The sequence below is a fragment of the Nitrobacter sp. CN101 genome, assembly GCF_055390255.1.
The window spans coordinates 2637663-2751024 of record NZ_AP038833.1; the positions used below are offsets into that span (position 1 = coordinate 2637663).

The 113362-nt window shown below is 58.8% G+C and carries 109 protein-coding genes, 2 tRNA genes and 2 pseudogenes (1 of these 113 running past the window's edge); 59 read left to right on the forward strand and 54 right to left on the reverse strand.

Annotated features, from left to right (window positions below):
• Nucleotides 1–69: 69 nt before the first annotated feature.
• The 4 genes from ACZ5IL_RS13345 to ACZ5IL_RS13360 form a co-directional block, all read right to left on the reverse strand.
• The gene (locus ACZ5IL_RS13345; protein WP_464592111.1) at nucleotides 70–1134 is read right to left on the reverse strand and encodes an O-antigen ligase family protein; all 1065 of its coding nucleotides are present in this window, start codon (nucleotides 1132–1134) and stop codon (nucleotides 70–72) included.
• 33 nt (nucleotides 1135–1167) lie between these two features.
• Complete coding sequence (locus ACZ5IL_RS13350) at nucleotides 1168–2700, reverse strand: undecaprenyl-phosphate glucose phosphotransferase (RefSeq protein WP_464592113.1); 1533 nt, start codon at nucleotides 2698–2700, stop codon at nucleotides 1168–1170.
• A 107-nt stretch (nucleotides 2701–2807) separates the two neighbouring features.
• Nucleotides 2808–3941, reverse strand: a complete 1134-nt coding sequence (locus ACZ5IL_RS13355) for a glycosyltransferase (protein ID WP_464592115.1) — start codon at nucleotides 3939–3941, stop codon at nucleotides 2808–2810.
• Between the two features lie 3 nt (nucleotides 3942–3944).
• On the reverse strand, nucleotides 3945–4562 hold the full coding sequence (locus ACZ5IL_RS13360) for a polysaccharide biosynthesis/export family protein (RefSeq protein WP_464592117.1): 618 nt from the start codon (nucleotides 4560–4562) through the stop codon (nucleotides 3945–3947).
• Nucleotides 4563–4809: 247 nt separating this feature from the next.
• Here ACZ5IL_RS13360 and ACZ5IL_RS13365 point away from each other — a divergent pair, with 247 nt between their 5' ends.
• Nucleotides 4810–6975: a GumC family protein gene (locus ACZ5IL_RS13365; RefSeq protein WP_464592118.1), complete on the forward strand. Its 2166-nt coding sequence runs from the start codon at nucleotides 4810–4812 to the stop codon at nucleotides 6973–6975.
• 22 nt (nucleotides 6976–6997) lie between these two features.
• Here ACZ5IL_RS13365 and ACZ5IL_RS13370 read toward each other — a convergent pair whose 3' ends face one another.
• Together ACZ5IL_RS13370 and ACZ5IL_RS13375 are read right to left on the reverse strand one after the other, a co-directional pair.
• Nucleotides 6998–8191 (reverse strand): GNAT family N-acetyltransferase, encoded by a 1194-nt coding sequence (locus ACZ5IL_RS13370; protein WP_464592120.1) that lies wholly within the window; start codon nucleotides 8189–8191, stop codon nucleotides 6998–7000.
• 194 nt (nucleotides 8192–8385) lie between these two features.
• A complete protein-coding gene (locus tag ACZ5IL_RS13375; protein WP_079446371.1) occupies nucleotides 8386–8592 on the reverse strand; it encodes a DUF2842 domain-containing protein in 207 nt (68 codons plus the stop codon).
• Between the two features lie 96 nt (nucleotides 8593–8688).
• Between ACZ5IL_RS13375 and ACZ5IL_RS13380 the strand changes: the two genes are divergently transcribed.
• Both ACZ5IL_RS13380 and ACZ5IL_RS13385 read left to right on the forward strand, forming a co-directional pair.
• Nucleotides 8689–9771 (forward strand): COX15/CtaA family protein, encoded by a 1083-nt coding sequence (locus ACZ5IL_RS13380; protein WP_464592123.1) that lies wholly within the window; start codon nucleotides 8689–8691, stop codon nucleotides 9769–9771.
• A 296-nt stretch (nucleotides 9772–10067) separates the two neighbouring features.
• Nucleotides 10068–11315, forward strand: a complete 1248-nt coding sequence (locus ACZ5IL_RS13385) for an MFS transporter (RefSeq protein WP_464592125.1) — start codon at nucleotides 10068–10070, stop codon at nucleotides 11313–11315.
• Between the two features lie 77 nt (nucleotides 11316–11392).
• Here ACZ5IL_RS13385 and ACZ5IL_RS13390 read toward each other — a convergent pair whose 3' ends face one another.
• Entirely contained in the window at nucleotides 11393–12670 is a 1278-nt protein-coding gene (locus ACZ5IL_RS13390) for an O-acetylhomoserine aminocarboxypropyltransferase (RefSeq protein WP_464592127.1), read from the reverse strand.
• Nucleotides 12671–13172: 502 nt separating this feature from the next.
• Between ACZ5IL_RS13390 and rplM the strand changes: the two genes are divergently transcribed.
• The 4 genes from rplM (at nucleotide 13173) to tsaA (ending at nucleotide 15885) form a co-directional block, all read left to right on the forward strand.
• Entirely contained in the window at nucleotides 13173–13637 is a 465-nt protein-coding gene (gene rplM, locus ACZ5IL_RS13395; protein ID WP_079446375.1) for a 50S ribosomal protein L13, read from the forward strand.
• A gap of 2 nt (nucleotides 13638–13639) precedes the next feature.
• Nucleotides 13640–14116 carry a 30S ribosomal protein S9 gene (gene rpsI / locus ACZ5IL_RS13400; protein ID WP_079446376.1) on the forward strand — a complete coding sequence of 159 codons (477 nt, stop codon included), beginning with the start codon at nucleotides 13640–13642 and terminating at the stop codon, nucleotides 14114–14116.
• A 178-nt stretch (nucleotides 14117–14294) separates the two neighbouring features.
• Entirely contained in the window at nucleotides 14295–15263 is a 969-nt protein-coding gene (locus tag ACZ5IL_RS13405) for a lytic transglycosylase domain-containing protein (RefSeq protein ID WP_464592130.1), read from the forward strand.
• Nucleotides 15264–15393: 130 nt separating this feature from the next.
• Nucleotides 15394–15885: a tRNA (N6-threonylcarbamoyladenosine(37)-N6)-methyltransferase TrmO gene (tsaA, locus tag ACZ5IL_RS13410; protein ID WP_464592132.1), complete on the forward strand. Its 492-nt coding sequence runs from the start codon at nucleotides 15394–15396 to the stop codon at nucleotides 15883–15885.
• Between the two features lie 68 nt (nucleotides 15886–15953).
• Here tsaA and ACZ5IL_RS13415 read toward each other — a convergent pair whose 3' ends face one another.
• From ACZ5IL_RS13415 to ACZ5IL_RS13425, 3 genes are all read right to left on the reverse strand, one after another.
• Complete coding sequence (locus ACZ5IL_RS13415) at nucleotides 15954–17198, reverse strand: GNAT family N-acetyltransferase (RefSeq protein WP_464592134.1); 1245 nt, start codon at nucleotides 17196–17198, stop codon at nucleotides 15954–15956.
• Between the two features lie 156 nt (nucleotides 17199–17354).
• Complete coding sequence (locus ACZ5IL_RS13420) at nucleotides 17355–18107, reverse strand: glycerophosphodiester phosphodiesterase family protein (RefSeq protein ID WP_464592136.1); 753 nt, start codon at nucleotides 18105–18107, stop codon at nucleotides 17355–17357.
• A gap of 5 nt (nucleotides 18108–18112) precedes the next feature.
• A complete protein-coding gene (locus tag ACZ5IL_RS13425; RefSeq protein WP_464592138.1) occupies nucleotides 18113–18580 on the reverse strand; it encodes a RidA family protein in 468 nt (155 codons plus the stop codon).
• 229 nt (nucleotides 18581–18809) lie between these two features.
• Here ACZ5IL_RS13425 and ACZ5IL_RS13430 point away from each other — a divergent pair, with 229 nt between their 5' ends.
• Entirely contained in the window at nucleotides 18810–19697 is an 888-nt protein-coding gene (locus tag ACZ5IL_RS13430; RefSeq protein WP_464592140.1) for a cell envelope integrity EipB family protein, read from the forward strand.
• 88 nt (nucleotides 19698–19785) lie between these two features.
• Here the strand turns inward: ACZ5IL_RS13430 and ACZ5IL_RS13435 are convergent, their stop codons facing one another.
• Nucleotides 19786–21078, reverse strand: coding sequence for a DNA polymerase IV (locus ACZ5IL_RS13435; protein WP_464592142.1), 1293 nt, complete (start codon nucleotides 21076–21078; stop codon nucleotides 19786–19788).
• Nucleotides 21075–21377 carry a DUF3572 domain-containing protein gene (locus tag ACZ5IL_RS13440; RefSeq protein ID WP_464592143.1) on the reverse strand — a complete coding sequence of 101 codons (303 nt, stop codon included), beginning with the start codon at nucleotides 21375–21377 and terminating at the stop codon, nucleotides 21075–21077. Before ACZ5IL_RS13440 ends, ACZ5IL_RS13435 begins: the two co-directional genes overlap by 4 nt.
• A gap of 228 nt (nucleotides 21378–21605) precedes the next feature.
• On the opposite strand from ACZ5IL_RS13440, the gene ACZ5IL_RS13445 reads away from it, so the two are divergent.
• Both ACZ5IL_RS13445 and ACZ5IL_RS13450 read left to right on the forward strand, forming a co-directional pair.
• The gene (locus ACZ5IL_RS13445; protein WP_011314701.1) at nucleotides 21606–21971 is read left to right on the forward strand and encodes a response regulator; all 366 of its coding nucleotides are present in this window, start codon (nucleotides 21606–21608) and stop codon (nucleotides 21969–21971) included.
• 10 nt (nucleotides 21972–21981) lie between these two features.
• Entirely contained in the window at nucleotides 21982–23355 is a 1374-nt protein-coding gene (locus ACZ5IL_RS13450) for a PleD family two-component system response regulator (RefSeq protein ID WP_464592146.1), read from the forward strand.
• Nucleotides 23356–23635: 280 nt separating this feature from the next.
• Here the strand turns inward: ACZ5IL_RS13450 and rpmG are convergent, their stop codons facing one another.
• Complete coding sequence (gene rpmG, locus ACZ5IL_RS13455) at nucleotides 23636–23803, reverse strand: 50S ribosomal protein L33 (protein WP_007603295.1); 168 nt, start codon at nucleotides 23801–23803, stop codon at nucleotides 23636–23638.
• A gap of 525 nt (nucleotides 23804–24328) precedes the next feature.
• Between rpmG and ACZ5IL_RS13460 the strand changes: the two genes are divergently transcribed.
• The 4 genes from ACZ5IL_RS13460 (at nucleotide 24329) to ACZ5IL_RS13475 (ending at nucleotide 31008) form a co-directional block, all read left to right on the forward strand.
• Nucleotides 24329–25729 (forward strand): TolC family outer membrane protein, encoded by a 1401-nt coding sequence (locus ACZ5IL_RS13460; RefSeq protein ID WP_464596905.1) that lies wholly within the window; start codon nucleotides 24329–24331, stop codon nucleotides 25727–25729.
• Between the two features lie 287 nt (nucleotides 25730–26016).
• A complete protein-coding gene (locus ACZ5IL_RS13465; protein WP_464592153.1) occupies nucleotides 26017–26673 on the forward strand; it encodes a PopZ family protein in 657 nt (218 codons plus the stop codon).
• Nucleotides 26674–26986: 313 nt separating this feature from the next.
• Complete coding sequence (locus ACZ5IL_RS13470; RefSeq protein WP_464592155.1) at nucleotides 26987–29845, forward strand: valine--tRNA ligase; 2859 nt, start codon at nucleotides 26987–26989, stop codon at nucleotides 29843–29845.
• Nucleotides 29842–31008 carry an MFS transporter gene (locus tag ACZ5IL_RS13475; RefSeq protein ID WP_464592157.1) on the forward strand — a complete coding sequence of 389 codons (1167 nt, stop codon included), beginning with the start codon at nucleotides 29842–29844 and terminating at the stop codon, nucleotides 31006–31008. Before ACZ5IL_RS13470 ends, ACZ5IL_RS13475 begins: the two co-directional genes overlap by 4 nt.
• Here the strand turns inward: ACZ5IL_RS13475 and ACZ5IL_RS13480 are convergent.
• Nucleotides 30989–31612: a DNA-3-methyladenine glycosylase gene (locus ACZ5IL_RS13480; protein WP_464592159.1), complete on the reverse strand. Its 624-nt coding sequence runs from the start codon at nucleotides 31610–31612 to the stop codon at nucleotides 30989–30991. The two genes, ACZ5IL_RS13475 and ACZ5IL_RS13480, sit on opposite strands and share 20 nt — an antisense overlap.
• A gap of 125 nt (nucleotides 31613–31737) precedes the next feature.
• Between ACZ5IL_RS13480 and lipA the strand changes: the two genes are divergently transcribed.
• From lipA to ACZ5IL_RS13495, 3 genes are read left to right on the forward strand one after another with little or no spacing between them, the layout of a single operon-like run.
• Nucleotides 31738–32697 carry a lipoyl synthase gene (lipA, locus tag ACZ5IL_RS13485; protein WP_464592161.1) on the forward strand — a complete coding sequence of 320 codons (960 nt, stop codon included), beginning with the start codon at nucleotides 31738–31740 and terminating at the stop codon, nucleotides 32695–32697.
• A gap of 11 nt (nucleotides 32698–32708) precedes the next feature.
• Nucleotides 32709–33236: an AAA family ATPase gene (locus ACZ5IL_RS13490; protein ID WP_464592163.1), complete on the forward strand. Its 528-nt coding sequence runs from the start codon at nucleotides 32709–32711 to the stop codon at nucleotides 33234–33236.
• The gene (locus ACZ5IL_RS13495; protein ID WP_425909206.1) at nucleotides 33236–33703 is read left to right on the forward strand and encodes a type II toxin-antitoxin system RatA family toxin; all 468 of its coding nucleotides are present in this window, start codon (nucleotides 33236–33238) and stop codon (nucleotides 33701–33703) included. Before ACZ5IL_RS13490 ends, ACZ5IL_RS13495 begins: the two co-directional genes overlap by 1 nt.
• A 12-nt stretch (nucleotides 33704–33715) precedes the next feature.
• On the opposite strand, the gene ACZ5IL_RS13500 is transcribed toward ACZ5IL_RS13495, so the two are convergent.
• On the reverse strand, nucleotides 33716–34342 hold the full coding sequence (locus ACZ5IL_RS13500; RefSeq protein WP_464592166.1) for a CinA family protein: 627 nt from the start codon (nucleotides 34340–34342) through the stop codon (nucleotides 33716–33718).
• 1 nt (nucleotide 34343) lies between these two features.
• Nucleotides 34344–35540: a bifunctional 2-C-methyl-D-erythritol 4-phosphate cytidylyltransferase/2-C-methyl-D-erythritol 2,4-cyclodiphosphate synthase gene (locus ACZ5IL_RS13505; RefSeq protein WP_464592167.1), complete on the reverse strand. Its 1197-nt coding sequence runs from the start codon at nucleotides 35538–35540 to the stop codon at nucleotides 34344–34346.
• A 194-nt stretch (nucleotides 35541–35734) separates the two neighbouring features.
• On the opposite strand from ACZ5IL_RS13505, the gene dusB reads away from it, so the two are divergent.
• The 10 genes from dusB to ACZ5IL_RS13555 all read left to right on the forward strand — a co-directional run bounded on the left by dusB (nucleotide 35735) and on the right by ACZ5IL_RS13555 (nucleotide 48179).
• Nucleotides 35735–36784 carry a tRNA dihydrouridine synthase DusB gene (gene dusB, locus ACZ5IL_RS13510; protein WP_464592169.1) on the forward strand — a complete coding sequence of 350 codons (1050 nt, stop codon included), beginning with the start codon at nucleotides 35735–35737 and terminating at the stop codon, nucleotides 36782–36784.
• Nucleotides 36781–37956 (forward strand): two-component system sensor histidine kinase NtrB, encoded by a 1176-nt coding sequence (locus ACZ5IL_RS13515; protein WP_464592171.1) that lies wholly within the window; start codon nucleotides 36781–36783, stop codon nucleotides 37954–37956. The genes dusB and ACZ5IL_RS13515 overlap by 4 nt, the downstream gene beginning before the upstream one ends.
• 7 nt (nucleotides 37957–37963) lie before the next feature.
• Nucleotides 37964–39403 carry a nitrogen regulation protein NR(I) gene (gene ntrC, locus ACZ5IL_RS13520; protein WP_464592173.1) on the forward strand — a complete coding sequence of 480 codons (1440 nt, stop codon included), beginning with the start codon at nucleotides 37964–37966 and terminating at the stop codon, nucleotides 39401–39403.
• Between the two features lie 180 nt (nucleotides 39404–39583).
• Complete coding sequence (locus ACZ5IL_RS13525; RefSeq protein ID WP_464592175.1) at nucleotides 39584–41884, forward strand: sensor histidine kinase NtrY-like; 2301 nt, start codon at nucleotides 39584–39586, stop codon at nucleotides 41882–41884.
• Between the two features lie 17 nt (nucleotides 41885–41901).
• Nucleotides 41902–43272 carry a nitrogen assimilation response regulator NtrX gene (gene ntrX, locus ACZ5IL_RS13530; RefSeq protein ID WP_309773997.1) on the forward strand — a complete coding sequence of 457 codons (1371 nt, stop codon included), beginning with the start codon at nucleotides 41902–41904 and terminating at the stop codon, nucleotides 43270–43272.
• A gap of 22 nt (nucleotides 43273–43294) precedes the next feature.
• Entirely contained in the window at nucleotides 43295–44152 is an 858-nt protein-coding gene (locus ACZ5IL_RS13535) for a D-amino-acid transaminase (RefSeq protein WP_464592178.1), read from the forward strand.
• Between the two features lie 178 nt (nucleotides 44153–44330).
• Complete coding sequence (gene hfq / locus ACZ5IL_RS13540; RefSeq protein ID WP_425909222.1) at nucleotides 44331–44579, forward strand: RNA chaperone Hfq; 249 nt, start codon at nucleotides 44331–44333, stop codon at nucleotides 44577–44579.
• Between the two features lie 23 nt (nucleotides 44580–44602).
• Nucleotides 44603–45982 (forward strand): GTPase HflX, encoded by a 1380-nt coding sequence (gene hflX / locus ACZ5IL_RS13545; protein ID WP_464592180.1) that lies wholly within the window; start codon nucleotides 44603–44605, stop codon nucleotides 45980–45982.
• A gap of 217 nt (nucleotides 45983–46199) precedes the next feature.
• Nucleotides 46200–47636 (forward strand): NAD-dependent succinate-semialdehyde dehydrogenase, encoded by a 1437-nt coding sequence (locus ACZ5IL_RS13550; RefSeq protein WP_464592182.1) that lies wholly within the window; start codon nucleotides 46200–46202, stop codon nucleotides 47634–47636.
• Between the two features lie 156 nt (nucleotides 47637–47792).
• Nucleotides 47793–48179, forward strand: a complete 387-nt coding sequence (locus ACZ5IL_RS13555) for a hypothetical protein (RefSeq protein WP_464592184.1) — start codon at nucleotides 47793–47795, stop codon at nucleotides 48177–48179.
• Between the two features lie 3 nt (nucleotides 48180–48182).
• Here ACZ5IL_RS13555 and mazG read toward each other — a convergent pair whose 3' ends face one another.
• Complete coding sequence (gene mazG / locus ACZ5IL_RS13560) at nucleotides 48183–49010, reverse strand: nucleoside triphosphate pyrophosphohydrolase (protein ID WP_464592186.1); 828 nt, start codon at nucleotides 49008–49010, stop codon at nucleotides 48183–48185.
• 134 nt (nucleotides 49011–49144) lie between these two features.
• Here mazG and queC point away from each other — a divergent pair, with 134 nt between their 5' ends.
• Nucleotides 49145–49861 (forward strand): 7-cyano-7-deazaguanine synthase QueC, encoded by a 717-nt coding sequence (gene queC / locus ACZ5IL_RS13565; protein WP_464592188.1) that lies wholly within the window; start codon nucleotides 49145–49147, stop codon nucleotides 49859–49861.
• Nucleotides 49862–50010: 149 nt separating this feature from the next.
• Here queC and ACZ5IL_RS13570 read toward each other — a convergent pair whose 3' ends face one another.
• Complete coding sequence (locus ACZ5IL_RS13570; protein ID WP_425909230.1) at nucleotides 50011–50355, reverse strand: carboxymuconolactone decarboxylase family protein; 345 nt, start codon at nucleotides 50353–50355, stop codon at nucleotides 50011–50013.
• Nucleotides 50356–50630: 275 nt separating this feature from the next.
• Here ACZ5IL_RS13570 and ACZ5IL_RS13575 point away from each other — a divergent pair, with 275 nt between their 5' ends.
• Entirely contained in the window at nucleotides 50631–51284 is a 654-nt protein-coding gene (locus ACZ5IL_RS13575) for a TetR/AcrR family transcriptional regulator (RefSeq protein WP_464592191.1), read from the forward strand.
• Nucleotides 51285–52196: 912 nt separating this feature from the next.
• Here ACZ5IL_RS13575 and ACZ5IL_RS13580 read toward each other — a convergent pair.
• Nucleotides 52197–53000 (reverse strand): MBL fold metallo-hydrolase, encoded by an 804-nt coding sequence (locus ACZ5IL_RS13580; RefSeq protein WP_464592193.1) that lies wholly within the window; start codon nucleotides 52998–53000, stop codon nucleotides 52197–52199.
• Entirely contained in the window at nucleotides 52997–53788 is a 792-nt protein-coding gene (locus ACZ5IL_RS13585; RefSeq protein WP_464596906.1) for a TatD family hydrolase, read from the reverse strand. Before ACZ5IL_RS13585 ends, ACZ5IL_RS13580 begins: the two co-directional genes overlap by 4 nt.
• 717 nt (nucleotides 53789–54505) lie before the next feature.
• On the opposite strand from ACZ5IL_RS13585, the gene ACZ5IL_RS13590 reads away from it, so the two are divergent.
• Both ACZ5IL_RS13590 and ACZ5IL_RS13595 read left to right on the forward strand, forming a co-directional pair.
• Nucleotides 54506–54757, forward strand: coding sequence for a hypothetical protein (locus ACZ5IL_RS13590; protein ID WP_464592195.1), 252 nt, complete (start codon nucleotides 54506–54508; stop codon nucleotides 54755–54757).
• A 385-nt stretch (nucleotides 54758–55142) separates the two neighbouring features.
• Nucleotides 55143–55484, forward strand: a complete 342-nt coding sequence (locus ACZ5IL_RS13595) for a hypothetical protein (RefSeq protein ID WP_464592197.1) — start codon at nucleotides 55143–55145, stop codon at nucleotides 55482–55484.
• Here ACZ5IL_RS13595 and ACZ5IL_RS13600 read toward each other — a convergent pair.
• Both ACZ5IL_RS13600 and ACZ5IL_RS13605 read right to left on the reverse strand, forming a co-directional pair.
• Nucleotides 55469–55741 carry a hypothetical protein gene (locus tag ACZ5IL_RS13600; RefSeq protein ID WP_464592199.1) on the reverse strand — a complete coding sequence of 91 codons (273 nt, stop codon included), beginning with the start codon at nucleotides 55739–55741 and terminating at the stop codon, nucleotides 55469–55471. The two genes, ACZ5IL_RS13595 and ACZ5IL_RS13600, sit on opposite strands and share 16 nt — an antisense overlap.
• A 545-nt stretch (nucleotides 55742–56286) precedes the next feature.
• Nucleotides 56287–57877, reverse strand: a pseudogene (locus ACZ5IL_RS13605) (inorganic phosphate transporter).
• Between the two features lie 387 nt (nucleotides 57878–58264).
• Here ACZ5IL_RS13605 and ACZ5IL_RS13610 point away from each other — a divergent pair.
• Both ACZ5IL_RS13610 and ACZ5IL_RS13615 read left to right on the forward strand, forming a co-directional pair.
• Entirely contained in the window at nucleotides 58265–58534 is a 270-nt protein-coding gene (locus ACZ5IL_RS13610; protein ID WP_464592200.1) for a hypothetical protein, read from the forward strand.
• A gap of 277 nt (nucleotides 58535–58811) precedes the next feature.
• Nucleotides 58812–59060, forward strand: coding sequence for a hypothetical protein (locus ACZ5IL_RS13615; protein ID WP_425909246.1), 249 nt, complete (start codon nucleotides 58812–58814; stop codon nucleotides 59058–59060).
• Between the two features lie 178 nt (nucleotides 59061–59238).
• On the opposite strand, the gene ACZ5IL_RS13620 is transcribed toward ACZ5IL_RS13615, so the two are convergent.
• The 3 genes from ACZ5IL_RS13620 to metG form a co-directional block, all read right to left on the reverse strand.
• Nucleotides 59239–60606, reverse strand: a complete 1368-nt coding sequence (locus ACZ5IL_RS13620) for an OprO/OprP family phosphate-selective porin (RefSeq protein ID WP_464592202.1) — start codon at nucleotides 60604–60606, stop codon at nucleotides 59239–59241.
• Nucleotides 60607–60947: 341 nt separating this feature from the next.
• Nucleotides 60948–61094 (reverse strand): hypothetical protein, encoded by a 147-nt coding sequence (locus ACZ5IL_RS13625; protein WP_464592204.1) that lies wholly within the window; start codon nucleotides 61092–61094, stop codon nucleotides 60948–60950.
• Between the two features lie 149 nt (nucleotides 61095–61243).
• Nucleotides 61244–62866: a methionine--tRNA ligase gene (gene metG, locus ACZ5IL_RS13630; RefSeq protein WP_464592206.1), complete on the reverse strand. Its 1623-nt coding sequence runs from the start codon at nucleotides 62864–62866 to the stop codon at nucleotides 61244–61246.
• Between metG and ACZ5IL_RS13635 the strand changes: the two genes are divergently transcribed.
• Entirely contained in the window at nucleotides 62835–63236 is a 402-nt protein-coding gene (locus ACZ5IL_RS13635) for a hypothetical protein (RefSeq protein ID WP_464592208.1), read from the forward strand. The genes metG and ACZ5IL_RS13635 overlap by 32 nt on opposite strands.
• A 40-nt stretch (nucleotides 63237–63276) precedes the next feature.
• Here the strand turns inward: ACZ5IL_RS13635 and ACZ5IL_RS13640 are convergent, their stop codons facing one another.
• From ACZ5IL_RS13640 to ACZ5IL_RS13670, 7 genes are all read right to left on the reverse strand, one after another.
• A complete protein-coding gene (locus ACZ5IL_RS13640) occupies nucleotides 63277–64317 on the reverse strand; it encodes a DNA polymerase III subunit delta' (protein ID WP_464592210.1) in 1041 nt (346 codons plus the stop codon).
• Nucleotides 64314–64988, reverse strand: coding sequence for a dTMP kinase (gene tmk, locus ACZ5IL_RS13645; protein WP_464592212.1), 675 nt, complete (start codon nucleotides 64986–64988; stop codon nucleotides 64314–64316). The genes ACZ5IL_RS13640 and tmk overlap by 4 nt, the downstream gene beginning before the upstream one ends.
• The gene (locus tag ACZ5IL_RS13650; protein WP_464592214.1) at nucleotides 64988–66232 is read right to left on the reverse strand and encodes a D-alanyl-D-alanine carboxypeptidase family protein; all 1245 of its coding nucleotides are present in this window, start codon (nucleotides 66230–66232) and stop codon (nucleotides 64988–64990) included. Before ACZ5IL_RS13650 ends, tmk begins: the two co-directional genes overlap by 1 nt.
• A gap of 119 nt (nucleotides 66233–66351) precedes the next feature.
• Nucleotides 66352–67248, reverse strand: a complete 897-nt coding sequence (locus ACZ5IL_RS13655; protein WP_464596907.1) for a septal ring lytic transglycosylase RlpA family protein — start codon at nucleotides 67246–67248, stop codon at nucleotides 66352–66354.
• Nucleotides 67249–67423: 175 nt separating this feature from the next.
• A complete protein-coding gene (locus ACZ5IL_RS13660; protein WP_464592216.1) occupies nucleotides 67424–67696 on the reverse strand; it encodes a PilZ domain-containing protein in 273 nt (90 codons plus the stop codon).
• A gap of 352 nt (nucleotides 67697–68048) precedes the next feature.
• Nucleotides 68049–68381, reverse strand: a complete 333-nt coding sequence (locus ACZ5IL_RS13665; protein ID WP_464592218.1) for an antibiotic biosynthesis monooxygenase family protein — start codon at nucleotides 68379–68381, stop codon at nucleotides 68049–68051.
• Nucleotides 68382–68480: 99 nt separating this feature from the next.
• Nucleotides 68481–68684: a cold-shock protein gene (locus tag ACZ5IL_RS13670; RefSeq protein WP_079446424.1), complete on the reverse strand. Its 204-nt coding sequence runs from the start codon at nucleotides 68682–68684 to the stop codon at nucleotides 68481–68483.
• 354 nt (nucleotides 68685–69038) lie between these two features.
• Here ACZ5IL_RS13670 and ACZ5IL_RS13675 point away from each other — a divergent pair.
• From ACZ5IL_RS13675 to ACZ5IL_RS13690, 4 genes are all read left to right on the forward strand, one after another.
• Nucleotides 69039–69128 (forward strand) — tRNA-Ser (locus ACZ5IL_RS13675).
• A gap of 497 nt (nucleotides 69129–69625) precedes the next feature.
• A complete protein-coding gene (locus ACZ5IL_RS13680) occupies nucleotides 69626–69919 on the forward strand; it encodes a hypothetical protein (protein ID WP_464592221.1) in 294 nt (97 codons plus the stop codon).
• A 311-nt stretch (nucleotides 69920–70230) separates the two neighbouring features.
• Nucleotides 70231–70491 carry a hypothetical protein gene (locus tag ACZ5IL_RS13685; protein ID WP_464592223.1) on the forward strand — a complete coding sequence of 87 codons (261 nt, stop codon included), beginning with the start codon at nucleotides 70231–70233 and terminating at the stop codon, nucleotides 70489–70491.
• A 38-nt stretch (nucleotides 70492–70529) separates the two neighbouring features.
• On the forward strand, nucleotides 70530–71270 hold the full coding sequence (locus ACZ5IL_RS13690; protein ID WP_464592225.1) for a carbonic anhydrase family protein: 741 nt from the start codon (nucleotides 70530–70532) through the stop codon (nucleotides 71268–71270).
• 371 nt (nucleotides 71271–71641) lie between these two features.
• Here ACZ5IL_RS13690 and ACZ5IL_RS13695 read toward each other — a convergent pair whose 3' ends face one another.
• The gene (locus ACZ5IL_RS13695; protein ID WP_079446531.1) at nucleotides 71642–71908 is read right to left on the reverse strand and encodes a BolA/IbaG family iron-sulfur metabolism protein; all 267 of its coding nucleotides are present in this window, start codon (nucleotides 71906–71908) and stop codon (nucleotides 71642–71644) included.
• Nucleotides 71909–72395: 487 nt separating this feature from the next.
• Nucleotides 72396–72833: a hypothetical protein gene (locus ACZ5IL_RS13700; RefSeq protein WP_464592227.1), complete on the reverse strand. Its 438-nt coding sequence runs from the start codon at nucleotides 72831–72833 to the stop codon at nucleotides 72396–72398.
• 340 nt (nucleotides 72834–73173) lie between these two features.
• Here ACZ5IL_RS13700 and ACZ5IL_RS13705 point away from each other — a divergent pair, with 340 nt between their 5' ends.
• Together ACZ5IL_RS13705 and ACZ5IL_RS13710 are read left to right on the forward strand one after the other, a co-directional pair.
• Nucleotides 73174–73317: a hypothetical protein gene (locus ACZ5IL_RS13705; protein ID WP_464592229.1), complete on the forward strand. Its 144-nt coding sequence runs from the start codon at nucleotides 73174–73176 to the stop codon at nucleotides 73315–73317.
• 248 nt (nucleotides 73318–73565) lie between these two features.
• Complete coding sequence (locus ACZ5IL_RS13710) at nucleotides 73566–74018, forward strand: hypothetical protein (RefSeq protein ID WP_464592231.1); 453 nt, start codon at nucleotides 73566–73568, stop codon at nucleotides 74016–74018.
• Nucleotides 74019–74284: 266 nt separating this feature from the next.
• On the opposite strand, the gene ACZ5IL_RS13715 is transcribed toward ACZ5IL_RS13710, so the two are convergent.
• The gene (locus tag ACZ5IL_RS13715; protein ID WP_309774604.1) at nucleotides 74285–74695 is read right to left on the reverse strand and encodes a (R)-mandelonitrile lyase; all 411 of its coding nucleotides are present in this window, start codon (nucleotides 74693–74695) and stop codon (nucleotides 74285–74287) included.
• A gap of 190 nt (nucleotides 74696–74885) precedes the next feature.
• On the opposite strand from ACZ5IL_RS13715, the gene pxpB reads away from it, so the two are divergent.
• Genes pxpB through ACZ5IL_RS13730 form a run of 3 tightly spaced genes read left to right on the forward strand, consistent with a single transcriptional unit; the run spans nucleotide 74886 to nucleotide 77449 of the window.
• Nucleotides 74886–75617, forward strand: a complete 732-nt coding sequence (pxpB, locus tag ACZ5IL_RS13720) for a 5-oxoprolinase subunit PxpB (RefSeq protein ID WP_464592233.1) — start codon at nucleotides 74886–74888, stop codon at nucleotides 75615–75617.
• Nucleotides 75614–76651, forward strand: a complete 1038-nt coding sequence (locus tag ACZ5IL_RS13725) for a 5-oxoprolinase subunit C family protein (RefSeq protein WP_464592235.1) — start codon at nucleotides 75614–75616, stop codon at nucleotides 76649–76651. The genes pxpB and ACZ5IL_RS13725 overlap by 4 nt, the downstream gene beginning before the upstream one ends.
• Nucleotides 76652–76681: 30 nt before the next feature.
• Complete coding sequence (locus ACZ5IL_RS13730; protein ID WP_464592237.1) at nucleotides 76682–77449, forward strand: LamB/YcsF family protein; 768 nt, start codon at nucleotides 76682–76684, stop codon at nucleotides 77447–77449.
• 8 nt (nucleotides 77450–77457) lie between these two features.
• Here the strand turns inward: ACZ5IL_RS13730 and ACZ5IL_RS13735 are convergent, their stop codons facing one another.
• From ACZ5IL_RS13735 to pcsA, 4 genes are all read right to left on the reverse strand, one after another.
• Entirely contained in the window at nucleotides 77458–77613 is a 156-nt protein-coding gene (locus ACZ5IL_RS13735) for a hypothetical protein (protein ID WP_464592239.1), read from the reverse strand.
• 180 nt (nucleotides 77614–77793) lie between these two features.
• Nucleotides 77794–78768 (reverse strand): quinone oxidoreductase family protein, encoded by a 975-nt coding sequence (locus ACZ5IL_RS13740; RefSeq protein ID WP_464592241.1) that lies wholly within the window; start codon nucleotides 78766–78768, stop codon nucleotides 77794–77796.
• 79 nt (nucleotides 78769–78847) lie between these two features.
• Nucleotides 78848–79573: a TerC family protein gene (locus ACZ5IL_RS13745; RefSeq protein WP_464592243.1), complete on the reverse strand. Its 726-nt coding sequence runs from the start codon at nucleotides 79571–79573 to the stop codon at nucleotides 78848–78850.
• The gene (gene pcsA, locus ACZ5IL_RS13750) at nucleotides 79566–80303 is read right to left on the reverse strand and encodes a phosphatidylcholine synthase (RefSeq protein WP_464592245.1); all 738 of its coding nucleotides are present in this window, start codon (nucleotides 80301–80303) and stop codon (nucleotides 79566–79568) included. The genes ACZ5IL_RS13745 and pcsA overlap by 8 nt, the downstream gene beginning before the upstream one ends.
• A 150-nt stretch (nucleotides 80304–80453) precedes the next feature.
• Between pcsA and ACZ5IL_RS13755 the strand changes: the two genes are divergently transcribed.
• Both ACZ5IL_RS13755 and hspQ read left to right on the forward strand, forming a co-directional pair.
• Nucleotides 80454–81680, forward strand: coding sequence for a UbiH/UbiF family hydroxylase (locus ACZ5IL_RS13755; RefSeq protein ID WP_464592247.1), 1227 nt, complete (start codon nucleotides 80454–80456; stop codon nucleotides 81678–81680).
• Nucleotides 81681–81771: 91 nt separating this feature from the next.
• Nucleotides 81772–82104: a heat shock protein HspQ gene (hspQ, locus tag ACZ5IL_RS13760; protein WP_464592249.1), complete on the forward strand. Its 333-nt coding sequence runs from the start codon at nucleotides 81772–81774 to the stop codon at nucleotides 82102–82104.
• Nucleotides 82105–82175: 71 nt separating this feature from the next.
• Here the strand turns inward: hspQ and ACZ5IL_RS13765 are convergent, their stop codons facing one another.
• Nucleotides 82176–82967, reverse strand: a complete 792-nt coding sequence (locus ACZ5IL_RS13765) for an invasion associated locus B family protein (protein WP_464592251.1) — start codon at nucleotides 82965–82967, stop codon at nucleotides 82176–82178.
• A gap of 530 nt (nucleotides 82968–83497) precedes the next feature.
• Between ACZ5IL_RS13765 and ACZ5IL_RS13770 the strand changes: the two genes are divergently transcribed.
• From ACZ5IL_RS13770 to ACZ5IL_RS13780, 3 genes are all read left to right on the forward strand, one after another.
• Nucleotides 83498–85213, forward strand: a complete 1716-nt coding sequence (locus tag ACZ5IL_RS13770; RefSeq protein WP_464592253.1) for an extracellular solute-binding protein — start codon at nucleotides 83498–83500, stop codon at nucleotides 85211–85213.
• A 4-nt stretch (nucleotides 85214–85217) separates the two neighbouring features.
• A complete protein-coding gene (locus ACZ5IL_RS13775) occupies nucleotides 85218–86720 on the forward strand; it encodes an AMP-binding protein (protein WP_464592255.1) in 1503 nt (500 codons plus the stop codon).
• An 85-nt stretch (nucleotides 86721–86805) separates the two neighbouring features.
• On the forward strand, nucleotides 86806–88035 hold the full coding sequence (locus tag ACZ5IL_RS13780; RefSeq protein ID WP_464592257.1) for a GGDEF domain-containing protein: 1230 nt from the start codon (nucleotides 86806–86808) through the stop codon (nucleotides 88033–88035).
• 6 nt (nucleotides 88036–88041) lie between these two features.
• On the opposite strand, the gene mfd is transcribed toward ACZ5IL_RS13780, so the two are convergent.
• Complete coding sequence (gene mfd, locus ACZ5IL_RS13785) at nucleotides 88042–91566, reverse strand: transcription-repair coupling factor (RefSeq protein WP_464592259.1); 3525 nt, start codon at nucleotides 91564–91566, stop codon at nucleotides 88042–88044.
• A complete protein-coding gene (locus tag ACZ5IL_RS13790) occupies nucleotides 91563–91850 on the reverse strand; it encodes an FAD assembly factor SdhE (protein ID WP_079446548.1) in 288 nt (95 codons plus the stop codon). Before ACZ5IL_RS13790 ends, mfd begins: the two co-directional genes overlap by 4 nt.
• Before the next feature lie 158 nt (nucleotides 91851–92008).
• Here ACZ5IL_RS13790 and recG point away from each other — a divergent pair, with 158 nt between their 5' ends.
• Nucleotides 92009–94108: an ATP-dependent DNA helicase RecG gene (recG, locus tag ACZ5IL_RS13795; protein WP_464592261.1), complete on the forward strand. Its 2100-nt coding sequence runs from the start codon at nucleotides 92009–92011 to the stop codon at nucleotides 94106–94108.
• A gap of 96 nt (nucleotides 94109–94204) precedes the next feature.
• On the opposite strand, the gene ACZ5IL_RS13800 is transcribed toward recG, so the two are convergent.
• Nucleotides 94205–94978, reverse strand: coding sequence for a DUF502 domain-containing protein (locus ACZ5IL_RS13800; RefSeq protein ID WP_464592263.1), 774 nt, complete (start codon nucleotides 94976–94978; stop codon nucleotides 94205–94207).
• 104 nt (nucleotides 94979–95082) lie between these two features.
• The gene (glmS, locus tag ACZ5IL_RS13805) at nucleotides 95083–96909 is read right to left on the reverse strand and encodes a glutamine--fructose-6-phosphate transaminase (isomerizing) (RefSeq protein ID WP_464592264.1); all 1827 of its coding nucleotides are present in this window, start codon (nucleotides 96907–96909) and stop codon (nucleotides 95083–95085) included.
• A 425-nt stretch (nucleotides 96910–97334) separates the two neighbouring features.
• On the opposite strand from glmS, the gene ACZ5IL_RS13810 reads away from it, so the two are divergent.
• Nucleotides 97335–97520, forward strand: coding sequence for a hypothetical protein (locus ACZ5IL_RS13810; RefSeq protein WP_464592266.1), 186 nt, complete (start codon nucleotides 97335–97337; stop codon nucleotides 97518–97520).
• Between the two features lie 158 nt (nucleotides 97521–97678).
• Here the strand turns inward: ACZ5IL_RS13810 and ACZ5IL_RS13815 are convergent.
• A pseudogene (locus tag ACZ5IL_RS13815) lies at nucleotides 97679–98434 on the reverse strand (IS5 family transposase).
• 698 nt (nucleotides 98435–99132) lie between these two features.
• Between ACZ5IL_RS13815 and ACZ5IL_RS13820 the strand changes: the two are divergent.
• Nucleotides 99133–99339, forward strand: coding sequence for a hypothetical protein (locus ACZ5IL_RS13820; RefSeq protein ID WP_464592268.1), 207 nt, complete (start codon nucleotides 99133–99135; stop codon nucleotides 99337–99339).
• Nucleotides 99340–99396: 57 nt separating this feature from the next.
• On the opposite strand, the gene ACZ5IL_RS13825 is transcribed toward ACZ5IL_RS13820, so the two are convergent.
• Entirely contained in the window at nucleotides 99397–99585 is a 189-nt protein-coding gene (locus tag ACZ5IL_RS13825; RefSeq protein WP_464592270.1) for a hypothetical protein, read from the reverse strand.
• A gap of 175 nt (nucleotides 99586–99760) precedes the next feature.
• Nucleotides 99761–100261 carry a hypothetical protein gene (locus ACZ5IL_RS13830; RefSeq protein ID WP_464592272.1) on the reverse strand — a complete coding sequence of 167 codons (501 nt, stop codon included), beginning with the start codon at nucleotides 100259–100261 and terminating at the stop codon, nucleotides 99761–99763.
• Nucleotides 100262–100363: 102 nt separating this feature from the next.
• Between ACZ5IL_RS13830 and ACZ5IL_RS13835 the strand changes: the two genes are divergently transcribed.
• From ACZ5IL_RS13835 to ACZ5IL_RS13845, 3 genes are all read left to right on the forward strand, one after another.
• Nucleotides 100364–100549, forward strand: a complete 186-nt coding sequence (locus tag ACZ5IL_RS13835; RefSeq protein ID WP_464592274.1) for a hypothetical protein — start codon at nucleotides 100364–100366, stop codon at nucleotides 100547–100549.
• 25 nt (nucleotides 100550–100574) lie between these two features.
• A complete protein-coding gene (locus tag ACZ5IL_RS13840) occupies nucleotides 100575–101078 on the forward strand; it encodes a hypothetical protein (protein ID WP_464592276.1) in 504 nt (167 codons plus the stop codon).
• Between the two features lie 67 nt (nucleotides 101079–101145).
• A complete protein-coding gene (locus ACZ5IL_RS13845; RefSeq protein ID WP_464592278.1) occupies nucleotides 101146–101457 on the forward strand; it encodes a hypothetical protein in 312 nt (103 codons plus the stop codon).
• Nucleotides 101458–101825: 368 nt separating this feature from the next.
• On the opposite strand, the gene ACZ5IL_RS13850 is transcribed toward ACZ5IL_RS13845, so the two are convergent.
• Nucleotides 101826–102029 (reverse strand): cold-shock protein, encoded by a 204-nt coding sequence (locus ACZ5IL_RS13850; protein ID WP_464592280.1) that lies wholly within the window; start codon nucleotides 102027–102029, stop codon nucleotides 101826–101828.
• 203 nt (nucleotides 102030–102232) lie between these two features.
• On the opposite strand from ACZ5IL_RS13850, the gene ACZ5IL_RS13855 reads away from it, so the two are divergent.
• Nucleotides 102233–103132 (forward strand): hypothetical protein, encoded by a 900-nt coding sequence (locus tag ACZ5IL_RS13855; protein ID WP_464592282.1) that lies wholly within the window; start codon nucleotides 102233–102235, stop codon nucleotides 103130–103132.
• Between the two features lie 775 nt (nucleotides 103133–103907).
• On the opposite strand, the gene ACZ5IL_RS13860 is transcribed toward ACZ5IL_RS13855, so the two are convergent.
• Both ACZ5IL_RS13860 and ACZ5IL_RS13865 read right to left on the reverse strand, forming a co-directional pair.
• The gene (locus ACZ5IL_RS13860) at nucleotides 103908–104648 is read right to left on the reverse strand and encodes a hypothetical protein (RefSeq protein ID WP_464592284.1); all 741 of its coding nucleotides are present in this window, start codon (nucleotides 104646–104648) and stop codon (nucleotides 103908–103910) included.
• An 11-nt stretch (nucleotides 104649–104659) separates the two neighbouring features.
• On the reverse strand, nucleotides 104660–105670 hold the full coding sequence (locus ACZ5IL_RS13865) for a hypothetical protein (protein WP_464592286.1): 1011 nt from the start codon (nucleotides 105668–105670) through the stop codon (nucleotides 104660–104662).
• 271 nt (nucleotides 105671–105941) lie between these two features.
• Between ACZ5IL_RS13865 and ACZ5IL_RS13870 the strand changes: the two genes are divergently transcribed.
• Genes ACZ5IL_RS13870 through ACZ5IL_RS13885 form a run of 4 tightly spaced genes read left to right on the forward strand, consistent with a single transcriptional unit; the run spans nucleotide 105942 to nucleotide 107552 of the window.
• Complete coding sequence (locus ACZ5IL_RS13870; RefSeq protein WP_464592288.1) at nucleotides 105942–106430, forward strand: hypothetical protein; 489 nt, start codon at nucleotides 105942–105944, stop codon at nucleotides 106428–106430.
• Between the two features lie 25 nt (nucleotides 106431–106455).
• Complete coding sequence (locus ACZ5IL_RS13875; protein WP_464592290.1) at nucleotides 106456–106932, forward strand: tyrosine-type recombinase/integrase; 477 nt, start codon at nucleotides 106456–106458, stop codon at nucleotides 106930–106932.
• The gene (locus ACZ5IL_RS13880) at nucleotides 106844–107335 is read left to right on the forward strand and encodes a site-specific integrase (protein ID WP_464592292.1); all 492 of its coding nucleotides are present in this window, start codon (nucleotides 106844–106846) and stop codon (nucleotides 107333–107335) included. Before ACZ5IL_RS13875 ends, ACZ5IL_RS13880 begins: the two co-directional genes overlap by 89 nt.
• Nucleotides 107295–107552 carry a tyrosine-type recombinase/integrase gene (locus ACZ5IL_RS13885; RefSeq protein ID WP_464592293.1) on the forward strand — a complete coding sequence of 86 codons (258 nt, stop codon included), beginning with the start codon at nucleotides 107295–107297 and terminating at the stop codon, nucleotides 107550–107552. The genes ACZ5IL_RS13880 and ACZ5IL_RS13885 overlap by 41 nt, the downstream gene beginning before the upstream one ends.
• 76 nt (nucleotides 107553–107628) lie before the next feature.
• On the opposite strand, the gene ACZ5IL_RS13890 is transcribed toward ACZ5IL_RS13885, so the two are convergent.
• The 4 genes from ACZ5IL_RS13890 to ACZ5IL_RS13905 form a co-directional block, all read right to left on the reverse strand.
• A tRNA-Cys gene (locus ACZ5IL_RS13890) sits at nucleotides 107629–107702 on the reverse strand.
• Nucleotides 107703–107803: 101 nt separating this feature from the next.
• Entirely contained in the window at nucleotides 107804–108529 is a 726-nt protein-coding gene (locus ACZ5IL_RS13895; protein WP_464592295.1) for a tRNA-uridine aminocarboxypropyltransferase, read from the reverse strand.
• A gap of 48 nt (nucleotides 108530–108577) precedes the next feature.
• Entirely contained in the window at nucleotides 108578–111673 is a 3096-nt protein-coding gene (locus ACZ5IL_RS13900; protein ID WP_464592297.1) for an efflux RND transporter permease subunit, read from the reverse strand.
• Nucleotides 111673–113362, reverse strand: partial view of an efflux RND transporter permease subunit gene (locus ACZ5IL_RS13905; protein ID WP_464592299.1) — the 3' portion only. Its footprint extends 1433 nt past the window's final position; the window shows 1690 of its 3123 coding nt (coding positions 1434–3123); its start codon lies off the right edge, out of view; the stop codon is at nucleotides 111673–111675. The genes ACZ5IL_RS13900 and ACZ5IL_RS13905 overlap by 1 nt, the downstream gene beginning before the upstream one ends.

Genomic DNA, 113362 nt, shown 5'->3' on the forward strand with positions numbered 1-113362 from the left:
ACGGGAGCGGAGCGGCCGGCAAAGCCCGAACCCGTGTCGGAGATTTCCGATCGTACGGCTCCGGTGCGCTTATTGCAGCGCCTGTCGAAGGGAAGGCTGCCGGTCGTCGGCCATGTACTGGTGGGTTGCCGCGAACATGCCCCACATCATGCCGAGCATCAGCCAGAAATGGCGCCAGTGATCGGTGTCGATCACAAAGCTCTCGCCGACGGTTCCCAGAAATGCCGTGAAGACGGCAAGATAAGTGCGTTGCCAGGGAACCCGGACGAAAATGTATCGAAAGCCCAAGATGACGGTGATGAAGATCAACACCGGATAGCAAATTCCGGAGATCCACCCACCCGACATGAAAGCGTTCAGATACGAGTTGTGGGTGTCTTCCGGAAAGAACCGTGTGAACTGCAGCGGGCCGATTCCGAGCGGTAGGTCCAGCGCCATCTGGAAGCCGAGAATGTGCCGGCCGAAGCGGCCAAAACGACCCTCGTCGTAGCTCTGGTCGAAACTCGCACGTTCCTTGAACAGGCTTTCGACCGAATCGAGGGACAGCAGAATTGCCAGCAGCAGCGCAATCGCAGCGGCTGCGATCACCGCGGTCACAACCAGCCGCGACCGCTGTTTTCTTGACGGGCTGGTCAGGAACATCAGGACCAGCATCACAGCCGACGTGAGCACGAACTGGCCCCAGGCAGCGCGTGAAAAGGCCAACAGCAACGCAAGACTAATGATCCCGAGTGCAATCGCGCTGCGAGCAGCCTTTCCGAACCGATCCGAGACGACGCTTTGCAGCACGAACAATGCCGGCAAGATCAGGAACGCGGACAGCACGTTCGGATCCTTGAAGGTACCTCGCGCGCGACCATAAAGGGTCAGCACGTCATGTTCGCCCGGCACCAGATGAAAATAGCCCGCGACACCAGCTACCGACGCGACAATCGCGCCGACGATCAGGCCACGCCGCATCAGGTCAAGCCGCGCCTCGGTATCTTCCGAGAAAACCAGCGCGAAGAAGATGACCGTCACCGCCATCGCGCCGCCAGCTCCCACTGCCCACAACAGCGCGCGTTGGAGGGCGGCAACGCCCGGCGCTTGCGTTGATGACCGGAGCCAACTGTCAACTGCTGCAGGATACGCCATTACACTTTCGCAGACTCAACGCACCAGACCGGATCAATAAGCGTTTTCGGATTTCAACAGCGCCAGCGGCGTCTTGAACAGGATATAAAGATCGAGCAGAACCGACCAGTTCTCGATGTAGTAGAGGTCAAACTCGACACGCTTCTGGATTTTTTCCTCATTGTCGATCTCGCCGCGCCAGCCATTGATCTGCGCCCATCCCGTGATGCCCGGCTTCACGCGGTGACGCGCGAAATAGCCGTCAACGGCCTCATCGAACAGCCGCGTCTGCAATTTGCCCTGTACGGCATGGGGACGTGGTCCAACAAGGGAGAGGTTACCCTTGAAGACGACGTTGAAGAGTTGCGGCAATTCGTCCAGGCTTGTTTTGCGGATGAATCGCCCGACCCGGGTGACACGACTGTCGTTCTTGGTCACGACCTTTGTTGCCATGGGATCGGCCTGATCGTGAAACAACGAGCGGAATTTGAGGACTTCGATTCTTTCGTTGTTGAAGCCGAAGCGTTTCTGACGAAAGAGCACAGGGCCGGGACTATCCAGCTTGATCGCGAGTGCGACCAGCACCATCACCGGCGAGGTGAGTAGCAAAATGAAACCGCCGATGAGCCTATCGAACAGCCATTTCATCACCATATCCCAGTCGGTGATCGGGGCCTCGAAGACGTCAAGCATCGGAATCGCGCCGAGAAAGGAATAGGCGCGGGGGCGAAAGCGCAGTTGGTTTGTATGTGCTGATAATCTGATATCAACCGGGAGCACCCACAGCTTCTTCAACATCGCGAGGATCCGCGTTTCCGCCGAGATCGGGAGCGCGAACAGCACGAGATCAAGCCGGGTACGCCGCGCGAATTCAAGCACGTCGTCGACCTTGCCGAGCTTGGGACTACCGGCACAGGTGTCGAGCGCGCGCGAGTCGTTACGGTCATCGAACACGCCCAGAATCTCGATGTCGGAGTCTTCCTGCGCTCGCAATGCGTTGATCAGATTTTCTCCGTTTATGTCCGCGCCGATGATAACGGTGCGGCGTTCCAGTCGGCCGTCGCGTGCCCAGCGGCGGATCATGGTACGCAGCAGAAGCCGCCCGGCAATGAGTCCGGTCAGACCGACAAGGAAAAATGCGACCAGCCAGAGGCGCGAGACGGAGTTGCCGAGCTTGACGAAGAACGAGACGCAAATGAACAACAGGAAAACGAACGCCCAGGACGAACTCATCCGCGTCATCTGCCGCAACTGGCTACGAAAAATCTGGATGTCGTAGATGTCCGCAGCCTGGAAACACACGACCGCGGTGGCGGATATGGCGAGGATTGATGCGATGAAGCTCCAGCTAAAACCGTCGATGCGAGCTACGTATCCGAGGTAGAGCGCGATGCCGATCAGGCTCAGCAGCAAGAAGTCTGCGGCACGAACGATGCCGGTGATGATGACGGGCGAATAGGCCGGCCGTACCTTTTGATTGGTGACGGCAAGCGCCGCCGGTGACAGCCTTCGCCGCCGCTCCACAGGTATTCCAAAGCCGCTGCTCGCTGCTGAATCAATCCTCGAGCGAGCGTTGAAAAGATTCATGTCCTCAAGTCCACATCACGCCGTACACCAGCAAGCGTTTTCAGAGTGACTTAAGGACTAAATCGGGAAGATTTGGTTTCGCGCAACTCCCGGCATTTCAGAAATGGTTAACGTCTCGCAAACGTCTCACGGTAACCTGCCATAACGCCCTCGACCATCGCATTTTGTGAGAAATGCATGAGGATGCGCTCGCGTAACGATGTTGCGCGCGCGGCGGCGGCCGCAGGGTCATTCAATGCGGCCTCTATGGCATCCGCCAAGGCGGTGACGACGCTGGGGGGGAACAGTGCGTCGGTGTACGAGTCGAAAATTTCCGGGATGCCGCCGACGTTCGCCGCGATCATGGGAATACCCGCTGCCGCTGCTTCGATCACGACGTATGGCATGGAGTCGCCGCGCGACGGCACGATCAGCAATCGGCCTTTCGAGAATCCGTAGCGAGCCTTGACGTGTCCAATGAAGCGAACCGCCTCTCCAAGATTGAGGCGCTCGACCTGGGCTTTCAGCGCCCCTGTTTCCTCGCCGTCGCCTGCGAGCGTGAGCGTGAGGCGTCTACCGCTTTCCCGCAAATACGCCACCGCGTCGATCAGTAGGTCCGCACCCTTGATATGTCTGAACTCGCCGACATAGACAATATCGGTCGCATCGTCGGCTAGCATAACGGGTTCAAATTCGCCGGACGTTACGCCGTTGAAGACGCATTTCACCAGTCCGGCCGGGATGCCGACGATCCGCTGATAGGTATTCCGCGCGAATGCGCTCTCGAACAGAAACAGGTCGGTGCGGTTCATCAGCGCGCGTTCGAGGCGGCTGTAAAACATTCCCTTCATTGTCGTCGATGGGAAGTGCAGGGACCCGCCGTGCGGTGTGTAGACGCGGATTGTGTCTTTCGATGAGCCCTTAAGCCGAACGAAGGCGCCGGCCTTGGCGCCGTGTCCGTGGAGGACATTCGGCTTCAACTTCCGCACCAGCGTGGCGAACTGCATCCACGCAAACAGGTCGCTAGGATGGGGGTTCCGGCGGATCGGAATACGGTGGATACCGAGTTTCATTCGCGGGGCGATCTCTGCGAAAGCTGCAGCTGCGCGCTCGCCGCCGGTGAGGCTGTCGGCGACGATGCCGACGAGATGTCCGCGATCGGCCTGTCCGTTTGCGACATCGAGAATATGCCGAATGATCCCGCCCACCGGCGCGCGAACGGCATGAAGGATGCGGAGCGGTCGATCGGGTGGCTCCGTCATGCCTCAGAACCAGCGTTCGTCGACGAGGACGGTGTCGCCGGGGCTGAGCGGCGCGGCGGTGGGGACGATGATGCGGGCGGTTCCGCGGGCATCGGTGTGGGTGACGGTGACGAGATCGCGTTTGGCGCGGGGCGAGAAGCCGCCGGCGATGGCGACGGCGCTTTCGACCGTCATGTTGGGCACGAACGGATACTGGCCGGGAGCCGCCACCTCGCCGAGAATGAAGAACGGCCGGTAGGCCTCGACCTCGGCGGCGACGTAAGGCTGGCGGATGTAGCCGTTGCGCAGCCGTGCGGCGATGGCGGCGGACAGTTCAGCCGGCGTACGGCCGCGCGCGGTGACGGCGCCGATCAGCGGCATGGTGATGCTGCCGCCGGCACCGACCAGATAGGTGTTGGTGAGGCCCTCCTGGCCATAGACCACGATGCGCAGCCGGTCGCCGGCATCGAGCCGGTAGGCGGGATCGTGCACAACGGGCGGCGGCGCGGACGCGATCCGTCCTCCATAGGCCAGCGCATCGAGAGCGTTATGCGGACGGACCATCGCCGTCGGCTGCTGCATGCATCCCGACAACGCCAGCGCGGTTAGCAGGCACAGAGTGACGGCGCGCTCGTTTCGCATCGGGCATCCATGAAATATCCAAATCCACTAAAGGCTTTTGTGGTTAACAAACCGTAATCGAAGGCGTCAGGACGCACCCGGTGGAACCCGCTTGGCAGGCGGGGTTAACTCGGCAGAAACTATAATCGACTGTAATCGTCCCGTTCGGCTGAGTGGTCCTATTCAAGGCTCCAACATTTGCCTCCGGTTCAGTGGGCGAGTGTCAGATTCACCCGAAAGCGCTCTAAGCGTCCAGCGGGAGTAAGCAATGCGGTTTGCGTTCTGGCGTGCTGTCAAGAACACGATGTCGGATCTGGAGACTAAATCCGGGGCGATATCTTCGTCAGGTCCGGCGGCGTCCGAAACCGTGCCGAATCCGGAGTCCGGTGACCTCGATCTGCGCTCGATCTGGCGGGTGCTGCTGCGCAAAAAACGCTTGATCATCATCCCAACGCTTCTCGCCTTCGCGCTTTCGCTCCTCATCGTCAATCTGATCACACCCAGATACAAGTCCGAAGCCCGCATCCTGATCGATGGACGTGAGAACGTTTTTTTACGCCCGACCGGGGAGCGTAACGAAGAGCGCAACGCGCTCGATCCGGAAGCTGTCGCCAGCCAGGTGCAACTGGTGCTGTCACGCGATCTTGCCCGCGAGGTCATTAAAAAGAACAAGCTCGCGGAGAATCCGGAATTCGACCCGGTATTGCGCGGCGTGTCGCCGATCAAGTCGCTGCTTGCGCTGTTCGGAATCGGCCGCGACCCGCTTCGGATGACACCGGAAGAGCGCGTGCTGGAAGCCTACTACGATCGACTGACCGCCTACGCCGTCGATAAATCCCGCGTGATCGTCATTGAATTCCAATCGCATGATCCGGAGCTCGCAGCCCGCATCGCGAATTCCATCGCGGACGGATATCTCGTCTTGCAACTGAGCGCGCGTCAGGAGCAGGCGAAGGCTGCAGGTCAATGGTTGTCCGGCGAAATCGACAATTTGCGCAAGAAGGTCGCCGACGCCGAGTCGCGGGTGGAGGAGTTCCGGTCTAAATCCAGCCTTTTCATCGGCACCAACAACACCTCGCTGTCGAACCAGCAACTGGGTGAGATCAATACCCAACTGAACAACGCGCGTGCGCTGAAGTCCGACGCGGAATCGAAATCGCGACTGATCCGCGGGATGCTTCAGACCGGCAAATCGATCGAAGCCTCGGAAGTTCTCAATTCGGAACTGATCCGCCGCCTTTCGGAACAGCGCGTGACGCTGCGCGCGCAACTGGCAGAGCAGTCGTCGACCCTGCTCGACCGGCATCCGCGGATCAGGGAACTGAAGGCCCAGCTTGCGGATCTCGATCGTCAGTTGCGCGAGGAGGCGGACAAGATCTCGCGGTCGCTGGAAAACGACGCCCGCATTGCCAGCGGCCGGGTCGAGAGTCTCAGCGCTAGTCTCGATCAGTTGAAGAAGCTGGCGACGTCTTCCAACGGGGACGATGTAAAGCTGCGTGCTTTGGAGCGCGAAGCCAAGGCGCAGCGTGACCTGCTGGAATCGTATCTCGCAAAATACCGCGAAGCTACCACGCGAGAAAACATCGATGCGGCACCGTCCGATGGCCGCGTTATCTCGCGGGCCATCGTCTCAAACACGCCGGCTTACCCGAAGAAGCTGCCAATCGTCCTGATCGCCACGCTGGCGACCCTGATGCTGGCCGCCGGCACTATCGCGACTGGCGAGCTGCTGCGCATCACTTCGCCGCGGAATTTGGCAGCAGCTAACTCCGGCCTAGCGTTGCCTGCTGCGCCGGGGATACGCGAGTTCCGCGTTGATCCCGCGCCGGCAGCGGACCTGGCGGAGATCGATCATCTCGCGAATGACCTGCGAGCGGCAGGCGAAGCGGCGCACAGAATCACGGTTATGGGTACCGGCCAGAACGAGAGCATCATGCTCGCGGCGCTCGCGCTCGCGCGCCTGTTGACCAATAGTGCCAAGGTGGTCCTGGTCGACCTTTCTCCGTCATCGTCGGCGTTGACGGCGACTTCGGTCGATCCGGCGGCGCCTGGATTGGCTGACCTGATGCTGGGTGAGACGTCTTTCGGACAGGTGATCACCCGCGACCGGCTCTCGCCGCTCCATCTTGTCGGCGCGGGGCGTTCTGATGCCGATCGCTCGCTGCTGCAGTCGCCGCGCCTCGCAATTGCGCTCGATGCTCTATTGGGCGTCTACGATCACGTGCTGCTCGTCGTGGGCACTGCCACTGACCTCCCGGCGAAACTCCTGACGGAGCAGGCGCGCGCCATCGTCGTTCCCGACCCGTCGATGAACGCGGATGCGCGGATGCGGATGAGTAGCCAACTCAAGGCTATCGGTTTTGCGACAGTGACGATGCTTGATCCGGCATCACTACGCTCGGACACTCAACTCGGCCCTCGCGAGGCGGCTTGATCGGTCGCCGGCGCGGGGAGGGTCAGCGGTGCATTATCCCACGCAACATCTCGGCCGACCGCTTCAGCGCCGGCGTCTGCTTCACGAAGCGTTTGGCACGGGCCAGCGAAGACATGCCAATGGCAGCCATTCTGCCGCGTGTGGTGAGCGGCAGGTAGCTGTCGAAGATTGGCTCGTCGCTTTTGCAGAACAGGCGCTTGTAGTCGTCCGATCCGATTCCGAGGTCGAGCGAGGTGTAGCCGCGCCCAGCATAATGATCGATGATATCGCGCATCAGGATCAGGCCGGGACTGTAGCGGGCGCTTTCCGACATCGTGTAGGTGTTGAACATCATCGAGAAGCGGTGTCCGTCTGCGACGCCAGCGAAGATCGCGATCACCTCGGCATCGCATTCGAGGCCATGGACCTCGATGGCGCGCCCGCCATCCGTCAGCGGTGTCAGGCAAGCCGCACGCAGGAAGCTCTCGACGCCCGTCTCGGCGAACACGTTCGGAAGCTTCTGCGCGGCCATTCGCAGCGGCTTGATTGCGAAGAACGCATCACAGATCCGTTTAATCTCGGTGTCCGTCGACGCCATACAATAGCGATAGCCGGGCAGTGTTTCGAGCTTGCGTTCCTTGCCTTTGAGCCGGCGTCGAAATGAGTTGCTGATGCGTGCCGACGGCGGCGCTCCCGGCGTAAATGTTGTCAACGGACAGCCGTTGACAGAGGGCTGGCTCGGCAAGAGCGCCATTGGATTTTGCAGATCGCGCCAGTGCCGCGGCTGCCGCGTGAATGCCAGCACGTCGATTCTGATTGGAAGCTCGCCGATTCCTCGAACCAGCGCGTCGAGATCCGCACGCGTGGCGGAGGCCGCGAAATCCCGCTGCCAGAGCGCCATGTTGAAAGTCGTGTGCTTGCCGCCCATGAACCGTGCGACACGAACGCCACTTTCCGTGCCCAATACGAGCGGGAGCAGCAGGAGTGGTTGTCGCTGAGCGTCGAAGGCGACGATAATGCTGGGCAGAAGTTGCTCGTCGGTTCCGACGTGTTGCTGCCAGACAGACAGGAAGTCGAATCGCTGATAGGGCGTCGAAAACTGCGACACCTCGAGATTACGCCAGATCGGCTCGGCTTCGCGTAGATCCTGGAGGATTTCGAGATGCGCGATACGCCGTTCGCCTGATCGTGACTGTGACTTCGCGGTCGGACTTTCGATCAGAGCCGCCATGGTCATTGCCGAGCCTGTTATCAATTTTTTGTTAGCTTTTGGTCTGGGCGGACTTTCGCACAAGAGGTGTCAATAAAGAGTAATGACCATATGCGAGCGACGAGAAGGCGGTTCCCGAAGGCATTCGCGTCGAAGGCGACGGATCGAAGACCCGGACTGTGGGCTTGCGCTTGCCGCCGGGGAGGTGACCGTGAGACGCTTCACGCGTCGGGTTTCGCCATCCAACTCACGATAGGCATAGCCGGCAAGACCCAGCCGAGTCCGGCGACAACATAGAAGATCGCCTGGTAGAGACCGGATGCCGCGAGCCACGGCATTTGCGCAACCGCCATGCCCAGCAGCGACCAGACGACGACCAGCACGAGCAAAGCAATCGTGCCGAGGAATTTCCGGGTGCGTATCCGCATACCTTAAAGTGCAACTCGTGACCGGGACGAGGCTTGCGCCGGGGCTGCGGTGGACTATAAAGGGCACGAAAAATACCTTCAACTGTGGCTTTTTTGATGACCCGTCCGATCGCAAAAAAGGAATTCCATCTGCGCGCCGTGCGCGGGTGGCTTGTGTTCATTGCGCTGCTGATTGCCACGATGGTGTTGGTCGGAGGCGCGACGCGGCTGACCGAATCCGGTCTCTCGATCGTCGAATGGAAGCCCGTGACCGGCACGCTGCCTCCGCTCTCGCAGGAGGAATGGGCCCAGGCTTTCGAGGGCTACAAGCAGATACCGCAGTATAGCGAGATGAACGCGGGCATGACGCTCGATCAGTTCAAGACGATCTTCTGGTGGGAGTGGAGCCATCGTCTGCTAGGACGCTTTATAGGTATCGCGTTCCTGCTGCCGTTTCTCTGGTTCATGTGGCGCGGCGCGCTGCCGTCGGATCTGAAGCGGCGGCTCTGGATCATTTTCGGTCTCGGCGGACTTCAGGGCGCGGTTGGCTGGTGGATGGTTGCGTCCGGCCTCACTAAGCGCATCGAGGTTTCGCAGTATCGTCTCGCGACGCATCTGGTGCTGGCTCTGCTGATTTTCGCGGCCATCGTCTGGACCGTGCGGCGATTGTCGGATCGTCCATCGTTGCTGTCGCCGATGCGGTTGCGCGTGACCAGCGGCATACTGCTGGTGCTCGTTTTTGTGCAGCTTTATTTCGGGGCGCTGGTCGCCGGACTGCGCGCCGGCAAGGTCTTCAACACCTGGCCCGACATCGACGGATCGTTCATTCCGTCCTCCGCGCGGCTGTTTTTCGAACAACCGTGGTGGCGCAATCTGTTCGACAATACGCTCACGGTGCAGTTCGAGCATCGCATGATGGCCTATACGCTGTTTGCGATTGCTGTTTTTCATCTGATTGATGCGCTCGTGTCGCGGGCAAATTCCGCCGTCGTTCGCGGTGCGCTTTGGCTCGCCGCAGCAATGACGCTACAGGCGACGCTTGGTATCCTGACCCTCCTGCACGAGGTTCCGATCCCGCTCGCGCTGGTGCATCAGGGGGTTGCGATCCTCGTCCTCACGCTCGCGGTTGTTCAGGCGGAACGGTTGATGGCCGGAAACACGGCGCTGGAAGGGCAACGACTGCGCGTAGCGGCGGGATAAGATCGGTCCTGGTGGGCGTTCCGCGCGACCGGAGCTTTCTGTTTTTTTGTTTTGGGTCCGTGCGAGATCGCAAGCCGGCTGCTCGCGAGTTTGAACCGCATGACTCCGGGCCATGCTGAAGCGGCTACGATTGACTAAAATCGTCACCCTAACTTCAACCTGATACAAATCCGAATATCTGGCGCTATGCAGATTCGCGAATTTGCATCATGATGTCGGAGTCATAGTCAGCATCGATAACGCGGAAACCGCAAAATTCTCTCCCGGTCGTTGGCGGGTCTGAATTGGGGTCAATCATGGCGAGATCTGGCAATCTGTCGGTCCTGCTCATCAGCACCTGGGCCTTCACCGTCTGCTTCGCTGTCTGGATGATGTTCGGCGTGATCGGCATCCCGATCCGCGCGCAGCTTGGGCTTGGGTCGACCGAGTTCGGTCTCCTCACGGCGACACCCGTCCTCACCGGTGCGATATTTCGTTTGCCGTTGGGTATCTGGACCGACCGCTTCGGCGGACGGATCATCATGCTGCTGTTGCTGATTGCCTGCGCGATCCCGCTTTGGCTGTCCGCCTACGCGACCGCGCTTTGGCAGTTCTTGCTGCTCGGATTGGCGCTCGGTCTCGTCGGCGCTTCATTTTCGGTCGGCACACCTTACGTCGCGCGCTTCTTTCCCAAAGAGAGCCGCGGTTTCGCGATGGGCTTCTTCGGTGCAGGAACAATCGGAGCGGCGCTCAACATGTTCGTCGCCCCGTGGTTGATCGAGGCCTATGGGTGGCAGATGGTTCCCAAGGTCTATGCGGTCGCGCTGCTGGTCACGGCGCTTTTGTTCTGGGTGTTGTCCAAGCCTGATCCTGGCGTTGGCGGTCCAGTCGCATCAATGTGGCAGCAGTTGTCCGTGCTGCGCAATCCGCGGGTCTGGAAATACTGCCAGTACTACTCGATCGTATTCGGCGGCTTCACCGCGCTGTCGATCTGGATGCCGCAATATTTCAAGACGGAGTATGGCTTCACCATCGCGCAGGCTTCGCTTCTCGCCGCCTGCTTCTCGCTCCCCGGCGGCGCCTTCCGCGCCTTCGGCGGTTGGTTGTCGGACCGCTTCGGCGCTCATAATGTGACGTGGTGGGTGCTGTGGGTTGCCTGGATCTGCCTGTTCCTGCTGTCCTATCCCAAGACCGACCTGATCGTGCACACGATCCGCGATCCCCTGAGTTTCAGCATCGCTCTGCCGTCGTGGTTCTTCACGATGCTTCTCTTCACGCTCGGCATTGCCTTTGCCTGCGGCATGGCTTCGACGTTCAAATATATCGGTGACGACTTCCCTGACAGCATGGGCGCGGTGTCCGGCATTGTCGGCATGGCGGGCGGCCTCGGAGGTTTCCTGCTGCCGATCACGTTCGGTGCGATCCTGGACTGGCTCGGCATCAATTCGAGCTGCTTCATGCTGCTCTACGGCATTATCTGGGTGTCGCTGACCCTCAATTATCTGACCGAAGTCCGGCAGGCCCCGGTCATGGGAGAAAGGCCACGATCTCCGGCGACGGATTGATCTCAAAAAAACAGAGTTTGATGCGACGCAGTTGAATCGGAGCTCAGGTTGGGCAGCAGACGACCATATGCACTTCTTCACGCCATCGCCTGATCGAGATCGGCCATGAGGTCTTCTTTGTCCTCGATGCCGATTGACAGGCGAACGACATCGGGTCCGGCACCGGCTTTGGTCTTAGCCGCATCGTCGAGTTGGCTGTGCGTGGTCGATGACGGATGGATCACAAGCGATCGAGTATCGCCGATATTGGCAAGGTGTGAGAACAGCTTGAGTTTCGACACCAGATTGACGCCGGCGTCGTATCCGCCCTTCAGGCTGAACGTGAACACCGCGCCGGCTCCCTTGGGCGAATACTTGCGGGCAAGGCTGTTGTACTTGTCGCCGGGTAATCCAGCGTAGTTGACGGCCGCGACCGCAGGGTGGACGGCCAGCCATTCAGCGATCGCCTGCGTATTCTCGCAATGTTTCTGCATCCGTAACGGCAGTGTTTCGATACCCGTCAGGATCATGAATGCATTGAACGGCGACAGCGCCGAGCCGAGATCGCGCAGGCCAAGCGCACGGCAGGCAATCGCGAATGCGAAATTGCCGAACGTCTCCTGTATCCGGATTCCATGATACTCCGGGCGCGGTTCGCTCAGCATTGGAAATTTGTTGTCCTTCGACCAGTCGAACGTGCCCGCATCGACGATGATGCCGCCGAGCGAGTTGCCGTGGCCACCGAGAAATTTCGTGAGCGAGTGAAGCACGATATCGGCGCCGTGCTTGATCGGCTGAATGAGGTAAGGGCTCGCCATCGTATTGTCGACGATCAAGGGGACACCGGCCTTGCGTGCGACGGCGGCGATAGCTTCGATATCGGTGATTGAGCCCCGCGGATTGGCGATGGATTCGATGAAGATCGCCCGTGTTCGCGGCGTGACCGCTTGTTCAAAAGTCTCGACGTCGTCCGGATCGGCCCACGCCACGTTCCAGCCAAAGCTCTTGAATGCGTGCGTAAACTGATTGATCGTTCCGCCATAGAGCTTGCGCGCGGCGATGACCTCATCGCCGGGTTTCATGAGCTGCTGGAGCGTGATGACCTGCGCGGCGTGTCCCGAGGCTACCGCGAGCGCTGCAGTTCCGCCTTCGAGCGCGGCAACTCGCTCTTCCAGCACCGCGTTGGTCGGATTGCCGATGCGGGTATAGATGTTGCCGAATGCCTGCAATCCGAACAGCGAGGCCGCGTGCTCGGCATCGTTGAACACGAACGAGGTGGTCTGATAGATCGGCGTCGCGCGTGCGCCGGTGGTCGGATCAGGCTGGGCGCCGGCATGGACAGCAAGCGTTGCGAAGCCTGGAATGCGATCGGTCATCTCGTGTCCTGTGTGCTCGGTCGAATGTGACACGAATGATGCTGATGGGATCGCGGGTCGCCGTCAAGGCGCTGCCTCAAGCGCCGGCTTTTTCCGCGCGTCGCGACGGTGGCCGCGATGCTTTAAACCAAAATCACGCGCTCACGCCGCGCCGCTCGTTGTTGAAAGTCCCGCGGATGTGCTGTCTCGGAGGCATCGTGACTCATCTGATGGTCCAGAACAGATCATGAGGTTTTGCGTTAGCTCCAACTCGGCAAGCGACTAATGGTCGGGGAAGGGAACGCTGATCTGGCGCGTCGCCAGATCCAACCGCACATGCGACACCTACCTATTCTGTTCCGAACATTTATAGATTTCGCAGGTAATATAGAACCGTTTTCATAAGTATATGATTATTATATATAAATTACTTATGAGTGACGTTGACTAGAGATGGTCGCTTCTCTAGAACCCCGATGGTTCGGTGCGTGGGCGCCGAGGTTTCTTTTCACGGATCTCTCACATGAAAACGTTCTCGGCTAAGCCCGCCGAAGTGACGAAGAAGTGGGTGCTGATCGACGCCAGCGGACTGGTGGTCGGACGGCTTGCCACCCTCGTTGCGATGCGGCTGCGTGGTAAGCATCTGCCGATCTATACGCCGCATGTCGATTGCGGCGACAATGTCATCATCATCAATGCCGCCAAAGTGGTTCTCACCGGCCGCAAGCGTGACAACAAGGTCTATTACAATCACACCGGATATATTGGCGGCATCAAGCAGCGCACTGCGAAGTCAATCCTCGAGGGTCGCTTCCCGGAGCGCGTCATCGAGAAGGCCATTGAACGTATGATTCCGCGTGGGCCGCTGGGACGCGTGCAGCTTGGCAATCTCCGTGTCTACGCTGGCGCGGAGCACCCGCATGAGGCCCAGCAGCCGGAAGTCGTCGATATCGGCGCAATGAACCGCAAGAACAAGAGGGCCGCATAATTATGTCCGATACCATGCAGTCTCTCGATCAATTGTCGTCGCTGAAGTCGGCCGAGTCGGAAGCGCCGAAGCACACCAAGAAAGTCGATAAGTACGGCCGCGCTTACGCCACCGGCAAGCGCAAGGACGCGGTTGCGCGTGTGTGGATCAAGCCGGGCGCCGGAAAAATTCTCGTCAACGCCCGGGAGGTCGACATTTACTTCGCGCGTCCTGTGCTGCGAATGATGATTCAGCAGCCGCTTGTTGCCGCCGCGCGCGCCGGTCAATATGACGTGGTTTGCACCGTCGCCGGCGGCGGCTTGTCTGGTCAAGCGGGAGCTGTCCGTCACGGCTTGTCCAAGGCATTGACAAACTTCGAGCCCGAATTGCGTAGCGTACTCAAGAAGGGTGGCTTCCTGACCCGCGATTCCCGCGTGGTTGAGCGCAAGAAGTACGGCAAGGCGAAAGCCCGCCGTTCATTCCAGTTCTCGAAACGCTAAAGACGCTAGTTGGATCATTCATAGCATTCGCTGCTGCTTGGTGGCAGCGAATGCTGGTTCTCGGAATCCAACGCGATTACCCCTTCCGGGACCGGAGAGGGTATATCGGGCTCCTCAAGAAGCCTGTTATGCTTGCGGGATGAAGCTGGCTTCGTCGCCGTCTGGGAAGAGAACCGGCGTGGTTTCACGTCTGCCTGTTCTCGCGCGATGCGCATTCGCCATCACGCTGCTGGCGCCAAATCTTGCCCTAGCGCAGGTCGGCACGGAGACAGCGGCTGATCCCGGACCTGCCGTCAAGGTCGACAAGACAGATCAAGATAAGACCGATAAGGCAGATCAAGATACGCGCGAATCGATCTGTCTGATGGTCGAGTCGGCGGCGAAGGCCGAGAGCTTGCCGCTGGAATTCTTCGCGCGCGTGATCTGGCAAGAAAGCCGGTTTCAGCCCGACGCGGTGGGACCGTTGACGCGCAGCGGTCAGCACGCCCAGGGCATTGCGCAGTTTATGCCAGGGACGGCAAATGAGCGACGTCTGCTTGATCCGTTCGATCCGGTGCAGGCCCTGCCGAAATCAGCCGAATACCTGAACGAGTTGCGCGGACAGTTCGGCAATCTGGGATTGGCGGCCGCGGCCTATAATGCCGGACCGCGCCGGGTGCAGGACTGGCTTGACGGCAAGGGGGGCATGCCGGCGGAGACGCGCCACTACGTTGTCGCGATCACGGGATCGTCGGTTGAGGACTGGGCTGCCGCCGGCAAGAACGGCACGCTACCCGCGCAGCCATCGACGACGAGTTGCCGCGAGTTGATGGCGTTGTTGACGCGCGCGCCCAATCCTTTCGTTTCGGAGCTTGAACAGCATGTGAAGCTCGGGGCCGACAAGTTATGGGGCGTACAACTCGCAGCCGGGTTCAGCCGTGTCCGCGCCATGGCCATGTACGCACGAGCTATCCGGCGGCTTGGCGCCGTGATCGGCGACCGCGATCCGAGTCTTTTGGGTTCGATATGGCGCAGCCGCGGTACCCGGACATTCTATCAGGTGCGGATCGGGGCCGATACACGCCCGGAAGCCGATGGTCTATGCAAACAGATTCGGCGTGCTGGCGGCGCCTGCCTTGTGCTGCGAAACCCGCACGTGAAAGGTTAAACCCGGCATCCACGGCGGTGCGCGACGCCGTTCGGCACGCGCCCCCTGCGTCATCATGGCGAGATTGGTTATACTTGGCGGTGAATAACGGTCCGGATCGTGATATCAGGGATGCGAGGAGCTAACGGCGATGGTGCGAGAAAGCGAAGTCAGGGCAGGAGAGGTCGTCGTCGAGCTACCGCCGCCGACGGACGCCGGCCTGGTGTTCATTGGCCGTATTCGTACGCCGTGGACATCCCGTCTGAAGACCCCGCGTCAAGGGCGTGAAGACGGCCCGGTTTGCCGTCTCGAGATTTTCGATCCCTGGAAGCCTGCATTGCAGGGGCTCGATCGATACACGAGCATCGAAGTCATCTACTGGCTGCACCTTTCGCGTCGCGACATCGTGCTACAGACCCCAAAAAGCAGTGGCGCGACCCACGGTACGTTTTCGTTACGATCCCCGGTGCGCCCCAACCCGCTAGGAACGTCGCTGGTTAAACTGGTCGGCATTGAGGGATCGACCGTGCTGGTGCGCGGACTGGATTGTCTCGACGAAACGCCGCTGATCGACATCAAGCCGAACCGCTGCCAATTCACGCCGATTGCTCCGCCGCAGGATGGCGATTTCGAAACCGGCTAACGGTTCAGTTTTCCCGCACGCCGGGATCAGTAGCCAGTCATGACCTCCCGATGCCTGTGCTCAGGGTGTCATGAGACGCCATTGTCTCCGGTCTTGCGAAATGGGCCGGCCTCCGTAAGTTCGCTGGCCGCTGCGGCGACATACTGACGTTCGCGATTGAGGTAGTCACCCACCGCGCGGCGCAGCCCCGGATCGGCAATATGGTGCGCCGAGTAGGTGGTCTGCGGAAGATAACCGCGCGCGATCTTATGCTCGCCTTGGGCGCCTGCCTCTACGGTTTTCAAGCGACGATGGATGGCAAAATCGATTGCCTGATAATAACAGACCTCGAAATGCAGAAAAGGATGATGCTCGATAGCGCCCCAGTGTCGTCCAAACAGCGTGTCCGAACCGATGAAGTTGATGGCGCCTGCTATCCAGCGGCCGTTACGCCGGGCCATGATCAGAGCGATATCCCGGCCCATGCTTTCCCCGATCAGGGAGTAGAACGGCCGGGTCAAATAGGGCCGGCCCCATTTGCGCGATCCCGTTTCCATATAGAATTGAAAGAAAGCGTCCCAGATTTCCTCTGTGAGATCGCTGCCGGTGAGGACGTGGATGGTGATGCCGTTGGCCAGCGCATCGCGACGTTCACGGCGGATCGCCTTGCGGTGTCGCGAGTTGAGGCTGGCGAGGAAGTCCTCGAAACTGGAATAGCTGTTATTCTGCCAATGAAACTGCTGGTCGGTACGCTGGAGGAATCCGTTCTCTGCAAGGAACGTCCATTCTTCCTTGCGGGCAAAAGTGACGTGGACCGACGACGTGCGGGTCGCGTCACACAAGCCGACGAGGCCACCGGCCAACGCGGCGCAGACGGCCGCTTGGTCGTTGCCGGGGCAGATCAGAAGACGCGGACCGGTAGCCGGCGTAAACGGAACCGAAGCCAGAAGCTTGGGATAATAGCGTCCCCCGGCGCTTTCGTAGGCATTTGCCCAGCCGTGATCGAAGACATATTCACCCTGCGAGTGTGACTTCAGATAGCAGGGAACGAGACCTACGATTGCTCCATTTTGGCGCGCGATCAAATGGCGCGGCCCCCAACCGGTTCGGGAGCAAGCCGAGTTCGATTCTTCAAGAGCCAAGAAAAAGGCATGCGAAACGAATGGATTGTATGTTTCTTTTGAACTTGAAAATGAGTTTTGAGATGGCGTGGAGGTTGTGCTGTCGGACGCGTCGCTGGGAGCGACCGCCGGATTGGCGCAAGCATCCCAGTCGCTAGCCGGAATTTCGCTGACGGATCCAACGGCTGCGAGCGATATTTCGGATGATGACATCAAGGGGTTGAACTGGTCCTATAGCGTTTCCGAGCGAAGAAGCGGACGCCGGATTATCGTGAAAAAACACGTCAAATCAAACCTATGGAGACACCTTTGATTCCATCACGCGACATCAGGGTTGGGCGCGATGTGGACAAGGTCAAGGGTTGCCGATCATATGTTCGGGTGGAAACCCTCGAAGATCATCTGATCGGCGTGTCTTGCGGCACGAGTACGCTGTTCCGCGGTGCGCACCGTCCACGTCAGCAAGGGACATCTGAAAATGTTTCTTGCAATCCATGGTGCCAGAGCTGGAAGTTCGTTCACGTTGTAAGCTACAAAATGCGGTTGGGTGCGAAAGGCATGACGCAGATGGGTCATCGCGGCGCGCTGGAGCGAGGTAGTCTTCGGCCAGTCGGTCTTCGTGTAATGGCGTTCGGCGACGATACCGCGCGGGCGCGACGGCATCAATTCGCGCATCGCCATGACCTGATCCGGGTCGAAAGACATACCGGCTGCCGGCCCGTCATAGCCGGACAGCACCTCCGCCATGCGTCGCACCAGCCGCGTGCTGCTATCGAAATGACTTTTGACCTCGATCACCAGCGGCACATGGCCGCCGACCATCGCGCAGAGTTCCGCGAGCGACATCATTCTTTCTGACGTGTTCTTGAAAACGACCCGCTTGAGTTCGGCCACGGTCTGGGTTTGCAAGGCTCCAGATCCCTCGGTCAGGCGGCCAAGTTCATCGTCATGGTGGACCATGGCCTCGCCGTCGGCGGTAAGCTGGATGTCCACCTCGATGCTGAAGTTTCCGGCGATGGCCGCCCGGATCGCCTCAGGCATGTTCTCAACGATGCCGCGAGCGTGGTCATGCAGGCCACGGTGGGCGATCGGGCGTGCTGTCAGCCAGTCGGGTGCGGGCATCAGAGTCAGGCGACTTCGAACAGACCTTCGATTTCGACCGCCGCATCTGCGGGAAGGGAGGCGACGCCGACGGTGCTGCGTGAATGGCGGCCCTTGTCGCCAAACGCTGCAACCATCAGATCCGATGCGCCATTCAACACCTTGGGTCCATCGAGAAAATCGGGAGCGGAGTTGACGAAGCCGCCCAGTCTGACGACGCGGACAACCTTGTCGAGATCGCCGAGCGCGGCTTTGACCTGCGCCAGCAGATTGAGGGCGCAGCCGCGCGCAGCGGCGTTGCCCTCTTCGACGGTAACGGCTGCGCCCAGCTTGCCCTTCGCGATCAAGTTGCCGTCGGAATCGAGGCAGAGCTGTCCGGAAACGAACAGCAGGTTACCGGTACGGACAAAGCCGACGTAATTCGCCACGGGCGATGCTGGTTCATGCAGGGTGATGCCCTGCGCGGCCAACTTCTGCTCAATCACTCCTGCCATGTCAGACCCCCCGGTAATGGATGTTCCGCTCGAAATCCGTTGAGGAGCCTATCTCGCCTATCGTCGTACGACATGCAAGCCGATGCAGAGTTCGGGCAAGTATCCGGAATTTCCTGACGGGCGATCAAACTTTCGGGATAGGCCGTAAATCGCGTGTGCGGCCGTACCTCCCCAGTTGCAGCGCAATGGAGCGGTGACTATGGTCGGATTCGATCCATCGAGAGACGATATGCGCCATCATTTCCATCGCTCCGCCTTGTGGCTTTGGTCAGGGTTTCTGACGGCGACTGGAGCCGCTGCGTTCCTGCCGACATCTGGTGATACCGCGCACGCCGCTGCAGGAGTTCCGTTTCTATCCCACCAGGCTTTGTATAATTTGAGCCTGGCGAAGTCTCGTGGCAGCACGTCCCTGGACAGCGCCCGCGGACGAATCCTTTACAAGTTTTCCGGAAGCACTTGCGAGGGCTATACGTCTGATTTCAGGCAAGTTTCGGAAATGGACAACGGCGAAGGTAAAACCACGCTGAGCGATATGCAGTCCACGAGCTGGGAGGACGCGGAGGGAAGGACTTACCGTTTCAAGATCATGACCCGCATGAACGATGACGATCAGAGCGAGGTTGACGGAGTCGCTGAGCGCACCGGTGACAAGATTACCGTGAAACTGAAACGGCCGTCGACCAAAACGTTCACCGTCGACGGCAAGGCGGTGTTTCCGACCGAACAGATCCAGCGGATCATCGCGGCTGCAAAAGAAGGAAGGTCGGTGCTCGAGCTAACCGTGTATGACGGAGCCGACAACGGTGAGAAAGTCTACAACACTTTCTCGGTTATCGGAAAACCCATACGGGGGGAAGCGACGAGATCGTCGCCCGATCCATCGACCACCCATAGTCAGATGAAGACCCTGACGCGATGGCCCGTCACTGTCAGCTACTACGAACGCGACGCTGCACGTACCGGCGGTGAACAGATCCCGAATTACTCCATGTCTTTCGAGCTGTTCGAGGATGGCGTGTCGCGGGCGTTGGTGCTCGACTACAATGATTTCGTGATTTCCGGGACAATGGATAAATTCGACGTCAGCGATGTCAGGAGTGCCAGGCCCTGCAAGTGATGTCAGGCAAAAGATATTCACGGATGCTCCCGAACGATGGCTTCCGGGTATTTTGGGAATATGAGCCAGTCATTTTACTGACGTTGTCTTATTGCTGACGTGGTTTTTCGGGTCCTTCATAGGCTAGGCCGCGGATTACGGCCGCGCTCCCGAACTTCTTGCGAAGGTCATCCATTGCCCGCTCAGCATGAGCTGAGCGAAGATCCAGCATATCGGCCGCGTTAGCTTGCGATTCCGCCCGGAGCGCGCTGACGCCTATTCCCATCAGGCGGAAAGCTGTGCCATCGATTTCCTTCGTCAGCATTTCTCGGCACGTTGCGAAAATCTTTACCGCAAGCTGCGTCGAAACAGGGATTGATTGCGAACGGGTCCGTTGCCGGAAATCGGCGGTCTTGAGTTTCAGCGTGATGGTCGATCCCGCTAGCTCACTTGCCTTCAGTCGCGAGGAGACCTTCTCCGACAACCGCCAGAGGAATCGTTCGAGCGTGGCGAAATCGCGGATGTTGGACTCGAACGTTGTTTCGCTCGAGATGGTCTTGGCGCCGCGATCTGCGATCACCCGCCGGTCGTCGATGCCCCGTGCCAACCGCCACAATTGGCGGCCCTCGGCCGGAAACTGCTTCATCATTTCCATTTCGTTGGCACGCTGCAGATCGCCGATTGTCCGAAAGCCGCGTTCTAACAGACGCTCCTGGGTGGCCGGACCGACGCCGAACATGAAACTTACAGGTTTGTCCGCGAGCATAATGCACGCTTCGTCCTGATCGAGCGCCGCGAATCCGCGGGGCTTATCGAGGTCAGAGGCGATCTTCGCGAGGAACTTATTGCACGACAGTCCGACCGATACCGTGATGCCGAGTTCGCGCTCGACGTCAGTTGCAAATTTCGCCAGCACCTTGGCTGGAATCATGCCGTGAACACGCCGGGTGCCGCTCAGGTCGAGAAAGGCTTCGTCGATCGACAGCGGCTCTACCAGCGGCGTCAGCGCCTGCATGGTGGTACGCACCTCACGACCGACCCGCACATACTTCGCCATGTCGGGCGGAACCACGGTCGCAAAGGGGCAAAGCGCAAGGGCTTTGAACATCGGCATTGCAGAATGCACGCCATACGTCCGAGCAGTATAGCAGGCGGCCAGAACCACGCCGCGCCGACCACCGCCTACGATTACGGGTTTGTCTGCTAGGGCCGGGTTGTCCCGTTTTTCGACCGTTGCGTAGAACGCGTCGCAATCGATGTGGGCGAGGGCCAGTGCCGGTAGCGTCCGATGTCGCACCAGCCGGGGCGAGCCACACGCGCTGCAACGGGGCGCCGCAAAGCTGAGATCATCAAGACAATCGCGGCAAAAGCATAAAGGATCATCCGACGGACCTGCGGTCACGGGACGTCGCGTTTCTGAAAGGATTCGCTGAGCGCCAGCCGGGCGGCTGCGATAGTGGTGGGATGATGTCCGGAGAACTCTGAAAAGGCCTTCACGGTTGCGTCATCGCGCAGCATGAAATCGAGCACGCCGGTGAGGAAGTGCGGATCGGAGGCAGAGCTACGCAGAGTTTGAGGACCGATTCCGGTTTCGGCTAGAAACCGGCCTAAAATTTCGGCGTCGGCCGCGACAAACGAAAGGGCCTGAATTGCTACCAATTCAGCTGCTTCGCGCGGGTTTTGCACACGCTTTGTCGTCACGACCGTTTGCCTTTCCGTAACCTATCAATTCTACTTTGGAACCAGCATGACCGAGTCCCGAAACCTTCAAACAAGTGCTAATCCGCTCGCATAAAGATCGTCTTACGTCTTAACGGCTTAGAGCGAATTCTAGTGCAAATCTAACTCCAGTTAGCGGATAAGTATTGCTGTGCCGGCATGTTTTCGCTCACCAGCGTGGATGAGCACCGAGTTGACTGGAGGGCCAGGGTGGCCAAGACGGTCCTGATTGTGGAAGACAACGAGCTTAACATGAAGCTCTTTCGCGATCTGTTGGAGGCTCATGGTTACCACACGTCCGGGACCAGCAACGGTTTCGAGGCGCTCGATCTGGTTCGCAAACTTCGTCCAGATCTGGTCCTCATGGATATTCAGTTGCCGCAGGTGTCCGGTCTCGATGTCACGCGCTGGATCAAAGACGATCCCGAACTGCGCGCGATTCCCGTTGTTGCTGTGACAGCGTTTGCAATGAAGGGCGACGAGGAACGTATCCGCGAGGGCGGCTGCGAGGCTTACCTGTCGAAGCCGATTTCGGTTGGCAAGTTCATCGAGACCGTCCGCCGGTTCGTGGGTTGAGGAGATAAGAGTGTCTGCGCGTGTTCTGGTCGTCGATGATATCCCCGCCAACGTCCGGCTTCTTGAAGCACGATTGTCGGCGGAATATTTCGACGTCATAACCGCGTCTAATGGCGCGCAAGCACTGGAGACCTGCGCCCGTGCCGAGTGCGACATCATTCTCCTCGATGTGATGATGCCTGACATGGACGGTTTTGAGGTCTGCCGCCGGCTGAAGGCAAACCCCGCAACCCATTTTATTCCGGTGGTGATGGTGACGGCGTTGGACAGTCCGTCCGACCGCGTGCGCGGCCTCGAAGCCGGCGCCGATGACTTCCTGACAAAGCCGGTATCGGATGTGATTTTGACCGCAAGGGTCCGTTCGTTGACGCGCCTGAAGATGATGACCGACGAACTGCGCATGAGGGCCGTGACCTCGCTCGAAATCGGCGTGCAGGCGCCGGAGCGCGAGGCGGTTGGTGATAGCGGGAAGGGCGGGCGTATCCTGTTGGTCGACGACCGCCCCTCGTCGTACGAGCGGTTGGCATCGATGCTGAGCGCCGAACACACCGTTGATATCGAAACCGAACCCTCCGAGGCGCTGTTTCGTGCTGCCGAAAGCAATTACGATCTCCTTATCGTCTCGCTCGGGCTGGAAAATTTCGACGGTTTGCGGTTGTGCAGTCAAGCGCGCTCGCTGGAGCGGACGCGACACGTTCCGATTCTGGCTGTTGCTGATGCCGACGGCAACGGACGATTGCTGCGTGGTCTTGAGATTGGCATCAATGATTATTTGATGCGGCCGATCGACAAGAACGAGTTACTTGCCCGCGCGCGCACGCAAGTCCGCCGCCGCCGCTACACCGTTCACCTGCGTGACAGTATGCAGAGTTCGATCGAAATGGCTGTCACGGACGGACTGACCGGGCTGCACAACCGACGTTACATGGAAAGCCATCTGGCGACGCTGGCCGAGCAGGCCTCGCTGCGGGGCAAGTCATTAGCGCTCATGATGCTCGATATAGATTACTTCAAGTCGATCAATGATAGCTACGGTCATGATGCCGGTGACGATGTTCTGCGAGAGTTCGCGCTACGAATCCGCAAAACCATTCGAGGCATCGATCTCGCCTGTCGTTACGGCGGAGAGGAGTTCGTGGTCGTGATGCCGGAGGCCGATCTGCATGTCGCGAGCATGGTGGCCGAACGTCTGCGCCGCGCGATTGCTGGCGAACCGTTCTCCGTCCACAAGGGGACGAAGCGGATCAAGGTGACCATCTCGATCGGGCTATCAACCCTGGAGCGGAAGGGGGAACCTGTCTCTGACGTTCTCAAGCGCGCCGATGTCGCGCTTTACCGCGCCAAGCATGACGGCCGAAACCGCGTCGTGGCGGAGGCGGCGTAGTCATTACATCAATGCGATTTTTGATCCCGCGTGTGGTGCATCGTCGAATCAATGATCTGCAACCGTTTAAGTGCGTCTTGGCCGTCGGTCGTGCCAGCGAGACGGTGGCGAGACATGACGCACGTGCGTCCATTTTGCGTATGGGCGATGGCGTGGCACTCGGCTGAGCCCCGGTGGCCGCAACGCCAGCCGTGACGCCGAAGGCGGCATCAAGCCAACGCAAAACGGAGCCCGAAAGCTCCGCTCAATTCACCGCCGATGAAGCGATCTTACGTGATCGTCACTTGATCTTGGCTTCGCGGAATTCGACGTGTTTGCGCGCGACCGGATCGTATTTTTTCTTGACCAGCTTGTCGGTCATGGTGCGCGAATTCTTTTTAGCTACGTAATAGAAGCCTGTGTCAGCACTGGAAACCAGCTTGACCTTGATGGTGACCGCCTTGGCCATGTGCAAACCCTTGATGTCGGGAAACGGAAAAGCCGGCCCGCATCAGGCCAGCATTTGGCCGGCAAACTAGACTCGAAACATCGAAAGTCAAGGATTTCGAGGCTGGTGACGTAAAAATCAGTCCAGGACGGGCACATTCGCTCCCCGAGGGCAGGTGTTACGGTTTTCGAAGCCGTAGGCAAATGGTTGTCATAGTATTGTCCGCTTTTGTGTATTTTTTCGGATTCCGTGCATTTATTAGTTTTATGAAAAGGTGAGAGAACTCCTGAAATGCTTTGACTGCTGTTGGTTGGGCTCTCCAAGTATGATCGAAGCGTCAGGTGTGGCTCTAACGCCCCAGCCGCAGAACTTCCGCTGAGACTCCTCGCAGGGGGTTCCTTGGTACCCCGACGACGAATATGCTCGTGTAGGGAAATTTGTTGCGTCGGGACAAGTGATTCGAGGGATGATCCAGCGTAGGCGCTTCGCCTCGTTTACGTCTGGTGAAATAATGAAGAGAAGAATGGAATTCCGCGGATGGGTGGTATGAGACTGGTGGCCGGGGTCGCCGTGTTGACCCTTGCGACTGCGTGGCCGGGGGCGGCGACACGGGTTTTCGCCGACACTATGGAGTCTGCACTGGTGCGATCATACCAGAGCAATCCTCAACTCAACGCCCAGCGCGCCTCGGTCCGCGCTACAGATGAGAGCGTGCCCCAAGCCCTGTCGGGCTATCGGCCCAAAGTCGCCATAACCGCGAGCGGCGGCTATCAGTATACCGACATTACCTTTGGTCAGCGTCTGCCGGGTCAGGGAAATGTACTGGGGCGGATCAGCGGTAATCAAACTCCGGTGACTGTCGGTGCCACGGTTTCGCAGACGCTCTTTGACGGATTCCAAACCGCCAATAGGACTCGTGCGGCGGAAGGGCAGGTTTCGGCATCGCGCGAGGGATTAAGGGTTCTCGAGCAGACTGTACTGCTCGCGGCGGCAACGATCTATATGGACTATCTGCGGGATTCCGCCATTGTGGAAGTTCAGCGCAGCAATGTCCGCGTGCTTGAGGAGACGCTGAAGCAGACGCGTGATCGTTTCAATGTCGGCGAGGTGACCCGCACCGACGTGGCGCAATCGGAAGCGCAGCTCGCCGCCGGTCGCACCCAGCTTATGGCCGCTGAATCCAACCTCACGACCACGCGCGCGAATTATCGGCGCATCGTCGGTAACGAACCGGGGCAATTAGCACCGGGGTCGCCGGTCGATCGCTTCTTGCCGGCGACGCTCTCGGCTGCCGTTGATCTTGGTCTTATCCAAAATCCCAATGTGACCGCGGCGATGTATGGCATCGACGTCAGTCACTTGCAGGTCAAAGTTGCGGAGGGTGCGCTGTTCCCGAGCGTGAGCCTCCAGGCCAATGTGCAACAGGGCCAAAACCAGCAGCTAACGGTGCCGAAACAGCTTATAGCATCTGCGCTCGCGCAGGTAACGGTGCCGATCTATCAGGGTGGCGCTGAATATTCGCTGATCCGACAGTCCAAGGAAACGCTGGCACAACAGCGTCTCACCCTCGAGCTGGTCCGCACTCAGGCACGCGCCAGCGTAGTGCAGGCGTGGGGCCAGCTCGTCGCGACCAAATTACAGGTGCAGTCGGCGCAGGCGCAGGTTGAGGCCTCCGAGATCGCGGTCAACGGCATCCGCGAAGAGGCCAAGGCCGGGCAACGGACCACGTTCGACGTATTGGTCGCGCAACAGACGCTCGTCACCGCGCGCGTGGCGCTGGTAACCGCTCAACATGATCGCGTGGTCGCCTCTTATGCGGTTTTGAATGCCATTGGTCGGCTGTCGCCGCAGGTGCTTAAGCTAAACACCACGGCGTACGATCCGAGTGTCCACTACCATCAGGTTCGCGACAGTTGGGGTGGTATGCGTACGCCGGATGGGCAGTGATCACGCCGACGGCGGCCGCGTTCACAGTCCGTTGCTTGCAATCAGTTGTTGCCATGCCATACCTTGATGCAAGGGCATGAAGCGATTCGGGCGATAGTCGGCGTTTATCTATCGGTCTTGCCGCGGAAGTTCGCGCGGAGAATTGATATTGTCACCGGTTCACAACGCTTTCTCGGGGAACAAATCCGGTTGCGATCGAAATCGGCGGCCGCATCTGGAGCCGGAAAAATCCTTTCTCGCTTGAGGCCAACGCGCTGGCCAGGATCGTGACAGATGTGGAGTTGGACATGACGCAGCCTGCAAAGGTCCAAGAGCCCTCTATGGAGGAGATTCTGGCGTCGATCCGCCGCATTATAGCGGACGATGAGAAGCCCGCGGCGGCTGGAAAGACCGTCGTTGCTGACGCAGCTGTAGCAAAACCTGGATCTGTCAGCTCGGTCCCTAAGCCGGCACCTCCCGCAAACGCTGACGGCGCCAACAGCCAAGACGATATTGACGCGATGCTTGCGAACTTCGACGCCGCAACCGCCGAGGAGGAAGTCCGGCCCGCCCAGGCTGAGGAGGTGTTTGAACTGACGGATGAGATGGCCGTGCCGAATGCAACGCAAGCCGCTTTTCAGAAGATCGAGCCTCAGGACGATTTGGAATTCGCCGAAATTGCGCAGGTTCCGGCTATCCCGCCGGATCCCGCCACCGCGGCTCGACCGTCCAGTCTGAATGCCGCAGCAGCGGAAATTCTGTCGCATTCGACGGTTTCCGCCGTCGAAACGGCCTTCAGCTCGCTTGCCAGTACGGTGCTGACCAATAACGCCCGCACCCTAGAGGACCTCGTCAAGGAGATGCTGCGCCCGATGCTGAAGTCCTGGCTCGATGACAACCTGCCGGGGCTGGTGGAACGCATCGTCAAGGCTGAAATCGAGCGGGTCTCGCGCGGTCGTCCGTAATCCATTCCCGTAGCCGGGAAAGCCGCGGCCATTGGAGCCGGGAAAGTCCCGCTCTCCTGACGCCCTTGAGCTCACATCTGCGCTCCAGAGCATTTTCCGGCTAAGTGGAATCCGGTTAGTCGTAAGAAAATGCTCTCAATCAATAACTCGCGCGTATTCTGATCGCAAAACCGGTATCCACTTTTGCGGAATACGCGCTAAGGCCGGTTTATTCGGCGATCTTGTTGACTTGATGCGCCCTGAAAGGCTTTTAGCGGTCAGAGGATATATTCCGTGAATTGACCTGAAACGCCCCGACGGTGATTGCATTGCCATGATCGAAAAAACCTACCAGCCCTCCGATATTGAAAATCGAATGTCCCGCGTTTGGGAAGAGGCCGGTGCATTCAAGGCCGGCCAGCCTGAACGCCGCGAGGCTGAGCCGTTCACGATCGTCATTCCGCCGCCGAACGTCACCGGCTCGTTGCACATGGGGCACGCGCTGAACAACACCTTACAGGACGTGCTGTGTCGCTTCGAGCGGATGCGTGGCCGCGACGTTTTATGGCAGCCAGGCACCGATCACGCCGGCATCGCGACTCAGATGGTGGTGGAGCGGCAGTTGGCGGAACGGAAGGAGCCCGGCCGCCGCGACATGGGCCGCGCCAGGTTTCTCGAGCGGGTTTGGCAGTGGAAGGCCGAGAGCGGCGGCGTTATCGTCAACCAGTTGAAGCGGCTCGGTGCGTCCTGCGATTGGTCGCGTGAGCGTTTCACCATGGATGAAGGGCTGTCACGCGCGGTTGCCAAGGTTTTTGTCGAACTGCATCGCGCCGGCTTGATCTACAAGGACAAGCGGCTGGTTAATTGGGATCCGAAACTGCTCACCGCGATCTCCGATCTCGAGGTGAACCAGGTCGAGGTGAAGGGTAGCCTGTGGCATCTGCGCTACCCGGTCGAGGGTAAGAACTTCGATCCGAGTGATCCTTCAACCTATGTCGTCGTCGCCACCACACGGCCGGAGACGATGTTGGGCGATACTGCCGTCGCCGTGCATCCGGACAATGAGAAGCTCGAACACTTGATCGATTGCAACGTCGTGCTGCCTTTGGTCGGCAGGATCATTCCGGTCATCGGCGACGACTATGCCGATCCGGAGAAGGGTACCGGCGCAGTCAAAATTACTCCGGCCCACGATTTTAATGACTTCGAGGTCGGAAAGCGCCACCGCTTGCCGCAAATCAGTGTGCTCGATCGCGAAGGCCGGCTGACGCTATCCAACAACGAGGATTTTCTGCGCGGCCTTCCGGCTGGCGCGTTGATTCTGGCTGAAGAACTCGACGGCTTGGATCGCTTCGCCGCGCGCAAGGCGATCGTGGCGCGTCTCGAAGAGTTCGGTTTTCTCGACAAGATCGAGCCTCATGCGCACACGGTACCACACGGTGACCGCTCCGGCGTCGTCATCGAACCGTATCTGACTGACCAATGGTACGTTGACGCCAAGGAACTGGCGCGGCCAGCGATGGCCGCCGTTCGTTCGGGCGAAACAACATTCGTGCCGAAGAACTGGGAGAAGACCTACTTCGAGTGGATGGAGAACATCCAGCCCTGGTGTATTTCGAGGCAGCTCTGGTGGGGTCATCAGATTCCGGCCTGGTATGGTCCGGACGGCAAGGTGTTTGTCGCAGAGACGGAGGAAGAAGCGGTCGGCCATGCGCTCGGCTTTTACGTTGAGCAAGGTGTCATCACCGTCGAGCAAGGCGCTGAAATGGCGAGCGATCCGGCAAAGCGTGATGGCTTCATTACGCGAGACGAAGACGTGCTCGACACCTGGTTTTCTTCGGCATTGTGGCCGTTCTCGACGCTCGGCTGGCCCGATGAGACGCCGGAGTTGAAACGTTACTATCCGACCAGCGTGCTCGTCACCGGGTTCGATATCATCTTCTTCTGGATTGCCCGAATGATGATGATGGGCATCTATTTCATGAAGGAGGCCCCGTTTGCGACCGTTTACATCCACGCGCTCGTTCGCGACGAGAAGGGCGCCAAGATGTCGAAGTCGAAGGGCAACGTCATTGATCCTCTGCATCTGGTCGATAAATACGGCGCGGATGCGCTACGCTTCACGCTCGCCGCAATGGCGGTGCAGGGCCGCGATATCAAGTTGTCTCCGCAGAGGGTCGAAGGCTATCGCAATTTCGCGACCAAGCTTTGGAACGCGTGCCGCTTCGCGGAGATGAACGATTGTGTCGTTCCTGCGCAGTTCGATCCGGCCGCCGCGACTGAAACGCTCAATCGATGGATCGTTCATGAGACCGCGCGCGCGACGTGCGAGGTCACCGAGGCCATTGAATCCTCTCGTTTCAATGACGCCGCCGGTGCGATCTACCGCTTTGTCTGGAACGTCTACTGCGATTGGTATCTTGAACTCGCAAAGCCTGTCATTTTGGGCGAGGATGGCCTCGCCAAGTCTGAGACCCGCGCAATGGTCGCCTGGGCCCGCGATGAAATTCTGAAGCTCTTACATCCGTTCATGCCGTTCATCACAGAGGAGTTATGGGCGGTAACTTCGGCGCGGACGCAATTGCTGACCCTGACGGAGTGGCCAAACAAGGTAGATCTCACCCTCAAGCGGCGGACGCTGATCGCGGCCGCCGATCCCTTCGCTGGACCAGAGCCGGTGACCGATCTGTTGGAGCCCTATTTCCGCGACGATGCTGCCGAAGCCGAGATCGGTTGGGTGGTCGATCTCATCACTGCCATCCGCTCCGTTCGCGCGGAGATGAATATTCCACCTGCAACCCTGGCGCCGCTGGTGCTCGCAGGCGCATCCGCCGAGAGCAAGGCGCGGGCGCAGCGCTGGAGTGACGTTATCAAGCGGATGTCCCGGCTTGCGGACATCTCATTTGCAGATCAGGCACCGGCAGGCGCCGTGCAACTGCTGATCCGCGGCGAAGTTGCCGCGCTGCCGTTGAAAGGTATCGTCGACGTCGCTGCTCAGCGCGTGCGATTGGAGAAGGAAATCGCCAAGGCCGATGCCGACATCGTTCGCGTCGATCTTAAGCTTGCAGATCAGAATTTCGTTGCCAACGCGCCCGAAGAAATCGTCGAGGATGAAAAAGAAAAGCGGGAAGCCGCAGTCGCGCGCAAGGCGAAATTCCTCGAGGCGTCGGAGCGTTTGAAGGCCGCTGAGTGAGTGCTGCTCGGCCGTCATCACTGCGCCCTTTGAGTCTGCTATGGCTTGGGGGCGTAGGGTTGCGGCTCACGATCCTTGCCGTGCCGCCGGTACTGGCGCTTATCATTTCCGATCTTGCACTGTCAGGAACAGAGGTCGGGATTCTCAATGCCATTCCGGTGAGTTTGTTCGCGCTTGTCGCGGTACCCGGGTCGCTGCTGATCGCGCGCGTTGGCGCTGTCAGGGCGCTTGTGGTCGGCCTCCTGATTGCAGCGGTCGGATCGGCGCTACGCGGTTTTGCCGTCGGCGCAATGACTCTGTTCGCGGCGACAGCGCTGATGGCGGCGGGCGTCGCTGTGATGCAACCGGCGTTTCCGCCGCTGGTGCGGCAATGGGTTCCTCGCAGGATTGGTTTTGCCACCGCCGTCTACACCAATGGTTTGCTATGCGGCGAAATCTTTCCGGTCGTGCTCGCAGCCGTGGCCGTGCTCTTGCTGGGAGGTGGGTGGCGCGGGAGTCTCGAACTCTGGTCGATCGCGGCGGCAGTGATCGCACTGATCATCTTCGTTGCACGGCCGGACGGCGAACATACATCCGCTCAGCACAGCCGCTGGATGCCGGACTGGCGAGATCCGCTGCTTTGGAAAGTCGGCCTCGTCGCCAGCGCGAACAACCAGCTCTATTTCTGCACAAACGCGTTTCTGCCGGGCCTGCTGCTGCAAACCGGCCATACTGAGTTGATTGGGCCTGCGCTATCGGCGCTCAACCTCGGGCAGCTGCCGGGGTCGGCCCTCCTTATGCTGATGGCGAGTCGCCTGGAGCGGAAAAGATGGCCGCTCATTCTTTGCGGCGTGCTCGGCCTGCTTTCTGTCCTCGGCGTCGCGACGAGTACAAGTCTCTGGGTGATCGTTGGCTCGGCGGCGCTGGTGGGCTTCACGTGCGCCGTGGGCCTTACCCTTGTGCTGACGTTACCAGCTCTGCTGGTCGCTCCCGATGACGTGCCTCACAACTCGGCCGGAATGTTCACGATCGGTTACGGGATCGCTATGCTAGTCTCCATCGTCGGTGGGATGGTCTGGGATATCACCGGCAATGCCGCCTTTGCGTTCGTGCCGATCGGTCTTGCCATCGTACCGATGATCGTGCTGCCACTGGGAATCGATTTCAGAACCCAGCGTTCTTGAACGGCTTGCTAAGGAATTTCGAACCTTTCAATCCGTATCGCCATGGCAGGTCGGCGGCCTTGGTAATGCCGATGCGCACGCCGGCGACGACTTCAACCCCGGCCGTGCGCTGAAGGACTGCAATCGGCGGCGCATCGAGCGGCAGCGCGTTATGCGCAATCGATATTCCGAGCGCCTGGCATAATTTGCCTGGCCCCGAACATAACAGGCGCTCGTCATGCAGCCCGCGCCGGCGTCGCATCGCTGGAATGCCGTGAGTTGGCTGTAGTGCGCGGATCAGAACCGCGGCGGCAGAGCCATCCATTTCGCAGACGAAGTTCACGCACCAGTGGATGCCGTAAGAACGATAGACATAGGCGAATCCGGGCGGGCCGAACATCACCATGTTCCGCGGCGTCGGTCCTCGATGGGAATGCGCGGCTGGTTCGGTGTGATGATAAGCCTCCACCTCGACGATGATGCCGCCGATGCCTTCGACCAGCAGGGTCGCGCCGATCAGGTCGGGTGCCACGTCATGCACGCTGCGACTGAAAAACCCGCGTTTGATCGGCTTGCCGAGAGCAGGCGGCGTCAGACCGTCGGATGGGGAGGGATTTAGAGTCATTTTTCAAGGCAGGCGGTCGGTCGGGTCATAATGGATATGTTACATATCTGACTGATCTGGCGAAGCGGGTTGCAGCCCTGCGTCGCGCAGATTACGTAAAGTCTCCTGCACAACCGGATCATTCCATGGTCGTCATCCTCGATACGGTTTCCGCCGACCCCGTCCGGCCGCGGCATCCGGAAAAGATCAACCGGCCGGACGCGTTGTCGCCGCCGAAGCCGGACTGGATTCGTGTGCGCGCGCCGAACACGCGCGGCTATTCGGACACGCGCCGGATCGTCAAGGAGAACGGTCTCGTCACGGTGTGCGAAGAGGCTGGCTGCCCGAACATCGGCGAGTGCTGGGACAAGAAGCACGCCACCTTCATGATCATGGGCGACACCTGCACCCGCGCCTGCGCATTCTGCAACGTCAAGACGGGTATGCCGGTCGCGTTGCAGGCTTCGGAGCCCGAATATGTGGCCGAGGCGACGCGCAAACTGGGGCTGGCCCACGTTGTCGTCACATCCGTTGATCGCGACGATCTCGACGACGGCGGGGCAGGGCATTTTGCCGAGACAATTCACGCGATACGCGAGCGTTGCCCGACCACCACCGTCGAAATCCTGACGCCGGATTTCCTCCGCAAGAAGGGGGCGCTGGAAAGGGTCGTAGCGGCGAAGCCCGACGTCTTCAACCACAATCTCGAAACCGTGCCGTCGCGCTATCTCACCGTCCGGCCAGGTGCGCGCTATTTTCACTCGATCCGCCTGCTGCAGCGGGTGAAGGAGATCGATCCGGCGATATTCACCAAGTCAGGCATCATGGTTGGGCTTGGCGAGGAGCGTCATGAAGTCTTGCAGGTGATGGACGATCTGCGGTCGGCCGATGTCGACTTTCTCACCATCGGACAGTATCTGCAGCCGACCCGCAAGCATCACGCCGTGATACGCTATGTCACGCCGGAGGAGTTTTCGAATTATGAGACCGTCGCCTACACCAAGGGCTTTCTGATGGTATCGGCGAGCCCGCTGACTCGTTCGTCACATCATGCCGGTGAGGATTTTGCGAAGCTGCGGGCCGTGCGCGCCGCGCAGGCGCGCTAGTCCGTCTCGCCATGCAGCGTGTTCTGGTCGTGGGATCGCCGGGATCCGGCAAATCCATGTTCGCCAAAAAGCTCTCGTCGATCATGGACGTTCCCATGGTATCGCTCGACGCCCTGTTTTGGAGATCCGGCTGGACCCCATCCGAAGGTGCCGACTTCGACAGGCGCGTGACCGAAGCGACAAATGCCCCGCACTGGGTCATGGAGGGTAATTATCTCTCGCACGCGGGTATGTTGCGACGTGAACGTGCCGACACCGTGGTCTGGTTAGATCTGCCGCGGATGACCTGTATGATCGACGTCATGATCAGAACAGCGACTGGTCATGGACGGGTAAGGCCTGAGATGTCGCCGGGCTGTCCGGAAAGGTTCGATGCCGACTTTCTGCATTATGTCTGGACTTTCCGCCAAAAACAGCGTTCGCAGCTTGCGCGCTTCCTTGAGGGCTTGCGCTCCGATCAGATCCTAATGCGCTTCACGCGCCGATCTGAGGCAGACCGCTATCTGCACGATCTTTCCGCTTCAGAGAGCGTTCACTGATGCCGTTGTTTTCAAGCAAACGCCGCGTTCGTCACAGCGCGAACGAGATGTTCGATCTGGTGGCGGACGTCGAACGCTACCCGGAGTTTGTGCCGCTATGCCAGTCGCTGAAGGTGCGTCAGCGTACCACCGCGGCCGACGGTAAGGAGGTCGTGGTCGCCGATATGACCGTGTCGTTCAAACTGGTGCGCGAGACCTTTACGAGCAGGGTGACGCTGGATCGGCCGAACCTCAAAATTTTCGTCGAGTATCTGCGCGGACCGTTCAGCCACATGGAGAACCGCTGGACGTTTGAGCCGAAACCGGATCAAGGCTGCGATGTCGTGTTTTTCATCACGTATGAGTTCAAGAGCCGGATGCTGGCAATGCTGATGGGCGCGATGTTCGACACCGCGTTCCAACGCTTTGCAGCCGCATTCGAGAAACGCGCCGATGCTGTCTACGGTTCGCCGAAGGTGGTGAGTTGACGCGATACGGTCCTAGGTTTTCTTTGGAGAAGGTTTCACCGGTCCTGCGGTACGCCGCCGCTCGGAAATACGACGCGCCGGCGTACGCGCTGCTCGCGGTCGTGATCGGCTAACGCTTTCGCGGCGGGCTTTCGCAGGCGGCTTCGGGCCGCGCGCTAATTCCATCAGCATCCGCAGGGCTTCGACAACCGAACGTTGCCGTACTGAACTCCGACCGATGGCACCAAAGCGAAATTCGCGATGGATCAGGCGGCCGTCACGTGCTGCGGCCGCGAAATGAACAAGGCCCACGGGCTTGCCGGGTGTCGCGCCGCCGGGACCAGCGATCCCGGTGATGGCGACGGCCAGATCGGTGCCGGCTCGTTCCAGCGCGCCAACTGCCATTGCGGTCGCGGTTTCCTTGCTGACAGCGCCAAAACTGTCGAGCGTGATGGATTTAACGCCAAGCATCGCGCGCTTGGCGTCATTGGAATAGGTGACGAAACCGCGATCGATGACGTCCGAGGAGCCGGGAATCTCGGTCAGTGCCCCGGCGACCAGTCCGCCGGTGCAGGATTCGGCCGTTGCGATGGTAAGCTTGCGCATCCGGCAAAGGTCGAGCAGCGAACGCGACAGGGCGCGTGTATCGCTGCCGCTCATGTCAGGTGTCCCAGCCCTTGTCGTTCCACGGCAGGCGGACAGTGGCGCTGGCGGTAGCCGCGATTCCTTCCTCACGCCCGGTGAAGCCGAGCCGTTCGCTGGTCGTCGCCTTGACAGCGATACGCGAGATGGCGACCCCAGTGATGTCCGAGATACGAGCGCGCATCTGGTCGCGCAGAGGTCCGATCTTCGGCTGTTGGCATATCATGGTGACTTCGAGATTGGCGATGCGGCCGCCGCGCGCCGTAACTTTGTCGATAGCGTATTTCAGAAATTTATCGGAAGCCGCACCCTTCCACTGCGGATCGCTGGGAGGGAAATGCGAACCAATGTCGCCGTCCGCGAGCGCTCCGAGAATGGCATCGACAAGCGCGTGCAAACCGACGTCGCCATCGGAGTGCGCCAGGAAACCGCGATTGTGCGGAACCTTCAGACCGCACAGCATGAGGTGATCGCCGTCGCCGAAGGCGTGCACGTCATAGCCGGTGCCAGTCCTGATGTCGCCGAGCGATGCCGCGAGGCGCGCTTCCTCGCGCACGAAATCTTCGGGAGTTGTTAGTTTCATGTTTGCAGCATCGCCCTCAAATGTCGCAACCGTCAATCCTACCCACTCGGCGAGCGCGGCGTCGTCGGTAAAATCGTCGCGGCCGTCGCGCGCCGCACGGCGATGCGCATCGAGAATCATATCGAAATGGAACGCCTGCGGCGTCTGCGCGATCCGCAGCTTTGCACGGTCGGGGGTCGCGTTGACCGCGCCGGATGCATCAACCTGTTTGATGGTGTCGGTAACGGGAATAGCGGGCACCGCCGCGCCGGCTTTATCCGCGGCGTCGATTGCGCGCGTGATCAGTGCCGGTGTTACGAACGGGCGGGCGGCATCGTGGATCAGCACGATGTCCGGTGCGTCGTCTGCCAATGCCTCGAGGCCTGCGCGAACGGAGGCTTGGCGGGTGGCTCCGCCATTCGCCGGCTGGCGATAGCGGAATCCGGCGACGGCCTGATTGAACATGGAAAGGTCGTCGGGATTGAGCACCGGCTGAACTGCAAATACGTCGGGGTGCTGGCAGAACGCCTCCATCGCCCGCGAAATCACGGTTCGTCCGCCAATTGTCCGGTATTGTTTGGGGCCTCCAGCGCCAGCGCGCAGGCCCCGGCCAGCGGCAACGATGATGGCGGCAGTTCGTTTTGAGGTGAGCATTGGAATCGCTGTGAAGGAATCAGGTTGTTTGAGCAAGCCCTTACCATGAAGGTAGCAAAACTGCAGGTGGCGAATTAATCGTTGCAGCGCAGTTGCAAGATACCGGAAACTGGCTATTGTATAGGCATGTATCTATTTTGCCTAATAAATAAGCTGATTATCGGTCAGTAAGGCTGCGACGGAGTAGTTGCACCATGAGCACGAGCCCGACCGGTCCTGCTCCGTCACCAGGTCTTAAGCCGTTCGCGGTTGGAGGTATTTCCATCTGCAACCGCGTTCTTCTTGCGCCGATGTCGGGAATCACGGACCGGCCCTTCCGGTGCCTTGCTGAAGCGTTGGGGGCAGGGCTCGTTGTTTCCGAGATGACTGCCAGCGACGATCTCGTCCGGGGGCGGCCCATGTCCGTGCTCCGCTGTGAAGCCACCGGTCACGGACCGCACGTCGTTCAGCTTGCCGGCTGTGAGATAGGCTGGATGGCGAAAGGCGCCCGGATCGCCGAGGCGGCCGGCGCCGACATCATCGATATCAACATGGGTTGTCCCGCTCGCCACGTGACAGGCGGTCAGTCGGGTTCGGCGCTAATGCGCGATCTCGATCATGCCCTCGATCTGATCGAGGCGACGGTCGGCGCGGTGAAAGTGCCGGTCACACTCAAAATGCGCCTCGGATGGGACGATGGCTCGCTCAATGCGCCTTCGCTGGCGCAGCGCGCCGAATCCGCTGGCGTGCATATGATTACGGTTCACGGCCGTACGCGTTGCCAGTTCTACAAGGGTCACGCCGATTGGCAGGCCGTGCGAGCGGTGAAAGAAGCGGTCCGCATTCCCGTCGTCGTCAACGGCGACATCACGTCGTTCGACGCAGCCGTCGCGGCGTTGGAGGCGTCGGGGGCCGATGCTGTCATGGTGGGGCGCGGTGCGCAGGGCCGCCCCTGGATGCCTGGTCAGATTGGGCGGCAGCTCGAAACCGGTATCGAAGAACCGCATCCTCCGCTCGCGGATCAGTTGACGTATATCCGCACGCTCTATGACGACCTGCTCCTGCACTACGGCCTGCGCATAGGGCTTCGTCATGCGCGAAAGCATCTCGGCTGGGCACTCGATACGGCGGCAGCGCTTCGCGCTGTACCAACACCGATCTTGAAGACGTGGCGGGGGAAAATTCTGAAGGCGGATGATCCGGCCTGCGTACAGCGATCACTGGCGGATGCGTTCGAGGACTTCGCGTGGAGGGCTGCGGCATGAGTTCGATCGCACAGCGCCCGCGCGTCGCGCCCAGCGATAGCGAGGCTATTCTCAACGCACTGCCGAACCCCGTGCTGCTGGTCGCGCCTGACGGTCGGATCGTCGACGCCAACATCGCGGCAGAGTCCTTCTTCGAGATGTCGAAGCAGTTCCTACAACGCGAGCCGCTAAAGCAGCTTGTCCCCTTCGGCAGCCCGCTCCTGACCCTGATCGATCAGGTTCGCGAGAGCGGTGCGCCTGTAAACGAGTTCAAGGTCGATCTCGGCACGCCAAGGATCGGCCGGGATCGTCAGGTCGACCTGCATGTCGCGCCCCTGACGGAACGGCCCGCTCATGTGGTGGTGATGATCCAAAAGCGCACCATCGCTGACAAGATGGATCGGCAGCTGACCCATCGTAGCGCGGCGCGCTCGGTGATTGCGCTTGCGGCCATGCTCGCGCACGAGATCAAGAACCCGCTCTCCGGCATTCGCGGCGCGGCGCAGCTTCTCGAACAGGGGGCGACGCCGGACGACCGAATGCTGACCCGCCTGATCTGCGACGAGGCGGACCGCATTGTCACGTTGGTTGATCGCATGGAGGTATTCGGCGACGAGCGGCCGATGAGGTGGGGGCCAGTCAACATTCACGCTGTCCTCGATCATGTCAAACGGCTCGCGCAGTCGGGCTTCGCGCGAAAGGTGAGATTCACTGAGGATTACGATCCGTCGCTTCCGCCGGTCCTCGCCGACCGGGATCAGCTGGTTCAGATCTTTCTGAACCTTGTCAAAAATGCTGCGGAAGCCGTTTCTGATCTCGGAGAAGAGGGAGAAATCCAGTTCACGACCGCATTCCGCCCAGGCTTGCACCTTTCCCACCCGGGCAAGAAAGCGCGGGTTTCGCTGCCGCTGGAATTTTGCGTCAAGGACAACGGTCCCGGCGTAGCGGAGGACCTGCTTCCGAACCTGTTTGATCCATTCGTAACCACCAAGCAGACCGGGAGCGGGCTCGGCCTCGCGCTGGTCGCAAAGATCGTAGGGGACCACGGTGGCATCGTCGAGTGCGAGTCGCAGCCGCGCAAGACCACCTTCCGGATCCTGCTACCGATGTTCGATTCCAGTCCAGTAGACCAGCTTGGCAATGACGTTACCGCATCCGGAATGCCGTCATGCGCCGCACGCCATCCAGTATGAGGACAAAATGCCTCCAGCCAACATACTTATCGCCGATGACGATGGAGCCATCCGCACGGTGCTCAATCAGGCTTTGTCGCGTGCTGGATATGATGTGCGTCTGACGGGCAATGCCGCAACGCTGTGGCGATGGGTCAGCCAGGGCGAAGGAGATATCGTCATCACTGACGTGGTGATGCCGGACGAGAACGCTTTCGATCTGCTACCGCGCATCAAGAAAATCAGGCCGAACCTGCCGGTCATTGTGATGAGCGCGCAGAACACTTTCATGACGGCGGTCCGCGCGTCCGAGCGCGGTGCATATGAATATCTCCCCAAACCGTTCGATCTCAAGGAGCTCATCGCAATCGTGGGCCGCGCGCTCGCTGAGCCCAAGGAGCGTGCGGCCACCGGCAGCGACGAGAACGAATGCGATTCCCTTCCGTTGATCGGTCGATCCCCTGCCATGCAGGAAATCTACCGTGTGCTGGCGCGGCTGATGCAGACCGACCTGACCGTGATGATCTCCGGCGAGTCCGGCACCGGCAAGGAACTGGTCGCGCGCGCGCTTCACGACTACGGCAAGCGCCGCAACGGTCCCTTCGTAGCCGTGAATATGGCGGCAATTCCCCGCGACCTTATCGAGTCGGAATTGTTCGGCCACGAACGCGGCGCATTCACAGGTGCAAACGCTCGCGCGTCAGGCCGTTTCGAGCAGGCAGAAGGAGGGACCCTCTTCCTCGATGAAATCGGCGATATGCCGATGGAGGCGCAGACACGTCTGCTCCGCGTGCTTCAGCAGGGTGAATATTGCACCGTCGGGGGAAGGACCGCCATCAAGACGGATGTCCGCATCGTTGCGGCAACCAACAAGGATCTTCGTATCCTGATCCAGCAGGGGCTATTTCGCGAGGATCTTTTTTTCCGCCTTAACGTGGTACCGCTGCGCCTGCCGCCGCTCCGCGAACGCATCGAGGATCTGCCGGATCTTATCCGGCACTTCTTTGTCCTCGCTGAAAGGGATGGGCTGCCGCTCAAGAAGCTAGACACGCTTGCGCTCGAGCGCTTGAAGCGGCACCGCTGGCCCGGCAACGTCCGCGAGCTGGAAAACCTGGCGCGCAGGCTTGCGGCGCTTTACCCGCAAGATATCATCACCGGCCCGGTGATCGATTGCGAACTTGCATCACCTGCGGTGGCCTCCGGAATCGGCGGACATAGTATCAATGGTCTCAGTGGCGCCGTCGAAATGCACCTGTCGTCGCTTTTCGCCAGCTTCCCGAATGGGCTCCCACCGCCGGGCTTGTATCACCGCATTCTCAGGGAGATCGAGGTTCCGCTTCTCACCGCCGCGCTGACCGCTACCCATGGCAACCAGATCCGGGCAGCCGACCTTCTAGGTTTGAACCGCAACACGCTCCGCAAAAAAATTCGCGATCTGGACATCCAAGTCTATCGGTCCGCAGGGTAGAAGCGGGGGGCTATCCGGTCAGTTTTCCACTGCTCACGTTTGATTGACGATTCCAGTTGTTTTGCCGGTTCGCGCCCGATGTTTGCGCCGCGGAAATGTCCCAATTGTGCAACATTGTTGTACGATTGCATCAGTTCGCTGGTTGACCGACGCTAGCCCCAACACCCAACCTTTTTGCGGATGACCACAGCAGACACGCCGGTTCCATCACACGATCCGACACTCGCCGAGTCGCGCGGCTGGACCATGCGCCGGCTATTGGCGCCGGTCGCGATTGGCTTGGCGTTGCTGTCGGCCTTCCTGACATTTGTGGTTTTGGTCCGTCTCACGCCGATCGTGCCGACCAACCGGGTCGTCATCGCGTTTCTGTTGGTCGACGCCGGTATCATCCTCCTGCTCGTCGGTATTATCGCTCGCGAGGTCTGGCGTGTCGTGCAAGCACGCCGCCGGGGTCGCGCCGCCGCGAAGCTGCATATCCAGATCGTCAGTCTGTTCTCGGTAATCGCGGTGCTGCCGGCGGTCCTGGTCTCGGTCGTGGCCAACGTCACCATCGACCGCGGCCTCGACCGTCTGTTTTCAGGACCGGTCAAACAGGTCATTGAAAACTCGCGGATCGTTGCGCTCGCCTATGCGAACGCGCACGCCCAACTCATTGGGGGTGACATCCTCGGCATGGCCAACGACATTTCCAATGCACGGCCGCTGTACGACCAGGACCGCGTGACATTTCTGCGGCTCCTGACCTCGAGCGCCAATGCCCGCAACCTTCCGGGCGCGATGCTGATTGATAAAGAAGGCCACATGCTTGTATCGGCGCAAACCGGCATCAATGTACCCTATGACACACCGAAACCCAACATTCTCCAGAGTGTGAACGAAGAAAGTCCGGAGATCTCGTTCAATCGAGAGACAAACTCTGTCGCCGCCGTCATTCGCCTGCGCGCGTTCCAGGACACCTTTCTTTACGTCGCAAGACTGGTCGATCCCTACGTCCTCGCGCAACTGAAGCAGACCCAGGCGAGCGCGGACCGATACGCCACGATCGAGGCGCAGCGGCTCGGCATCCAGGTGGCCTTCGCGCTGATGTTCGCTGTCATTGCCCTGACCATTCTGATGGCGTCGGTATTGCTCGGCTTGAACTTCGCCGACCGGTTCGTCGCACCCGTCCGCCGGTTGATGAACGCCGCCAACGTCGTGTCCACCGGCGACTTGAACGTTCAGGTACCTGTCCTGAAATCCGAAGGAGATCTGGCGCAGCTCGGTGAAACCTTCAACAAAATGACGGCTGAGTTGCGAACCCAGCGCGACGAACTCGTTAGCGCGAGCGGCTTGATCGACAGCCGGCGGCGTTTCATCGAGGCGGTATTGTCGTCGGCCAGCGCCGGCATCATCGGCGTCGACGGCGCCAATACTATCCGCATCCTGAACCGTTCGGCTGAGAAGCTGATCGGCCATTCCGAATCGGAAACGCTGGGGCATCCGTTGTCCGAGGTGGTACCCGAACTGAGCGATCTCATGCAAACGGCGAGGGAAGGGACGCAGCGGCTGGTGCAGGGCCAGATTACCCTTAATCGGGACGGCAATGAGCGCAATGTTTCGGTACGCGTCAGTGCCGAGCAAACCAGTCAATCACGTGACAGTTACATCATTACTTTGGACGATATCACGGAGCTGGTGACCGCGCAGCGCACGTCTGCCTGGGGCGACGTGGCGCGACGAATCGCTCATGAAATCAAAAATCCATTGACGCCGATCCAACTGTCGGCCGAACGCATCCGCCGCAAATTCGGCAAGGCGATCACCCAAGACAAGCCGATCTTTGAGCAGTGCACCGATACGATCGTGCGTCAGGTCGAGGATATCAGGCGGATGGTTGATGAGTTTTCGCGTTTTGCGCGAATGCCGAAGCCTGTGATGGAAGGAGAGGATGTCGCCGATACAGTCCGCCAGACAGTTTTCCTGATGCGTGTCGGACATCCCGAGATCGATATAGAAGCCGACATCAGGAACGAACCGTTGCGCGCGCAGTTTGATCGGCGGCTGATCTCGCAGGCACTGACCAATATCATCAAGAACGCAGCCGAAGCTATCGAAGCCGTGCCGCCGGAGATACTCGGAAAAGGCCGGATCGATGTTATCGCCGCGCGGGAAGAAGCCGACATCGTCATTGATGTGATCGACAATGGTGTTGGCTTACCGAAAGTTGCGCGCGCGCGGCTGCTGGAGCCGTACGTAACGACCCGCGAGAAGGGCACCGGCCTTGGTCTCGCGATTGTGGGGCGCGTCTTGCAAGACCATGGCGGCAAGCTCGAACTCAACGACGCTTCTGCGATAAAGCCGGAGGCGCGGGGAGCCTGGATGCGGTTGCGGTTTGCCGTCGCAGGGCAGGCGAATGTTGGAACCATTAGCAAGGATGGAGCGACTAACGGCGATAACTTGACCGAAGAAAAAACAAAGACTGAGGTCGCTACCGGCGACTGACGAGGCGGATCCAATTCATGGCACACGACATTCTCATTGTTGACGACGAGGCGGACATTCGCGACCTCGTTGCGGGCATCCTGGAAGACGAAGGTTTCACAACCCGAACCGCGCGTAACAGCGATGAAGCGCTTGCGGAGGTTTCAAACCGCCGTCCGCACATGGTGTTTCTCGACATCTGGTTGCAAGGCAGTAAGCTTGACGGGCTGCAACTGCTCGAAATGATCAAGCAGGACAGTCCCGATATGCCGGTTGTTATGATCTCCGGTCATGGTAACATCGAAACGGCAGTTGCGGCCATCAAACGCGGTGCCTATGACTTCATTGAAAAGCCCTTCAAATCCGATCGACTGATTCTAGTGGCGACGCGTGCCCTCGAAACGTCACGTCTAAAGCGCGAGGTGCGTGAACTGAAGCAGCTTGCGCCGGCGGCAAGCTCGCTGGTCGGACGTTCGCCATGCGTGAATCAACTTCGGCAAACCATCGAGCGCGCGGCGAAAGCCAACAGCCGCATCATGATCGTCGGCCCGTCCGGATCCGGTAAGGAACTGGCAGCGCGAACGCTTCACAATCAGTCGAGCCGAGCTGAAGGACCGTTTGTCGTCATTAACGCTGCGGCGATTACACCGGAACGCATGGAGTCCGAACTGTTCGGCGTCGAGCAGATCGACGGCCAGCAGCCCCGCAAGGCCGGCGCGTTGGAAGAAGCGCATGGCGGAACGCTGTTCATCGACGAGATCGGCGATATGCCGCGCGAGACTCAGAACAAGATCATGCGGGTTCTGGTCGATCAGACATTTCAACGCTTTGGTGGCACGACCAAGATCAAGGTGGATGTGCGCATCATCTCGTCGACAGCGCGCAACCTGGAGGAGGAGATTGCCGCAGGCCGGTTCCGTGAAGACCTCTACCATCGGTTATCAGTGGTACCGATCCGCGTTCCGGCACTGTCCGAACGCCGCGAGGACATTCCCGAGCTGATTGAATTCTTCATGGATCATATCTCTGCCGCAAGCGGGCTACCGAAGCGAAAGATCGGCGACGACGCGATGGCCGTACTGCAATCTCATGTCTGGCCCGGCAATGTTCGGCAGCTCCGAAACAATGTCGAGCGCGTGATGATCCTGGCTGGCGGGGGTCCGGAGGTCATCATCACCGCGGATATGTTACCGCAGGATGTCGGCTCCATGGTTCCGGCAATGCCGTCAGGCGTCAATGGTGAGCACATCATGGGCTTGCCGCTGCGAGAGGCTCGCGAGGTTTTCGAGCGCGACTATCTGATCGCTCAGATCAGTCGTTTCTCCAATAATATTTCTCGGACCGCGGAGTTTGTCGGCATGGAGCGCTCGGCGTTGCATCGCAAACTCAAGGCGCTCGGCGTCAACTAGAACCCTGAAGCGAACTCGCCGCATGTCGCGAATTGCTTATGTCAACGGCCGATATCGCGATCTGCGCGATGCTTGCGTCAATGTCGAGGATCGCGGCTATCAGTTTGCCGACGGCGTTTATGAGGTCTGCGAAGTGCGGGGCGCGAGGCTGGTTGATTTTCCCCGGCACATGGCCCGCTTGCAGCGGTCGCTGCGCGAGTTGCAGATCGCCGAACCGATGCCGATCACGGCGCTCGCGATCATTATGCGAGAGGTGGTACGACGGAATCGCGTGACGTACGGGATAGTGTATCTGCAGGTGACTCGTGGCGTTGCTCGGCGTGATCATGCATTTCCGCCAAGCTCTGTGAAACCGAGCGTGGTCATCACAGCCCGTGCGCTCGATTACGAAAAAAAACAGCAAACCGCCGCTACCGGCATCAAGGTGATCACGCTGGCGGAAAATCGTTGGCCGCGGGTGGATATCAAGTCGGTGTCGCTGCTGCCTAATGTGCTGGCAAAGCAGGAGGCTCGCGAGAAGGGGGCCTATGAGGCGTGGTATGTCGACAGCGACGGATTCATTACCGAAGGTGCCTCGAGCAACGCCTGGATCGTGACGAAAGACGGCCGCGCTGTCACCCGGTCAGTGGACCGCGGCATTCTCGCAGGCATCACGCGGGCCGTGCTCGTGGAAGTCATGGGGGCTCTTCAGATCAGGCTGGAAGAACGCCCATTCACACCTGCGGAAGCGCGCGAAGCGGCGGAGGCTTTTGTAACTTCGGCTTCTCAGATCGTCATGCCCGTCGTCGCGATCGACGGTCAGGCGGTGGGAAATGGTCAGCCGGGTGGTATTACAAGGCAGCTTCGGGAAGAATTCCACCGCTTTTCAGCATTTTCCTGATGGTTTTTGTAAATCCGGGCGAACCTATGGCCCGAACTGGCTTGCGTAACATCATGCTCTGCCCTCTAATCCAGGTGCCGGATCCATGAGGAGGAACTCAGAGGGAGCCGGCGGCCATGGGACGCTCCGGGAGGGTTGTTCCGGCTCAAAAAACAAAGCTGAACTGCGGATAACAAAAATGGCGATAGAGCGCGCACAAAACCTACAGGACACTTTCCTCAACCACGTTCGCAAGACGAAAACGCCCCTGACGATCTTTCTGGTGAACGGAGTCAAACTACAGGGAATTGTTACTTGGTTCGATAATTTCTGTCTGCTCCTTAGACGCGATGGCCATTCGCAACTGGTCTATAAACACGCGATTTCGACCATCATGCCGGGTGCTCCGATCCAGTTGTTCGAGGGTGGCGAGGACGGTCCGCTTTGAGCATGCATTTGAAAGTTTCCTGATTGGAAACCAGACAATTAGAGGGGAGCATCGACCCATCGGGGTCGATGCAGAACAAGCCGACCGGACGAGCGATCGTCATCGGTCCCTATGTGCGGGCGCGGGGCGGCGATGCCGAGACACCGCGGACGGGACGCACCCTGCGCAATACCGACGCCCGGCTGGATGAAGCCGCCGGTCTCGCGAGGGCGATCGACCTCCATGTGGTTCAGGCGATAGTCGCTCCGGTCAGCCAGATCAGGCCTGCCACATATCTCGGCAAGGGCAAGGTCGAAGAGTTGAAAGGCTTGATCATCGCCGATGAAGCGAGTCTCGTGGTGATGGATTGTGCGTTGTCACCCATTCAACAGCGCAATCTGGAAAAAGCCTGGGGTACAAAGGTTTTAGACCGAACGGGCTTGATTCTTGAAATCTTTGGGCGCCGCGCCAAGACAAAAGAGGGGGCGCTTCAGGTTGAGCTCGCCCATCTCAACTATCAGCGTAGCCGTCTGGTGCGCTCCTGGACCCATCTTGAACGGCAGCGTGGTGGCTTCGGCTTCATGGGCGGGCCCGGCGAAACGCAGATCGAGGCCGACCGTCGCCTGATCGGCGATCGCATCACGCGACTGGAAAGCGAACTCAAAAAGGTACAGGCGACGCGACGGCTGCATCGCGCCGGGCGGCAACGCGTGCCATATCGTGTGGTCGCGCTCGTCGGGTATACAAATGCCGGCAAATCGACGCTGTTCAATCGATTGACGCGCGCCGATGTTCAGGCAGCGGACAAGCTGTTCGCGACGCTCGATCCCACGCTGCGCTCGCTTGTGTTACCTCACGGTGCAAAGGCAATGCTATCGGACACCGTTGGATTCATTTCCAATTTGCCAACTCAGCTCGTCGCTGCGTTTCGCGCGACGCTGGAGGAGGTGATAGAGGCCGACATTCTCCTTCATGTTCGTGACATTTCGCACGAGGATACCGGGGCGCAGCAACACGACGTCGAAACGGTGCTGCATCAACTTGGCATCGACCCCGGAGGAACGACGCGCGTTCTCGAAGTCTGGAACAAGATCGATCGCTTCGATGCGGATCAGCGCAAAGATCTGGAAAACATAGCTGCACGGCGCTCGACGGATGTGCCCCGTTTTCTCGTCTCTGCCGAAACTGGCGAGGGGGTCGAGCCGCTGCTCGCGGCGATCGAGGATCAACTCGCGGCAACCCGAACCACGCTGGACCTTTCGGTCGATGCCTCGAATGGCGCGGCGATCAGTTGGCTGCATCGAAACTCCGAAGTGCTCGCCAAGGAACTGCGCGACGGCCATTACGATATGACCGTCAGGGTCGACGAGACAAAACGAGACATACTCGTCAACCAATATGGCGCGGTACCACGCCCGCTTTAGAGCATGATCCCGAAAGTGGAAACCGGTTCTCGGACAAGATCATGCTCAGTTGAAGAGAATAAAGCAGAGTTTGGTTCAACGCAGTTGAATCGAGACTCTGTGCGCTGCGTCACCGGATTCCTTTTCGCAAAGAAGGGTCGCGCAGGACCGGTCTTGACCGGTAAAGCCGCGGTCCATTCCATGCCCACCAATTTCACGAAAGCCGCAGGAGATCTCCTTGAGCTATCAGAACACATCGCTGCTGATCGACGGGAGGTGGCGCCCCAGCGCCTCCGGCAAGACTATCGCCGTTTTCAACCCCGCTACCGAAGAGCAGATCGGAACGGTCGCTCATGCCGACCGTGCCGACCTCGACGAGGCGCTCGCCGCCGCCGACAAGGGATTTAAGCTCTGGCGAGCAGTCGCGCCTTTCGAGCGCGCCAAGATCATGCGTAAGGCGGCAGCCTTGATGCGGGAGCGGGTCGACAGCATCGCAACGCTGATGACCATGGAGCAGGGCAAGATTCTCGCTGAAGCCAAAGCCGAGACGCTGGTTGCGGCGGACGTCATTGAATGGTTTGCAGAAGAGTCTCGACGGACGTATGGCCGCGTGATTCCGGCGCGCGGGCCGGGTATCTATCAGATTGCGATCAAGGAGCCGGTTGGTCCGGTGGCGGCTTTCACGCCATGGAATTTTCCGATTTATCAAGTCTGCCGCAAGTTGTCGGCTGCGCTTTCCGCCGGCTGCTCGATTATCGTCAAGGCGCCCGAGGAAACGCCGGCGTCTCCCGCCGAACTGCTCCGCGCGTTCGTCGATGCGGGGGTACCCGATGGCGTGATCAATCTCGTATTCGGCGTGCCTGCCGAAATCTCCGAGTATCTGGTCCCGCATCCGATCATCAGGAAAATATCTTTCACAGGCTCGACGGCAGTAGGCAAGCAGCTCGCAGCGCTCGCCGGATTGCATATGAAGCGCGCGACCATGGAACTTGGCGGTCATGCGCCGGCCATCGTGTTCGACGACGCCGACATTACAAGCGCGGTCAAGATCATCTCGGGCGCCAAATTTCGCAACGCCGGCCAGGTCTGCACCGCGCCGACGCGCCTTCTGGTGCAGGACAAGGTCTATAAGGATTTTGTCGGCAGGTTCACGGAAGCCGCCAAGGCGATCAAGGTCGGCAACGGGCTTGACCCTGAATCACATATGGGATCGCTCGCCAATTCGCGCCGCGTTTCCGCGGTGGAAGGCCTTGTTCAAGATGCGGTCGGTAAGGGCGGCAAGCTTGCGGCAGGCGGTCATCGTGTCGGCAACAAGGGCTATTTTTTCGAACCGACTGTAATCACTGATGTGCCGAAGGACGCCCGCGCCATGAACGAGGAGCCGTTCGGTCCGCTGGCGCTGATTTCGTCGTTCTCGAGTTTCGACGAGGCCGCTGAGGAAGCGAACCGGCTGCCATATGGCCTCGCGTCCTATGCGTTCACCAGTTCGACCAGGACAGTAACCGCCATTGGCGCTGCAATTGAGAGCGGCATGGTCGGAATTAACAACGTCGCTCTGGCTCTGCCGGAAAATCCCTTCGGAGGCGTCAAGGATTCCGGCTACGGCTCGGAAGGTGGAACCGAGGCGATGGAGTCCTATCTTATCACCAAGTTCATTAGTCAGACCGGTGTGTAAGTTGCTCTTGCAATACGTCGTCGCAGCCAAGCGACATTTTCCGGCGCGACCTGCGTACAAGCGATCCCAATCGCCGAGTCGCAACACCCAACTTCGTCGCGGGAGCACGAAACGATATGATGACAATCAAGGCTGGCTCGATATAGGAACGACTAAATGGTATTCGTGAGGGAAGTTATTTCAGATCAAGATAAAGAGAAAATCGGTGCGATCAGTAGCCCGGCGGGAGGTCCTATTTACTTAACTTCTTGGCTCGCGGATCGAGAGCGTGACGCTTTTCTTGTTTGGGGGAGTCAAGATCGAGATCCCCCTCATCATTCATTCTTTGTTCTGCTGATCGGAAGTGTGCGATTTCGCATCGAAATGACAATTAAATATGAGCGTACAAATCTTGGCTACGATTATGAATATCTGTTGCATAAAATAGTCCATTTCGCTGATGGACTACAAGAGCCAAAAGACGCCTTTCCAATATTGAAGGAAGCTTTGAGGGCGCGATCTGCCGAAGTAGGACCGACGCACAGCATAAAGTTCGATTTTTGAGACCTAAACGCTGATCTTCTCCTTATTTTTCGCCTCGTTCCAAAGTGCGTCCATTTCCTTGAGCGTCGCGTCCTCAAGAGAACGATTTCTCGCAACGAGCGCTTGTTCGATGTAAGCGAACCTCCGCTCGAATTTCGCATTGGCTCCACGCAGCGCCATTTCAGGGTCGGCCTCGACATGGCGTGCGAGGTTGACCAGCGCGAACATGAGATCGCCGGTCTCAGACGCGATATCGGACTTGTCGCCATGATCCAACGCCGCTTCGATCTCGTCCGCTTCCTCGCGGATCTTGTCGAGCACGGCACGGGGATCGTTCCAGTCGAACCCAACGGTCGATGCCTTTTGCTGCAGGGCTATTGCGCGCGCCAACGCTGGCTGTCCGGCCTTGATGCCCGTGAGCAGGCTTGAGGCCGGCGCTTCCTTCATCGGCTTACGTGCAGCACGTTCGGCTTTTTCCTCCGCCTTGATGCGTTCCCAGGTTCCTTTCACGTCCGATGACGCAATGTATCCTGAGCCGTCGGGAAATACATGCGGGTGCCGTCGGATCATCTTGCGCGTAATCGCTTCGACCACATCCCCAAATGAAAAGGCATCCTGCTCTTCGGCCATGCGCGCGTGAAAGACAACTTGCAACAGCAGGTCGCCAAGCTCGTCGCAGAGATCAATCAGATCGTTGCGCACGATCGCGTCCGCCACCTCGTAGGATTCTTCGACCGTGTAGGGCGCAATGCTTGCAAACGTCTGCTCAAGATCCCACGGGCAGCCGGTGCCGGGCGTTCTCAATTGCTCCATGATTTCGATCAGGCGTGAAATATCGCGGGAAGGGGTCATCGGTTCACCGGTTCGAAGGACTTTCGCGTTCTCTATGCCGGAAGCCGCACCCTTAGCCCAGCAAAAAGCAGGCAGCCGGCCAAGCAATCCTCGCCGATTGGCGTGGGGTACCGAGGAATGCTATTGGCATCGCCATGATCGACGAACCAGACTCTCGAACCGCACTGGTTCTGTTTTCCGGTGGACAGGACTCCGCTACGTGCCTTGCCTGGGCGCTTCAACGTTTCGCGCGCGTCGAAACGCTGGGGTTCGACTACGGCCAGCGCCACGCCATCGAACTTGACTGTCGCGACAAGCTGCTCGTGGGGCTGAAATCGCTGCGTCCGGATTGGGCGGATAAACTCGGCGAGAGTCATACCCTTGCCATCCCGACGCTGGCGGAGATTTCCGACACGGCGTTGACCCGGAACGTCGCGATCGAAATGGGCGAGGGCGGATTGCCCAACACGTTCGTGCCGGGGCGTAATCTGGTGTTTCTGACCTTCGCCGCGGCACTGGCCTACAGGCGCGGCGTGACAGATATCGTCGGCGGCATGTGCGAGACCGATTATTCCGGCTATCCCGATTGTCGAGATGAAACCATCAGAGCTCTGCAGATCGCTCTCAATCTTGGAATGACCAGACAGTTCGAGCTGCATACGCCGCTGATGCGGCTCGATAAGGGCGCGACCTGGATGCTCGCGCATGAGCTAGGCGGTGCTGGATTGGTCGATCTCATTCGCGAACACTCGCATACCTGTTATCTTGGCGAGCGCGGCGCGCGGCACGAGTGGGGCTATGGCTGCGGCGATTGCCCAGCGTGCGGGTTACGCGCAAAAGGTTGGCGCGAATATGTGGCCCGCTCCGTTTAATTGCAGCCGCGGTGCCGAACTGAAACGGTTGGCATAAAAGCGGCGACCGACCTACCTGTCAAAACCAAACCGACTCGAAGTTGCTTTCGATCAGCTCCGAGCCGGAAGAGTTGCATTCGCGCACGGCGCGAGACCAATGAGAAAGCGACTTATCGCGCGCCTTCGACCGAATCCAATGCGTCGAGAACTCTCGCGGAAAAGACGACAGCGGCTCCGGTGTTCATTGCGACAGCAACACCGAGCGCCTCGGCGATCTCCTCGCGCGTTGCGCCTTCTTTTACCGCCTTCGCAGAGTGAACGGCGATGCATCCATCACAGCGCGTCGTTACGGCAACAGCGAGCGAAATGAGCTCGCGCGTTTTTTCACTAAGATGTCCGGTCTTGGTGCCCGCGCCACTGGCTAACCGATAGGCATCCACGGTGTCGGGCGAAAGCTTGCGCAGTTCACCAACACGCAACGGCAACTTGCTCCTGACACTAGCCCAATCAAGCATACACTATCTCCCGTCAGTTAAATGTTCGATGCCGCCTCCGAGGATAACGAACGACCCCATTACAGATGATCCGTTCTTACATGCTCCTCAGGCAATCGATGTTTTCGTTCGAAGCTAGACAGACAAGTCTGTCCAAGCTAACCAATCGTTGGCTACTGTCAACTCTGTTCTGCGATCAACCTCACAAAGTGTTGATCATTTCACGCAGAAAGAGAAGATTGTTGGTGTAGCAATGGCTAGCAATGTATGTGCCAGCGCTGATCGGGAGGTGATGGATGGTAACAAAAAGGCTGAGTACCAATAAGGCAGAACTCTCGCCTCGCGCAGTTCGCGGTAGATTGAATTTTGACAGGTCAAAGCGTCGAGCGCTTGGGGTGAGGGAGCGTGTTCTTACCACTGCTGACGATCTCTTCTTTAACGAAGGAATTCATGAAACGGGCATCAATAAATTGATTGATCAGGCAGGTGTCGCAAAAGCCTCATTCTATTCCGCCTTTGCAAGCAAAGACGATCTCGTAGAGGCCTGTCTTGAATCGCGTCACAAAGCCTCTCTCGTACGACTGCGGAAAATAGAAAACCAGACTACGTCGTTGGAAACAAAAATCGGCGACGTATTTGATTTGCTGTTGGAAGCTGCATCGAAATCGACCTTCCGAGGTTGTCTATTTGTCGTCGCCGCAATTGAGCAGCATGGTCGAAACTTGCCCGCGCCTCGCTGGGTTCGGATTCACAAAGTCGCCGTGCGCGATGCGTTCGTACGGATGCTTACCTCCGCGGGGATCAAACCAGCAAAGGAAATTGCTGAACAACTTTCCATCCTCTATGATGGCAGTTTGGTCACTGCGGCGTTCAGGCCTAAGTCGGGTGCGATTCAACGAGCGCGCTTGATGGCGATCTCGCTGATCCGTGACAGATCACGGACTCATTAAACTGCAACCCGATTGCGGATGTGATGCGAGTTTGAGTGGCGGCTGAACCATAGGGCCATGACCCGGTTCGGCATCGGCTTAAGTTGGCGCGAACCCGCGTGCCGCTGCACCGATACGGCATGGCGCGGTCCCACATCCGGATCGCACACACGGTCGCTTACCGCGAGCAGCCGCGCTTTTTTGGCCGCGAGAAATGCAACGGGGCCTTCCGGGCCGGCGGAACAGGTGGGCGTCTGCGTAAACGTGAGCCACGACGAATTTAGTCGAGGGAAAGAGGGTTAGACCCAATAACCAGATCAGCCCAAGCATCGGTGACAAATCAAACGCGGACGTGTGCCGCCCGTTGTATAATTCGCATAAGGTATATTATGGAATATTATTGGGCGATGTTGCACAGTAAGGAATCGCTGTCAGTTTTGGCCGTTTGGCTGATTTTGATTGCCGCTACCAAACCCGTGAAAGCCGCGTGAATGGCCGCCGTGACGGGAAAATCCGTGGCCACCGTGGGTGCCGCTCAAACCGTTCATCGCGGTCACCGTGACCCTTGCCTTTCTTGACGGGGATCAAGCTGTCCGCCGTGTTGGCCGATCGCTCGACACCGAGGCTCGCGTCAGCTGGGAATGCCGATACCTCCTTCGTTCCTTCGACAATCAAAAGCATGATGCAGGCGAGGAAAATTGACCTCATTTCCGGTCCTCCGGCGACGCGACTTCACTACAGCATTGAACTCCTTGTTTGCGCCCCTTGGCTGTCTCATCCGCTCTGGCCTTGCAAGCCTCCAAGAAGCGCTTGGACAGCTCAGGGTCGTCTTGCGGATCCGGCAGGCGGTGGCGAAACTGCGCATCGGCCGCATGGCCAGTAGAAACCTCAGCAGAATTGGTTTGGCGTCCCAGATCTCAGCCGATCGATCCATCAGGCCGGATCGATCGCTAGCTGCATCCCGTCGTAGGCCGGTGCGACATTTTCTGGAAGCTCGCGCCGCAGGGCCTCATAATCCAGATCAGAGTGCATGTTGGTGATCACGGCACGCCTGGGCTTGAAGCGGTCGATCCACGACAGCGCATCCGCGACGCTGAAATGACTGGGATGCTGCGCGTAGCGCAGGCCGTCGATAATCCACAGATTGAGGTTTTCCAGCGCCTGCCAACTTTCATGCGGAATATCGTGCACGTCGGGCGTATAGGCAGCGTTGCCGATCCGATAGCCCAAGGCCGGGATATTGCCATGCTGCACAAGAAAGGCCGATAGAGTGAGCGCGCCGCCCTTACCGTCAATCGTTTGGCTTTCGCCCGCCTCGATGGAATGGCTGTCCAGGATCGGCGGATAGCCGCTGCCCTCGGGCGATACGAAGCAGTATGAAAAACGCGACAGGATATCCTTGGACGTCGATTGATTAAGATAGACCGGAATCCGGCGGCGCTGATGCAGTACGACGGAGCGCAGGTCATCGATTCCGTGAGTCTGGTCGGCGTGTTCGTGCGTTAGGAACACCGCATCGATATGATCGACATTGGCATCGATCAATTGCTCGCGCAGGTCGGGCGAGGTGTCGATCAGGACGCGCGTTGTCCCCTGCTCCGATGCGCGCTCCATCATCAGCGAACAGCGGCGACGACGGTTCTTCGGATTGGTGGGATCGCAGGCACCCCAGCCCAATGCCGGACGCGGCACGCCAGCGGACGAGCCGCAGCCGAGAATGGTCAGCGTCAGCGTCATGCGGCTGCGTCCGGGTGTGGCACCTTGGAGAATAGCCGAAAAAAATTCTCGGTGGTTTGTTGCGAAATTTCGTCGAACGAAACGTCGCGCGCGTCTGCCAGCACTTTCGCAGTCTCCACGACATAAGAAGGTTCGTTGCGTTTGCCGCGAAACTTGCCAGGCGCAAGATACGGTGCATCGGTCTCGACGAGAATGCGCTCGTCCGGCAACTCCGCAGCGAGCGCTCGCAACGCATCAGATTTCTTGAAGGTCAAAATTCCAGTGAAGCCGATATACAATCCAAGCGCGACCGCCTTCATTGCGAGCTCGCGGCCACCGGTGTAACAATGCAGCACCGCTCGAAACGCACCCTTCGTCATTTCCTCCTCGAGGATGTGACCGCAATTTTCGTCCGCCTCCCGAGTGTGGATCACCAGGGGCAAACCGGTCTCGCGCGCGGCGGCGATGTGAGTGCGGAATCCCCGCGCCTGCGCCTCATGCGAGCCGTGCTCGTAGAAATAATCAAGTCCCGCCTCCCCCAGCGCGACGACCTTTGGATGTTGTGTTAGCGCGATGAGTTCGTCGATAGAAATGCCGTCCTCTTCGTCGGCATGATGCGGATGGGTGCCGACCGAGCAATAGACATTCGGAAACCGCTCCGCGATTGCGAGCAGCTTCGCTTGCTCCCTCACCCGCGTCGAAATCGTCACCATGCGGCGAACCCCCGCCGCTTCCGCGCGCGAAACAATTCCGTCGAGCTCATCGGCGAAATCGGGAAAATCCAGATGGCAGTGACTGTCGACAAGCATTTCAGGCAACCGGAGGATCCCTCGGGAGACGGCATGAGACAGTTGGGATTCTGGCCGAGCTACAAACGGGGCTACAACGCCAGTCAGCCAACAGGTGCCTTCAACAGGCCGCGAGGTCAAGGCTGCATCGTTTATTCCGCGGGAGAAAGGGATTTCTACTCCGCGGGTTGCAGGTTCGAATCCTGACGGGACGTTATTTCATTCTGTAATAGATTCAATTGTTTAACGAGGATTTCGAGTGTTGCTTGATTGTTGATCGCATGTTGCATTGTCCACGCCGGCATCCAAGAGCACGGGATCATAAGGGTGCTGACGCTCGGCCTCTCATAGAATTTCCAGCTCGCACGTTATCCCTGTCCGTCCCGCTTAGGGCGTGAATGATCGTAGTCACCTGTGCGGCGATCATTGCTAGGATCAAGCCGCGTTGATGTTGCCAAGAAGCTGGATGTTGCTGCAACCATTCGAAAATATGAGCCAGTGCCGGCCGTTTTTCTCTGAAGCGCAATTTCCACTGCGTCAGTTCGACGGCGACGGGCTTTGGAAGCGGCACCTTGCGGCGCGCTGCCGAACATGCACCTCACTAATTTTCAGATCGACGCCCAACACAGACCGGGTAGTTCGAAGGCGCGCAACGTTAAAGAAACAGGCCCGCACAAGGCCTGCTCGACCTTGTGCGGAGCTGGCTTGTGCCATGGGCTCCGACTGGGATCAGCGCTAGTGGCCATGAATCTTGTGCTGGTGATGGTGATGGTAATGGGTTTGCCACTGGTGGTGATGATGGTGATGGTTCTGCCAATGGCGGTTGTGATGGGGGTGACGGTGAGGTTGCCCATTGATGTGGTGCACGTTGGTTGTCAGCTTGCCGGCGTCGCTTTGTCCGATAGAAATTCCGGGGCTGAGCGAATTCGCCTGCGACTGCTGCGCGGGAGCCGCGGCAATCAGAAGCGCGCCGAGAGCGGCCAATCCTAGAATTTTCTTCAAAAACATATAGACCTCCGTGGGTGGGTAAGTAACACGACGTCAGTAAATCATTTCGTTGCCGCCGCGACGCGAGCGAGACGCGAGTGACAGGCTATGAGTCGGGAAGTGAACGCGACGTGAATATGTATCGCGTGTGCGGATGGCGTTACCAAAGGCGAGCTTGGTAACGGGCGACGTCGCGTGCGGCCCGTTTTTGCTGGAGAAGGAACAGCCCCTCCTCGATCAGCCGTTCGGCTTTGGACTTTGGTTCATACCTGGCCAAGAGGACTTGAGCCTACAGGGTGCCAAGGTTGGGCTTACGTTTCGATATCAATTCTGATGAAGGCGTCGGTGCTCTTATAGGCTGAGCCTCCAGAGCACCACGCTAATCGTATTGAAATTTCTGATCGCGCTCTACCTGATTGCAGCGCAAATGGCGAAAGGCTGGCGTGGTAAGTACGAGCTCGTTGCCCGAAGCAGAGCAATGGGCTCCTGCACTCGCATGATCGGCGCGATCATCGAAGCGACCGCGCGTGCTATGCTAGAGCACGTCCTGCGGTACGATGACGAAGGTCATGTTAATCTTCTGGTCGTGACGATCATCGAGTTGGCGGACAACAAAAATGCCCTTGTCGCGCCCGTGATCGAGGCCGTCCACTCGGTCATGACCCGGCGCCGTGAGTGGACAGAACAGAGGTCAGAATGGCTGGATGCCTTTGGTCATCTGCACCGCTGATGACTATTCTCGAAGTTAAGCGCGAGCTCGACCTTTTCCTCTACGATGGCGCAACCCTTATCGACTGCGAGTATGAAGATGTCTTTTAAGCCGGCGTCCCGCATTATCTCGTCGGCGGCGTTAAACGAGGACACCGCTTTCCATTCCAGATTTTCGCCAGGCGGCGGCAGGTTCTCGGGGTCAAACGCATATGCAGCGCGCTTCGACCTGTAGCCGCCAGTCACACTATGCTCAACGAACATTTGCAACCGGTTCATTTCATCATCCTAGATGCGTGAAGCCCCGCGGGAAATTAAGTACGGGCCGGCGTTTGGCGAGCGGGATAACGCCAAAGATTTGCCGCTAGTATAGGGACAGTTTACCTATGATTCATGACGGGCATACAAAGGGGTACCGTGAGGCAAACCGATGTCTTTTGCACCAAGTGCGGAGCCGCCTTCAGACGACTAGAGCTGGTATCGTTGCCCAATCAAGGCTGGGATTTCCGCTGCCCGATCTGTAGTGAGGTCTTAGAAACATTCGGTGATACCGCAGTTTTCGTTGCCTATCGCCTCACGGTCTCGCCCTCAAAAAGGCCCGGCGCTTCCGCAGCTCCTGACAGTGATCTACTGAGGATTCGTGACGGCTAGATTTCACGCAGCTCGTGAAGCATTGAGCTCGCGATGATCGAACGTCCCTAGGCGACTGTAGGTCCGCCGGAGACGACTCGGGCGTCGTCCCCGGTCGCCGGCGATAGATCGCAAAAATAAGCGCTCGGTAGGAATCTAGGCGTGATTTTGGAATCAGCGGCGAGAAGACCTTTTCAAAACACCTTCGAAAACATCCAGTAAAGAACGCCGGCAAGGATCATCGCAGAGGGCAGCGTTAGAACCCAGGCGATCGCGAGATTTCGAATGGTTGCCAACTGGAGTCCCGATCCGTTCGCGGCCATCGTTCCGGCGATACCGGACGAAAGGACATGCGTCGTCGAGACCGGCAGGCCGTACCCGTCCGCGGCAGCAATGGTTGCCGCAGCGGTTATCTCCGCAGCCGCGCCTTGGGCGTAAGTGAGATGGGTCTTTCCGATTTTCTCATCAACCGTGACCACGATTCGTTTCCACCCCACCATTGTGCCAAGGCCAAGCGCGATCGCCACCACGATCTTGACCCATGACGGGATGAACTTGGTGGCTCCGTCGAGCGAACCCTTGTAGGCGTGCAAGACCGCGACCTGTTCCCTAGTCAGATCTTTCTCCTTGTCCTTCAGCAGGAACCGTATCGCTTCGGACGTGAGGTACATGTCGTTGCGGGTGTTGCCGACCGTCTCGGCAGGCACCTTTGCCAGCGAATCGTAGCGGGCCACCTGATTTGCGATGTCGGTTACAAGCACTGCGAGCGACGGATAAGTGCTCTCGCTGATCTTGTGCTCCGCGACGTAGGCCGTGACAGCGGGCCGCGGGTTGCCGAGTACGTTGTAGCCGGTGGCCTTCTGCGCGATCACATCACTGGCGGCCGCCGAGTTGGTTTGGAATTGTGCCATCTGGCTCTGCGGCATGGATCGATTGAGAGCGTAGGCGGTCGGCACCGTGCCGATCAGGATCAGCATGATTAGGCCCATGCCTTTCTGACCGTCGTTGGAGCCATGGAAAAAGCTAACCAGCGTGCAGGTTAAGATCAGAATGCCGCGTATCCACACTGGCGGGGGTTGATCGCCTTTGGGTTCGGCATAGAGCGCTGCATTCTTGACAATGGTCCGTAGCACCAGCAGCAGGGCTGCTGCGAGGCAGAAACCGAACAGAGGCGACAGCAGGAGAGCGTACCCGATCTCGGTCGCTTTGCTCCAATCAACGCCCGAGGTGCTGGATCGCCCGTGCAGCAGTGCGTTGGAAATACCGACTCCGATGATTGAGCCGATCAGCGTATGTGAACTAGACGCCGGAAGTCCCAGCCACCAGGTTCCTAAATTCCAGAGAATCGCGGCGATCAAGAGGGCGAAGACCATCGCAAAGCCTGCGCTGCTGCCGACCTGAAGTATGAGTTCCACTGGAAGCAGGGAAACGATACCGAAAGCAACCGCGCCTGATGACAGCAGAACGCCAAGGAAATTGAAACAGCCGGACCACACCACAGCGATCTACGGTTGCGACGGCATTCGCTGTATCATGAAACCCGTTGACGAACTCAAAGCCGAGAGCGATTAGGAGAGCGATGAACAGCAAAATAAATGGAAGATACGCTGTCACCCGCGCGCCGGTCGCATCGACGTCCGCGTAGATGCTATAGGCTACAAATAGAAGAACTGCTGCAATCGTGCCCATAAATGCGACGATGGCGAGCGGATGAAAGCCGCGATCAAGATTAGGTCCGCGTCTTCTCGCAGGCTCGATTGAACCGGGCAAAGCCATATCAGCCATGACGCCATCCCCTTCGTATTCACTTTGGTGGCCAGTTATTTAACTGCGACGTGACGTGCGAATGACAGGAAGGACTTCGAATCAAAGGTGGCGATCCGATCGTCTACCAAGTTTAGAATCCGGTTGGTGCTCGGCCTTTGATGTGGCTCAATGGTCGAGCGCGCGATGATGATGTTACTCAGCCCCTCCCCAGCCCCGCATCGTGCTGAGAACACGGATGGCGTGAGCTTGAGATACTGCAAACGAGTTCGGAGAAGCCCGCCGCGCAGCAAGGAACAGTGATAGCGACTATCGTTCGCGTTGCGGCTGCTAGTAGCGGATGGCTTACTCGATTCGATGGAACGAGGGCTCGCCCTGAAGCTCGTGCTCAGTTCGGGCGGTACGAAAATGCTCCAGGTGGTCGCCTATGTCGGGAGTAAAGCGCTCATCGATAAGCTCTGCACATTTTCAAATATGAGCCTTAAGAAGGCGGAAATGGTCGCCCGCAGGTATTATGAGAACCCGGTGCGAGCCGAGGCCTCCAACGACCAGCTTCCGAAGATGATGAACTGGTATGCGGCCCAATGCGGCGACTGTCGAAGTCCTGTTGGTCCGAATATGCGACGCTCCGATCCCAAGCACGTCAGCGCGAGCGTACGAAAGCTTTTGGCGTCCTGATCGAATTTGCCGGCGGCCACCTTACGAGGGCGCGCCGACGAGTAACGCAAAACCTGCGGCCTCAGCGAAATCGAAATATCCGAACGGAAGCGGGCTCCCTCCCCGCATTCGCGAACGCCCTTGCGCCGCCCTATCCGAGACACTGCGTCGCAGGGCTTAAGTCTTGTTTTGGATTGACATATTTTTTGGGAACTCAATTATAAGTAAAGTACATTACAGAAATGTGACAGACTAAAAAATTATTCAGGTTCCCTCACTTGGTCTTGGAGGAATGGTAATGCGGTACGGATTGATTGCGGTTTGTGCGGCAACGATGCTGACTACTTCGGCGCTCGCCGCTCCGTGGAACGGCGTAAGAGACAGCGGTCCCGGAGGTTATGAATCGAGTATCTACCAAGCCTACGCCTATGCCGGCCGTGTGAACACGACCTACCGTCGCCGGGGATATGCACCGGCTTATGTCGGTCCGGGGTACCGCGTCGTCTTCCACGAACGCTGCACCTTCACTAACGATCCGAGCTGTTAGAGCTTCGCCCTCGGCTCGGAGCGCACATACTCCGAGCCGATTTTATGAATTTTAGTCCGCGGGGCAGCCTCAGCGCCTGCTCGGCGGCTTTCCTTTCCCGCTCCTTACGACCTGAAGGTGGCGATCTGCGAAGCGAAGCAGGAGCGCTGCCCTTTATGGGGTTTACCCTATAAGGGGCTCAAAATGCCCACTGGGTGCGCATTGCAAAGGCGTCCCACTTGGCGCCGAGATCCTGATTGGCAAGGTTGGTTTTCCCCATGTTGCCGTGGATCCAGTTGAACATCACGCGCATGTTGTCGTTGAGATACCAGTTGAGGCCGACGGTGACGTTTTCCTGCTTTCCGCCGAACACTGTTTTGTCGTTGAGATCCATGTAGCTGTACCGCGCAGCGATCTCCCAAGCGCCGATGCCGCCTGCCACATCCCAGAAGAAGGGATTGGTAGGGTGCACACCGCCGAACGCCGCGTCATGTTGGAGGTATTTGCGCTTTTCACCGGTGAGGATGTAGCCGGCCTGAACGTAACCTCCCGCGAAATGAAGGTCAGAGGCCCCCCCGAGGCGGGAGACGCTGTAGTCGAACCATTCGCCTTGGGCATGGAAAGGACCAATGGCACCGCCGACTTCGGCACTCAGCACTCGCACGTCATCGACATTGCCAATGTTATGGGTGTCGAGCACCCGGGTCGGATCGATGCGAAGTTCGATGCGCTCGCGCAAACGGAGATCATTGACGCCAGGGGCGCCGCCGGTGTCGGCGAGATAGAGCACCTCGCCGCCGAACAGGAAGGTCGCGACATCGGTGTTGATCGGCGTCAAAACCAGACGGCCAACCGCTGAATAGGGTACGCGCAGAGTGTGATCATAGGCGCGCTCAGGTCCCGTCAGGTAGCCGGCGACCCACCACCATTTGTCGTATTTGATGACTCCCACCGCGGCGCGTTGGCCACCGGCGCCGAGGTCGGCGGCCATCACTTGCGCAGAGGAGCGCTCCATGAATGTGATGTTGTTAGAACTGGTGGCCTGTTCGAGGCTCCACATCACTTTCATATAGCCGATGTCGATGCTCGTGTTTTTGAAGCCCTTGTATGACACAAAGGCGTTGTTGATCGTCCCCGTGCCGTCTTGAGAGCCGCCGAATTCGCCGATCAACGCATATACCCAGTCGCGTGCGAATACGCCGGTGATGCCGATTCGTGCGCGGCGTGCGTTGACGCCGTCCTGCAGGTTCTGCGGCACGGTTGCAGCCGTGTTCGGCCTATAGTCATAACCCCCGACATCGAAGTGCAGACGACCGGTGATGCCGACGCAGTTGTATCCATCGGCGGTGCAGAAACGGGGAGAGTTACCTTTCATCGACACCAGAACGTCCGGTGGTGCGAATGTCCCCTTTGTCGGCATATAACCGGCGCTGGCGTTCAGGAAGGTGTTGTGCTGAACGCTTTCGAGCTTCTTTTCCAGCACGCTAATTTGCCTTTGCAAATCTTCGACCTGTTCCGGAGTCACGGTCTGTGCGCTCGCTTGTGCAGTGCTGACTGTGCCGGCCAAGCCGATGGCTCCAAAAAGCAACTTCGTACCTACGGAAATGAATTTCCCGTGCTCTCGGCGCGCCGTCCCTTTCCGAGACATTGCGTTGGCCTTTGTTCTTGATTGACGAATTTTTCCCTTCTCGCCCCAGGTCAGCATCGGTCATTTCCCCTTTTTTAATCAACTGGGGCAGACCTCTAGAAGGGTTCCATTGCAAGTATGTGACAGACCGGTGCCACTCCGCCGCTGAAGTATCGGAGTGTTGCTGTCCCGCCATCAGCTTCCTAGGAGCTGGTTCGTGGCCCGAGCGGCAAAACATTTTTGCTTCGAGCTCGACTTACGACTCGTGCCGGTCGCGCGTTTCAAAGGGCCCGCGTCCAGCCGAACACCGCGAAGGCGTATATCGGCGCTAGCCGGTTGTTGATCTCTTCCACCAGTTTGACGATGTCGCGGCGCGTGATTTCCGAAATGACCTTGTCGCTCCACACGGGGATCAGCACGTTGCGCACCATCCGCTCCACCGAGCGGTGCTGCCGCTGGTTCGAGACCGTAACGCCGGCCGTAATTCTACGCGGCTACCCGCGTAACGAGGCACAATGGTGGTAACCGGAAGAAACAGTTACCACGCTGACTGTCGACCAGCATAAGCGTAAACCGTTCAGGCCGCGGACGGTTCGACATATCGCGGAAACACCGGCACCGGCGCAGGCAAAGTCGTGCCCGGTTTAATCCGGGTTTGACCACCAAGCATCGCGAAACTTCGCTCGCCTTGCGGGATACCTAATATATCGAGCAACTTTGCACAGGCGACAGGCATCGCGGGTTGCGCCAGAATCGCGATCTGGCGCACCACCTCGGCGGTGACATACAACACTGTCCTTTGCCGCGCCGGATCGGTTTTGGCTAAGACCCAGGGCGCCTCGCCCGCAAAATAGCGGTTGGCTTCGGCAACGACGGCCCAGATTGCATTAAGCGCCTGGTGAATCTGCTGCGTATTCATTGCCTCGCGCGTGATCGCGATCATGCCGTCCGCCTGTGCGAGGATCGCCTTATCGGCGTCGCTGAAACCTCCCGGCTCCGGCAGAACGCCGCCGTGCTGCTTGGCAATCATCGACAATGAGCGCTGCGCGAGGTTGCCGAAGTCGTTGGCGAGGTCGGCATTGATGCGCGCCACGATCGCCTCGTGATTATAGCTGCCGTCCTGCCCGAACGGCACCTCGCGCAGGAAGAAATAGCGCACCTGATCGACGCCGTATTCCGCGGCGAGGCTGAAGGGATCGACGACATTGCCGACCGACTTCGACATCTTCTCACCGCGGTTGAATAGGAAGCCATGGGCATAGACCCGCTTCTGCAAGGGAATGCCCGCAGACATCAGAAAAGCAGGCCAGTAGACCGCGTGAAAGCGGATGATGTCCTTGCCGATAATGTGCACGTCGGCCGGCCAATAGTGCCAGTTGCGGTCGTTCTCGTCTGGAAAACCGACGCCCGTGATGTAGTTGGTCAGCGCATCGACCCAGACGTACATGACATGCTCGGGATCGTCGGGCACCTTGATGCCCCAGTCGAAGTTGGTGCGCGAGATCGACAAATCCTTCAGGCCGCCTTTCACGAAGCTGACCACTTCGTTGCGGCGAGAATCCGGACCTATGAAGTCAGGCTGGCTTTCGTACAGCGCAAGCAGCCTGTCCTGATAGGCCGATAGCTTGAAGAAATAGCTTTTTTCCTCGACCCACTCGACCGGCGTGCCCTGCGGTCCGCGCCGCACATTGTCGTCGCCGACGAGCGTCTCGTCCTCTGCGTAATAGGCTTCGTCGCGTACCGAATACCAGCCGGCGTAGCTCGACAGGTAGATATCGCCATTCGCTGCCATGCGCCTCCAGATTTCCTGGACCGAGCCATGGTGCGCGGGTTCCGAAGTGCGAATGAACCGATCGAACGAAATGTTCAGCGTCTCATCCAATTTACGAAGCAGTTCGGCGTTTCGCGTGGCGAGTTCAAGGGCCGATATGTTTTCCCGCTGCGCGGTCTGCACCATTTTCTGGCCGTGCTCGTCGGTCCCGGTGAGGAAGAACACATCCTTGCCGTCCAACCTTTGGAAACGCGCGAGCGCATCGGTGGCAATGGCCTCGTATGCGTGGCCGATGTGCGGCGCACCGTTCGGATAAACGATCGCCGTGGTGATATAGAACGTATTGGTGTGCGATGACGCCGTGCTCGAGAGGATCGGTTTTGTCGTCGTACCAACCGTGCGCGGCGCTCGCGGCTTTGCTTTCTTCACGGGATTCTTTGCGACGGATCGTTTCGGCGCAGCCTTCTTCGACACTGATTTTTTCGCCGAAGCCTTTTTCGCCGCCACCTTTTTCGAGGGTTTTTTCGTCGGCTGCTTCTTTGCCGCTCGCTTTACCGTCTTCTTTGCCGTCTTGCCGGTCCCTTTTGGTAGACGCGCTTTTGTTGTCTTTTTGGCTTTCTTCGCACGAGCTTTTGTCGTCGTCTTTGCGTTCGTCTTCTTGCGTTTGGTGGTCTTCTTAACCGCCGTCCTGCTGCGCGTTTTGGCTGCCGGGCTGGCGGCGGGACGCGACTTGCGGTTTTTCACGCGAGGTTTCTTGGCCGTTTTCTTCTTAGCGGGAGCCACCACAAGTTCCTTATGAAGCAGGCTGGAGGTCGAGAACAATCATGGGCGGAATGTTTTTACCGCGTTGCTTCTGCGAGAAGCCCGAACACCGAAAAAACCAGGGGTTTTCGCTCGAGATTATAGGTCTCTGTCTCGCGCGCGGCGTTGTTGATCTTTTCCCATACCTCCGCGAGCCGTGCAAGATGAGGAAGATCGGCGTTCGCATCGCTGGTGCGGAGTCGCTCGCCGATCCAGCGGTCCACGCTGTCGACGAAGGCGCCAAGCGAGGCGCGCTCACTGCCGCTGATTGCGTCCCCCAACGCGTGAAGTTCGCCCGGGTCAATCTGCGGAAGGCTGTTCAACAACGCCGTCGTCCGCTGATGAAGCTTCAGCGCGCCCCCTCCGAGGAGCGCCAACGCCCGCGCGACGCTTCCTTCGGCCGCGTAGGCGACTTCCTGCAAGGACGTATCGTCGGGCGCGATCTGCGCTGCTTCAGCGGCCGCGCGGATCACATCGTTCGCTGCAAGCGGGCGTAGCATCATCTTGCGACAGCGCGATTGCATCGTCGCCAATACCCGCGCCGGGGCATGGCTTATCAAGAAAAACAGCGACTGGTGCGGCGGCTCCTCGAGGATCTTGAGCAGCGCATTGGCGGCATTGGGGTTGAGTTCGTCGACAGTATCGACGATGCACACCCTCCACCCGTTTCCAGTGGCGGTCGAGCCGAAGAAAGCGATCGTCTCCCGGGTCTGCTCGACGCTGATGACCGTGCGCATCACGCCCTTTTCGTTGGGCGTCCGCTCCAGCGTCAGTAGCCCGCCATGGGTATCGGCCGCGATGCGGCGTGCAATCGGATGCGTCAGGTCCAGTTTGAGCGTTTCGGCCGATTGCACCTGCGATGTGGCGGGATCGCCATGAGCAAGCACAAATCTGGCCATCCGGTAGGCGAGCGTCGCCTTGCCGATCCCCGGCGCGCCGCCGATAAGCCAGGCGTGCGGGATACGGCCCCCGCGATAGGCATCGAGCAACGTCCGCTCCGCCTCGCTGTGACCGAAAAGCACGGTCGTTTCGCGCGGATGCGGGACCGGCATTTCCGCGGTGGCTGAGCGCGCGATCATGCAGTGTCCGCCGTTAGCGCGCGGTCGCGCAGCGCCGCCCATATTCTCGCGGCCACCGTATTGACGTCGGCGTCGGCATCGATCACCATGCAACGTTGCGGGTCGCTCGCTGCGATCTCGCGATAGGCGTCACGGAGTTTCCGGTGAAAGGCAAGGTCCTCCGCCTCAAAGCGATCCGGCGCGCCGCTGCCACGGCGAGCGGCTGCGCGCTGCAAACCTACCTCAACGGGGACATCGAGGATCACCGTCAAGTCAGGCTTGAGATCGCCGATGGTTACCCGCTCCATCGCGTTCAGCACGCCGGGTAGCACGTTTCCCAACTGACCCTGATAGGCGCGGGTCGAATCGGCAAACCGATCGCAGAGCACCCATATGCCCTGCTCCAGCGCAGGCCTGATGACGGTGCGAACATGGTCATCGCGCGCCGCCGCAAACAGCAGGGTTTCAGCGTCAGCGCCGAGCAGTTTGCCCACGCCCGACAGGACGAGGTGTCGAATGATTTCGGCGCCCGGCGATCCTCCGGGCTCACGCGTGACGATAGCATGCAGCTTGGCCGCCTGAAGACGTTCGACGAGAATCTTGATCTGCGTGGATTTTCCGGACCCCTCGCCGCCTTCGAAGGTAATAAAACGTCCGCGCGGCGGGTCGGCTTTGGGCGTGGCGTCAGCCATTAGAGTTTCGCGGCGCCCGAGCGCACCATCCCAACGACAAGCTCGATCGCTCCATCCAACGCGCGACGCATGGTCGAGCCGACACCGACGGCTTTCGTGGCAAGAACCGGCATCTCGACCGCCACTTCCTTGCCTCGCCACACCTTGATGACCCCGATCGGTTGCTCCGGCGCAACCGGCGCACGGATCGGCCCGGTATAGACGATGCGCGCGAGCAGTTTGTCGTTGCCGTTCTTCTGAACCATAATCTGAACCGGGTTTGACGTGGCGACCTGAACGGAGCCGCTATCACCGCCAAATACCTTGGCGTAGCCGATCGGCTGGTCCGCAGCAAACAGGGTCCGGATTTCGAAATTTCGAAAACCCCATTCCAGCAGCTTCTTGGCGGCGGCCGCTCGGTCGTCGGCGCTTTCGAGGCCGTTCACGACAACGATCAGCCGGGTGCCGTTTTGAACCACTGAGCCGACCATGCCGTATCCACCCTCCTTGGTGTAGCCGGTCTTGAGCCCGTCGGCTCCGTCCATCGCAGTCAGAAGCGCGTTGCGGTTTGACTGACGAATCTTGTTCCAAGTGAATTCACGTTCGCCGAACAGCTTGTAAAAATCCGGGTAGGTCAAAATGATGTGGCGCGCGAGTGCCGCAAGCTCTCGAACGGTCATCTTGTTGTCAGGATGTGGAAGGCCGTTGGAATTAGCGAAGGTGGAGCGGGTCATGCCCAATTCCCGCGCTCGGGCTGTCATCTTTTCTGTGAAGGCGCTTTCGCTACCGGCGATACCCTCCGCAAGCGCCATGCAGGAATCATTGCCGCTCTGGATGATTGCCCCGTGCAGGAGATCGTCAACGGCGACGCGGCTGTTGATCGCGGCGAACATGGTCGATCCACCGGAAGGCGCCCCGCCCTTGCGCCAGGTGTTTTCGCTGATGACGTACTCGTCTGTGAGTTTGATCTCGCCTTTCGTGATGGCGTTGAACACGACTTCCACCGTCATCAGCTTCATCATGCTGGACGGTGCACGTAGTTCGTCTGCGTTCTTCTCGAAAAGAACGCTGCCGCTTTTTGCTTCGATCAAAATTGCGGTCGGGGCGCTGGTCTCGTAGGTTTCTTCCTTCTTCGCACCCTGGACGCTGTTGTTGGCAGCCAGAACGATTCCGTCGAGGCCGATCGTGAGGATGGCGGCGGCCACCAAACCGCGCCAGGCGAATCCCCCGCGTCGTCTGTCGGGCGTGGAAGAGCTGGTTGTCATGGTGCGATTCCGGGTAGATCCTTTTATCAGTTGGGGTGGTCGCAAACAACATGGCCGCGCCTATGGCACGGCCGGATAAGATCAAGCAGATTTCAAGCTTTCTCGTAGGTGAGCGACGCTTAATAGAGCCCTCGGCCCGAGAGTAGCTCGCTTGGTCCGCTCTGGTCTACCGGCGCATAAGCGGTGACGGGGCGGACATGGCCTGCAACGTTGCCCTCGCCATATGAGACCTCCCGCGGTCTTTCCATGGCCTGCCGACGCGCCGGGGTGCGGCCGGACGCAGACATCTCGGAATCTGCGTTGATCGATGCGACGTCCATCGCGGTATGGTCGGGCGTATGGGAGCGTTCGGACGGCGCGAGTTCGGGAACAAACGGCCGCGCCGAGGCGATCCTGACGGTGGACGGCGACGGCGCGGGCACACCCGTTCGCAGGGTCGCCATCAATTGCCGATCATCAGAACCTTCAAGCGGCGCGCGTCCGACGTATTCGACCCGCACCGACGCGACACCATTTTGCTTGAACTCCAGCAACTCGGCGGCCTTATTCGAGACATCGATCAGCCGGTTACCGTGATACGGCCCGCGATCGTTGACGCGGACCACCAAGGATTTGCTGTTGCCCAAGTTTGTTACCCGGACATAACACGGTAAGGGAAGGGTTGGATGCGCAGCAGACAGCGAGGCCATGTCAAAAACCTCGCCGTTGGCTGTCAGACGGCCATGGAAGTTATCGCCATACCAGGAAGCAAGCCCTTCGGCGCGATATCTGGTGTTTTCCTCGGGAACGTAAACGCGCCCGGCGACTGTATAGGGCTTGCCGACCCGGTAAGTGCCGCCGCCTTTTGGCACCGCCTCGCCAGAGGCGATCACCCGAGGGCTGCTCGAAACTCCATACTTAGGATCGATCCGGCTGAGGTTGTTTGATGAACCGCAATTGGCCAGCATCAGGCACGCGCCCGCGACGGCCACAGCGCATGCAGCATGCCCAATTCGATCTGAATTTGGTTTCCTCATCCGTCCCCAAGACCCGGTCCCCGGCAGACTGCCCCACTTCACCGCGCCGGTCAGCACGATACGGTCCATAACCATACCAAGCCGTGAACATATCGCAGAGCAAACAAGGCGGAAATGGGGTGAGCCCTTCAGAAGCGAAAACGGGTGGTCAATCAAGGTCGCGACTCGGAACGCCTTAGCCTGCCTCGGCAGTCGGCGGATCGAAAGCAATTCCGATCCGGTCCTGCTTGATCCAGATGACCCGGCAGAACCGAATCACCCGATCCTTTTCGGTCATCAGCTGGAAACGCGACGGGACAAGGGCCGGATTTGGGACCTCGATGGCGGCTCCTTGCGAAGATACGTTCAACAGCCGGCACCGCATGCTTAATCCGCTTGTAGAAATGTAAGCCGGCTCGTCTATTTCGACGCGCGGATGTTTGCGGCGGTCTTCTGTTGGTGCATTCATTGCCTGTACGTCCGCACGCGTGTCTGTTTTACAGCGTCATTATGATCGTCATCCGAAGGTGCGGGATGGCTCTATGCGGCCAGCTAATACACAAATCGCAAGAAATTCCGACATGTTCGGGCCGCACTCATCCCCGTGCAGGACGCGCCAGGTGCCCTCCTCGCGGAAACGGGTCGCGACACTCTATACTAGTTCAGCGGCGCCTTAGGGTGGTAAGGGAGGAATATGGGGGGCAGCTTAAAATCAAGATCAGCAATTTAATATATTTCGCAAAGCCTTCTATTAAGCAGCTGACCTTCTGCTGAAGGAAATGGCAGTGTCGATCGCGAATCGCTGAGTGACTTCCAATGGGTTACTCACCTTGAGTTGTAGAACCAGTCACGGTCTGGAGCGCTTCGAATCCCTCCAATTGAGGATGACCCAGATAGAGTGGCTTATTGCTGCCAGCGTTCGCATGAGCGGCTCGGAACGCCTCTGATTTGGTCCATGCATAGAAAGCGTCGCGGCTTTTCCAGATCGTGTGCGAGGCATAAAGCGTGTGATCCTCAGCTTCAGGTCCACGCAAAAGATGAAATTCAACGAAACCAGGCACACTCCCTAGATAGCTATCGCGCGACAGCCAGATTTGTTCAAAAGCCTTTTCATTTCCCTTGATGACCTGGAAGCGATTCATGGCAATGAACATCGGAAAGTCTCCTGGTAATTTGTACCCGGTCTCGGGAATGTGGAACGCGTTCCCTTCGACGAAAAATCACCCGCCGGTGAGCGCCGGCGGGCAACAAGATCAGCCTACCCGCAGGTTTTCTGCTGAGGTCTTTCCCCTGTTCGCTACTTCCTCGTAGCTCACCTTGGCGCCCTCGTTGAGTGAGCTAAGGCCCGCTTTCTCCACGGCTGAGATATGGACAAACACGTCCTTACCGCCACTGTCGGGCTGAATAAACCCGAAACCCTTTGTCGCATTGAACCACTTCACTGTACCTGTCGCCACAGCCGCAACTCCCTTTTTGAACGATCGAGCTATCATGAGCGCTCGCTTGGCTGGCCGCAAGGAAAACCGCCGGCTCACGCCGGCGAGTCTCTCTTTGCTTGGCGCCATCGAAGAGACCTGCAGTCTCTGTAAGAGGCAGATCCGAAGATCGCCAGCGAACGGCTTGGCCATAGCAAGGCGGGATCACGCTGGATTTTTATTCGCAGGTCCTGCCGAATATGCAGGCCGACGCCGTGGCGTAGGTTGACGATGCGTTACGTGCCGCCATAAACAAGCGCACCAGAGACGTTGAATAGCAAATGGCCTTTCTCGACAACCGGCCTCGCGACGATAGCTAAACAGTGTCAACCGTTTGGAAGGGTGGCCGAGTGGTTTAAGGCACCGGTCTTGAAAACCGGCGTGGGTGCAAGCCCACCGTGGGTTCGAATCCCACCCCTTCCGCCATATCATAAATAAAATCAATTAGTTATGTCGTATTTTCTTCTCATGACATAACAAGTGACTTGGACTGAGAAGAATACCGGCGACGCCGGCATATCCATCCAAGGGAAAACATTGGTCTGGTTGGTCAAACCCAATGAGCGTCTTGCCGGCTTAGGAATGAAACCAATTTCCTGGTCCCATGAAGTCTATCTGAAACGTTGAGCGGCTACGTCTCCCCAAAACGATAATGGGAAGCCGTCATGTTGGAAGCCGCAGTCGCCGCACTGCTTTTGGTCAGCGCCGTCGTATTCATTGCTCACGCATACGACGCGATGCGCACGCATTGATGCGCTGTTTGAGAGTGACGATCGATAACTCGCCGGTCGAGACCGGCGGGCTTTAGCGACTGAGCTCCTCCCCAGCGCACTTTATGATTTAAGTGAGGCCGGGTTGCTCATCCCGGGTTCACATTAAACCTTCTACTTTGTGTGAAGATCGGAATGCCACAGGAGGAGACCATGAAGCTTAAATTTGCAATTGTCGGATTGACGGCACTCTTCGGCCTTGCTGCGGCGGGAAGCGCATCTGCAATGCCGCTCGCTCCACTTTCGCCCGCTTCAAACGTAGAGAACGTTGCCGTGGTCTGCGGCCCCAACGGTTGTATCCGCACGGCGCCCGTCTACCGAGGATACGGCTACGGATATCGTGGCTATGGCTATGGTGGCTACGGTGTCCGCCGCTATGGTTACGTGCACAGAGGTTACGGATATCACCGGGGTTACGGATACCACCGGGGTTATCGCCGCTACTAGAAGATTTAGAGACAAGGGAAGCCCGCCGGGTTAGTCGGCGGGCTTTTTTTTGTTTTATGGATTCGGAAACCGGTGGATAGTCCTTTCGGTCTGGAGGTGGCGCTCCGTGACGCTGTTAAGATGACCATAAGCACCAATCGATGCAGACCGGGGCGGCCGGCTACAGGCAAGAATCCGGCGCGTGCATTTCGGCTATCAGACGAGTTCATTGAGAAGGTCGATGCTTGGGCGACCCATCAGAAAGATCTACCCGGCCGCTCCGAGACCGTCCGCCGCCTTGTAGAGATCGGGTTGAAGGCGAAGAACCCCAAATGAGACATCTGGTTTGGTTTATCGCCGGGGTGGTATTGCTGGTGCCCGCCGCCGCCATGCAAATCACCAATGAAGTGAGGTGGGACACCGCTGATTTTGTCATATTCGGTGGCATGCTGATCGCAGCGTGCCTCGCCTTCGAGGCGACGACGGCCCTGACAAACCGCGCTCGCTATCGCATCGCCGGCGGCCTCGCGATCGTAGCCACATTTTTTTTCATGTGGCTGGAGCTCGCCGTTGGTATCATGGGCCCCGGCTAGACGAATTGCGCAGGTTCGCGCTGAACCAGGAGATTTTGATGCACGAGACGTTAGGTCATTCCAAAGACTGTCATTGCTGGGGACGCCGCGGCTTCCTCAAATTTGCTGGCACGGCGGCAGCCCTCAGTGGTGGCATGCTCCTGACAAGAAATTCTTATGCCGCTGCCTTGACGCAGCAGCAGCGCGATAACTTTACGCCTCAACAAATCATTGAAGCGATGAAGGATGGAAATACTCGGTTTCGCAGCGGCGAAAGGAAGGATCGCAACTATCTGCGAGAGCAGGAATCTAGCGCGGAGGGACAATATCCAAAAGCAGCCCTACTCAGCTGTATCGACTCGCGCGCGCCAGCCGAGGTGATCATGGATCTCGGCATCGGCGATATCTTCAATGCTCGAGTGGCCGGCAACATAGAATCTGCCAACATCCTTGGAAGCCTGGAATTCGCTTGCAAAGTTGCTGGAGCTAAAGTCGTGCTTGTGATGGGCCATACATCCTGCGGTGCGATCAAAGGGGCGATCGACAACGTCGAATTAGGAAACCTGACTGGACTTCTCGCCAAGATCAAACCAGCCGTGCAGGCCACGTCTTACGCGGGTGAACGGTCCGCTAAAAATTACGATTTCGTGGACGCTGTCGCTCGGACGAATGTCGGCATGACCATCGCTAATATTCGGAAGCAAAGTCCCATCCTCGTCGGTCTTGAATCCAGCGGCGCCATTAAGATTGCGGGAGCAATGTACAATCTCAAAACGGGCGCGGTGGAATTTCTTCCATGATCTCCGGCTCAGAAAACTGGATCGGCTCGATAGGAGAATCACCGATCACAATTTCAAGGTTGCTGGAACATTTTAACCGGATGCTAACTGGCGCATGCCCCAGCTCCGGCGCTTTTTTTGCGGAACTCTGACCTCACTCCCCGCATTAGTTCTTCGGACGGATTAGCCATCCGTTCGCGCTTCTGCCCAGACCCGCCGGTGATCCCCCTCGCCGGCGGGTTTTGTGCACATTGATCCGCACTGAGTAGCCGCTTCATTGTGAACTCGATCTCACCGCCGGGCAGCGCGCGCGAAGTTTCACCGTGTCGCGAAGGCTCAGAATCTTCCGCACGACCACGACCGCGACGGCCGGATCGTGCTTGAAATCCGGCTCAAGACGCAGCTGGCGTTTGGGTTTTCAGACTGTCGACGGCGTGCACCGGCGGCATGTCACCCTGCATCAGGTGGGCGATTGCGCTGTATACCAACCGCTGGCTCTCGAGCTTACTCATGCCGGCGAACACGGGCGACGTCACTTCGATGCTGAAGTGTCCCCCGCCGCCGTTGACTGTGGCCCGTGAATTTTGAATCTGCTGCTCGATGGCCTCGCGCACCGCGTCGATGACGGAACCCTGAAAGTCGGTTGGGTGGGATGACATAGTGCTCCTTTTTAAATGGCAAATGTCGCGATCTGCGCCAACGAAACTCTGGAGCTCTCACGACGTATCTATCTCGCGGACGGATGTCCGTAGCCCCCGATAAATTGCCCGTCAACCGCGCTGCCTTCCCGGCGACTGTCCCGCTGGTCGCAGAATTCCTTCCCGTCAATGACAGGAGCTTGGTTCCTGCTCGCCGGGCTCTGTACCAATCTGGACGTTGGCGCAGCCACTGCCATCGAAAGTCGTTCCGCCGAACACCCGGAACAACTCACCGTCTTGCGCATTATCCGGCCCGGGCGGTCCCTTGGCCGGGTGCCGTCAATCATCACTCCGACTAGGACTAGCCCGCCTGCCCGGCGGGCTTTTCTTTCCCGATAAACAGGATGTCGTCATAAGTGATGATGACGTCTCCGTCGCGAGTTCGTTCTGAGAATTCAGGCTACTCAAATACAGGGCCGTCATTACTCAGCGCGGAACAACCCCGGCCTTAATTCTGGGTGCAGGTGCCCGACTGCCCGGTGCCCGGCTTGTAGGTGCCGCCATTGGCATTGCAGCCGGTTTTCAGCTTGGCGCAAAGGGCCTTATCTTTACAGAAAGCGTCCGATTGCGGACCGATGTCGGCGGCAAATCCCATCTGCTGGCCGGCCTGTGATGGTTTGGTGCAGACGCCTGACGAACCGTCCGGCTTGCTAGGCGAATATTTATAGCCGGCACCCTCGCAGGCCGCCTTGAGCCGGGCGCAACTGAAATTGCTGTTGGGCTTGTCTCCCTTGCTGTTGCAACTGCCGACAGCCTGTCCGGCTGAGGTCGGCGGCGGTTCGGAACGTATCGTCGCCCCTGGGTCTGGCTTGGTCATGGGCTGTGCCAGCGCGGTGGCCGAGGCGAAAATCAAGAGTGCTGCTGTAACGAGACTACGTCTGATCATCTTCGTTCCTCCGGGGCTACTTACGACAGATTGCCGGTCCTTGACCGACGTGAGACTTCTCATCTGACGGTGACAACGCTCCGGGGGTTCAAGGGCAGTGGTAACAAATCGTTTGCGGATAGCCCGTCACCTCGGGCGACGGTCGCAGCTGAGCTTTCGCGCAACAGCATTCGGGGCTACGTCGCCCGTCTCAAATTTATTTCTTGCTCCATCTCCCGGTGGGGACGATGCATTCCAATATTATCCCTCATCTCTCGCGATACGGAGTCGCGGAGGTGTTGGTCGCTTTCGCGACCGGCAAAAATCGTTTCGTTTCGCTATTTGGAGGCGCGTAAAACCCATGCCCGTGTTGATGTTTAGCGCGATCCTCGGCTGCGGCCTGCTCTTCTATGTCAGCTATCGCTACGTGCGATCTCATCCCCCCATGCGGGAAGAGCAAGAGGCACCTGAAGATGCACCTAAAGAGATCGCGAAAGGCGATTGAGCGACTGCGCCTGTCATTCTTTTCTGGCGCGTGAAGCTGATCGCGCTCGTCATGTTAAAGCGAGCGGTGTGAAACTTTCTTTTACATATTGATATATCAGGTTTTTTAATTCGTTTTGAGGGCGTTCTGAACAGACAAAAAACCGCCCATATGCCCCCATACTCAGACCTGTATGGGGAACGGATGCGTCGGTAACGCGCGGACTTGGGCCGCACCGCCGTCCCCACCTAAACATGGGGAACAGCCAGGTGAGTGAAAACGACCCGACCGAATACGCTCTCGCGGCGATTGCGGTTCACCTCAACAAACCGGAGACATCCAACGAAGCCGGCGCCGGCGGCGCACCTGAGGCTGAGACGGCAGAAGAGCCCGGCTTCGAACCGGAGGAGGACATACTAACGGCGGAGCCAGATGCGCTCGAGCTCTCTTCCAACCTCAATGAGGCTGACAGCTACACAAAGTACGGCCCTGGTCCCCTCGTCGCAGTTCGGTTCAAGTGGACGACACGCCGCGGCGACAAAGACCAATATTTCGTTGATGAAACGATCGGAGAAAGCTCCTACCCGCTTGTCAGCGGTCCGATGACACACGAAGCCGCAATCAAGTTCGTCGACGATCGTGAACGTGACGCCTGCCAGCGGTTTGAAACTCTGCGAAGTGAGATGGCTTGCGGAGAAACCGGTCAGCGCGCTAGCGAATAGTTGGCGGCCCGACTGAAGAACTGACCTCTCTGAGCCGAACGTCATGCGGCTCCGTCGAAAAGGCGAGCGGCTTCCACCTCGACGCATTGTGAGTGACTTGGACTACATTCCGGAGATCTTCGAACTCCCAAGGTCGCACATACAATTCCGACAGGCATCTTCCGCAGGGCACCCCTGAACCCCGCTGAACCAATAGATCAGAATTTTGATCGATCTTCTTGTTTTTAACTCTTAAGCCCTGCCGTATGGGCGGGGCTTTGATGTCGTCAGCTGCTGACCTTGCCGGCATATTCCTCGTCGGTGACATGCTCCATCCAGGTGACGGCACTTCCGTCAAGGGATTCGTGCACCGCGATATGAGTCATGGCGGCAGTCGGCCCGGCGCCGTGCCAGTGCTTTTCTCCCGGTGAGAACCATACCGTGTCGCCGGGGTGGATTTCGCGGATCGGCCCGCCCTCGGTCTGGACCAACCCAACGCCGGAAACCACGTACAGCGTTTGGCCGAGCGGATGAGTGTGCCATGCAGTGCGCGCGCCCGGCTCGAATGCGACGCTCGCGGCGAGGACACGCGAGGGCGCGTTCACGGTAGCGATGATCGGCTCAACTGAAACCGTGCCGGAGAAGTATTCCTTGGGTCCAGGTTTTGCCGGCCGCGACCCTGCTTGATGGATATCCATGTTGATCCTCCCTGGGTTGCCGCGCACGCTACAGCGCTCTGAGCGCTGTCGCGCCTCTTCGCCGATTACAGCATCCTGTGAGCTCGCCATCAATAATTCATTGAATTTGCATACACTATTCTTGAGATTTCACCCGGCATTCCTGAGCGTCCGCTCGGGCCAACCGCGCTGGCGAACTTATTGATCGGTCATGGACGCATCCTTGTCTCCGCCTCGCCTTCTGCCAAGCGGCGACGCCGCCATCACGGTGGAATTCGGCCGCAACATCGACGAGCAGACGAACCGTCGTGTGCTTGCACTCGATCGCGCGCTTTCAGACACGCCAATCGACGGCGTTACGGAAACGGTGCCAACTTATCGATCGCTGCTTGTTCACTACGACCCCGTTCGGATCGGTTTCGAAGAACTTGGGGAGCGCCTGTCGGCACTTGCGCGATTGCCAGTGCCTCCGACCACCCCGGCCCGGCGCTGGCGTATCCCCGTTGTCTATGGTGGCGAGAACGGCATCGATCTGGAAGATATCGCGAAGGCGTTGAATGTCACGCCTGAGGATATCGTGGCGCGTCATGTCGCCGGCGACTATCGTGTCGCCATGATCGGGTTTACGCCGGGCTGGTCCTATCTTAGTGGCCTCGACCGTTCGCTACAGATGCCACGGCTGCAGAACCCGCGCTTGCTGACGCCTTCGGGTGCAGTTTCGATTGGCGGTCTTCAGACGGGTATCCAGTGCCTCGCCGGACCCAGCGGCTGGCGCCTGTTGGGACGAACCGCTGCGCGTACCTATCAGCTCCATCGCAATCCTGTTTTCCTGCTCGAACCGGGAGACGCCATCACGTTTTATGCGGTCGACGGCAAGCAATTCGCGGAACAGAATCGCGCTGCCGAGCGCGGCGAGTTTGTCGCGCAGTTGGTGACTTCGTGAGCAAACTTGTTGTCACGGCGGCCGGGCCAGCGACCTCGGTTCAGGACGGCGGCCGCTATGGCGCGCAGCGCTATGGGTTGACGCCAAGCGGTGCAGCGGATCGCCTGGCACTGGCTGCTGGTAACTGTCTGGTCGGCAATCTACCCTTTGCCGCTGCGGTTGAAATCGGCCCGTTCAGCACAAGCTTCGTGGTCCGCGAAGGCAAGGTGCGCGTTGCGCTCACGGGCGCCGCGCGGGATGCTGAAGCTTCGGGACGACCGGTTTCGTTCAACGAATCCTGCACGCTTGGTGACGGCGACAGCCTGACACTCTCTGCTGCGCGCGGTGGTACCTTCAGCTATCTCGCGATCGAAGGCGGAGTGAAGGGTGAGCCGATGTTTGGCAGCCTCGCCGTTCATGCACGCGCTGGCCTTGGCAGTCCGTTTCCGCGGCCGTTCCAGGCCGGCGACGTGCTCGATGTGGATGCGGCAAAGGCTGGGGTCGAGCACGGGATCGAACTTCCTGCTCAAGCCGATGGCCCGATCCGCGTCGTAATGGGTCCGCAAGATGATGAGTTCGGTGATGCCATAGAACTGTTTGTTGGCAGCGAGTGGAAAATCTCGGCGACGAGCGATCGCATGGGTTATCGCCTCGAAGGTCCCATCATCAAGCATCTTTACGGCCATAACATCGTCTCCGATGGCACCGTGAATGGCAGCATTCAGGTTCCCGGCAACGGACAACCGATCGTCCTGATGCCGGATCGCGGCACCAGCGGCGGCTATCCGAAAATCGCAACCGTCATTACAGCGGACCTCGGTCGCTTCGCCCAAATTCCCATGGGCCGCAGCTTTCGATTCAAGGCGGTCACTATCGCCGAAGCACAGGCTGAAGCGCGCGCGATGGCGCGCCTATTGCGGGCATTGCCCGACTGTGTCTGTAAGGTGCGCAATACGGACATCAATGATGTGTTGCAAAATGCCAATATCGCCGGAACCGCGGTGAATGCATTCGACAGCGGGACGTGGCAGACTTGGCCGCCTTTGGAGCCATAAAGGGTTCTTACTCCTCGCATCGGACGGACCATGACGATCGACCTCAACTGCGATCTCGGCGAGAGCTTCGGTGTTTGGCCGATGGGCGACGATGCTGCAATGATCGAGCTTGCGACCTCTGTTAACATCGCCTGCGGCTTCCACGCCGGCGATGCGGACACCATGAAGAAGACTGTCGATCTCGCCAAAACACACGGCGTTAGCATCGGCGCACACCCTGGCTATCGCGATCTGCACGGCTTCGGGCGGCGGCCGATCGCCGGTCTTACGTCGAGGGAAATCGAAAATCTCGTCGCTTACCAGATCGGCGCTCTCCAGGCGATCGCCACTATGGCCGGGCATAGGGTCACGCATGTGAAGGTGCATGGCGCGCTGTCCAACGTGGCTTGCGAGGACGATACGACCGCGCGCGCGATCGCTTCCGCGATCAAGGCGGTCGACTCCGATCTCGTCTTCATGGTGCTTGCGAACTCGCGCCTCGTTACGGCCGGTGAGGCTGCCGGTCTGCCGATGGTGCATGAAGTGTTCGCCGACCGTGCCTACGAAGACGACGGATCGCTGGTGTCGCGGCGCAAGCCGGATGCGGTGCTGCACAACGCGGACGAGATCGCTCGCCGCGTTGTGAGAATGCTTCAATCCGGCGAGGTCATTTCAATCACCGGCAAGACGATCAAGATGCGCATGGACACCGTCTGCATTCATGGCGATACGCCGGGTGCGGTCAATATCGCGCGCGCATTGCGCAAGGCGCTCAAAGATAACGGCATCGCGGTCGCGCCGTTCAGGGCAATGAAATAATAGCTCCGTCAGAACGGATGGACAGCGAGCGAGCCGAATACCACCGCGGCGATCAGGGCGAGTGAGCCATAGAGTGCAAGTGTCTGGAGCCGTAACATCGTTCGCTCGGTTCGCTCATTCAGGCTACGGGCGCTAACGTTCAGGCGGTCGGATCGTTGTTGCATCTTCGGCCCTCCGGCTCAACACGGGCTAACAATGAACGACGGTTCCCATCAGAGGCAAGATCGTAGAGGAAAATAACGATACGATTCTTCAAAACGCGGCATATCCAGACAGAAATTCTCCCCTCCCCGTTGTACGAAAAATTCCATTCGCGGGTGGTCCGGATACTGCAACATGTGCTTTTACGGCTTGAGGATTATGGCTCCTGTCGTCCGGCGACTTTCCAGGTCCGTTTGAGCTTTCGCTGCGTCCTTCAGCGCGTAGGCATGATTGATCTGAAGGTGCAGCTTGCCATTGATGACGGCGGCGAACAGCGTATCGGCGCCTTCAAGAAGCTCACTGCGCGTCGCCACATAGTCGTTCAGCTTCGGACGTGTGGCAAACAGTGAACCATGATTGGAAAGTTCGGCCAATGCAAACGGTGGCACTCGACCTGAAGCGTTGCCGAAACTGACGAATAGTCCGCGCGGCCTTAAGCAGGATAGCGAGCCTGGAAACGTGGCCTTGCCGACGCCGTCGTAGACCACGTCGCACAATTCGTTGCGGCTGATCTGTTTGACGCGCGCGACAAAATCCTCCTCCTCGTAAAGGATGACGTGATCGCAGCCATTGGCCAGCGCGAGGTCCGCCTTGGCCTTCGACCCTACGGTGCCGATGACGTTCGCGCCAAGCGCCTTCGCCCACTGGCAGGCGAGAAGCCCGATGCCGCCCGCCGCGGCATGGATCAGCACACGATGACCGTGCTCGACCTTGAAGGTCTTGTGCAGGAGATACCAGACCGTCAGCCCCTTAAGCATCAGCACCGCGCCCTGCTCGTAGGTGATGTGGTCGGGCAGTTTAACCAGCTTGTCCGCCGGGATGTTGCGGTCGGTCGCATAACCGCCAAGATCAAAATAGTAAGCGACGCGGTCGCCGGGATGAAAATTGGTGACCCCCGGTCCAACGGAGACGACTTCGCCAGCGGCTTCATTGCCGACGATAAACGGCGTGACCGGCATCTTGTAGAGCCCGCTGCGATAGTACACGTCGATGAAATTCAGGCCGATCGCATGTTGTTTGATGCGAACCTCGCCTTGTTCCGGCGCGGGTAAGTCCACGGCCTCATAGACAAGCGCCTCGGGACCGCCGACCTGATGAACGCGTACCGCCCTGGTCATCGTCCCTCTCCCTGCCTTTTGCATCAAGAGCGAAAGACATTGGACTGATGTTGTCAACCAGCGAAACGCCTCCAGGAACTCAGCCGCCCGCCTTCTCGCGATTGCGCCTCGCGAGCACGTTGAACATTTCCACCGCCGCAGAGAAAGCCATCGCAAAGTAGATATAGGCGCGCGGGATGTGGAAATGGAATCCGTCGGCCACGAGCGCGACCCCGATCAGCACCAGAAACGCTAACGCCAACATCTTGGTTGTTGGGTGTTTGCTGACAAACCGGGAAACCGGCCCCGACGCTAGGTACATGACGAAACATGCGATGATGACGGCTGCGATCATGATCTCGAGATCTTTCGCCATGCCGATTGCGGTGATGATGGAGTCAAGAGAAAATACCAGATCGATGATGATAATTTGCGCGATGACCCAAAAAAATGCGCGTGGTTTCGGCGCTTCGCGCTCCTCGTGTTCTCGCGCTTCCACCTCTCCATGAATCTCGTGCGTGGCCTTGGCGATCAGGAACAAGCCGCCGCCGATCAGGATGATGTCGCGCCAGGAAAATGCGAAGTCTTGCACCGTTAGCACCGGCTCGGTCAGGCCGATCAGCCAGACCAGAACGGTCAGCAGAGCAATGCGGAAGATCACCGCCAGCGCCAGGCCGATTTGGCGCGCGCGCTTCGCTTGCTTTGGCGGAATCCGCGAAACGATCACTGACAGGAAAATGACATTGTCGATGCCCAACACGATCTCGAGCACAGTCAGCGTCAACAGTGCAGCCCATGCTTCAGGGCTGGTCAGCAGTTCAATCATCAATTTCTGGCCTCAGGAGACGGATCACGGCATCGCCACAGACGATGTAGAGCGCAATGGCGCAAAGCACGGCGGTGACCGGCATTGCCACATTGAAATCGTTGGCAATGGTCATCATCGCAAGCGCAGCCCATACAGCGATCAGCGACAGATTGAAACCGCGAAACCGCTTCACCCGTACCGGATGTAATACCTTGAAGGGAACGAAAGTCAGTACGATAAGCGCAGCGATGGCGAACGCCGATGCCGCCGGCGATGGACGCAGCAGGAACAGATAGAACGCCGCGGCATTCCAGAGCGCCGGAAAGCCGCGAAAGTGGTTGTCCTCTGTCTTCATCCGGCGATCGGAAAAATAGAGTGCGCTGCTGATCACAATGCCTACACCCAGCAACGGTGCGGCGAGCGGAAGCAGCAGGCCGCTCGCGGTAATGGCATAGGCCGGAACGAATACGTAAGTGAGGAAGTCGACAACCAGATCCAGGGTTTCTCCGGACCAGTTTGGCTGCGCTGCTTCGACATTCAGCCGCCGCGCCATCGGCCCGTCGAGGCCATCGATCAGGAGCGCGAGACCAAGCCAAGTAAACATGGCTGTCCAGTGCTCTCGTACCGCTTCCAGCATGGCGAGCAGCGCAATTCCGGCCCCACTAGCTGTGAAGACATGGACGAACAGCGCGGCAGCGCGCGACGTTCCGGGTCCGGGTGGCGGGTCCTGCCGGCTTGGTTGGCTCATTTGCACATCTTGCTATCAGGAATCGGACTGGTTTGTATAATGGTCGTTGCGGCGTTCCGCCGCGCGAGCGATCGGAAACGACTCCTGCCGGCTACGGCAATGCTCGTCTGCGGGCTTGAAAATGTCACTGCGAATGCCGATTGTTGATCCATGAATGAGAGTACGAAACCGGTTGCGATCTTTGATGTCGCGGTGGTGGGCGGGGGGCCTGCCGGATTGGCTGCCGCGATCGCCCTCTCCCGTGCCGGTGCACGGACGGCGCTGATCGCGCGGCGCGTTGGCTATGGCGATAATCGGACGACGGCCCTGCTCGGCGGTTCCGTCGATCTTTTGCGGCAGCTTGACATATGGCCCCGCTGCGAGGCCGATGCCGCCGCGCTCCGTGTCATGCGGCTCGTCGACGATACCCGCCGTCTTATCCGGGCTCCGGAGGTGCGTTTCTCCTCCGACGAGATCGGGCTCGATGCGTTCGGCTATAACATTGAAAACCGCACGCTGATGGCCGCCATGGAGGCGCGAGCCGTGGAAGCGGAAAACCTCACGCGGATCGACGGCGAGGCCGAGCACGTAACGCCGGACGATACTGTCGTCACCATCACAACCCGGCAGGGAGAGACGTTAACCGCTCGTCTGGCTATCGGCGCCGATGGGCGGCAGTCGCTCTGCCGCAAGGCTGCGGGCATCGGCGTCACACGTCGCGCGCTCGATCAGGCCGCATTGACGTTCAACGTTGCGCACAGCCGGCCGCACAAGAACATTTCCACCGAATTTCACACACCGCATGGCCCCTGCGTTTTCGTGCCGTTGCCCGGAGACCGCTCCAGCGTCGTTTGGGTCGCCTCTCCGAAGGAGGCGGCACGGCTCGCTGCGCTAACCGACGACGAGTTGGTCGAAGCCGCCGAACGGCAATCGCATTCGATCCTGGGACGGCTTCAGGTCGGCCAAGGGCGGAGTGTGTTTCCGCTAGGGATCGAGCAACCAGCGCGCTTTGCAAGCAACCGCATTGTACTGGTTGGCGAAGCCGCCCATGTACTACCGCCGATCGGCGCGCAGGGGCTGAACCTGGGCCTGCGTGATGCCGCCGATATCGCAGACGTTGTCCGCGACGCTCTCTCTTCCGGAAAGGATCCGGGCGCATCTCAGACTCTTGCGCGATTTGAAACGGCGCGGCGCAGCGACGTCCTAAGCCGGACGTTCGCGATCGACATGGCAAATCGGTCGCTGCTGAGCGATTTCTTGCCGATCCAGACTGCACGCGCGCTCGGGCTGCACTTGATCAGCAAGGTCGGTCCGCTCCGACGCCTTGCCATGCGCGAAGGTCTTTCGCCGTCGTGGCGGCAACGTCCATACAGAGAAACCGGATTTGGCTCAGCTTGAACGGCCGCCTCGGCCGTCCCAGTTAGCGGAACCCAATTCACTCAGTTTTTGCCTCTAGCTTAGGCCGCAATCCTGGTCTATTCGACCAAGGATGATGAAAGCGCTTATCGCCAAATTCCAGATCGGCCAAATCGTTCGCCATCGGATTTTTTCGTTTCGTGGCGTGATCTTCGATATCGATCCGGTCTTCAACAACACGGAAGAATGGTGGCTCTCGATCCCGGAGAATGTCCGGCCGCACAAGGACCAGCCGTTCTACCATCTGCTTGCCGAGAACGCAGATTCCGAATACGTGGCTTATGTGTCCGAGCAGAACCTTCTGCCAGACGATTCTGGCGAACCAATTCGACATTCGCAGGTCACAGAAATTTTCGTCAAGGACAAGTCCGGGGGCTATCGCCCTCGCAACCCGTCCCTGAACTGAGGGCGTAGTTACTCGTCAACAAAAAAAGCGCTCCGCGAGGAGCGCTTTTTCATTTGCGTGTTTGAAAAAATCTATTGCTTGGCGGTAGGTGCGCCGGCGCTCTGCTGAGTAGCTTCGAGCTTCGCGCGTGCCTCAGCGGCTCGCTTTTGCAGTTCTTCCTGGAGTTTCTTCTGGGTCTCCTCGAACACCTTGGGGTCGGTCGGCGGGCCGTCATAGGCCTTCGCGAATTCAGCGAGCGGCAGCGGCAGCGTCAGCGGAGCCCCGTTGGAATTGATCGCCTGCACAATCAGGTTCTGCCCCTTCTTCATGTGGCCGAGCATATCCGCTGTCAGTTCATAATCAGACATGCAGCCGTTGGTGAAGCAGATCACGTATGGGCTCTGCTGCGGCGGATTACTGTCGATAATGATCCGCGTTCCGTGGACGAGCTGCATCCCGAGCGGCAGCGTCACGCGAAGAATCTTCTTCGGCTCGCCTTCGGGCTCGATGATGACCGCTGCGATCACAGGTTGGCCGGATTCGATCCGTCCATCCTTGCCGGTGAAGCACACCTGCTTAGCCTTCTCGTCCTTACCCTTCAGGCAGAACTTGGTCCAGGGGGCATAGATCAGCTGCACCTGCTGGTCGGCTGGCGCTGCTTGAGTCGCTGGCGCGGCCTGAGCTGCTGGCGCTGCCTGAGCTGCTGGCGCTGCCTGAGTTGCTGGCGCTCCCTTTGCGGCCGCCGGTTTACCTTTGGAGGCGGCGGGCGCTTGCTGAGCGAAGGCGTCCGACACAAATGGAGCGGCTACGAGCGTCACCGCGGCGAACAAGGCAAAGGCCCGTCCGCGAGGCAAAGCGGATGCGGTCAAGAGACGAAAATTCATTGCGGAAAACCCTTTCCTGAACGCCAGCGGTCTCGATTCTATCATTCGCATTTCGTTTCAGCGAGCCTTACGAATGTTTAGAATCGAAGGACCGCTTGCAACCCAATTGCTGGCGGAGCTTCGAATTCGACATTCGCGTTCCCGACGCGGTCGGCTGACGAAAATGCCGAATTCACTCCACTAAGACCCGCCCCCGAAGGGCGGGTGTCGGTGCAGACCATTCGGCGGCTGTCTCTTAGTGAAATGAGGCGGTTACGTGACGGTTCGCACTATCATGGACAATTGCCAGCCTTCAATACTAGGGCGCATAAAAAGATCAATGGCAACATACGTTTTTTGACATCCCTTCAAACCGCGTCGCGGCGGTTGTGATAAAATTTTCTGTGCGTAAGTTCGAATCAAAACGGACCCGGTGTTTTCGATCGATACCGCGTTACCGCGGCCGGACAGGAGTGTGTCTGGCGCTCGCAGTCGGGCTGCTCGCTGCCGGATACCAAGGGGTTTCGGCGAATCCCGGCTACGCTATCGCAATGCATGGCAAACCGGTCTTGCCGCCTGATTTCAGCCAGATGCCCTATGCCAATCCGGACGCTCCCAAGGGTGGTCAGCTGGTTCAGAGTGTTCCCGGTAGCTTCGATAGCCTCAATCCCTTCATCGTCAAAGGCGTCGCGCTCCAGCAAATTCGAGGGTTCGTGGTCGAGAGCCTGATGGCCCGAGGCAACGACGAACCTTTCACGCTCTATGGCCTGCTGGCGGACAGGATTGAAACCGACGATGCCCGAACTTACGCCACCTTTCACCTCAACCCGCTGGCGCGTTTTTACGACAAACAACCCGTTCGTACCGAAGACGTGCTCTTTTCCTGGCAACTCCTCCGGGACAAGGGCCGCCCCAATCATCGTCAGTATTATTCGAAAGTTGCAACGGCAGAGGCGATCGATGAACGGACGGTGCGTTTCGATTTCGGTGGAACCGTGGATCGAGAACTGCCCCTGATCCTCGGCTTGATGCCTATTTTGCCGAAACATGCCATTGATGCCGCTACTTTCGAACAGACCTCGATGACACCCCCATTGGGGTCTGGGCCGTATCGCGTGACCTCAGTCAAGCCTGGAGCCAGTGTTACGCTGACGCGCAACCCGGACTACTGGGGGCGCGACCTGCCGGTCAATCGCGGCCTGTGGAATTTCGATGAGATCAGGTTCGATTTTTATCGAGAAGCCAATAGTCAGTTCGAGGCCTTCAAGCGCGGTCTGTATGATTTTCGTGTCGAGACTGAACCGCTGCGCTGGCACGAAGGGTACAATTTTCCGGCTGCGGGCAATGGCCAGCTCGTTCGCGAAGCCGTCAAGACCGGCCTGCCCGCGCCCTCGGAATATCTGGTGTTCAATACGCGACGGCCGATATTCTCCGATATTCGCGTCCGCGAGGCGCTGACGCTGCTATTCGATTTTGAGTGGATCAACCGAAACTATTTTTTCGGACTTTACAGTCGCGCTGGCGGCTTCTTTGTAGGATCGGAGCTATCCGCCTACGCGCGCGCTGCTGACGAAGGAGAGCGGTCGCTGCTGGAGCCGTTTCCGTCGGCCGTGCAGCCTGACATTCTCGACGGCAGCTACCGCCTTCCGATGACCGACGGTTCGGGCCGGGACCGCGAGGCCCTGCGGGCTGCCCTCGCCCTTCTGTCGCAAGCGGGTTATGAGTTTGACGGCACGGTTTTACGTCATCGCTCAACCAAAGTGCCCCTCGCCTTTGAAATCCTGGTGACCACCCGCGATCAGGAGCGAATCGCGCTGACTTACGCGCGTGATCTTAAGCGGGCCGGAATCGACGTGTCCGTGCGCTCAGTCGATGGCGTGCAGTTCGATCAGCGCCGGCTCGGGTTTGATTTTGACATGATCCAGAATCGCTGGGATCAATCGCTGTCGCCCGGCAACGAACAATCTTTCTACTGGGGCAGCGAAGCCGCCGACACTCCGGGCACCCGAAATTACATGGGCGTGAAGAACCCGGCGATCGATGCCATGATCGCAGCCATGCTCAAGGCCCGGCAGCGGGCCGACTTCGTAGATGCGGTTCGCGCGCTCGACCGGGTCCTTATGTCCGGATTTTATGCAATTCCGGTCTATAACGTTCGAGAACAATGGATCGCGCGCTGGAATCGGATAGAACGACCAGCAGCGACCGCGTTGACTGGATATCTCCCTGAAACATGGTGGCGAAGGCCGCCGAAGCCGGGCAAGTGACCTCGTGCTCCAGAACAATCCATCGCCCACGCTGGATGAACTATTCGACCGTATCCTTGCCAGGCAGCCGGATCAGCCGGCGCTGATTGATCCGCCCGACAAGTTGCGGGTTACGGGACAACCGCCGCGGCGTCTGACCTTTGCCCAGGCAGATCGGGCCGTATCAGCGTTGGCGGCCCACTTTATCGACGCCGGTTTGCCGGCCAATTCCGTCATAGCAGTACAATTGCCGAACACCATTGAATTGGTGCTGACAGTGCTTGCCGCCTATCGCGCCGGTCTGATCGTCGCGTTATTGCCCCAGCTTTGGCGGCAGGCTGAACTTACTGTTGCGATCAACCGAACGGGTGCGCGCGCGATCGTCGCCATGGGCAATATCGACGGTGTCGATCATGCCGATCTGGCGATGAATGCGGCTGCGGAGGTCTTCTCCGTCCGTCATGTCTGCGGATTCGGCAGCAATTTGCCGGAAGGAATGGTTCCGCTGGAAATTGCCGTCGATAGAAAAATCGACAACTCGCGGCTCGCGGTCCAGGATTCGCGCCGCGCCGCGCTGGTGACGTTCGAGGCCTCGGGCTCAGGCTTTCTCGCGGTGCCACGAACCCATGTAAACCTGATCGCCGCCGGGCTTGCCGTGTTTCTCGAGAGTGAATTGCCCCAGAGCGCAACAATTCTCTCGGCTCTCGCACCGTCGTCGTTTGCCGGACTGACTTCATCGTTCGTGATGTGGCTGCTCAGCGGCGGCACGCTGGCGCTGCATCATCCCTTCGACGAGGATGTTCTTGCGCAGCAGATCGAGACCGAACGTTGCGACACGCTGGTCGCGCCGGCTCCGCTGGCATTGCGGATGGCGGAAGCCGGCGTTCTGTCATCCATGCCGAGCCTGCGTCATATCGTGGGGCTTTGGCGAGTTCCGGAACAGGTGGCATCGAGCGCTCTCTGGCCCGACAACGGGTGTCAGATGACGGACGTCTACCTGTTCGGCGAGGTGGGTCTTTTCGCGGCTCGCCGGGCGGAGGATGGCTCCCCTGCCCCAATCATGCCCGGTCCTTACCGGGCGCCGCCTCAGGTTCCCATATCATCGACGGCCGGCGAAATCGTTTTGACTCCGAACGGAACGCTGGGGCTACGGGGACCGATGGTTCCGATCGCGGCTTACGCCCCGTCGGAACGGCCGTCCGATACCCTCGGCTCGCTGTCCCAACCGGACTTCGTGGATACAGGTTATGCCGCACGGATCGATCGCGCCACAGGCGCCATCGCCATCACGGCCCCGCCCGCTGGTGTCATGGCCGTAGGTGGCTACAGGTTTCTTGCACCTGATCTCCAGGAGTGGGCACGACGGCTCGGACCGAACGCCATGCTGACCGCGCTTCCCGACCGTCTGAGCGGCCATCGCCTCGCCGGGCGAGCCAGCGACAATACTCGCGCTCGCGAGGCGCTCACGGAACTGGGGTTGAACCCGTTGATGGTGGAAGCGTTTCGCGATCGTCGGGTGGCCGACTGATCGAATCCGGCACCATTCATTGACGCTGCATTAAGGGCAACAAACTAGGATCGTGAGCCTTGGTACGTATCCGGGTTCGTGAAAGATGTCCCAGCAAGGCCCGCTCATCGTTATCTCACACGGCGAGCGACGAGCGTCCCTAGTCATCCCATCATGCCAAAGCATCTTTCCCGTCATCGACATCGATTGGTCGGAAGCTTCCGAGGGCATCGAACTCCTTCAACCTGCAGCCGTCTTTGTCCCCACGACCGAAGGCGCGAACGGGGGATTGGATCGCCTTGCTGATCAGCTTGCTGCAATGCAGCCTTACGTTCCCCTGATCGTCGCCGATCCCGAAATGCCCTGTCCGGACAACGCGCTTCCGTTCTCGCTCCTGAACGGAGGGATCGATCGGTTTGACAGGCGTCTCAATGCGGCGCTACGCGTGCGAACGCTTCACAAGACCGTACTTCGGCGGCTTGCGAGTAATCCGGCGGTCCCGCGCCTGCCGGATTCGAACCCGATCGGGGATGCGACCGTTCTCCTGATTGGGCGCGGCGCCGCTTATCCCACGCTATCGGTTGCTTTTGGCGAACGGCTCGGCGTCGTCGGGGCGCTCAGCATCGAGGTAGCGGCGAAGCACCTCAACGCGCGCGATCTGGACGGAATCATTATCAGCGAAGGGTTCTCTCAGCGTGTGGTTGACGCGCTCTTGACTGTACTGGCTGAAGACTCGCGCTTTCGTAATTTGCCGATCGCGGTTACGTCCGGCGGCTCGTTGGCGAACTATGATCTTCCAAATCTCGAAGTGATGTCAGGCGAGCCCTATCACGTCGTAAGCACATTTCTGCCGCTGGTTCGACAGCAAGCTTTCGAAGCCCGTCTCCGTCGTACGCTAAGGTCCATGGATGCGGGTGGTCTCCTGGACCCACGAACCGGCCTTCTGACCCTGGATGCTTTCCACCGTGAACTAAACTCGGCAATCCATCAGACCAGATCCAGCGGGGCAAACATCTCTGTTGCCCGCTTCTCGCTTGGCCAGAAGCATGAACGCTCACTATTCGATGCAGCTCGTATTCTGAGCCGGCTCATGCGGCGAATGGATTTCGGTACGCTCGAAACCGACGGCTCGATCGTTGTGGTCTTCGCCGACGCCGATTTGCGCAACGCCCAGATGATCGCGCGACGGCTTTCGAGCGTGATGAAGCATACGACCCACAGTGTTAAACGAGCAATGCGAATCGATCCCCAGGTCGCCCTGACGGCATCAAGATCCGATGACTCCGTAGCGTCGCTTCTCAGCCGCTTGAATGAGAAGGCGCGTGCCGCGTCATGATAGCCGTTACGCCGCCTTGCGATCTTCCGCGAGATTGGCGAGCTGGCGCATGATTTCGGTGGTACCCATCAGGCGCTCCTCCGGAGTTTCCCAGTTCTGGAAGAACACGACTTTCATGTCGGGGCGAACCTTTGCCGCCTGTCCATGCTGACGGATGAAATAAACCAGCCGATCGGGTTGTGCGAACTTGTTGTCCCGGAAAGAAATCACCGCGCCTTTCGGTCCCGCATCGACCTTCTCGACATTGGCGCGGCGGCAATAGGCTTTGATCGCTGCGACCTTGAACAGGTAACGGACTTCGTCCGGCAATTGGCCAAAGCGGTCGCGCAGCTCCGCGGCAAAGTTATCGATTTCATCATCGGTGTCGAGGTCGGCAAGCCGACGATACAACGATAACCGAACTGCCAGATCAGCAACGTAGTCTTCCGGGATCAACACCGGCATCCCGATGGTAATCTGCGGGGACCAGCGATCATCTGCAAGCTCCGTCACGCCGGTCTTGAGATTCTCGATCGCCTCCTCCAGCATCGATTGATAGAGCTCGAATCCGACCTCCTTGATGTGGCCTGACTGTTCCTCGCCGAGCAGATTGCCGGCGCCGCGAATGTCGAGATCGTGCGACGCAAGCTGGAATCCGGCCCCCAGGGTTTCAAGCGACTGCAAAACCTTGAGCCTGCGCTCGGCCTGCGCCGTGATCTTATGCTTCGACGGCAGCGTGAACAGCGCATAGGCGCGCAGCTTCGAGCGGCCGACCCGGCCGCGCAACTGATAAAGCTGCGCCAGCCCGAACATGTCGGCGCGATGCACGATGAGAGTGTTGGCGGTCGGGATGTCGAGCCCGGACTCCACGATGGTTGTCGAGAGCAGGACATCGTACTTGCCGTCGTAGAAAGCCGATATGATATCCTCGATCACTGTCGGTGGCATCTGACCGTGAGCGACAGCAACCTTCATTTCCGGCACGTGCTTTTCGAGGAATTCCTTGACCTCGGCCAGGTCGCTCACGCGCGGTACGACATAGAAGGCCTGGCCGCCGCGATAGCGTTCGCGCAGCAGAGCCTCGCGGATCATCAAGGGATCGTGGGGCGCCACGAAGGTGCGGACCGCGAGACGATCGACCGGCGGCGAAGCGATGATCGAGAGGTCGCGCACGCCGGTAAGGGCCAGTTGCAGCGTGCGCGGGATCGGAGTCGCGCTTAGCGTCAGAACGTGGACGTGCGCCCGCAGTTGCTTCAGCCGCTCCTTGTGGCTGACGCCGAAATGTTGCTCCTCGTCGACCACCAGAAGTCCCAGGTCTCTGAACTTGATGGATTTGCTAAGTAAGGCATGTGTGCCGACGACGATATCCACCGAGCCGTCGGCAATCCCCTTCTTGACGTTCGTCAACTCCTTCGGAGACACCAGTCTCGATGCCTGCGCGACATTGACCGGGAAACCGCGAAACCGCTCGGTGAAGGTTTTCGCATGTTGACGTGCAAGCAGCGTTGTCGGCACGACGATCGCGACCTGCTTACCATCCAGCGCGACAGCAAAGGCCGCACGCAAGGCCACTTCGGTTTTGCCGAAGCCAACGTCACCGCACACCAGCCGATCCATTGGCTTGCCCCTCTCGAGATCCTCCAGCGACGCCTGGATGGCGCCGAGCTGATCCTCGGTTTCATCATAGGGGAAGCGCGCACAGAATTCATCGTAGAGACCGGACTGCACCGGCAGCTTCGGCGCATCACGCAAATGCCGCTCCGCGGCGATTCTGATCAATTCACCTGCGATCTCACGAATGCGGCTTTTCAGCTTGGCCTTGCGGGCCTGCCACCCACCGCCGCCGAGCCGATCAAGTTCGACATTGGCGTGATCGGAGCCGTAGCGCGATAGCAGTTCAATATTCTCGACCGGCAGGAATAGTTTGGTCTCGTTGGCGTAACGCAGTTCCAGACAATCGTGCGGCGCGCCGCCGACTTCCAGCGTCTGAAGGCCGACAAAACGCCCGATACCGTGCTCGACGTGAACAACGAGATCGCCCGCCGCAAGGCTGGTGACTTCCGAGATGAAATTATCGAGTTTGCGGCTGGCCTTGCGCGGCCGCACCAAGCGATCGCCAAGGATATCCTGTTCGCTGATGACCGCGACAGATTCGGTCTCAAATCCCGATTCTATTCCGACGACGGCCAGCATGACCTCATTGCGTGGCGTTGCCTGAACCGTGCGCCAGACATTGATGCTCGTCAGGTTGAGCAGCTTGTGATCCCTGAGCATGCTCGCCATGCGGTCGCGCGAACCCTCGCTCCACAACGAAACGATGACTTTCTTCCGCGTGGCCTGCAAGGCCTGCACATGGGACACGACGGACTCGAACACGTTGAGGGCAGCGTCCGCCCGTTCTGGCGCGAAATCCCGCCCCTGCCGTGCGCCCGCATCGATGACATTGAGAGCTTCGTCAGGCATCGCGAACGGCGTCAGTCGCGCCAGCGCCGCTTCATTGATCCGTTTCGTCCATTCATCTGGCATAAGGTAGAGACGGTCGGGCGAAAGCGGCTTATAGGGCGCGCCGCCGCCGGCGTGCTCAAGGGCCTCGCGGCGCGCTTCAAAGTAATCGGTGATCTGCTTGAAACGCTCGCCCGCGGCGTCTTCGCCCTGCGGCTCGATGGCGATGGCCGCGCCGTCAAGATAATCGAACAGCGTATCCATGCGTTCATGAAACAGCGGCAGCCAGTGCTCCATGCCCGGATATCGCCGCCCTTCGCTGACAGCCTCATACAACAGGTCATCGCGTTCCGGTGCACCAAAAGCCGCGACGTATCCCATTCGGAAACGCCGGATGGTTTCGGTGACAAACTGGAATTCGGAGATCGGGACGAGATCGAGCGAGCGTACGTCGAACAGCGTGCGCTGGGTTTCCGGGTCGAATGATCGGATCGACTCCAGCGAGTCGCCGAAGAAATCGAATCGGACAGGCTGGTCGAGACTGGAGGGAAACAGATCGAGAATGCCGCCGCGCACGGCATATTCGCCGGGTTCGCGAACCGTCGAGGAACGATTGTAGCCGTTGTGCTCAAGCCATGCGACGATCGAATCCATCGGCACCACATGGCCAGGCGCGACTGAGAGGGCCTGAGACGCAACGATCTCGCGCGCCGGCACGCGTTGCAGGATCGCGTTGATCGTCGTGAGAACGATCAGAGGCGCGTCGCTGCCGGTCAGACGAGACAAGCGCGCAAGCGTTGTCAGGCGCTGGGCAAGTACGCCTCCATGCGGCGAGACTCGATCGTAGGGCTGGCAATCCCACGCCGGAAACTGCATGACCGAAATATCGGGCGCGAAGAACTCCAGCCCGCGCGCCAGCTGCTGCATCCGCGGGCCATCCCGGCAGACCACCGCCAGGCTGACTGCCGAGACCTGCCGCCCCGCCTTGGCCTTGATGGCTCGCGCGAGGTCAGAGACGACAAGCCCTTCGGCGCCTTCCGCGACATTCGCGAGCGTCAGTGGACGACCCGGTGACAGCGAGTCTGCAGGCGATCGGGGAGCCGCTTTCATGCGGCCTGTCCCGGCCGAAATGACTTTATGCGATCAAACAGCGCGGTCCGATACTCGGAAGCCAGCGGAGCGCCGTCGCTGAGTGCTGCGTAAAGGTCCGGGTCCGGAACCTCGATCAAGCTTTCGAGATCGTTTAACTCCGCGTCCGTCAACGAACCAATCTCCTCATCAACGAATCGTCCAAGAATCAAGTCCATCTCGCGCATCCCGCGATGCCAGCAGCGATACAGCAGCCGTTTTCGGCGGTCATCCAGGCCACGGCTTGATCGTGTCGATCCTGTCATCCATCAATTCCAATCAAACGCCAAAAGCCCGGACGAGCCGGGCCGGCACCATATAGCCTTCGCGATAACGGATGTCAGCACCTGTCTCGCGCATTGCATAATCAGAAATTTGCATTCAAGGCTTGCAACCGATCCAGTTCATTTCGTCGAGTCGCTTGATGCGCCCTGCGCTGCTCAATCCGCTCTTTGTACCGGTGACCAGCCTGTCCGGCGTCGGCCCGAAGCAGGACAAGCTGTTCCGGTATCTGCTCGCGCGCGATGAAACTCCGCGCCTGATCGATCTGCTGTTTCATCTGCCTGCAAGCGTCGTCGATCGCAGGGCTCGGCCCAAGATTCGCGACGCCGTCCCAGGCACTATCGTAACGCTGGAGGTGACCGTCGACCGGCATCGCCCCGCGCCGCCCGGGCGCTCGCGCGCGCCGCATCTGGTCTATGCCAGCGACGAGACCGGGGATGTCGTACTGACCTACTTCCGCGCCCAGCCCGGCTACGTCGAAAAGCTGCTTCCCATAGGCAGTAAGCGTTATGTGTCCGGTACGGTTCAGACGTTCGACGGTGCACTTCAGATCGTGCATCCCGATCGTGTGGTCGATGAGGCGGGACTGGCAAAGCTCTCAGGCATCGATCCCGTCTATCCCCTCACGGAGGGCCTGGCGCTGGGCTCCTTGCGGCGCGCCATCGCGGGCGCCTTGCAAAAGCTCCCCGTTTTGCCCGAATGGATCAGTCCGGACATTTTGCGCCGGTGCAGCTTCCCGCCGCTTCAGGAAGCGCTCCATCGCGTTCATCTCCCGTTGGAATTGACCGATATTCTGCCGGAAGGCCGGTTCTGGTCACGCCTTGCCTTCGACGAACTGCTTGCCGGACAACTCGCGCTGGCACTGGTGCGCGCGCAGCTTCGCCGGCCGGCTGGAAGCCGACACGCCGGCGACGGACACCTGCGCAACAGGATCATCGACGCGCTTCCCTACGCCCTGACCGCATCTCAACAGCAGGCGGCTGCCGCGATCAGCGACGACCTGCGGCAGCCGGTGCGGATGCTGCGGCTGCTTCAGGGAGATGTCGGTTCGGGCAAGACGGTTGTCGCCCTGCTCGCTGCGGCGGCGGTGGCCGAAGCCGGCAAGCAGACGGCTTTGATGGCGCCGACCGAGATCCTTGCCCGCCAGCATATCAAGACCATCGCGCCGCTGGCCGAACAGGCCGGCCTGCGCGTTGCGATCCTGACCGGCCGCGAGAAAGGCAAGGAACGGCGCGAGATCACGGAGCGCCTCGCCAAAGGCGACATCGACCTGCTTGTCGGCACCCACGCATTGATCCAGACCGATGTCGTGTTCAAGGCGTTGGCACTTGCGGTGGTGGACGAACAGCACCGGTTCGGCGTGCGCGAGCGTCTCGCATTAACCGCCAAGGGCGAGGCCGTGGATGTTTTGGTGCTGAGCGCGACACCGATTCCGCGCACGCTCGTTCTCACTTATTTCGGCGACATGGACGTCTCCGAATTACGCGAAAAACCCGCTGGCCGGCAGCCGATCGATACCCGCGCCGTCCCCGACAACCGGTTGGACGAGGTGATCGATGCCGTCGGCCGCGCGGTGAAGGCCGGTAAGCTGGTTTACTGGATCTGTCCGCTAGTCGAGGAATCTGAGACCGTCGATCTGACCGATGCGGAACAGCGCTTCGATAGCCTCAAGGCACGCTTCGGTGACAAGGTCGGCCTTGTTCACGGCAAGATGCGGGGCCTCGAGAAAGATCGCGTGATGGCGCAATTCGCGGCAGCCGAAATCAATCTGCTGGTCGCGACAACCGTTGTCGAGGTTGGCGTTGACGTGCCGGCGGCGACCATCATGGTCATCGAGAACGCCGAACGCTTCGGTCTCGCGCAACTGCATCAATTGCGGGGACGGATCGGTCGCGGCTCGGAACCCTCGACGTGCCTTCTGCTTTACCGGGAGCCGCTAGGAGAAATGTCCGCCGCCCGGTTGCGGGTGATCCGGGAAACCACAGACGGCTTCCGTATCGCCGAAGAGGATCTGAAACTGCGCGGCGAAGGCGACGTGCTCGGCACCCGTCAAAGCGGCCTGCCCGGCTATCGCATCGCGCGCTCCGATGTCCACGCGCAACTCATTACGTTGGCCCGCGACGAAGCCCTGCGCATTCTGAAGCAAAATCCGAATCTCACGGGTGCGCACGGCGAAGCGTTGCGATGCCTGCTGTATCTGTTTGAGCGTGACGAAGCCCTGCCCCTGCTCGGCGCGGGTTAAGAGCGTTTTCGAGCGAAGTGGGCACCAGAAAACGCGTCAGATCGAAATCATAGAGCCCCGCTCTTGACTCTGTCAGAAGCGGAAAGGCTCCAAGCGTCAGTCAACCTTTGCAGCCGTTGTGGGCGCAAGGCTCGACGTATTTGCAGCGCGCGCCGCTTCGGCCATTCCTGCGAGAGCAGCGAGCTTCTTCTGCGAGTCGGAATTGGGCTGAACGACGCCGGCAGACATGATCAGAGTTGCCGCCTCCTCCGTGGTCATGTCGATCTCGACGACCCTGCTCTTGGGCACGTAGAAGAAGAAACCTGTCGTCGGGTTGGGGGCGCAAGGCAGGAATACGGAAATATGTTCCTCCTGAGCGGGGAGTCTGGCGGCAACGTTCGTGCTTGGTACTTGCGAAATGAGCACAATGGACCACATGCCGGGCGACGGAAATTCAACCAAACCAACTCTGCGGAGGCTCGATCCGGATCCGGAAAAAAGCGTTTCAAAGACCTGCTTGAGTCCACGGTAGATCGCCCGCACCACAGGCATCCGGCCGAGTACTTTTTCGCCAAGATCGACCAGTGTCCGGCCGATCAGGTTGGCTGTCAGGAAGCCGAGCATCGTCAGCGCGAACACGGCAACGATCAGGCCTGATCCCGGCAATACGAAAGGCAGATACGTTTCAGGCCGATATGCGATCGGGACGAATGGCCGTACCAGGTTGTCGACCCAGTTTACGAACCACCAGGTCAGGTAGAGCGTTATGGCCACCGGGCCTGCGACAATCAGTCCGGTCAGAAAGTAATTCCGGAATCGCGCGATAAGCCCGCGAGGCATATCCGGATGGTGGTCGCCTGGTACGCCGCTCGAAGGGTTGTCACGCGTCATCGTGGTTCCAGATCAAAGGACGTCCAAAAGGCTGATATCCGCTCATATAAGCATTCTTGCAAACTTTGCATGCCGCGTGATGGACCGCCCTGCGGTCTTCTATCTTATTCGACGGTGACGGATTTTGCCAGATTGCGCGGTTGGTCGACGTCGGTCCCCATGACGACTGCGGTATGGTAGGCCAGCAACTGCATTGGAATCGCATAGACCAGCGCAGCAAAAGTGGCTGCCATATCGGGCAGGATAATCGTCACCAGGGACTCGATGGTCGCCTCCGCCGCCCCCTTCGCGTCGGTCATGAGAATGATGTTGCCGCCCCGCGCCGCCACCTCTTGCATATTGGACACTGTCTTTTCGAAAACGCGATCATGGGGCGCGATCACCACCACAGGCATGTTCTCGTCGATCAGTGCGATCGGTCCATGTTTGAGTTCGCCCGCGGCGTAACCTTCCGCATGGATGTAGGAGATTTCCTTGAGCTTGAGCGCTCCCTCCAGCGCGAGCGGGTAGCTGGTGCCGCGTCCGAGATACAAGACGTCCCTGGATTTGGCGATCTCGCGGGCGAGTCTGTCTATCTGCGGTTCGGTGGCGAGCGCTTCCGACATCAATCGAGGAATTTCGATCAGTCCATGCACGAGTCGGGCTTCATCTTCTTCGGATAATTCGCCGCGCGCCTTGCCTGCGGCGATCGCGAGAGTTGCAAGCACCATCAACTGGCAGGTGAAAGCCTTGGTCGATGCGACGCCGATCTCCGGACCTGCCAGCGTTTGCAGCATCGTCTCGCTTTCGCGTGCGATCGTCGACGTCGTGACGTTGACGATTGAGAGCGTGTGCAGTCCATGCTGCTTCGCATATCGCAGCGCGGCGAGCGTATCGGCGGTTTCACCGGATTGCGAAATGAAGATCGCGAGATCGCCTTCGCCCAGCGGCGCTTCACGATAGCGAAACTCGGACGCTATATCGATTTCGACGGGAAGCCGAGCTAGGCGTTCCAGCCAATATTTGCCGATGTAGCCGGCATAGTTAGCGGTTCCGCATGCGATGATCGAGACCCGCTTGATCTCGCGAAAATCGAAGGGGAGATCCACTGGAAGCGATACACGCTCGGTCGCCATGTCGACATAGCGGGCCAGCGTGTGTCCGACCACCTCAGGCTGTTCGTGGATTTCCTTGGCCATGAAGTGGCGATAGTTCGTCTTATCGACCAGAGAGGTCGAAGCGCTGTGCTTGACGACCTCGCGCTGAACGATGGTGTTGCATTGGTCGTAGACGATCGCGCCGTTGTGCGTCAAAACAGCCCAGTCACCGTCTTCGAGATAGCTGATCGAATCGGTGAGCGGCCCGAGCGCAATCGAGTCCGATCCCAGATACATTTCGCCGTCGCCATATCCGATCGCCAGCGGAGGTCCGTTGCGCGCACCGATTAGAATGTCATCGTTGGCTGCGAAGATAAAACCGAGAGCGAATGCACCGCGAAGCTGCGACAACGTGGCTTTGACCGCCTCTACCGGATTGACGCCGGCGGCAAGATAGCCATCGACCAAGTGTAGCACTGCTTCGGTATCGGTTTCAGTTTCAAAAACCGCTCCTTTTTTCTGAAGCTTCTCACGCAGTTCGCGAAAATTTTCAATGATGCCGTTGTGAACGACGGCCACGCGCTCGGTTGCGTGCGGATGTGCGTTATTCTCGGTCGGTCTGCCGTGCGTTGCCCAGCGTGTGTGTCCGATTCCGACCTGCCCGATCAGCGGCTCGGTCAGCAAGCGGCCGGCCAGGTTTCGCAGCTTGCCCTCGGCGCGACGACGGGCCAAATGCGCTCCTTCTAGTGTCGCAATGCCGGCGGAATCGTAACCGCGGTATTCGAGACGCCTGAGCGAATCAACCAATTGATCCGCCACTGGACCGCGCCCCAAAATCCCTACAATGCCGCACATGCGGATCATATCCCCAAAAATTCAGAAAATTGCGAAAGACGGGGCCCTCTTAACGAAAACCCGGAACGTACGGAAACAATAATTATTGCCGATTGCGACAGTGTTAAATCGGCCGGAGCACAAACCGCCGGCGTACAAATGTCCCCTGCATTTCAAGCATTCAGCTGGCCGTCTTCTTCGTGAACGAAGCATGTCTCGTAAGAAACGGGAGCCCCGGCGGCGACCTAGCCACTGGTAAGCATTCGATAACCTTGATTGTTTGCGAGCCGACAATCCGCGGCCTCGAGGATGCGCGCCGAGTGCCTCTTGTGGCAGGCTAAAGGCCGTTTGGCAATTTAACGCCTGATCGAAACAATTTTAGCAGTTTCTGCAACGGGAGCCCAAGTCCCTTTTGTCACTCTGTGTGCATGAGCAGTGAGACGTACATGAGTGAAGTCGAGTTTGATCGATTGCTTAGCGCAGTGAGCGCGGTGATCGCTCCGCGCATCGAAGAAGCCGCGCAGCCGGATATCGACCACACGCGTTTCATCAGGCCGCTGCAAGCCGCCAACGACAATGAAATCGCATGGCCGCTCCTTCCTTTCCCCGAGGGATGGAACGGTGCCTGCTGAACTGCATTAAACTGGACCGACGTATCGGTAAAATAGAATATCTATCAATTAGTTGTCTTAAGACTTTGATTGTGTTTTTGAGGCCACGACCGGAATTGAACCGGTGTACACGGTTTTGCAGTTCTAACCACCTCATATCTAGGCTCAGGACTCATTGATCAGAGCCAAAAGATGACGGCTGCAGCGATGCAGATGGCAGACATGAAGGTATGTGAGCATCGATCGTAGCGGGTGTGGATGGCGGCGCCAGTCCTTGAGCCTGCCGAACGCATTTTCGATCTTGTGTCGTTGGCGATAGAGCATGCGGTCATGTTCGATCGGCTTTGCGCGGCTGGCCTTCGATGGGATGCAGGCCGTGATGCCGCGGGCCGCGAGCGGCTGGCGGAACCAGTTGGCGTCGTAGCCCTTGTCGCCAAGCAACTGCTTCCCGGGCGGCAGCGCATCGATCATCAAGGCCGCCCCCTTATAATCGCTCATCTGGCCTTCGCTGAGCAGCATGATGACAGGGCGTCCCTGACCGTCGCAGACGGCGTGCAGCTTGGAGTTCAAGCCGCCCTTCGTGCGCCCGATACATCGGGGAACAGGTCCTTTTTTAAAAGGCTGGCGGCGGTGCGATGCGCCTTCAGATGCGTCGCATCGATCATCAGGAGAGAGGGCTTGCCACCTTTGCGTGCCAGCTCGGCAAAGATATTGTTGAACACGCCGAGCCGGCTCCAGCGCACGAACCGGTTATAGATCGTCTTATGCGGACCATAGCCGGGCGGCGCATCGCGCCAGCGCAGACCGTTTCTGATGACGAAGACGATGCCGCTGATCACCCGTCGATCGTCAACCCTCGCAATCCCGTGCGACAGCGGAAAATACGGCTCAATCCGGCGCATCTGAGCCTCCGACAGCAACAACAAATCGGCCATGGCGATGCCCCCCAAACATCGCCATTGAATCAACCCGCCAGTCCTCTCGCAACAGATTTAATGGGTCCTGAGCCTAGTTGTAGCCGGATGTACCTTTGCCTCCATTCTAGTTGAGAAATACCGGCTCGCCAACTGAGCTAAATACCGTTCTATCTCCTCCTGTACTCAGTGGTCCGGTGGCAATCATGGTGGCAATTGGAACCCCGCTCAGTCGGTGCCGTCAATTTTCGTGGATACACAATCCTGCCACTCAGCCTCTACGGCCATGACCCGAATCGAATGCTGCCTGTGCTAGCGCGATCCTGCGCTAACGGAGGCAGTCATGGATTCCATTTCATCGCCACCCACCGCGAGCCGCCGCGAGCCAGATCAGATACGTCTGCCGGAGCGGCTCCGCCAAAAATCGAAAGAGCTGGACCCCTTACGAAATAGAACTGATCAAGCAGCACTTTCCAAATAGGAAGAAGCTTGAGTCACGCCTGCCTCATCGAACGTGGATCGCCATCCGCAGTCGGGCTGGTGACTTAGGGTTGAGGAAGAAACAGCATCGTTGGCTTGCGTGTGACGTGAGCAGGCTCAGGAAGATGTGGTCCTCTGGCTCTCCAAGATCAGAGATCGAAGCGGCCCTGCCCGGATATTCTTGGCATCAGATCAGGATGCAAGCTCAAGCACGCCGCTTCCCTCGACCTGCTCGACCCATGATCAATTCCGGTTATCCGGTTATTGACCAGATCAAACTGCGAGCTCGGGAGCTCAACATGTCGATGAGAGACATCGACGAACTTGCTCGTAGTGGCAGCTATTTCTATTCCGCCGCCTGGCGTCAAAATAGTAGACCAAATCCGAAGCACATTGCCAACGCGATAGCCGCTCTCGATGGTCATATCGAAGCAGTATGGCACTAAGATAAATTGTCCGGGCAAACCCGCCGGTGATGAGCCGGCGGGCATGACTCGACCCCTTCACTTGCGGAGGGTCAGCACATTTTCGGGAAGCGGATCGACCTGCTTTGGCATCAAGAATTGCTCTACGATTTCTCGCGTGGCCTCAATGACAAGCAGGGCGTCGCTTATATTGTCCGGCAGCTGGGATGCCAGCGTGAGGGCGTGCCGCTTGTGCCAGTTGCTTACGGCAACGGTCATATCGGTCATGACGGCACCTCCGATCCGCACAGAATGGCCATGGCCTCATCTTGGGTTGCTTGATCGGCTTGCAGCAAGGCCACTACGATTTCCAATATCCAATTGTCCTCCTTCGTCCGTTCGCGTGGTGGCTTGGCGAAAAGGTCGTTGAGGTCACATTTTCGGGCCATATTTTTTGATCGCGTCATGGCGCCACCTGCCCGATTTCTAAGTCGCTAGCATCGCCCCAAGCGCCAGTACGGGTCCAGCCAAGGCTGGGCTCATAGTCGCCGGATTCCGGCTCAGCGTCGAAATCCTCGTCGCATCCAGCATCATCGACGGCCGCATCTTCGTCGCCGTCAAAAACGTCCTCGCCAACGATGCCTTCTGACTCATCCAGGAAGGTGAGCAGTCGCTGAATCGCATCGGCAGCTTCTTGCCGGAGTCGGATCAGTTCAGATAACGGATGCCCCTCCATTGCCGCTCGAGCAGCGTAATCCATCTCTCCCCAGAGTGGATCTTGGTTCGCCCTATTGTCGATCGACGGCGGGAAAACCGGTGACGGCGGCGAAGCCGTCTTAGCGGCGATGATCTGGTAGCGGAGCCGAATTGCCGGCGAGAACGCGTCGACAGCGGATAGCAGGTTATTGTTGATTGCAGACGTGTTTGTGGGTGGCGTGCTATGCACGCGGTTAGCCTGGGTCATTGGATTTTCGGTCCTCGTGGCTCGGGTTAGAGCCGGGGCGGAAGCTGAACCCTTCCCCTCGGCTTGCTTTTGTGGTACCCCATATTTATGGCAAAGTCAATTATGGGTACCCCGAAAAAGAAGCGAGGCCGTCCTCCGACCACGGGCAGGGGAACGCAACTTGGTATGCGCTGGCAGGACGCCGAATTGTCGGCGATAGATCAGTGGCGCGAAGCCCACGATATATCCACCCGCTCCGAAGCCATCCGCCGCCTCGTAGAGATCGGGCTGAAGGCGAAGGGGAAATAAATCAACCTCGCACGCTGCAGGAGCGATGAGAAAATCTGCGAAAAAGATCGCGAAGAAGCGTAGCGGACGCAGGAAAGAAGAGGCGCCCGTTCGGCACGTCATCGAATTCACCGACTGGGAATTCGATTATATGTTCGGCATCGACCCACCAGGAAAGTTCAGCGACGGTCCGTATATGGACTATCGGCACTTGAACGCCAAAGGCAAATTGCTCCGACCATTAAACCTGCATCCGGACTTTGCGGAAGTAACGCTCTTCCCCGATCATCGCCTTTCTGACGTGGAAGTCAGACGGAAGCACGAACCAGAATTCGTGGGAGTAATTTCGCATTGGGGGAAGGACTACCGAGTGAATCTGCATTTTCCCGCAGACATCTTCGGGCGCATCCTTCAGATGTTGATCGCCGGAAGATATCGCTATGTGGTAATTGACGCTGTCAAAAGCAATCGAGGAGAGGCCCTCGTCCAGAGTTTCAGATTTACAGGCGCGTGGGACGATGAGGATGATGCCACCGGCCGTGACAAATGAGCTAGTCCCGCCGTTCCGAAGCCATTCGCCGCCTTGTAGAGATCGGGTTAAAGGCGAGGAGGGATAGATGAGCGAACCTACGGATTCTGAGCTAACTACGATCTTCCTCGTTCTGAACGAAGGCAGCGCAGATGAGCATGGTGTGCGCCTAGGCACCGTAAACTTATCGTCGGAAGACGAGCGTATGCAGGAATTGATCGGGACCCCAAAAGTGTATGGCCTGGTCCAGGAGGCGCTAACGGCAGCGGGCGAAACAGTGGGCGCTGAGAGTTGCTTTGCATTCATCCCGGCTACCGACGAGGAGCGTAAGGCTTGGGAACAGGAGCGCCTGGGCACTCGCGAGGGTGTGTACTTTCTGCCCTATGAAGCGAGTAAATAGCCGCCGCGTAGCGGGTAACGTTAAGGACGGATGCGAGTTGGACGTTACCTCTCCCGCCCATATTTCTGGTGGATGGATCCGACGCCCAAAAAGTCTTTTGACGTCTACCGCAACAAGAGCCGCCCCTCGGTACGCTTGGCAATCAGACCTGGCGCTAAGCTGCCTCCCCAGTTTCCGGCAAAAGATTGGGTCTTGATCAGCGAGCGCGAGAGCTCCACGGTGCATTCCGACGCAAGGTTGGACATAGCCGTTAAGGGCTATTGCTATTTCGAGGTCATCAAGGGATAGGGCAACGCGGAAAAGCAAATGACCCGAAGCTTACTCCGGGCCATCCACATCGCGAGCGAGCGTACATCCGGCTCAGCTCACTAACCTATCCGCAGGTTCTCCGCGCTCTCTTTGCCGCGGTTCGCGACAACTTCGTAGGACACCTTAGCGCCCTCTGCCAGGCCGGTGAATCCTGCCTTCTCCACGGCGGAGATATGGACGAAAACGTCCTTGCCGCCGTCGTCAGGCTGAATAAAGCCATAGCCCTTTTGCTCGTTGAACCACTTCACAGTACCAATCGCCACGTTAGTCTTCCCCAAAACGTTGAAGTGCGATTACAGACCTAAGCCGGGACGAATGCAAGACAATAGGCTGGCGGAAGCAGTGTACTGCGCGATTGGCAGCCCGAGATAGAACACCCCGCCGAAGCGTTGTTGAGGGTATAGTTTCTAACCCCCTCATTTATTACCGAAGAGAGAGAAACCGAGGGAGCCGTGGAGTCCGCGAGATGCTACGAATATTTTCTGTTTTTACAGTTTTCACATTGTCGATCGCTTCTGCCTATTCAGGAAACGATTACCCAATCACGGGAGGTTGGGCGCTTGTTCAGCCGTCCTCACCCGATCTTCAGGAGCGAGCTTGCGGGGCCTTCGAACAGCTGGGGTTAGCAAAAGTAACGGGTGACGCCATTGGCGGAGGAGAACTGATTGTCTTTCATGGATCCAAGCGTCACAACTTTGGTGGGTATGCCGATGACATCACTCCAAATATCTCGATCCGCCGCTTATCGGACAAGCAGTTTGATGTTGTGGATCGCTGGAATAGCGACGGCGAGGGCGGAATTGCTCCGGGGCCAAAGCGGCGTCGATACACTCTGACGATTGTTGACACTGATACGATCGAGATAAAGGAGGGAAAATACAATCCAACGCGATACGTCAGATGCACTTCATCTGCTAAAGGGACTGCAGATGACAAGACAGACGAGCTGCTTAGATCTGCAAAAATTGAATTGCCATCTGTGATTGCGGCCTCGATAGGTGATGCTCGTCAGGACTGCGATCTAAAATCAGTCACACCGGAGGCAATTAAATCGATCGACCTGAATGGAGACGGCATCAAGGATTATATAGTCGACTACGGAACCCTAGGGTGCCACTCATTCTGTGGATCGGCCGGGTGTATCCATGAAATTTGGGTTTCGAAGGATGCGGGATTCGTGCGCAGTCTAAATACAAATATTCAAAGTATCGACCGGTTCGAGCCGCACGAATCGGGCAACGATGTCATCGTTGGAATGCACGGATCGTCTTGCGGCCGAGTTGGCTCCGACACATGCTACTTTCGCCTGCATTGGGACAAATCAAAGCTAACGCAACGGCAGATCACGAAACCTACAGCTCATTGACGGCAGGTAAACTGAACCGAGAGGTGGTTTCCGCGCCGCTGATTGGCGAAGGCGAAGTGAGTAGCCCCAGCAGATAGAAAACCCCGCCGGAGCGGGGGCTTCGTCCTATCTGGACTAACTACCTTTTCGGCGTCGGACCATTCGATAAACGCCATAAGCAGCAAGCAGCGGTAGCCCGGCCGCCCCCATCAAAGGCCCCGGAGCTCCGTGGACGCCGCCAGGCTTCAAATCGGGGGTAGAGCCAAACAAATCGGTTGGTGAGCCCCCACTAGAGTACACTACGCCTGCCCCGGCAGAGACGACCACGGCCGCTGCAACAATGCCCCAAAAAGGTTTGGTGCCAAGGAACTCCGGGGTATACCACGACATCTGCGTCTCCCAATTGGTGCGAGCTCTCAACGCACCATAATTGAGAATATGAAAGTCGCTTCAACTTGGTTGATATATCATTAATTTGCACGCTAACGCCTTAACCGGGCCCCGGCCGCCCTGAAGCCATCCGCCGCCCTGTAGAGATCGGGTTGAAGGCGAAGCGATAGCTGTCAATTCCTTGCCGGGGCGCTTTCTATAGCGCAGGACTCCCCTACCCAGGCACGCTGCCGTAGGGTCATCCCGTTGCAAGGGTTCTTATCGTCTAAACATCACTCTTCTTCGTTACGACCTTAAGGTCATCACGATGTAAACGATCCATAAGATAGAACAGCCCAAGCGAACTTCACTGCCTGGATTGTCGGCCACCCCTCCGAAGCAAACGCAGAAGTCTGGCGCTTTGGTATTAGCACGTAGCGATTTCGTCGACCGCGCCCGGTAACATCCATTCCGGAATTAGCTCACCGAGACTTCCATCAATCAGCTTGCCGACCTCATCAGGCCAACGATGCACAATCTGGCTCGAAAAGCCATCGTGCGTCAGAGACGCTAGTTCAATGAAACCCCCGCAGCCGAATGCCGGTGGCCCCTTTTCCGGGTCGGGACCGCGGCTGTCCGGTCGGCATGCCGCAACCCAGCGAGCAGCTAGCATTGATGGCGACTTCTGCATCTCGTCGGCATTAAGACGAAATCGATCGACGTATTCGTCGCGTGGAACCACGTTGGTCCAAAAATTTTCAACAGGAACCAGCGAATAAGCCGCGAACTCGTCGACCTCCGAACTGCCCGCTACCTTCTTTTTCCAATTGCTAATGCGGTATAGCTCGAACGCTTGCCGATCGTCCGAATAACCAGCGATCGCAACCGTGGAATCCGGCGTCCGGCCGAACAGCGTCCACTGCACCATGCAATCGGTCGCGAAACGAAGGTCGTCGGCAATGCCGAGCAGCATCTCGTCGAAAGACCGGTACTTGTGACCCATGACTTGCCGAAGCGCGAGCGACAGACCGCCGGCGCCGACCTGGGCAATGAGGCAATTCAGATGGATCAGGGGTTCGATCTTGGACGTGATCCCGCGGACGATACCCTTGTCGTCATAGGTGATGCCGTCCGAAGCAACGGCGATGCCGTCTGTTCCCTTCGCCATCACGACAACGCTCATGCCGGCAACCCGACACATTCGGGACCTGCACATTCACCACCGGGCGACATGACCAATCCTCCGTTTGCGAAGCCTGGGATACGGCCACTGTTCAGTGCGGCAAGCAGTTTTCCGTACTTCGACGTTGCTTCGGCATTCATAACGAACTCACCGGGCGAGAGTCGCGCTAGGATACTGTCAGAGCGCAGCCCGCCGGAGCCGGTTACGACGCCGCCGCCCGCAAACTTCGGAAACGACTGACTGCCCACCTGGATCGATCCCACGGCACCGCCATCGGCGAAGCCGAACAGGCCGCCGAGACCGCTTTGCAGGCCGCGCATCAGTGGGGCAACGATGGTCATCTTGATGACCATCTCTTCGATCGCGCGGGCCGCTGTTTTGGCGAGATCGGCAAAGCCATGGCTCACGCTTTTCGTGCCGTCAAAGATATCCGCAAGTCCAGATACGACGCCGCCCTGCAGCGAAGATGCGACGTCACGCATGGCGCCGTTGAAGCGCAAAGCCGCGGCTTCACTCGAGGCCAGCGCGCGCGGGACATCGTCGCCATACACTCCGCGCAGTTGCTGCGCGATCGCGACATTCTCCTGCGACAGCAATACCGTGTTTCTTCCGAACTCAATGCCACTGTTGACGCGAGCCCTCGCCAGCGCCTCGCTAGCCTGACCGGCTTTTTGAGCGAGCTCATTGATCTTGTCGATCGTGGCTTGCGTCACAGGTATGCCGGCCTGCTGCGCAGCGGTAAGCAGTTCGGCCTTCGCTCGATATTCTTCGAGCGCGGACGCGCCAAGGCCGACAGCGGCGGCGTCCGCCTGCAGTCGGGATGTATGCTTAGCGATAGCCTCGGTTGCCCTGTCGAACTCGTTCTTTTCCGCCGCCTTGTCGTCAGCGGGATTCTTAGACGTGTCACCGCGAACAATCGACTGTATGTCGGTTGCCTCGCGCATCCCCTTCGCAATGTTGGCGTGGTTCTGTAGCGCGAGCCGCAGCTTGGCGTTTGCCGCAATCATACCGATCGCTGCCGGGTCGCTTGAAATGCCCAGCGATGCCTCTGAGGCGGCGCGCGATTCTGGGGTCGTGGTCGCCTTGGTGATCGAGTCCCAGATGGACGCGTTGCCGATGCGGTTTGCGAACCAATCCGGAACCTGTTTCAGCGCTGAATAAAGCTGCGTCGCATATCCAACAGCCGCCGCAAGGTCTTCCGTGATTCCCGCGATCCCCTTGCGTCAAGAATAAATGTCGATATAAATTAACCCTGTGGACGACATTGGAGTACGTGGTGTGAAGAAGGCGAAAGCGAAGAAGGGCAAGGTCGGAAGGCCGGAAGGCCGACGTCCGGTATTGGCCCTGCGCCTCGACCAACAGATCTATGACCAGTTAACTGCCGCTGCAGCTACGGCCGGTCGAACCGTTGCTGAAGAGACGGCACGGCGGCTCACAGAATCGTTCAAGAATGAAGATGCGCTGGGTGATGCTGAAATGCAGCGGGTGGCGACCTGGATGGCGTCAACATTCTCGTTCACCGGACAACGGACGGCGATAGCGAATGGCCATTCCGATTGGACCCCGCGGGATTGGTTACGCGACCAAGACTGCTATCGTTCCGCCTTGATAGCTTTGACGGCAGCACTGATTGACGGACTTCCCAAGCCGGCAGCAGAAGAAAAAGAGCTTGTCTTACTGTCACTTCAAGGTCGCGTTGCTACCGGCCTTATTCAATCAGGTGAGCTCAAAATCAAATTTGAGGACAAGAATGACCGGACACGTTAGGCGCCGGGGCGCGCGATCATGAGAATTGAAATACGACGTCGGGACCGATAGCGGAGGAATTCGCAAAACCCGCTACGTCAGCTTCAAGGGCACTAAGCGGGATGCTGAAATTGAGCTCGCTCGGCTGATCGCGCAAAATGCCGCCGGAGATGGGATTGATCCGTCCCGCGCCACGGTCAGCGACTTTATCGAAAGATGGGAGCGGGATTGGGCCACAGCGAATGTCGGACTGAAGACCCTCGAGCGATACAGGCAACTGCTCAAGCTATATGTAAAGCCGCACCTTGGCGCGCTACGATTGCAGAAATTGCAAGCCGTGCACCTTAACGAGCTTTACTCCACCCTCCTTCGATCAGGAGGTAAAGGCGGCCGGGCGCTGTCAGCAAGATCAGTCGGGCACGTTCATCGGGTCCATGCATCGCGCGCTCGGTCACGCCGTGACCTGGGGGCTGGTTTCACAAAACGTGGCTTCGCGTGTCGGGCCGCCGCCTGTGCCCGATAAGGAAATCCAGATCCTGACCGAAGAGCAGATCGGCGAGCTCTTGCGCCACCTTCAAGGCAGAACCCTCCGCCCTATTGTTTCGTTTTTGCTGGGAACAGGCGCGCGCCGCGGGGAAGCCCTCGCCCTCCGTTGGAAGGATGTCGACCTTCAGAAAAATACGGTTCGGATCGAACGGTCCCTAGAGCAGACCAAAGGCAGCCTTCGGTTCAAATCGCCCAAGACGAAGCTGGGTCGCCGAAATATCTCGATTTCGCGCTGGCTTGCTGCGGAACTGAAGAGTCACCGGGCGCGCCAGGACGAACGACGGTTATCCATAGGGGTCGGCAGGGCGCCGGGCGATTCGCTAGTGTTCGCCCGCTGGGATGGCGAGCCGGTTAAGTCAGGATTTTGCCAGCGCTATTGATACGCTCAAAATCGACTGCACCCTACACGGCTTGAGGCATACCCACGTTTCGCAATTGATCGCCTCCGGCCTCGACGTCCTAACAATTAGCCGCCGGATTGGTCACGCTTCCCCGGCGATCACATTAAACGTCTACAGCCACATGTTTTCCAACACGGACACGCGCGCCGCTGAGATCATGGACGCGACATTCGCAAAGGTTCGCAGCACGGAATAGGAACGAATTTGCTACCTTCTCGGTGGCAATTCGGTGGCAGTAATGCCGGAGCATTGCTGTAAGTTATTGAAATGATTGGAGGCCACGACCGGAATTGAACCGGTGTACACGGTTTTGCAGACCGTTGCGTAACCACTCCGCCACGTGGCCCCTCGAATCCGGATCAATATAGAGCATCCTCTGCTTAGGCAACCTGCTCTCTGCAGTCCGCGAGCTTCTATGGTTTGATGGTTCTGGCGCCAGACGACGGGTCAGACGCGCTGGCGCCGATTCCAGCGGCGTTTTGGTCCGGGAGCAAGTTCGGGCATCCTACCCTGCACCTCCTGATATCTTGTCAACATCCCGTCGAAGCTGGCAAGCAATGTCGTCTCGATGTCAGGCCGACCTTCGAGGTTAGCGAGCATTATCGCCGCGGCCTCGATCGTGGCGAGTCCGTCGCGGCGCGGCTCCCTGCGCAGTTTGCCGTAGCGAGAGGTCCAACCGGGTGCAAGAACAACGCGCTGGCACTTCAACATCCACGGGTTGCGCCACCACAGCGCCTTGGCCTGGCTCCAAGTACCATCGAGCAGCACGACGCCCTCAATATCCGCAAGAGCCGCGCGTTGATCGGTCTCCATCTGGCCGTTGCGATTGATGGCGACGATGGCACGGTCGGTATTGGAACGATCGACCCTGACCGAGCCAAGGTAAAGCACCGCCCAGCGCGATAGGTCATGCACCGGTCGGCCCAACGCCCTGGACAGACTGGGCCAGGACAGACCGATCTTCAACACGGCGTCCTGGAAATGTAGCGCGGTTAGCCGAGCAGTTCCGAGCGCCTTATCTTGCTCCTGTGGATGCTGCAGAAGAAGCAGCGAAGTCCGGATTTTGATCGGCTTAATGCTGTCGCAAACGCATAACACTGCCAATTTGTGACAGCGCTGGCATTGCGGGAGCGCGTCACGTCCTGCAGTGGAGCTCTCGGGGGTGCTGGACATTGCTCGCTATACGCCGCGCCGATCCAGCCCGCAACAACGATCGCTTCTCTATTCGGCCGGCGCCGCAGCGGGTACGGCCTCGCCTCGTCGTCGCAACCGGTCGATCAGAAGGTAGATGACCGGAGTCGTATAGAGGGTCAAAATTTGTGAAACGAGAAGCCCACCGATGATGGTGATTCCGAGCGGTCGTCGTAGCTCCGTGCCGGGACCGACCGCGAGCACCAGCGGTATCGCAGCGAAAAGCGCGGCCATGGTGGTCATGATGATTGGCCGAAAGCGTACGCTACAAGCCTCGAAGATTGCGTCCGCGGATGATAATCCGCGTTGGCGCTCAGCATCCAGCGCGAAATCGACAATCATGATGCCATTTTTCTTGACGATGCCGATGAGGAGAATGATGCCGACAAATGCAATGATCGTCAGTGGCGTGTTGGTGATCTGCAAGGCCAGAAGTGCTCCGAGTCCAGCGGATGGCAGGGTCGAGATGATTGTGAGCGGATGAGCGAGGCTCTCGTAGAGAACCCCGAGCACAATATACACTGCGGCAAGCGCACCGAGAATCAGTAGTGGCTGCCGTCCCGACGTTTTGCGGAAATCGGCCGCGTTGCCCTCGAAGTTTCCGCGAATACCCTCGGGCATGTGCAACTCATCGACAGCGCGTTGAATATTGGCGGTAGCGTCCTGAAGTTCCACGCCCGGTAACGTGTCGAAGGACACCGTCATCGACGGAAACGACTGTGAATGAACAACAGCGAGCGGCGACAGATCACGCTGATAGTGAGCGACGGCAGACAGCGGCACCTGAACTCCGTTGGCTCCCGCAACAAAGATGCGATCGAGGTTGGATGGGTCTTCCTGAAGCTGTGGATCAATTTCCAAGATGACCTGGTATTGATTGCGCTGGGTATAAACTATCGAAATCTGCCGCTGCGAGAACGCGTTGTTGAGTGCGTTGTCGATATCCTGAACCCTGACTCCAAGGCTGGATGCCTTTTTCCGGTCGATGGACACGGTCAGTTGCAGACCACCTGCCTCGCGGTCGCTTGACACGTCAGTAATTCCCTCGACCGTTTGCATGCGCTTGGTGACAAGGGGTGCCCACTTCTGCAACAACTCGAGGTCAGTACTGTAGAGCGTGTATTGGTAGTTTGAATCGCTCTGGCGTCCTCCGCTGCGGATGTCCTGGGCGGCGAACATGAGCAGCCTGATGCCTGATAGGTTGCTAAGATTTCGGCGCATCCGGTTGATCACCTGCGGGGTCGTTAACTTCCCCCGTTCGGCGGGCGGCTTCAGGATGATGTACATGAATCCTCGATTTGAGCCTCCGAGCTGGCCGCCGCCGATGGAAGAGCCGATTCCCTGTACGGCAGGATCTGCCATGACGATATCCATAGCGCGCTGTTGAAGACCGAGCATGGACTGAAAGGAAACGTCGGCTGACGCGTGGGTGATACCAATTATGAAGCCGCTGTCGTCGATCGGAAAATAACCCTTCGGTGTCTTGATATAGAGAGTCACCGTCAGGGCGATAGTCGCAAAAAACACCAGCAACGTCAGGGCAGGAAAGCGGAGCACAACGCGCAGCGTGCGCGTATAAAACGCCACGATTCGCGAAAGCAGGCCTTCAACCAGCCGGTCGAACCGGGTCGCATTCGTGGACGTGGTGCCTTTGATGTAGTGAGCGCAGATCATCGGCGTCACCGTCAACGACACGATCGTTGACACAACGATCGCGAATGTGAGTGTGAGCGAGAACTCCCGCAACAGCCGGCCAGCAACGCCATCCATAAAGATCAATGGCACGAATGCGGCGATCAACGACAGGCTGATTGAGAACACGGTAAAGCCGATTTGCTTTGCTCCTTCGACCGCCGCCCGGTAAGGCGGCAAACCCTGCTCGAGATTGCGGTACATGTTCTCGATCATGACGATGGCATCATCGACCACGAAGCCGACCGAGATGGCCAGCGCCATCAGGGACAGGTTGTCGATGGAGAAACCTGCCAGCCACATCCCGACGCATGTACCAGCCAGCGCCAACGGAACTGATATGCCGGCCGCAACAGTTGGCGTAAGGCGTCGAAGGAACGTAAATACTACCACCATCACCAGAAAGGCGGTGGCCAACAGCGTCCATTCCATGTCCTCAACGCTTGCCCGGATCGTGCCGGTGCGATCAACGATGATGGATACGTCGACACCGCCAGGAATCCATTTCTTGAGTTCGGGGAGCAGCGCCCTCACCCGGTCGACAGTGTCGATGACATTGGCGTCGCCCTGCTTGGTGACCTGGATTAACACCGCGGGCTGCTTGTTGAACCAAGCGATCGAGCGGCTGTTTCGCGTGGCATCCTTGACATCGGCCACGTCCGAGAGCCGAACGAAATTCCATCCTGAATTCTTTATGATGATGCCGCGAAATTCGGCTGCCGTCCGCATCTGCCGGTTAGTCGACAGCGTCTCGCTCTGGCGGTCGCCATTGAAAATTCCGACTGGGCCAAGTGGATTGGCGTTCACGATCGCGGTCCGGACATCATCGGTCGAGATGCCTGCGTTTGAGAGCGCGACCGGATTGAGAGCGATCCGCACAGCCGGCTGATCAGCTCCACTCACGGAAACCTCACCCACCCCCGGAACCTGCGAAACGCGCTGAACAATAACGGTATCAGCTACGTCATAGAGGGCGCTGGTCGACATGGTCTTTGATGTCAGCGCCAGAACGAAGACGGGTGACGCAGAAAGGTTGGCCTTGCGGAATTTCGGCAATGTCGGCAGATCTGTCGGCAGATCGGCGAGCGATGCGTTGATCGCCGCTTGCACGTCGCGTGCCGCGTGATCGATGTCGCGCCCAATGGCAAACTGTAATTGAATGCTCGTGGCGCCCAATGCGCTGGTGGATGTGATCTGCTCGAGGCCGGCGATCTCACCCAGGCGGCGCTCCAGCGGCGCGGCAACGGTAGCAGCCATCACCGACGGCGACGCGCCCGGCCGGTTCGCCGACACTCTGATCATCGGGAAATCGACATTGGGAACCGAAGCTACCGGAAGGACGGCGTAAGCGACGACTCCAAGAAGAAACAGGCCAATGGCGAGCAGCGTGGTACCGACCGGTCTTCGAATGAACGGCTCGGAGATCGAGGCCATTATCTTATGTCCTCGGTCGCACCTGGCGGCGACTTCGGACCGCCGGTAGGAACGGCTTGCTCGATTCGCTTGTTTAGCCGATCAAGCCCCAGATAGATTACCGGCGTGGTGTAAAGCGTGAGTAACTGACTGAGCAGCAAGCCGCCGATGATCGAGATGCCCAGAGGAAACCGCAACTCCGAGCCGGTGCCGCTTTCAATCGCCAGCGGCAACGCGCCGAACAGCGCTGCCAGCGTCGTCATCATGATTGGTCTGAACCGGAGCAGACACGCCTGCACGATGGCATCGGTCGAAGACATGCCTTGACGGCGTTCCGCCTCGAGCGCGAAGTCGATCATCATGATTGCATTCTTCTTCACGATACCCATTAGAAGAATGATGCCGATCAGACCGATAACCGACAGATCCTGTCCGAATAGCATCAAGGCGAGAATGGCGCCGATACCCGCCGAAGGCAGTGTTGAGAGGATTGTAATGGGATGAACATAGCTTTCGTATAATACGCCCAGCACGATGTAGATCGTGACCAGTGCGGCCAAGATCAGCCAAGGCTGACCGGCAAGCGCTTTCGAGAATTCCGCCGCATCGCCCGAAAATATGCCGACGATACTAGAGGGCATGCCGATGCGGGTTTCGATGATCTTGACCCGGTCTATGGCGTCGCCCAGCGCTTCGCCCGGGGCGAGATTGAAGCTGAGCGAGAATGCGGGGAATTGCGCCTGATGAGAGATTGCCAGTGGCGCCGTCGTCCTGGTCAGCGTCGCAACTGCAGATAGCGGGACCTGAGCGCCGGCAACACCCGGCAGAAAAAGCTTGGAAAGGATTGAGGGGTCGTTCTGATACTGCGGCAAGGCTTCCAACACGACACGATACTGGTTGGCCTGTCCATAAACGGTCGATATCTGCCGCTGAGCAAAGGCATCGTTCAAAGTGTCGTTAACAGCTTGAAGGCTAACACCGAGTTGACCGGCGCGTTCGCGATCGATGTTCAGCGCGGCTCGAAGACCTGCGTCTTGCGCTTCCGACGATACGTCCCGAAATAGTGGATCGCGACGAAGTTCCTTGACCAGTTTTTGGGTCCACTCCGAAACGTGGGCTGCGTCCGTTCCCGTCAGGGTGTATTGATAAAGCGAGCGGCTGGTCCGCGTGCTGATCTGAATATCCTGCACCGGTTGAAAGTAAACCGCCATACCAGGGATCGAAGCTACGCGCGTCTTCAAACGCGTGATAATTGCAGCGACGTCGTCACGGCGGTCACTCCGTGGCTTCACCGTCATCACCAGACGGCCGACATTCGTGGTCGGATTCACCGAACCGGCACCGATGACGGATACAACGCCCACGACGTCCGGGTCCTCCTCGAGGATGCCTGCTACCTCGGCTTGACGCTTTCCCATTTCGGCAAAGGATACGTCTGGACCCGCCTCAGTTACGGCGGTTATCGACGCCGTATCTTGCAGAGGCAGGAATCCCTTTGGCGCGACGACATAGAGCAACATTGTTGCGACGACCGTCGCAAAAACAACGAGTAGCGTTGCCCGCTGATGCTGAAGGACCCATAACAACGTCCAATGATAGAATGCGACAAGCCGATCAATACTGCGGTTGACCGCCGCCAACCCCGGAATCGGAGCTCCTTCCTCCGAGTGTTTTAGCAGCCGGGAGCACATCATCGGCGTCAGAGTAAGC

Coding starts and splice junctions, on each gene's coding strand:
- ACZ5IL_RS13600 (WP_464592199.1), bottom strand. CDS start 55,741: ATGAACCGGTTGCAAATGTTCGTTGAGCATAGTGTGACTGGCGGCTAC.
- ACZ5IL_RS13505 (WP_464592167.1), bottom strand. CDS start 35,540: ATGCTCACCTCAAAACGAACTGCCGCCATCATCGTTGCCGCTGGCCGG.
- lipA (WP_464592161.1), top strand. CDS start 31,738: ATGGTCGTCATCCTCGATACGGTTTCCGCCGACCCCGTCCGGCCGCGG.
- pxpB (WP_464592233.1), top strand. CDS start 74,886: ATGGACGCATCCTTGTCTCCGCCTCGCCTTCTGCCAAGCGGCGACGCC.
- ACZ5IL_RS13575 (WP_464592191.1), top strand. CDS start 50,631: ATGGTAACAAAAAGGCTGAGTACCAATAAGGCAGAACTCTCGCCTCGC.
- ACZ5IL_RS13770 (WP_464592253.1), top strand. CDS start 83,498: ATGCATGGCAAACCGGTCTTGCCGCCTGATTTCAGCCAGATGCCCTAT.
- recG (WP_464592261.1), top strand. CDS start 92,009: ATGCGCCCTGCGCTGCTCAATCCGCTCTTTGTACCGGTGACCAGCCTG.
- ACZ5IL_RS13525 (WP_464592175.1), top strand. CDS start 39,584: ATGACCACAGCAGACACGCCGGTTCCATCACACGATCCGACACTCGCC.
- ACZ5IL_RS13640 (WP_464592210.1), bottom strand. CDS start 64,317: ATGATCGCGCGCTCAGCCACCGCGGAAATGCCGGTCCCGCATCCGCGC.
- ACZ5IL_RS13730 (WP_464592237.1), top strand. CDS start 76,682: ATGACGATCGACCTCAACTGCGATCTCGGCGAGAGCTTCGGTGTTTGG.
- ACZ5IL_RS13900 (WP_464592297.1), bottom strand. CDS start 111,673: ATGGCCTCGATCTCCGAGCCGTTCATTCGAAGACCGGTCGGTACCACG.
- mazG (WP_464592186.1), bottom strand. CDS start 49,010: ATGACCCCTTCCCGCGATATTTCACGCCTGATCGAAATCATGGAGCAA.
- ACZ5IL_RS13840 (WP_464592276.1), top strand. CDS start 100,575: ATGAGAAAATCTGCGAAAAAGATCGCGAAGAAGCGTAGCGGACGCAGG.
- ACZ5IL_RS13495 (WP_425909206.1), top strand. CDS start 33,236: ATGCCGTTGTTTTCAAGCAAACGCCGCGTTCGTCACAGCGCGAACGAG.
- pcsA (WP_464592245.1), bottom strand. CDS start 80,303: ATGAGCCAACCAAGCCGGCAGGACCCGCCACCCGGACCCGGAACGTCG.
- ACZ5IL_RS13765 (WP_464592251.1), bottom strand. CDS start 82,967: ATGAATTTTCGTCTCTTGACCGCATCCGCTTTGCCTCGCGGACGGGCC.
- ACZ5IL_RS13885 (WP_464592293.1), top strand. CDS start 107,295: ATGGCGAGCCGGTTAAGTCAGGATTTTGCCAGCGCTATTGATACGCTC.
- ACZ5IL_RS13380 (WP_464592123.1), top strand. CDS start 8,689: ATGACCCGTCCGATCGCAAAAAAGGAATTCCATCTGCGCGCCGTGCGC.
- hfq (WP_425909222.1), top strand. CDS start 44,331: ATGGCGATAGAGCGCGCACAAAACCTACAGGACACTTTCCTCAACCAC.
- glmS (WP_464592264.1), bottom strand. CDS start 96,909: ATGTGCGGCATTGTAGGGATTTTGGGGCGCGGTCCAGTGGCGGATCAA.
- ACZ5IL_RS13660 (WP_464592216.1), bottom strand. CDS start 67,696: ATGAATGCACCAACAGAAGACCGCCGCAAACATCCGCGCGTCGAAATA.
- dusB (WP_464592169.1), top strand. CDS start 35,735: ATGAGCACGAGCCCGACCGGTCCTGCTCCGTCACCAGGTCTTAAGCCG.
- rplM (WP_079446375.1), top strand. CDS start 13,173: ATGAAAACGTTCTCGGCTAAGCCCGCCGAAGTGACGAAGAAGTGGGTG.
- ACZ5IL_RS13740 (WP_464592241.1), bottom strand. CDS start 78,768: ATGACCAGGGCGGTACGCGTTCATCAGGTCGGCGGTCCCGAGGCGCTT.
- ACZ5IL_RS13420 (WP_464592136.1), bottom strand. CDS start 18,107: ATGCCCGCACCCGACTGGCTGACAGCACGCCCGATCGCCCACCGTGGC.
- ACZ5IL_RS13490 (WP_464592163.1), top strand. CDS start 32,709: ATGCAGCGTGTTCTGGTCGTGGGATCGCCGGGATCCGGCAAATCCATG.
- ntrX (WP_309773997.1), top strand. CDS start 41,902: ATGGCACACGACATTCTCATTGTTGACGACGAGGCGGACATTCGCGAC.
- ACZ5IL_RS13845 (WP_464592278.1), top strand. CDS start 101,146: ATGAGCGAACCTACGGATTCTGAGCTAACTACGATCTTCCTCGTTCTG.
- ACZ5IL_RS13860 (WP_464592284.1), bottom strand. CDS start 104,648: ATGGCGAAGGGAACAGACGGCATCGCCGTTGCTTCGGACGGCATCACC.
- ACZ5IL_RS13855 (WP_464592282.1), top strand. CDS start 102,233: ATGCTACGAATATTTTCTGTTTTTACAGTTTTCACATTGTCGATCGCT.
- ACZ5IL_RS13830 (WP_464592272.1), bottom strand. CDS start 100,261: ATGACCCAGGCTAACCGCGTGCATAGCACGCCACCCACAAACACGTCT.
- ntrC (WP_464592173.1), top strand. CDS start 37,964: ATGCCTCCAGCCAACATACTTATCGCCGATGACGATGGAGCCATCCGC.
- ACZ5IL_RS13570 (WP_425909230.1), bottom strand. CDS start 50,355: ATGCTTGATTGGGCTAGTGTCAGGAGCAAGTTGCCGTTGCGTGTTGGT.
- ACZ5IL_RS13895 (WP_464592295.1), bottom strand. CDS start 108,529: ATGTCCAGCACCCCCGAGAGCTCCACTGCAGGACGTGACGCGCTCCCG.
- ACZ5IL_RS13350 (WP_464592113.1), bottom strand. CDS start 2,700: ATGAATCTTTTCAACGCTCGCTCGAGGATTGATTCAGCAGCGAGCAGC.
- ACZ5IL_RS13610 (WP_464592200.1), top strand. CDS start 58,265: ATGCTCCAGGTGGTCGCCTATGTCGGGAGTAAAGCGCTCATCGATAAG.
- tmk (WP_464592212.1), bottom strand. CDS start 64,988: ATGGCTGACGCCACGCCCAAAGCCGACCCGCCGCGCGGACGTTTTATT.
- ACZ5IL_RS13385 (WP_464592125.1), top strand. CDS start 10,068: ATGGCGAGATCTGGCAATCTGTCGGTCCTGCTCATCAGCACCTGGGCC.
- ACZ5IL_RS13515 (WP_464592171.1), top strand. CDS start 36,781: ATGAGTTCGATCGCACAGCGCCCGCGCGTCGCGCCCAGCGATAGCGAG.
- rpsI (WP_079446376.1), top strand. CDS start 13,640: ATGTCCGATACCATGCAGTCTCTCGATCAATTGTCGTCGCTGAAGTCG.
- ACZ5IL_RS13460 (WP_464596905.1), top strand. CDS start 24,329: ATGAGACTGGTGGCCGGGGTCGCCGTGTTGACCCTTGCGACTGCGTGG.
- ACZ5IL_RS13465 (WP_464592153.1), top strand. CDS start 26,017: ATGACGCAGCCTGCAAAGGTCCAAGAGCCCTCTATGGAGGAGATTCTG.
- ACZ5IL_RS13665 (WP_464592218.1), bottom strand. CDS start 68,381: ATGTTCATTGCCATGAATCGCTTCCAGGTCATCAAGGGAAATGAAAAG.
- ACZ5IL_RS13700 (WP_464592227.1), bottom strand. CDS start 72,833: ATGATCAGACGTAGTCTCGTTACAGCAGCACTCTTGATTTTCGCCTCG.
- ACZ5IL_RS13755 (WP_464592247.1), top strand. CDS start 80,454: ATGAATGAGAGTACGAAACCGGTTGCGATCTTTGATGTCGCGGTGGTG.
- ACZ5IL_RS13555 (WP_464592184.1), top strand. CDS start 47,793: ATGGTATTCGTGAGGGAAGTTATTTCAGATCAAGATAAAGAGAAAATC.
- ACZ5IL_RS13820 (WP_464592268.1), top strand. CDS start 99,133: ATGATCAATTCCGGTTATCCGGTTATTGACCAGATCAAACTGCGAGCT.
- ACZ5IL_RS13790 (WP_079446548.1), bottom strand. CDS start 91,850: ATGACAGGATCGACACGATCAAGCCGTGGCCTGGATGACCGCCGAAAA.
- queC (WP_464592188.1), top strand. CDS start 49,145: ATGATCGACGAACCAGACTCTCGAACCGCACTGGTTCTGTTTTCCGGT.
- ACZ5IL_RS13835 (WP_464592274.1), top strand. CDS start 100,364: ATGGGTACCCCGAAAAAGAAGCGAGGCCGTCCTCCGACCACGGGCAGG.
- ACZ5IL_RS13655 (WP_464596907.1), bottom strand. CDS start 67,248: ATGAGGAAACCAAATTCAGATCGAATTGGGCATGCTGCATGCGCTGTG.
- ACZ5IL_RS13810 (WP_464592266.1), top strand. CDS start 97,335: ATGAGTGAAGTCGAGTTTGATCGATTGCTTAGCGCAGTGAGCGCGGTG.
- rpmG (WP_007603295.1), bottom strand. CDS start 23,803: ATGGCCAAGGCGGTCACCATCAAGGTCAAGCTGGTTTCCAGTGCTGAC.
- ACZ5IL_RS13345 (WP_464592111.1), bottom strand. CDS start 1,134: ATGGCGTATCCTGCAGCAGTTGACAGTTGGCTCCGGTCATCAACGCAA.
- ACZ5IL_RS13390 (WP_464592127.1), bottom strand. CDS start 12,670: ATGACCGATCGCATTCCAGGCTTCGCAACGCTTGCTGTCCATGCCGGC.
- ACZ5IL_RS13415 (WP_464592134.1), bottom strand. CDS start 17,198: ATGTCATCATCCGAAATATCGCTCGCAGCCGTTGGATCCGTCAGCGAA.
- ACZ5IL_RS13705 (WP_464592229.1), top strand. CDS start 73,174: ATGCCCGTGTTGATGTTTAGCGCGATCCTCGGCTGCGGCCTGCTCTTC.
- tsaA (WP_464592132.1), top strand. CDS start 15,394: ATGGTGCGAGAAAGCGAAGTCAGGGCAGGAGAGGTCGTCGTCGAGCTA.
- ACZ5IL_RS13365 (WP_464592118.1), top strand. CDS start 4,810: ATGCGGTTTGCGTTCTGGCGTGCTGTCAAGAACACGATGTCGGATCTG.
- ACZ5IL_RS13425 (WP_464592138.1), bottom strand. CDS start 18,580: ATGGCAGGAGTGATTGAGCAGAAGTTGGCCGCGCAGGGCATCACCCTG.
- ACZ5IL_RS13745 (WP_464592243.1), bottom strand. CDS start 79,573: ATGATTGAACTGCTGACCAGCCCTGAAGCATGGGCTGCACTGTTGACG.
- ACZ5IL_RS13370 (WP_464592120.1), bottom strand. CDS start 8,191: ATGACCATGGCGGCTCTGATCGAAAGTCCGACCGCGAAGTCACAGTCA.
- ACZ5IL_RS13430 (WP_464592140.1), top strand. CDS start 18,810: ATGCGCCATCATTTCCATCGCTCCGCCTTGTGGCTTTGGTCAGGGTTT.
- ACZ5IL_RS13800 (WP_464592263.1), bottom strand. CDS start 94,978: ATGACGCGTGACAACCCTTCGAGCGGCGTACCAGGCGACCACCATCCG.
- ACZ5IL_RS13615 (WP_425909246.1), top strand. CDS start 58,812: ATGCGGTACGGATTGATTGCGGTTTGTGCGGCAACGATGCTGACTACT.
- ACZ5IL_RS13715 (WP_309774604.1), bottom strand. CDS start 74,695: ATGGATATCCATCAAGCAGGGTCGCGGCCGGCAAAACCTGGACCCAAG.
- ACZ5IL_RS13355 (WP_464592115.1), bottom strand. CDS start 3,941: ATGACGGAGCCACCCGATCGACCGCTCCGCATCCTTCATGCCGTTCGC.
- ACZ5IL_RS13690 (WP_464592225.1), top strand. CDS start 70,530: ATGCACGAGACGTTAGGTCATTCCAAAGACTGTCATTGCTGGGGACGC.
- ACZ5IL_RS13780 (WP_464592257.1), top strand. CDS start 86,806: ATGTCCCAGCAAGGCCCGCTCATCGTTATCTCACACGGCGAGCGACGA.
- ACZ5IL_RS13580 (WP_464592193.1), bottom strand. CDS start 53,000: ATGACGCTGACGCTGACCATTCTCGGCTGCGGCTCGTCCGCTGGCGTG.
- ACZ5IL_RS13480 (WP_464592159.1), bottom strand. CDS start 31,612: ATGACTCTAAATCCCTCCCCATCCGACGGTCTGACGCCGCCTGCTCTC.
- ACZ5IL_RS13375 (WP_079446371.1), bottom strand. CDS start 8,592: ATGCGGATACGCACCCGGAAATTCCTCGGCACGATTGCTTTGCTCGTG.
- ACZ5IL_RS13865 (WP_464592286.1), bottom strand. CDS start 105,670: ATGATTGCGGCAAACGCCAAGCTGCGGCTCGCGCTACAGAACCACGCC.
- mfd (WP_464592259.1), bottom strand. CDS start 91,566: ATGAAAGCGGCTCCCCGATCGCCTGCAGACTCGCTGTCACCGGGTCGT.
- ACZ5IL_RS13695 (WP_079446531.1), bottom strand. CDS start 71,908: ATGTCATCCCACCCAACCGACTTTCAGGGTTCCGTCATCGACGCGGTG.
- ACZ5IL_RS13360 (WP_464592117.1), bottom strand. CDS start 4,562: ATGCGAAACGAGCGCGCCGTCACTCTGTGCCTGCTAACCGCGCTGGCG.
- ACZ5IL_RS13650 (WP_464592214.1), bottom strand. CDS start 66,232: ATGACAACCAGCTCTTCCACGCCCGACAGACGACGCGGGGGATTCGCC.
- ACZ5IL_RS13680 (WP_464592221.1), top strand. CDS start 69,626: ATGAAGCTTAAATTTGCAATTGTCGGATTGACGGCACTCTTCGGCCTT.
- ACZ5IL_RS13735 (WP_464592239.1), bottom strand. CDS start 77,613: ATGCAACAACGATCCGACCGCCTGAACGTTAGCGCCCGTAGCCTGAAT.
- ACZ5IL_RS13535 (WP_464592178.1), top strand. CDS start 43,295: ATGTCGCGAATTGCTTATGTCAACGGCCGATATCGCGATCTGCGCGAT.
- ACZ5IL_RS13825 (WP_464592270.1), bottom strand. CDS start 99,585: ATGACCGATATGACCGTTGCCGTAAGCAACTGGCACAAGCGGCACGCC.
- ACZ5IL_RS13470 (WP_464592155.1), top strand. CDS start 26,987: ATGATCGAAAAAACCTACCAGCCCTCCGATATTGAAAATCGAATGTCC.
- ACZ5IL_RS13685 (WP_464592223.1), top strand. CDS start 70,231: ATGAGACATCTGGTTTGGTTTATCGCCGGGGTGGTATTGCTGGTGCCC.
- ACZ5IL_RS13585 (WP_464596906.1), bottom strand. CDS start 53,788: ATGCTTGTCGACAGTCACTGCCATCTGGATTTTCCCGATTTCGCCGAT.
- ACZ5IL_RS13500 (WP_464592166.1), bottom strand. CDS start 34,342: ATGAGCGGCAGCGATACACGCGCCCTGTCGCGTTCGCTGCTCGACCTT.
- ACZ5IL_RS13880 (WP_464592292.1), top strand. CDS start 106,844: ATGCATCGCGCGCTCGGTCACGCCGTGACCTGGGGGCTGGTTTCACAA.
- hspQ (WP_464592249.1), top strand. CDS start 81,772: ATGATGAAAGCGCTTATCGCCAAATTCCAGATCGGCCAAATCGTTCGC.